Origin of the sequence: Pantoea sp. CFSAN033090 (assembly GCF_001264395.1) — a bacterium.
Taxonomy (GTDB): Bacteria; Pseudomonadota; Gammaproteobacteria; order Enterobacterales; family Enterobacteriaceae; genus Pantoea; species Pantoea agglomerans.
Map to the genome: position 1 here is coordinate 1 of NZ_LGYX01000011.1, position 115343 is coordinate 115343.

The 115343-nt window shown below is 56.0% G+C and carries 98 protein-coding genes, 5 tRNA genes and 1 other annotated feature (1 of these 104 running past the window's edge); of the genes, 22 read left to right on the top strand and 81 right to left on the bottom strand.

All coding sequences use genetic code 11. The features are described 5' to 3' along the window. Positions 1-214 precede the first annotated feature (214 nt). The 3 genes from clpB to rluD form a co-directional block, all read right to left on the bottom strand. A complete protein-coding gene (clpB, locus tag AFL22_RS11680) occupies positions 215-2800 on the bottom strand; it encodes an ATP-dependent chaperone ClpB (RefSeq protein ID WP_029519628.1) in 2586 nt (861 codons plus the stop codon). 113 nt (positions 2801-2913) lie between these two features. Continuing rightward, positions 2914-3642 (bottom strand): purine nucleoside phosphorylase YfiH, encoded by a 729-nt coding sequence (gene yfiH, locus AFL22_RS11685; RefSeq protein ID WP_052271488.1) that lies wholly within the window; start codon positions 3640-3642, stop codon positions 2914-2916. Continuing rightward, positions 3642-4619, bottom strand: a complete 978-nt coding sequence (gene rluD / locus AFL22_RS11690; RefSeq protein WP_010248442.1) for a 23S rRNA pseudouridine(1911/1915/1917) synthase RluD — start codon at positions 4617-4619, stop codon at positions 3642-3644. Before rluD ends, yfiH begins: the two co-directional genes overlap by 1 nt. A 129-nt stretch (positions 4620-4748) precedes the next feature. On the opposite strand from rluD, the gene bamD reads away from it, so the two are divergent. The 4 genes from bamD (at position 4749) to pheA (ending at position 7509) form a co-directional block, all read left to right on the top strand. Further along, positions 4749-5480, top strand: a complete 732-nt coding sequence (gene bamD / locus AFL22_RS11695; protein WP_010248444.1) for an outer membrane protein assembly factor BamD — start codon at positions 4749-4751, stop codon at positions 5478-5480. A gap of 281 nt (positions 5481-5761) precedes the next feature. Then, on the top strand, positions 5762-6097 hold the full coding sequence (gene raiA, locus AFL22_RS11700) for a ribosome-associated translation inhibitor RaiA (protein ID WP_003849030.1): 336 nt from the start codon (positions 5762-5764) through the stop codon (positions 6095-6097). Between the two features lie 101 nt (positions 6098-6198). Next, positions 6199-6323 (top strand) — a sequence feature (Phe leader region). Next, a complete protein-coding gene (gene pheL / locus AFL22_RS24260; protein WP_193555295.1) occupies positions 6200-6247 on the top strand; it encodes a pheA operon leader peptide PheL in 48 nt (15 codons plus the stop codon). It overlaps the preceding feature by 48 nt. Positions 6324-6345: 22 nt before the next feature. After that, positions 6346-7509 carry a bifunctional chorismate mutase/prephenate dehydratase gene (gene pheA / locus AFL22_RS11705; RefSeq protein WP_010248448.1) on the top strand — a complete coding sequence of 388 codons (1164 nt, stop codon included), beginning with the start codon at positions 6346-6348 and terminating at the stop codon, positions 7507-7509. Between the two features lie 56 nt (positions 7510-7565). On the opposite strand, the gene tyrA is transcribed toward pheA, so the two are convergent. Next, positions 7566-8687 (bottom strand): bifunctional chorismate mutase/prephenate dehydrogenase, encoded by a 1122-nt coding sequence (gene tyrA, locus AFL22_RS11710; RefSeq protein WP_010248465.1) that lies wholly within the window; start codon positions 8685-8687, stop codon positions 7566-7568. Positions 8688-8692: 5 nt separating this feature from the next. Further along, complete coding sequence (locus AFL22_RS11715; protein ID WP_010672116.1) at positions 8693-9772, bottom strand: 3-deoxy-7-phosphoheptulonate synthase; 1080 nt, start codon at positions 9770-9772, stop codon at positions 8693-8695. 287 nt (positions 9773-10059) lie between these two features. On the opposite strand from AFL22_RS11715, the gene AFL22_RS11720 reads away from it, so the two are divergent. Further along, a complete protein-coding gene (locus AFL22_RS11720) occupies positions 10060-10596 on the top strand; it encodes a GNAT family N-acetyltransferase (RefSeq protein ID WP_010248470.1) in 537 nt (178 codons plus the stop codon). Between the two features lie 96 nt (positions 10597-10692). Here the strand turns inward: AFL22_RS11720 and rplS are convergent, their stop codons facing one another. From rplS to ffh, 5 genes are all read right to left on the bottom strand, one after another. Continuing rightward, positions 10693-11040 (bottom strand): 50S ribosomal protein L19, encoded by a 348-nt coding sequence (gene rplS, locus AFL22_RS11725; protein ID WP_003849035.1) that lies wholly within the window; start codon positions 11038-11040, stop codon positions 10693-10695. A gap of 44 nt (positions 11041-11084) precedes the next feature. Next, positions 11085-11849, bottom strand: coding sequence for a tRNA (guanosine(37)-N1)-methyltransferase TrmD (gene trmD, locus AFL22_RS11730; protein WP_010248477.1), 765 nt, complete (start codon positions 11847-11849; stop codon positions 11085-11087). Positions 11850-11884: 35 nt separating this feature from the next. After that, the gene (gene rimM / locus AFL22_RS11735) at positions 11885-12433 is read right to left on the bottom strand and encodes a ribosome maturation factor RimM (RefSeq protein WP_010248480.1); all 549 of its coding nucleotides are present in this window, start codon (positions 12431-12433) and stop codon (positions 11885-11887) included. 18 nt (positions 12434-12451) lie between these two features. Continuing rightward, positions 12452-12700: a 30S ribosomal protein S16 gene (rpsP, locus tag AFL22_RS11740; RefSeq protein ID WP_003849041.1), complete on the bottom strand. Its 249-nt coding sequence runs from the start codon at positions 12698-12700 to the stop codon at positions 12452-12454. Positions 12701-12842: 142 nt separating this feature from the next. After that, on the bottom strand, positions 12843-14204 hold the full coding sequence (gene ffh, locus AFL22_RS11745; protein ID WP_010248486.1) for a signal recognition particle protein: 1362 nt from the start codon (positions 14202-14204) through the stop codon (positions 12843-12845). A 166-nt stretch (positions 14205-14370) separates the two neighbouring features. On the opposite strand from ffh, the gene AFL22_RS11750 reads away from it, so the two are divergent. Together AFL22_RS11750 and AFL22_RS11755 are read left to right on the top strand one after the other, a co-directional pair. Beyond that, complete coding sequence (locus AFL22_RS11750) at positions 14371-15171, top strand: inner membrane protein YpjD (protein WP_010248489.1); 801 nt, start codon at positions 14371-14373, stop codon at positions 15169-15171. A gap of 15 nt (positions 15172-15186) precedes the next feature. Further along, entirely contained in the window at positions 15187-16473 is a 1287-nt protein-coding gene (locus AFL22_RS11755) for an HlyC/CorC family transporter (protein ID WP_022623780.1), read from the top strand. A gap of 61 nt (positions 16474-16534) precedes the next feature. On the opposite strand, the gene luxS is transcribed toward AFL22_RS11755, so the two are convergent. The 14 genes from luxS to tam form a co-directional block, all read right to left on the bottom strand. Continuing rightward, the gene (gene luxS, locus AFL22_RS11760; RefSeq protein WP_009086888.1) at positions 16535-17050 is read right to left on the bottom strand and encodes an S-ribosylhomocysteine lyase; all 516 of its coding nucleotides are present in this window, start codon (positions 17048-17050) and stop codon (positions 16535-16537) included. Positions 17051-17200: 150 nt separating this feature from the next. After that, positions 17201-18808, bottom strand: coding sequence for a glutamate--cysteine ligase (gshA, locus tag AFL22_RS11765; RefSeq protein ID WP_050680043.1), 1608 nt, complete (start codon positions 18806-18808; stop codon positions 17201-17203). Between the two features lie 31 nt (positions 18809-18839). Then, complete coding sequence (locus AFL22_RS11770; RefSeq protein WP_010248498.1) at positions 18840-19268, bottom strand: YqaA family protein; 429 nt, start codon at positions 19266-19268, stop codon at positions 18840-18842. Next, the gene (gene yqaB, locus AFL22_RS11775; RefSeq protein ID WP_031594176.1) at positions 19265-19831 is read right to left on the bottom strand and encodes a fructose-1-phosphate/6-phosphogluconate phosphatase; all 567 of its coding nucleotides are present in this window, start codon (positions 19829-19831) and stop codon (positions 19265-19267) included. Before yqaB ends, AFL22_RS11770 begins: the two co-directional genes overlap by 4 nt. A gap of 596 nt (positions 19832-20427) precedes the next feature. Beyond that, positions 20428-20504, bottom strand: a tRNA-Arg gene (locus AFL22_RS11780). Between the two features lie 222 nt (positions 20505-20726). Further along, positions 20727-20803 (bottom strand) — tRNA-Arg (locus AFL22_RS11785). 83 nt (positions 20804-20886) lie between these two features. After that, positions 20887-20963, bottom strand: a tRNA-Arg gene (locus AFL22_RS11790). 8 nt (positions 20964-20971) lie between these two features. Continuing rightward, a tRNA-Ser gene (locus AFL22_RS11795) sits at positions 20972-21064 on the bottom strand. Positions 21065-21347: 283 nt separating this feature from the next. Next, a complete protein-coding gene (csrA, locus tag AFL22_RS11800; protein ID WP_008927091.1) occupies positions 21348-21533 on the bottom strand; it encodes a carbon storage regulator CsrA in 186 nt (61 codons plus the stop codon). Positions 21534-21783: 250 nt separating this feature from the next. Beyond that, positions 21784-24411 (bottom strand): alanine--tRNA ligase, encoded by a 2628-nt coding sequence (gene alaS, locus AFL22_RS11805; protein WP_052271489.1) that lies wholly within the window; start codon positions 24409-24411, stop codon positions 21784-21786. A gap of 133 nt (positions 24412-24544) precedes the next feature. Then, positions 24545-25063: a regulatory protein RecX gene (locus AFL22_RS11810; RefSeq protein WP_010248508.1), complete on the bottom strand. Its 519-nt coding sequence runs from the start codon at positions 25061-25063 to the stop codon at positions 24545-24547. Positions 25064-25185: 122 nt separating this feature from the next. Further along, positions 25186-26253 carry a recombinase RecA gene (gene recA, locus AFL22_RS11815; protein ID WP_010248510.1) on the bottom strand — a complete coding sequence of 356 codons (1068 nt, stop codon included), beginning with the start codon at positions 26251-26253 and terminating at the stop codon, positions 25186-25188. Positions 26254-26348: 95 nt separating this feature from the next. Then, complete coding sequence (gene pncC, locus AFL22_RS11820; protein ID WP_010672121.1) at positions 26349-26843, bottom strand: nicotinamide-nucleotide amidase; 495 nt, start codon at positions 26841-26843, stop codon at positions 26349-26351. Positions 26844-26948: 105 nt separating this feature from the next. Beyond that, the gene (gene tam / locus AFL22_RS11825) at positions 26949-27725 is read right to left on the bottom strand and encodes a trans-aconitate 2-methyltransferase (RefSeq protein ID WP_052271530.1); all 777 of its coding nucleotides are present in this window, start codon (positions 27723-27725) and stop codon (positions 26949-26951) included. A gap of 167 nt (positions 27726-27892) precedes the next feature. On the opposite strand from tam, the gene AFL22_RS11830 reads away from it, so the two are divergent. Then, on the top strand, positions 27893-28780 hold the full coding sequence (locus tag AFL22_RS11830; protein ID WP_033758690.1) for a dihydrodipicolinate synthase family protein: 888 nt from the start codon (positions 27893-27895) through the stop codon (positions 28778-28780). Between the two features lie 34 nt (positions 28781-28814). Here AFL22_RS11830 and AFL22_RS11835 read toward each other — a convergent pair whose 3' ends face one another. The 7 genes from AFL22_RS11835 to AFL22_RS11865 all read right to left on the bottom strand — a co-directional run bounded on the left by AFL22_RS11835 (position 28815) and on the right by AFL22_RS11865 (position 38657). Beyond that, the gene (locus AFL22_RS11835) at positions 28815-29150 is read right to left on the bottom strand and encodes a zinc ribbon domain-containing protein YjdM (RefSeq protein WP_010248517.1); all 336 of its coding nucleotides are present in this window, start codon (positions 29148-29150) and stop codon (positions 28815-28817) included. Between the two features lie 80 nt (positions 29151-29230). Then, positions 29231-30313: a lytic murein transglycosylase B gene (gene mltB, locus AFL22_RS11840; protein WP_010248519.1), complete on the bottom strand. Its 1083-nt coding sequence runs from the start codon at positions 30311-30313 to the stop codon at positions 29231-29233. Positions 30314-30462: 149 nt separating this feature from the next. After that, complete coding sequence (gene narI / locus AFL22_RS11845; RefSeq protein WP_022623789.1) at positions 30463-31140, bottom strand: respiratory nitrate reductase subunit gamma; 678 nt, start codon at positions 31138-31140, stop codon at positions 30463-30465. Continuing rightward, positions 31137-31865, bottom strand: a complete 729-nt coding sequence (gene narJ, locus AFL22_RS11850; protein ID WP_033772484.1) for a nitrate reductase molybdenum cofactor assembly chaperone — start codon at positions 31863-31865, stop codon at positions 31137-31139. The genes narI and narJ overlap by 4 nt, the downstream gene beginning before the upstream one ends. Then, the gene (gene narH, locus AFL22_RS11855; protein WP_010248525.1) at positions 31862-33406 is read right to left on the bottom strand and encodes a nitrate reductase subunit beta; all 1545 of its coding nucleotides are present in this window, start codon (positions 33404-33406) and stop codon (positions 31862-31864) included. The genes narJ and narH overlap by 4 nt, the downstream gene beginning before the upstream one ends. After that, entirely contained in the window at positions 33403-37164 is a 3762-nt protein-coding gene (locus AFL22_RS11860; RefSeq protein WP_010248527.1) for a nitrate reductase subunit alpha, read from the bottom strand. Before AFL22_RS11860 ends, narH begins: the two co-directional genes overlap by 4 nt. 101 nt (positions 37165-37265) lie before the next feature. Further along, a complete protein-coding gene (locus tag AFL22_RS11865) occupies positions 37266-38657 on the bottom strand; it encodes a NarK family nitrate/nitrite MFS transporter (RefSeq protein ID WP_010248529.1) in 1392 nt (463 codons plus the stop codon). Positions 38658-38973: 316 nt separating this feature from the next. Here AFL22_RS11865 and narL point away from each other — a divergent pair, with 316 nt between their 5' ends. Beyond that, the gene (gene narL / locus AFL22_RS11870; protein ID WP_010248531.1) at positions 38974-39621 is read left to right on the top strand and encodes a two-component system response regulator NarL; all 648 of its coding nucleotides are present in this window, start codon (positions 38974-38976) and stop codon (positions 39619-39621) included. 306 nt (positions 39622-39927) lie between these two features. Further along, positions 39928-42489 (top strand): DNA mismatch repair protein MutS, encoded by a 2562-nt coding sequence (mutS, locus tag AFL22_RS11875; RefSeq protein ID WP_052271490.1) that lies wholly within the window; start codon positions 39928-39930, stop codon positions 42487-42489. 139 nt (positions 42490-42628) lie between these two features. On the opposite strand, the gene rpoS is transcribed toward mutS, so the two are convergent. The 13 genes from rpoS to cysG all read right to left on the bottom strand — a co-directional run bounded on the left by rpoS (position 42629) and on the right by cysG (position 54001). Further along, positions 42629-43621 carry an RNA polymerase sigma factor RpoS gene (gene rpoS / locus AFL22_RS24265; RefSeq protein ID WP_003849090.1) on the bottom strand — a complete coding sequence of 331 codons (993 nt, stop codon included), beginning with the start codon at positions 43619-43621 and terminating at the stop codon, positions 42629-42631. Between the two features lie 57 nt (positions 43622-43678). Beyond that, positions 43679-44779 carry a murein hydrolase activator NlpD gene (nlpD, locus tag AFL22_RS24270; protein WP_033772486.1) on the bottom strand — a complete coding sequence of 367 codons (1101 nt, stop codon included), beginning with the start codon at positions 44777-44779 and terminating at the stop codon, positions 43679-43681. Between the two features lie 162 nt (positions 44780-44941). Beyond that, positions 44942-45568, bottom strand: coding sequence for a protein-L-isoaspartate(D-aspartate) O-methyltransferase (locus tag AFL22_RS11890; RefSeq protein WP_010248537.1), 627 nt, complete (start codon positions 45566-45568; stop codon positions 44942-44944). Then, complete coding sequence (gene surE / locus AFL22_RS11895; RefSeq protein ID WP_003849099.1) at positions 45562-46323, bottom strand: 5'/3'-nucleotidase SurE; 762 nt, start codon at positions 46321-46323, stop codon at positions 45562-45564. The genes AFL22_RS11890 and surE overlap by 7 nt, the downstream gene beginning before the upstream one ends. Positions 46324-46514: 191 nt before the next feature. Further along, on the bottom strand, positions 46515-47555 hold the full coding sequence (gene truD, locus AFL22_RS11900) for a tRNA pseudouridine(13) synthase TruD (RefSeq protein WP_052271491.1): 1041 nt from the start codon (positions 47553-47555) through the stop codon (positions 46515-46517). Beyond that, positions 47552-48034, bottom strand: a complete 483-nt coding sequence (gene ispF / locus AFL22_RS11905; protein ID WP_010248541.1) for a 2-C-methyl-D-erythritol 2,4-cyclodiphosphate synthase — start codon at positions 48032-48034, stop codon at positions 47552-47554. Before ispF ends, truD begins: the two co-directional genes overlap by 4 nt. Next, complete coding sequence (ispD, locus tag AFL22_RS11910; RefSeq protein WP_052271492.1) at positions 48034-48750, bottom strand: 2-C-methyl-D-erythritol 4-phosphate cytidylyltransferase; 717 nt, start codon at positions 48748-48750, stop codon at positions 48034-48036. Before ispD ends, ispF begins: the two co-directional genes overlap by 1 nt. Before the next feature lie 3 nt (positions 48751-48753). Continuing rightward, a complete protein-coding gene (ftsB, locus tag AFL22_RS11915; RefSeq protein ID WP_052271531.1) occupies positions 48754-49071 on the bottom strand; it encodes a cell division protein FtsB in 318 nt (105 codons plus the stop codon). A gap of 177 nt (positions 49072-49248) precedes the next feature. Then, positions 49249-49569, bottom strand: coding sequence for a DUF3561 family protein (locus AFL22_RS11920; RefSeq protein ID WP_010248547.1), 321 nt, complete (start codon positions 49567-49569; stop codon positions 49249-49251). Positions 49570-49623: 54 nt separating this feature from the next. Continuing rightward, the gene (gene cysC / locus AFL22_RS11925; RefSeq protein WP_010672130.1) at positions 49624-50229 is read right to left on the bottom strand and encodes an adenylyl-sulfate kinase; all 606 of its coding nucleotides are present in this window, start codon (positions 50227-50229) and stop codon (positions 49624-49626) included. After that, positions 50229-51656 (bottom strand): sulfate adenylyltransferase subunit CysN, encoded by a 1428-nt coding sequence (cysN, locus tag AFL22_RS11930; protein WP_010248552.1) that lies wholly within the window; start codon positions 51654-51656, stop codon positions 50229-50231. Before cysN ends, cysC begins: the two co-directional genes overlap by 1 nt. 11 nt (positions 51657-51667) lie before the next feature. Further along, positions 51668-52576, bottom strand: coding sequence for a sulfate adenylyltransferase subunit CysD (gene cysD, locus AFL22_RS11935; protein ID WP_010248554.1), 909 nt, complete (start codon positions 52574-52576; stop codon positions 51668-51670). 9 nt (positions 52577-52585) lie between these two features. Continuing rightward, entirely contained in the window at positions 52586-54001 is a 1416-nt protein-coding gene (cysG, locus tag AFL22_RS11940) for a siroheme synthase CysG (RefSeq protein ID WP_052271493.1), read from the bottom strand. A 363-nt stretch (positions 54002-54364) separates the two neighbouring features. On the opposite strand from cysG, the gene AFL22_RS11945 reads away from it, so the two are divergent. Together AFL22_RS11945 and AFL22_RS11950 are read left to right on the top strand one after the other, a co-directional pair. Next, positions 54365-55378, top strand: a complete 1014-nt coding sequence (locus AFL22_RS11945; protein ID WP_052271494.1) for an aminopeptidase — start codon at positions 54365-54367, stop codon at positions 55376-55378. Positions 55379-55387: 9 nt separating this feature from the next. Next, on the top strand, positions 55388-55672 hold the full coding sequence (locus AFL22_RS11950; protein WP_052271495.1) for a YciI family protein: 285 nt from the start codon (positions 55388-55390) through the stop codon (positions 55670-55672). A gap of 60 nt (positions 55673-55732) precedes the next feature. Here the strand turns inward: AFL22_RS11950 and AFL22_RS11955 are convergent, their stop codons facing one another. From AFL22_RS11955 to cysJ, 3 genes are read right to left on the bottom strand one after another with little or no spacing between them, the layout of a single operon-like run. Beyond that, on the bottom strand, positions 55733-56467 hold the full coding sequence (locus AFL22_RS11955; RefSeq protein WP_010248562.1) for a phosphoadenylyl-sulfate reductase: 735 nt from the start codon (positions 56465-56467) through the stop codon (positions 55733-55735). Further along, entirely contained in the window at positions 56464-58185 is a 1722-nt protein-coding gene (gene cysI, locus AFL22_RS11960; protein ID WP_022623798.1) for an assimilatory sulfite reductase (NADPH) hemoprotein subunit, read from the bottom strand. Before cysI ends, AFL22_RS11955 begins: the two co-directional genes overlap by 4 nt. Continuing rightward, complete coding sequence (gene cysJ / locus AFL22_RS11965; RefSeq protein ID WP_052271496.1) at positions 58185-59996, bottom strand: NADPH-dependent assimilatory sulfite reductase flavoprotein subunit; 1812 nt, start codon at positions 59994-59996, stop codon at positions 58185-58187. The genes cysI and cysJ overlap by 1 nt, the downstream gene beginning before the upstream one ends. Positions 59997-60295: 299 nt before the next feature. On the opposite strand from cysJ, the gene queD reads away from it, so the two are divergent. After that, on the top strand, positions 60296-60655 hold the full coding sequence (queD, locus tag AFL22_RS11970; RefSeq protein WP_010248568.1) for a 6-carboxytetrahydropterin synthase QueD: 360 nt from the start codon (positions 60296-60298) through the stop codon (positions 60653-60655). Between the two features lie 109 nt (positions 60656-60764). Here the strand turns inward: queD and queE are convergent, their stop codons facing one another. The 6 genes from queE to rlmD all read right to left on the bottom strand — a co-directional run bounded on the left by queE (position 60765) and on the right by rlmD (position 69600). Beyond that, complete coding sequence (gene queE, locus AFL22_RS11975) at positions 60765-61436, bottom strand: 7-carboxy-7-deazaguanine synthase QueE (RefSeq protein ID WP_010248569.1); 672 nt, start codon at positions 61434-61436, stop codon at positions 60765-60767. Between the two features lie 400 nt (positions 61437-61836). Beyond that, positions 61837-63132: a phosphopyruvate hydratase gene (gene eno, locus AFL22_RS11980; RefSeq protein ID WP_010248571.1), complete on the bottom strand. Its 1296-nt coding sequence runs from the start codon at positions 63130-63132 to the stop codon at positions 61837-61839. A gap of 76 nt (positions 63133-63208) precedes the next feature. After that, on the bottom strand, positions 63209-64846 hold the full coding sequence (gene pyrG / locus AFL22_RS11985; RefSeq protein ID WP_010248572.1) for a CTP synthase (glutamine hydrolyzing): 1638 nt from the start codon (positions 64844-64846) through the stop codon (positions 63209-63211). 229 nt (positions 64847-65075) lie between these two features. Further along, complete coding sequence (gene mazG / locus AFL22_RS11990; protein WP_050680051.1) at positions 65076-65864, bottom strand: nucleoside triphosphate pyrophosphohydrolase; 789 nt, start codon at positions 65862-65864, stop codon at positions 65076-65078. 158 nt (positions 65865-66022) lie between these two features. Then, on the bottom strand, positions 66023-68254 hold the full coding sequence (gene relA, locus AFL22_RS11995) for a GTP diphosphokinase (protein ID WP_010248576.1): 2232 nt from the start codon (positions 68252-68254) through the stop codon (positions 66023-66025). A 29-nt stretch (positions 68255-68283) separates the two neighbouring features. Continuing rightward, entirely contained in the window at positions 68284-69600 is a 1317-nt protein-coding gene (gene rlmD, locus AFL22_RS12000; protein ID WP_052271497.1) for a 23S rRNA (uracil(1939)-C(5))-methyltransferase RlmD, read from the bottom strand. Between the two features lie 94 nt (positions 69601-69694). On the opposite strand from rlmD, the gene barA reads away from it, so the two are divergent. Continuing rightward, positions 69695-72424 (top strand): two-component sensor histidine kinase BarA, encoded by a 2730-nt coding sequence (gene barA / locus AFL22_RS12005; RefSeq protein WP_010248580.1) that lies wholly within the window; start codon positions 69695-69697, stop codon positions 72422-72424. Positions 72425-72478: 54 nt separating this feature from the next. On the opposite strand, the gene AFL22_RS12010 is transcribed toward barA, so the two are convergent. The 6 genes from AFL22_RS12010 to AFL22_RS12035 form a co-directional block, all read right to left on the bottom strand. Continuing rightward, positions 72479-73618, bottom strand: coding sequence for a glycerate kinase (locus AFL22_RS12010; RefSeq protein ID WP_033758769.1), 1140 nt, complete (start codon positions 73616-73618; stop codon positions 72479-72481). Positions 73619-73693: 75 nt separating this feature from the next. Beyond that, on the bottom strand, positions 73694-74578 hold the full coding sequence (garR, locus tag AFL22_RS12015; RefSeq protein WP_010248583.1) for a 2-hydroxy-3-oxopropionate reductase: 885 nt from the start codon (positions 74576-74578) through the stop codon (positions 73694-73696). A 19-nt stretch (positions 74579-74597) separates the two neighbouring features. Beyond that, positions 74598-75368, bottom strand: a complete 771-nt coding sequence (gene garL / locus AFL22_RS12020; RefSeq protein ID WP_052271498.1) for a 2-dehydro-3-deoxyglucarate aldolase — start codon at positions 75366-75368, stop codon at positions 74598-74600. 45 nt (positions 75369-75413) lie between these two features. Continuing rightward, positions 75414-76745, bottom strand: coding sequence for a glucarate dehydratase (gene gudD, locus AFL22_RS12025; protein ID WP_010248587.1), 1332 nt, complete (start codon positions 76743-76745; stop codon positions 75414-75416). A 10-nt stretch (positions 76746-76755) separates the two neighbouring features. After that, entirely contained in the window at positions 76756-78102 is a 1347-nt protein-coding gene (locus AFL22_RS12030; protein WP_010248589.1) for an enolase C-terminal domain-like protein, read from the bottom strand. Continuing rightward, a complete protein-coding gene (locus tag AFL22_RS12035) occupies positions 78099-79460 on the bottom strand; it encodes an MFS transporter (protein ID WP_010248591.1) in 1362 nt (453 codons plus the stop codon). Before AFL22_RS12035 ends, AFL22_RS12030 begins: the two co-directional genes overlap by 4 nt. 574 nt (positions 79461-80034) lie before the next feature. Here AFL22_RS12035 and garD point away from each other — a divergent pair. After that, the gene (garD, locus tag AFL22_RS12040) at positions 80035-81594 is read left to right on the top strand and encodes a galactarate dehydratase (protein WP_033769943.1); all 1560 of its coding nucleotides are present in this window, start codon (positions 80035-80037) and stop codon (positions 81592-81594) included. 78 nt (positions 81595-81672) lie between these two features. Here the strand turns inward: garD and AFL22_RS12045 are convergent, their stop codons facing one another. The 4 genes from AFL22_RS12045 to syd all read right to left on the bottom strand — a co-directional run bounded on the left by AFL22_RS12045 (position 81673) and on the right by syd (position 84376). Next, positions 81673-82119 carry a flavodoxin gene (locus AFL22_RS12045; protein WP_010248594.1) on the bottom strand — a complete coding sequence of 149 codons (447 nt, stop codon included), beginning with the start codon at positions 82117-82119 and terminating at the stop codon, positions 81673-81675. 12 nt (positions 82120-82131) lie between these two features. Continuing rightward, positions 82132-82911: a tRNA pseudouridine(65) synthase TruC gene (truC, locus tag AFL22_RS12050; protein WP_033772508.1), complete on the bottom strand. Its 780-nt coding sequence runs from the start codon at positions 82909-82911 to the stop codon at positions 82132-82134. After that, positions 82911-83240: a YqcC family protein gene (locus AFL22_RS12055; RefSeq protein ID WP_022623807.1), complete on the bottom strand. Its 330-nt coding sequence runs from the start codon at positions 83238-83240 to the stop codon at positions 82911-82913. Before AFL22_RS12055 ends, truC begins: the two co-directional genes overlap by 1 nt. A gap of 587 nt (positions 83241-83827) precedes the next feature. Next, entirely contained in the window at positions 83828-84376 is a 549-nt protein-coding gene (gene syd, locus AFL22_RS12060; protein ID WP_010672142.1) for a SecY-interacting protein, read from the bottom strand. Positions 84377-84438: 62 nt separating this feature from the next. Here syd and queF point away from each other — a divergent pair, with 62 nt between their 5' ends. The 3 genes from queF (at position 84439) to xni (ending at position 87608) form a co-directional block, all read left to right on the top strand. Continuing rightward, on the top strand, positions 84439-85284 hold the full coding sequence (gene queF, locus AFL22_RS12065) for an NADPH-dependent 7-cyano-7-deazaguanine reductase QueF (protein ID WP_052271499.1): 846 nt from the start codon (positions 84439-84441) through the stop codon (positions 85282-85284). A gap of 169 nt (positions 85285-85453) precedes the next feature. Next, positions 85454-86818, top strand: coding sequence for a nucleotide 5'-monophosphate nucleosidase PpnN (gene ppnN / locus AFL22_RS12070; RefSeq protein WP_010672144.1), 1365 nt, complete (start codon positions 85454-85456; stop codon positions 86816-86818). Positions 86819-86852: 34 nt separating this feature from the next. Further along, on the top strand, positions 86853-87608 hold the full coding sequence (gene xni / locus AFL22_RS12075) for a flap endonuclease Xni (RefSeq protein WP_052271500.1): 756 nt from the start codon (positions 86853-86855) through the stop codon (positions 87606-87608). A 24-nt stretch (positions 87609-87632) separates the two neighbouring features. On the opposite strand, the gene rlmM is transcribed toward xni, so the two are convergent. From rlmM to AFL22_RS12095, 4 genes are all read right to left on the bottom strand, one after another. Further along, positions 87633-88733 carry a 23S rRNA (cytidine(2498)-2'-O)-methyltransferase RlmM gene (gene rlmM, locus AFL22_RS12080; protein ID WP_010248609.1) on the bottom strand — a complete coding sequence of 367 codons (1101 nt, stop codon included), beginning with the start codon at positions 88731-88733 and terminating at the stop codon, positions 87633-87635. Beyond that, positions 88726-89121, bottom strand: coding sequence for a DUF423 domain-containing protein (locus AFL22_RS12085; protein ID WP_010248611.1), 396 nt, complete (start codon positions 89119-89121; stop codon positions 88726-88728). Before AFL22_RS12085 ends, rlmM begins: the two co-directional genes overlap by 8 nt. 50 nt (positions 89122-89171) lie before the next feature. Next, the gene (locus tag AFL22_RS12090) at positions 89172-90089 is read right to left on the bottom strand and encodes a transcriptional regulator GcvA (protein ID WP_003854641.1); all 918 of its coding nucleotides are present in this window, start codon (positions 90087-90089) and stop codon (positions 89172-89174) included. A gap of 334 nt (positions 90090-90423) precedes the next feature. Beyond that, positions 90424-90648 (bottom strand): YgdI/YgdR family lipoprotein, encoded by a 225-nt coding sequence (locus tag AFL22_RS12095; protein ID WP_010248613.1) that lies wholly within the window; start codon positions 90646-90648, stop codon positions 90424-90426. Between the two features lie 209 nt (positions 90649-90857). Here AFL22_RS12095 and csdA point away from each other — a divergent pair, with 209 nt between their 5' ends. Both csdA and csdE read left to right on the top strand, forming a co-directional pair. Continuing rightward, complete coding sequence (csdA, locus tag AFL22_RS12100) at positions 90858-92066, top strand: cysteine desulfurase CsdA (RefSeq protein ID WP_052271501.1); 1209 nt, start codon at positions 90858-90860, stop codon at positions 92064-92066. A gap of 2 nt (positions 92067-92068) precedes the next feature. Further along, a complete protein-coding gene (csdE, locus tag AFL22_RS12105; RefSeq protein ID WP_033769939.1) occupies positions 92069-92524 on the top strand; it encodes a cysteine desulfurase sulfur acceptor subunit CsdE in 456 nt (151 codons plus the stop codon). Here csdE and tcdA read toward each other — a convergent pair. Further along, positions 92503-93315, bottom strand: a complete 813-nt coding sequence (gene tcdA, locus AFL22_RS12110; RefSeq protein ID WP_033786744.1) for a tRNA cyclic N6-threonylcarbamoyladenosine(37) synthase TcdA — start codon at positions 93313-93315, stop codon at positions 92503-92505. The genes csdE and tcdA overlap by 22 nt on opposite strands. 48 nt (positions 93316-93363) lie before the next feature. Then, on the bottom strand, positions 93364-94512 hold the full coding sequence (gene mltA / locus AFL22_RS12115) for a murein transglycosylase A (RefSeq protein ID WP_010248620.1): 1149 nt from the start codon (positions 94510-94512) through the stop codon (positions 93364-93366). Between the two features lie 203 nt (positions 94513-94715). Here mltA and AFL22_RS12120 point away from each other — a divergent pair. Next, a tRNA-Met gene (locus AFL22_RS12120) sits at positions 94716-94792 on the top strand. Between the two features lie 110 nt (positions 94793-94902). On the opposite strand, the gene amiC is transcribed toward AFL22_RS12120, so the two are convergent. Beyond that, positions 94903-96147, bottom strand: a complete 1245-nt coding sequence (amiC, locus tag AFL22_RS12125) for an N-acetylmuramoyl-L-alanine amidase AmiC (protein WP_033772514.1) — start codon at positions 96145-96147, stop codon at positions 94903-94905. 232 nt (positions 96148-96379) lie between these two features. Here amiC and argA point away from each other — a divergent pair, with 232 nt between their 5' ends. Continuing rightward, entirely contained in the window at positions 96380-97708 is a 1329-nt protein-coding gene (gene argA, locus AFL22_RS12130; RefSeq protein ID WP_010248624.1) for an amino-acid N-acetyltransferase, read from the top strand. 50 nt (positions 97709-97758) lie between these two features. Here argA and recD read toward each other — a convergent pair whose 3' ends face one another. The 11 genes from recD to ptsP all read right to left on the bottom strand — a co-directional run. Continuing rightward, positions 97759-99600: an exodeoxyribonuclease V subunit alpha gene (gene recD, locus AFL22_RS12135; RefSeq protein WP_052271502.1), complete on the bottom strand. Its 1842-nt coding sequence runs from the start codon at positions 99598-99600 to the stop codon at positions 97759-97761. Next, positions 99597-103136: an exodeoxyribonuclease V subunit beta gene (recB, locus tag AFL22_RS12140; RefSeq protein ID WP_052271503.1), complete on the bottom strand. Its 3540-nt coding sequence runs from the start codon at positions 103134-103136 to the stop codon at positions 99597-99599. The genes recD and recB overlap by 4 nt, the downstream gene beginning before the upstream one ends. Then, positions 103133-106030 (bottom strand): pitrilysin, encoded by a 2898-nt coding sequence (ptrA, locus tag AFL22_RS12145; RefSeq protein ID WP_029519405.1) that lies wholly within the window; start codon positions 106028-106030, stop codon positions 103133-103135. The genes recB and ptrA overlap by 4 nt, the downstream gene beginning before the upstream one ends. A gap of 108 nt (positions 106031-106138) precedes the next feature. Further along, positions 106139-109516 (bottom strand): exodeoxyribonuclease V subunit gamma, encoded by a 3378-nt coding sequence (recC, locus tag AFL22_RS12150; RefSeq protein ID WP_052271504.1) that lies wholly within the window; start codon positions 109514-109516, stop codon positions 106139-106141. Between the two features lie 101 nt (positions 109517-109617). Then, complete coding sequence (locus AFL22_RS12155) at positions 109618-109875, bottom strand: prepilin-type N-terminal cleavage/methylation domain-containing protein (RefSeq protein ID WP_082239206.1); 258 nt, start codon at positions 109873-109875, stop codon at positions 109618-109620. Positions 109876-109903: 28 nt separating this feature from the next. Then, positions 109904-110308: a DUF2509 family protein gene (locus AFL22_RS12160; RefSeq protein WP_033769930.1), complete on the bottom strand. Its 405-nt coding sequence runs from the start codon at positions 110306-110308 to the stop codon at positions 109904-109906. Then, complete coding sequence (locus tag AFL22_RS12165; RefSeq protein ID WP_081000460.1) at positions 110305-110832, bottom strand: prepilin peptidase-dependent protein; 528 nt, start codon at positions 110830-110832, stop codon at positions 110305-110307. Before AFL22_RS12165 ends, AFL22_RS12160 begins: the two co-directional genes overlap by 4 nt. After that, positions 110829-111299: a prepilin-type N-terminal cleavage/methylation domain-containing protein gene (locus AFL22_RS12170; protein ID WP_010248641.1), complete on the bottom strand. Its 471-nt coding sequence runs from the start codon at positions 111297-111299 to the stop codon at positions 110829-110831. The genes AFL22_RS12165 and AFL22_RS12170 overlap by 4 nt, the downstream gene beginning before the upstream one ends. A gap of 187 nt (positions 111300-111486) precedes the next feature. Next, on the bottom strand, positions 111487-112281 hold the full coding sequence (gene thyA / locus AFL22_RS12175; protein ID WP_033772525.1) for a thymidylate synthase: 795 nt from the start codon (positions 112279-112281) through the stop codon (positions 111487-111489). Further along, complete coding sequence (gene lgt, locus AFL22_RS12180; protein ID WP_010248645.1) at positions 112278-113159, bottom strand: prolipoprotein diacylglyceryl transferase; 882 nt, start codon at positions 113157-113159, stop codon at positions 112278-112280. Before lgt ends, thyA begins: the two co-directional genes overlap by 4 nt. 514 nt (positions 113160-113673) lie before the next feature. After that, a protein-coding gene (ptsP, locus tag AFL22_RS12185) for a phosphoenolpyruvate--protein phosphotransferase (RefSeq protein ID WP_010248647.1) crosses the window boundary here: on the bottom strand, positions 113674-115343 show its 3' portion. Its footprint extends 577 nt past the window's final position; the window shows 1670 of its 2247 coding nt (coding positions 578-2247); its start codon lies off the right edge, out of view; its stop codon occupies positions 113674-113676.

A 115343-nucleotide genomic window follows, 5' to 3' on the forward strand; every position in this document is an offset into this window, starting at 1 on the left:
CGGCGCAGTCTCCTGTGCCTCCTGACCCGTTTTCCGTTGCCGGTTTGCCGTGTCAGTGGAGGCGCATTATAGGGAACGGCTCAGATAGCGCAAGTGCAAATTGAGACTTTTTTACTGACCGTTCATTTTGCACTCAAAAGGAGTATTAAATAAGCAAAAACCCCTCAAAAAGGCAAAAAAAACGGGCCAGAGGCCCGTTTTTCATTCCACAGCCTTACTGATGTGCAGTAATGATGTTGTTCTCCACATCCATTTCGATGGTTTTGCCTGGCACCAGCGAACCGGCAAGGATCTGCTGAGCCAGCGGGTTCTCGATCTGCTGCTGTATCGCACGTTTCAGCGGACGTGCACCGTAGACCGGATCATACCCGTTCTCCGCCAGCAGTTTGATCGCATCATCAGAGATGTGCAGCTGATAACCCCGTTCATCCAGACGTTTGTACAGCCGCTGCAGCTGAATCTGCGCAATAGACGCAATATGTTTCTCAGCCAGCGGATGGAACACCACCACCTCATCAATACGGTTGACGAACTCAGGACGGAAATGCTGTCCGACCACACCCATCACGATATCTTTCATTTCCGGGTAACTGAGATTGCCGAACCGCTCCTGGATTAAATCTGATCCCAGGTTAGAGGTCATAATCACCACGCTGTTACGGAAATCGACCGTCCGGCCCTGCCCATCCGTCAGACGCCCATCATCCAGCACCTGCAGCAGAATGTTAAAGACATCAGGATGCGCTTTCTCTACTTCATCCAGCAGGATGACCGAATAAGGCCGACGGCGCACAGCTTCGGTCAGATAACCGCCCTCTTCATAGCCGACATAACCCGGAGGTGCACCCACCAGCCGTGATACTGAGTGTTTTTCCATAAATTCAGACATGTCGATACGAACCATCGCATCGTCACTGTCGAACAGGAAGTTAGCCAGCGCTTTACACAACTCCGTCTTACCGACCCCGGTTGGCCCCAGGAACAGGAAGGAACCGATAGGCCGGTTTGGATCAGAAAGGCCTGCGCGACTACGGCGAATAGCATTCGATACCGCCTCAACCGCTTCATCCTGTCCAATGACCCGGCCATGTAAGTCCTGCTCCATGCGCAGTAACTTATCGCGCTCACCTTCCATCATTCGTGCGACCGGAATACCGGTCCAGCGTGCCAGCACATCGGCAATCTCCACATCGGTTACCCGGTTACGCAGTAACTTCATGGTCTTGCCTTCGGCCTGAGTCGCTGCGGCTAACTGTTTTTCCAGTGCCGGAATTTTACCGTACTGCAGCTCTGACATCTGAGCGAGGTCACCCTGGCGACGTGCCTGCTCTAAATTCAGACGCGCCTGCTCAAGTTCCGCTTTAATGTTCTGCGTGCCGGACAGCGAGGCTTTCTCTGTCTTCCACTCATCTTCCAGCTCGGCGTATTCGCGCTCTTTCTGGTTGAGTTCGGTTTCCAGCATCTCAAGACGCTTGATGCTGGCATCGTCCGCCTCTTTCTTCAGCGCCTGCTGCTCCAGCTTCAGCTGAATGATACGGCGCTCAAGGCGATCCAGTGACTCCGGCTTCGAGTCCATCTGCATACGAATGCTGGAAGCCGCCTCATCGATCAGGTCAATCGCTTTATCCGGCAGCTGCCGGTCAGCAATATAACGATGAGACAGGGTCGCCGCCGCGACAATCGCCGGGTCAGTGATCTGCACATGGTGATGCAGTTCATAACGCTCTTTCAGACCACGCAGAATGGCGATGGTATCTTCCACACTCGGCTCAGCCACAAAGACTTTCTGGAAACGACGCTCCAGCGCGGCATCTTTTTCAATGTACTGGCGATACTCATCAAGCGTAGTGGCACCCACACAGTGCAGTTCACCACGCGCCAGCGCAGGTTTAAGCATATTGCCGGCGTCCATCGCACCGTCCGCTTTACCGGCTCCCACCATGGTGTGCAGCTCGTCGATAAACAGAATGACGTTGCCTTCCTGTTTCGACAGGTCACTCAGTACGCCTTTCAGACGCTCTTCGAATTCACCGCGATATTTCGCCCCGGCCACCAGCGCCCCCATATCCAGTGCCAGTACCCGACGTCCTTTCAGACCCTCAGGCACTTCACCATTGATGATGCGCTGCGCCAGCCCTTCGACAATCGCGGTTTTACCCACGCCAGGTTCACCAATCAGTACCGGGTTGTTTTTGGTACGGCGCTGCAGAACCTGGATGGTGCGGCGAATCTCTTCGTCACGACCAATGACCGGGTCGAGTTTGCCCTTCTCTGCTCGCTCGGTCAGATCGATAGTGTATTTTTTTAAAGCCTGGCGCTGATCTTCAGCCCCCTGATCGTTCACGTTGTCTCCTCCCCGCATCTGTTCAATCGCACTGGTGATTTTTTCGCGCGTTGCGCCCGCTGCTTTGAGCAGATCGGCCAGTGAGCCCCGCGATTCCAGCGCGGCCAGAACAAATAATTCGGATGAAATAAAGTTATCGTTGCGCTTCTGCGCCAGCTTGTCGCACAGGTTTAATACCCGGACGAGGTCAGATGAGGGTTGTACATCGCCTTCGCTGCCTTCAACTTGTGGCAGGCGATCAATAGCCTGCTCAACCTGAGCGCGAAATGGCGTAACGTCGACACCGGCCGAAGTCAGTAAAGGTGAAACCGATCCGCCTTCCTGTTTGAGCAATGCGCTCATCAGATGCAGAGGTTCGATGAATTGATTGTCGTGTCCCAGAGCGAGGGACTGCGCGTCGGCGAGAGCCAGCTGAAATTTATTAGTAAGACGATCCAGACGCATAATTCCTCCCATTACAGGTCAAAATGCTACTGGAGATTAAATGAGGTCATCCCTCAAAATTTCAAGGTTAATGACCTGAGATTTGAGTAAAAAATACGCTAACTGGACCGTCTTATGGCGTAAGGTTATAACAGCCAGATCAAAGTTGCCATACGCCCGGTGATCCCATCGCGGCGGAAAGAGAAGAAATCGTCGCGCTGCGTAAAGGTACAAAGGCTGCTGGCGCTGACTGAATTCACGCCCGCTGCCTGTAGTCGCATCTGCGCCAGCAGGCCGATGTCGGCGTAAAAGCGGTCACCTGATGGACGGAAAGCCTGCACAGCCCGGGGTTCCTGAGCCATAAAGGCCTGACGTACTTCTGCGCCGACCTCAAACGCATCGGGTCCGATTGCCGGTCCAAGCCAGGCATGAATCTGATCAGGCGGCGAACGAAACTGCGCCAGCGTATTTTCCAGTACACCCGCACAAAGTCCGCGCCAGCCTGCATGTGCCGCCGCCACTTCCGTGCCATCCTGCGAACAGAACAGGACCGGAAGACAGTCAGCGGTCATGATGGCGCAGACGACACCGGGCTGATCGGTAATACAGGCATCAGCACGTAATGGCGTACTTTCCCCTGCAGTCAGACGCACAACCTCAGTGCCATGAACCTGATCCAGCCACTGCGGCATGGCAGGTAAACCTGCCTCTTCCATCAGCAACTGCCGGTTACGCGCCACCGCATCCGGATTATCTCCCACATGCCCGCCGAGATTCAGTGCATCCCAGGGCGATGTGCTGATGCCGCCCTGTCGCTGCGTCGAGCAGGCCCGAACGCGTGACGGAGCGGGCCATTGAGGAGTAATCAGATTCATCACCAATTCAACTGGTCTTTAAATTCTTCAGTGTCTGCTTTTAACGCCGCGATGAGATCAACCATGTCCTGCGGAAGCGCAGCATGGAATTCCATTTCAATACCGCTAATGGGGTGATAGAGGCGCAACATCGTGGCGTGCAGTGCCTGACGATCGAAACCGCGCAGCGTAGTAATAAATGCTTCAGACGCGCCTTTTGGCGGACGCGGACGGCCACCGTAAAGCGGATCGCCCACCAGCGGATGGCTGATGTGAGACATATGCACACGGATCTGGTGAGTACGACCGGTTTCCAGACGCAGGCGCAGACGGGTATGGGCCCGGAAGTGCTCCATGATGCGGTAATGCGTGACCGCCGGTTTACCCATTGGGTGTACCGCCATGTGGGTGCGTTTAGTTGAGTGACGGCTGATAGGCTGCTCAACGGTGCCGCCCGCAGTCATATTGCCAATCGCAACCGCTTCATATTCACGGGTGATTTCGCGACGCTGCAGCGAGTCCACCAGATGCGTCTGAGCCGGAACAGTTTTCGCGACCACCATTAAACCGGTGGTGTCTTTATCCAGGCGGTGTACGATGCCCGCGCGCGGCACATCCATAATCGCCGGATAGTGATGAAGTAAGGCGTTTAACACCGTGCCATCCGGATTACCGGCGCCAGGGTGAACCACGAAGTCGCGTGGTTTGTTGATGACAATAATGTCTTCATCTTCATAAACGATGTCGAGTGGCAGATTCTGCGGTTCCCAGCGCTGCGCCTCCTCGATCTCAGCGTCAATCGCGACCAGCTCGCCGCCCAGCACTTTTTCTTTGGGTGTATCGACCATGACGCCGTTTACAGTAACGCGACGATCGAGGATCCACTCTTTTATGCGAGAACGTGAATAATCAGGGAACAATTCCGCCAAAGTCTGATCTAAGCGTTGTCCGAGTTGTGATTCGGATACCGTTGCGGTGAGTTGAACTTGTTGTGCCATATACAGCTTCTTCGTTAACGTTGGGTTTTCACGGCGATGCCGTTTAATATAATGTGCTATCGTACCTGGTCATTACCGGGAGCTATACGGACAGCTTCCGCCATAACATTTGAGGATAATCACTTCGTCATGACGCGTATGAAACATCTGGTGGCTGCTGCCACACTGAGCCTGGCACTTGTTGGTTGTTCCGGCTCAAATGACGCGGTACCGGACAGCCCGCCTTCTGAAATCTATGCTACAGCGCAGCAAAAGCTGCAGGACGGTAACTTTAAAGCTGCGATTAAGCAACTGGAAGCGCTGGATAATCGTTATCCGTTCGGTCCTTATTCGCAGCAGGTGCAGCTGGATTTAATCTACGCGTACTATAAAAATGCCGATCTGCCCCTGGCGCAGGCTGCCATTGCTCGCTTTATGCGTCTGAACCCCACGCATCCGAACATTGACTATGTCATCTATATGAAAGGTCTGACGGACATGGCGCTGGATGACTCCGCGCTGCAGGGCTTCTTTGGTATTGATCGTTCTGACCGCGATCCGACGCACGCTCGTGATGCTTTCCGCGACTTCTCTCAGCTGCTGCGGAGTTACCCGAACAGCCAGTATGCGGCTGATGCTCAGAAACGCCTGGTCTATCTGAAAGACCGTCTGGCTAAATATGAGCTGTCAGTGGCGCAATTCTATACTAAGCGTGAGGCTTATGTCGCGGTTGTTAACCGTGTCGAAGGTATGATGCGCGATTATCCGGATACGCAGGCAACACACGATGCCCTGCCGCTGATGGAGAATGCTTACCGCAATCTGCAGCTGAACGCTGAAGCCGATAAAGTGGCGAAAATCATTGCAGCTAACAAAAGCTGATAGTCAGACAGATTCTCAGCCATAAAAAAAGCAGCCTCTCAGGGCTGCTTTTTTTTGCTTACAGAACAGTCAGATTTGGATCTGTTCTCAGCGAGCTAACTCATCAAGCATGCCGTGTTAATCGTTTCGCTTCAAGCCATTTCGGCCAGTTTCTCTGCCTTTCTCACAGAATGTTGTGACTGACAAAAAGTGACATTTTTTCGTGATCGAAATCCCACATTGAACGCTTTTTCGCGCTATGCTGAGAAGACCAAGACGGAAATGACAGAGAGGTAAGAACGATGATTCTGAACATTACCAGTAAACAAATGGACATCACTCCGGCAATCCGAAGCCATGTTGAAGACCGTCTCGCCAAGCTCGAAAAATGGCAAACCGACCTGATTAATCCACATATTGTCCTTTCCAAAGAGCCCAAAGAATTCGTGGCTGACGCCACTATTAACACACCTAACGGGACTCTGGTGGCCAGCGCCAAGCACGATGATATGTATACCGCTATCAACGATTTGATTGCCAAGCTCGAGCGTCAGCTGAATAAAGTTCAGCACAAGTCTGAAGCACGCCGCGCCAGTGCCAGCGTGAAAGACATCATTCCCGCCGACGAAGAGTCCTGATTTTCTTAACGCTGTTTCTTAACGCGCCTCCGGGCGCGTTTTTTATTGACAGCTTTTAAGCAGTACGGTTACTCTCAGGTCACTCTCTTTTCGGACATTACCATGAAACCTGATCTGTTTTTCTTCGCTTTCTTTTTTACCTTCCCCTGAACGGGAGGCCATTCGTCGTATGAAAATGAAAGCGAAGACGAACACCGAAGCCTCCCAACCGGGAGGCTTTTTTTTTGGATAGCATACAGGTGAGCCCTATGAATCCCGATAATCCATTGCTGGCGCTACGCGACAAAATCAGCGCCGTGGATAAAAAACTTCTGACGCTGCTGGCCGAGCGTCGTTTGCTGGCAGTGGAAGTTGCACAAGCGAAACTGGCGACGCATCGCCCGATTCGGGATGTGGAGCGCGAACGCGCGCTACTGGAGAATCTCATCGTACTGGGTAAGGCACACAACCTGGATGCGCACTACATCACCCGTCTGTTCCAGCTGGTAATTGAAGATTCCGTGCTGACTCAGCAAGCGCTGCTGCAAAAAAACCTCAACCATCCCCATGCGCATGCCGCCCGTATCGCCTTTCTGGGCCCGAAAGGCTCTTATTCGCATCTTGCAGCACGCAACTACGCGTCGCGCCATTTCGATAGCATGGTGGAGTGTGGCTGCCTGAAGTTTCACGACATCATCAAACAGGTCGAAAATGGCGTAGCTGATTACGCCGTGATGCCGATTGAGAATACCAGTTCAGGCTCGATCAACGATGTCTACGATCTGCTGCAACAGACCAGCCTCTCAATCGTGGGCGAGCTGACATTGCCTATCGACCACTGCGTGCTGGTGAATGGCCCCACCGATCTTCAGCAGATTGAGACGGTTTACAGCCATCCTCAACCGTTCCAGCAGTGCAGCCAGTTTATTAATCGTTTCCCGCACTGGAAAATCGAATACACCGAGAGTACCGCGGCAGCGATGGAGAAAGTGGCTGCGCTCAACTCACCTAAGGTGGCGGCGCTGGGCAGTGAGGCCGGCGGCGAACTCTATCAGCTGCAGGTGCTGGAACGTAATCTGGCGAATCAGCAGCAGAACCACACCCGCTTTATCGTGCTGGCCCGCAAAGCAATCGAGGTTTCTGACCAGGTGCCAGCGAAAACCACGCTGATTATGGCAACCGGACAGCAGGCGGGTGCGCTGGTCGACGCGCTGCTGGTGCTGCGTCAGCACAACCTGATTATGAGCAAGCTGGAGTCCCGCCCGATTAATGGTAATCCGTGGGAAGAGATGTTTTACATTGATGTGCAGGGCAACCTGCAATCAGAGCGGATGCAGCAGGCGCTGCAGGAATTACAGACCATGACCCGCTCTCTGAAGGTACTGGGCTGTTACCCCAGCGAAAATGTGGTGCCCGCTGAACCTGGCGAATAAAAAGAAGAAAAAAGGCATCCAACTGGATGCCTTTTTCATTGATGGATGGCTGTCATTTATGGGCGGCTGTCATTGGCCGATCGCAACAGGCTTCGGCTTTCGACCAGGAAGCGTTTTGCGTGATCGCCAAACCACTGTTCAACCCGGTTAAAGCTGGCGATAAACGCCTGCTTGTCGCCCTGCTCCAGCAGCGCAATGGCTTCACCAAACCGCTGGTAATAGCGTTTTATCAGCGCCAGATTACTCTCTGAAGACATGATGATATCCGCATAGAGTTGCGGATCCTGAGCGAACAACCGCCCCACCATCGCCAGTTCCAGCCGGTAAATGGGCGACGAGAGCGCCAGCAGCTGATCCAGATTGACGTTCTCTTCGGCTAAATGCAGACCATAAGCGAAGGTAGCAAAGTGACGCAGCGCCTGAATGAATGCCATGTTCTGGTCATGCTCAACAGCGCTGATACGATGCAGACGCGCACCCCAGACCTGAATCTGCTCCAGGAACCACTGATACGCTTCCGGTTGTCTTCCATCACACCAGACCACCACCTGTTTTGCCAGGCTGCCGCTGTCCGGGCCAAACATCGGATGCAGACCCAGCACAGGCCCGTTATGGGCAGCCAGCATTGCCTGCAGAGGCCGGTTTTTGACCGACGCCAGATCGACCAGAATACAATCTTCCGGCAGTGGTGGCAGTTGGGCAATCACCTGCTCGGTCAGGTGAATCGGCACGCTAATGATCACCATTCCGGCATCACTGAGCAGAGTCTCAGCCTGAGGCCAGTCCTCTTTATCCAGCGTTTTAACCGTATAGCCTGATAGCCCGAGCATTTTTTCAAACAGCCGGCCCATCTGGCCCTTACCACCGACAATCACCACCGGGCGCAGTTCAGGACAGAGGGTTTTAAAGCCTTTGTCATTCTCGCTGGTATAGGATTCCCGCATCACGCGACGCAGCACATCCTCAATCAGATCCGGTGGTACACCGAGCGCTTCGGCCTCTTTGCGACGCGAAGCCAGCATCGACGCTTCACGCTCAGGCACATAGATAGGCAGGCCGTAACGGCTCTTCACTTCACCTACTTCGGCCACCAGTTCCAGTCGCTTAGCCAGCAGATCCAGCAGCGCTTTATCAACACTGTCAATTTGATCGCGTAACGCGGTCAGTTCAGCCACCATTGCTCTTACACCTCTTGTGACAGACGCGCCGACAGCACTCCCTGCAGATCCTGATGCATTTCACGCAGCAACGTTTCGGTCACTTCCCAGTTGATGCATGCATCGGTTACGGAAACGCCATACTTCATTTCGCTGCGTGGCTGCTCAGAAGACTGGTTACCTTCATTGATATGGCTTTCCAGCATCAAGCCAATGATTGAACGGTTCCCGTCTTTGATCTGCGCAATAGCGGATTCCGCTACGCCAGGCTGACGGCTGTAGTCTTTGTTCGAATTACCATGGCTGCAATCTATCATTAAGGCTGGACGCAGTCCCGCCTTGAGCATCTCTTTTTCACACTGCGCGACATCTTCAGGACCGTAGTTCGGCGCTTTGCCGCCACGCAGGATCACGTGACCATCCGGATTGCCCTGAGTCTGCAGCAGGCAGACCTGACCGGCCTGATTAATCCCGACAAAACGGTGTGGCATTGCGGCAGCACGCATGGCGTTGATTGCCGTTCCCAGACTGCCATCGGTGCCATTTTTAAAGCCTACCGGCATCGACAGGCCCGAGGCCATTTCACGGTGCGTCTGCGATTCAGTGGTACGGGCGCCAATGGCAGACCAGCTGAACAGGTCGCCCAGATATTGCGGACTATTGGGATCCAGCGCTTCAGTGGCCAGAGGCAAACCCATTTCAACCAGGTTCACCAGCAGCTGGCGCGCAATGTGCAGACCCGCTTCCATATCAAACGAGTTATCCATGAAAGGATCGTTGATCAGCCCTTTCCAGCCGACGGTGGTACGAGGTTTTTCAAAATAGACGCGCATCACGATAAAGAGCTGATCTTTCAGCTGTTCAGAAAGGGTTTGCAGACGACGAGCATAGTCCAGTGCCACTTCGGTATCGTGAATTGAGCAGGGTCCGCACACTACCAGCAGACGCGGATCGCGGCCGGCAATAATGTCAGAGATAGTCTGGCGCGACGCCGCGACCTGATCCTGCTGTTCAGTGGTCAGTGGAAACTTCGCTTTCAGCTCTTCAGGCGTGATTAATACCTGTTCACCGGCGATATGCACATTGTTCAGCGCGTCTTTTTGCATGATGGCGATCCTTTGGCTCGTATTGGCAGTCATGGACTCCTCACTGAGGAATGCAAATACTGTATCACAGGCAATACATAGCGCAATATTATATGTACACTTTTATTACCACGGATGATGAAGGGTGCGAAATATACTTAAAATAAACAATAAAATCATTCATATAATAAAAACCTCAATCACAAAAACCAAAGACAATTGTACAAATAAGTTTACAGTTAAGGTTATTGCCTTTCTTCTACCCACAGGCAGAATAAAAGAATCATTCTGTTCGCGCTGAGAGAGTTATGTACCCATCACCACAAAATATTTATCTGCGACCTTTTGAGCTCAGCGACGTATCTGCGTTTACCACTGCGGTTAATGCCTCGCTGGATAGCCTTATCCCATGGATGGTCTGGGCGCATCACGATTATCAGCCTCATGAAGCAGAAAGCTGGATCCGCTTTACCCACTGGCAACGGATGAAAGAGGAAGCGGAAGAGTTTGCCATCGTTGATCAGCATGACCAGCTGCTGGGGGGCGCAGGAATACGCTTTGCCCGTCATCCGGGTGACACCAGCGCAATTGGCTACTGGGTTCGCAGTGATGCACAGCGTCAGGGAATCGCCAGCCGCGCGGTGGCCGCGTTGCTGCCGCTGGGGTTTTCACGCCCAGAGACCCGGGTGATTGAGATTCTGGCAGCAGAGGATAACCTGGCCAGTCGGGGCGTGGCTGAGAAGTGCGGTGGTCAGTTCATTGGCTGTCGCTATGGCCTGATCGTCTTAGAGGAAGGGCCGGTTAATACCGCGATTTATCATTTTCAGCGGCCGGACGACGGTTAACTGCAGGCAGTAAGGTTGACTGTGACATAAAAAAGGGGCTGGCAGATGCCAACCCCTTGTTTGCTATTAACTTTTAGATGTCGCGTTAGCGATACCTTAGTTAAGACGCTCTTTAATACGAGCAGACTTACCAGTACGCTCACGCAGGTAGTACAGTTTGGCTTTACGCACAGCGCCACGACGTTTAACAGCGATGCTGTCAATTACAGGTGAATGAGTCTGGAATACACGCTCAACGCCTTCGCCGTTAGAAATTTTGCGAACAGTGAATGCAGAGTGCAGACCGCGGTTACGGATAGCGATAACCACGCCCTCGAATGCCTGCAGACGTTTTTTAGAACCTTCAACGACCCATACTTTCACTTCCACGGAATCACCCGGGCGGAAGGAAGGTACGTCCTGTTTCATCTGCTCTTGTTCAATTTGCTTGATAATGTTGCTCATAATTAAATCTCATATCCTGGGTAAACTGATAGTCGGGGAAGAGCTTACTCTTCCACATCATCGTTTTGTTGCTGCTGAGATTCCCGCTGGAACTCATTCAGCAACCTTGCTTGCTCTTCAGTCAGAGCCAGGTTTTCCAGAAGTTCAGGTCTTCTCAGCCAGGTACGGCCTAGCGACTGCTTCAGACGCCAGCGGCGGATATCAGCATGGTTGCCTGACAGTAATACTGCCGGGACCTCCACGCCGTCTAACACTTCAGGTCGGGTATAGTGCGGACAATCCAGCAAACCTTCCGAGAACGAATCCTCATCGGCTGACGCCTGCTTGCCGAGCACGCCAGGAATAAACCGGGCGACTGCGTCAATCATCGTCATCGCTGGCAGTTCCCCGCCGCTGAGAACGTAATCACCGATTGACCATTCTTCATCAATTTCGGTCTGGATTACGCGCTCATCAATCCCTTCATAGCGGCCACAGACCAGAATTAACTTGTCCCGTGCCGCCAGTTCGCAAACGCCCTGTTGGTCCAGTTTGCGACCCTGAGGTGAAAGATATATCACCCTGGCCCCATCACCTGCCGCTGCTTTCGCTGCGGAGATGGCATCCCGTAAGGGTTGTACCATCATCAGCATTCCCGGTCCGCCGCCGTAAGGACGATCATCCACGGTACGGTGCCGGTCGTGCGTGAAGTCACGAGGACTCCAGCTCTGAATGCTGAGCAGACCGTTTTTTACAGCCCGGCCAGTTACCCCGTAATCGGTAATAGCGCGAAACATTTCTGGAAACAGGCTAATAACACCAATCCACATTGTATTCGCCGTTACGTTACCGTTCGATTCGGAGATCAAAAACCAGGATCCCAATCTACCTCAATGATGCCAGTAGAGAGATCGACTTTCCTGATAACCTGTTCATCAAGAAACGGAATTAACCGCTCCTGAGCACCGAATGCATCCTTCAGGTTTGCCTTAACGACGAGAACGTCGTTCGAGCCGGTTTCCATCATATCGATGACTTTACCCATCTCGTAGCCTTCAAGGTTAACTACCTGGCAGCCCATAAGGTCTTTCCAGTAGTAGTCGCCCTCTTCCAGCGATGGCAACTGCGTCGAGTCAACCTGAATTTCGCAATTGGTTAACTGAGCCGCCGCATCCCGATCTTCAATGCCTTTGACTTTGATGATCAGGTCCTGATTGTGGTGCTTCCAACCGTCCAGTTCGACCTGCTGCCATTTACCGGCGCGCTGGATGAACCAGGGTTGGTAGTTGAAGATGCTTTCAGCGTCTTCAGTGGAGGAAAACACTTTGAGCCAGCCGCGAATACCGTAGGCGGCTCCCATCTTACCCAATACAATCGGGTTAACAGGAGGCTGTGCGGCAATTTGTCTGCTCATGCTCACCACCGTGACAGATTAAGCTGCTTTCTTAGCTTCTTTGACCAGCGCGTTAACGCGATCAGAAAGCGTTGCGCCCTGGCCAACCCAGTGCTCGATACGATCCAGATCAAGACGCAGACCTTCAGCCTGACCAGATGCGATCGGGTTGAAGAAACCAACGCGCTCGATAAAACGACCGTTGCGTGCATTGCGGCTGTCAGTGACGACGACCTGATAGAACGGACGCTTTTTAGCGCCGTGACGTGCCAAACGAATTGTTACCATAACATCCTCTTCAGTTAATAAAACACCCGGCCCCCATCGAGGAACGGGGTCCGGGTGCTGTATAAAAAGCCCGAAAATTTTACTCATTTTGGCGAAAAAAGCAACCTAAACCGTGCCATTTCGGGCTTTTTTGTGGAACGCTTTAGCGGCCAGGAAAACCTGGCGGCATCATACCCTTCATGCCGCGCATCATTTTCGCCATACCGCCCTTCTTCATTTTCTTCATCATACGCTGCATATCGTCAAACTGCTTCAATAAGCGGTTAACGTCCTGCACCTGCATACCGGAGCCGGTCGCAATGCGGCGCTTGCGTGAGCCTTTGATGATCTCTGGTTTTTCACGCTCTTTGCGTGTCATCGAGTTGATGATCGCTTCCATGCGCACCAGCACTTTGTCATCCATCTGTGACTTCACATTGTCAGGCAACTGTCCCATACCGGGCAGTTTGCCCATCAGGCTGGCCATGCCGCCCATGTTGCGCATCTGCTTCAGCTGCTCAAGGAAGTCGTTGAGATCAAAACCGTCGCCGGTTTTCAGCTTCTTAGCCAGTTTCTCAGCCTGATCGCGGTCAACCTTGCTTTCGATATCTTCGATCAGTGACAGCACGTCACCCATGCCGAGGATACGCGAAGCAATACGCTCCGGATAGAACGGCTCAAGTGCATCGGTTTTTTCACCGACACCCATAAATTTAATCGGCTTACCGGTGATATGACGAATCGACAGCGCCGCACCGCCTCGTGCATCACCATCGACTTTGGTCAGGATAACACCGGTCAGCGGTAGCGCTTCATTAAAAGCTTTAGCCGTGTTTGCCGCATCCTGACCGGTCATGGCATCGACCACAAACAGCGTTTCTACCGGATTGATCGCGGCATGAACCTGTTTGATTTCGTCCATCATCGCTTCGTCAACGTGCAGACGACCGGCGGTATCCACCAGCAGTACATCGTAGAACTTCAGGCGAGCTTCACGCAGCGCATTGTTAACGATATCGACCGGCTTCTGGCTGAGATCGGATGGGCAGAAATCCACGCCCACCTGCTGTGCCAGCGTTTCCAGCTGTTTGATTGCCGCCGGACGATAGACGTCGGCAGAAACCACTAAGACTTTCTTTTTGTGCTTCTCACGCAGGAACTTACCCAGCTTAGCGACGCTGGTCGTTTTACCGGCACCCTGCAGACCCGCCATCAGCACCACGGCTGGCGGCTGAGCAGCCAGGTCGAGTGCATTGTTCTCTGCACCCATCGCCGTAACCAGCTCGTTACGAACGATTTTGATAAACTCCTGACCTGGAGTCAGACTTTTATTCACATCATGGCCGACCGCGCTCTCTTTCACACGGTTGATGAAGTCACGCACCACCGGCAGCGCAACGTCAGCCTCAAGCAGCGCCATGCGCACTTCACGCAGGGTCTCTTTGATGTTCTCTTCAGTCAGCCTTCCGCGGCCGCTGATGTTTCGCAGGGTTTGCGACAAACGATCGGTTAAATTATCAAACATGGTCTCTCACTAAAAAAAAGATCGCGAGGCGCCTGATCGGCAGAATGCGGCAGATTATAACACGAAGCCTCAGCGATCTCTGCAATTGCCCCTCAGATCGTTTGGAGCCTGCTTCGGCTGGCGCTATACTGCCTTTTTCCTTATCTGACTGAACCTGAAAGGATCTATGTTCGTTTTCGCGATAGTGGCGCTATTCGCCTACTCCTTAAGTCTTGCCCTGATCATTCCCAGCCTGTTGAAACGTAACGGCGGCTGGCGGCGAATGGCGATGCTCTCTGCCTGTGTGGCGCTGGTGACACACGCGGTGGCCTTGCAGCAACGCATATTTGCTGTTGATAGCGGACAGAATTTAAGCCTGCTCAACATAGGCTCGCTGGTCAGCCTGTTGATTTGCGCCATCATGACCATTGTGGCGTCACGCAACCGTGGCTGGCTGCTGCTGCCGATTGTTTACAGCTTCGCGCTGATCAATCTGGCCTTCGCCACTTTTGTGCCCAATGCGTTTATCACCCATCTGGAAACCACGCCAGGCATGATGATCCATATCGGCCTGTCGCTGTTCGCCTACGCGACGCTGATTATTGCCGCGCTCTATGCACTGCAGCTGGCGTGGATCGATTACCAGTTAAAAAACAAGCGCCTGGCGTTCACACAGGATATGCCGCCGCTGCTGACCATTGAACGTAAGATGTTTCACATCACCCAGGTGGGCGTCGTGCTGTTGACGCTGGTGCTCTGCACCGGTCTGTTTTATATGCAGGATCTCTTCAGCGCAGAAAACGTCGATAAAGCCGTGCTCTCCATCATCGCGTGGTTTGTTTATATCGTTTTGCTCTGGGGGCACTATCATGAAGGCTGGCGTGGTCGCCGCGTCGTCTGGTTTAACTGCAGCGGTGCGGTGCTGTTAACCATGGCTTACTTCGGCAGTCGCATCCTGCAGCATCTGCTTGTCCCCACCTCTCGTTAAAAAGGAAGTTCTGCGTTGGAGAATGTTTCAACCACCACGCTGATTATTATTCTCTGCGTCATGGTACTGGTTTCCGCCTGGTTTGCCGGGTCGGAAACCGGAATGATGACGCTTAACCGCTATAAGCTGCGCCATCAGGCTAAAAACGGCAGTCGCCCCGCACGCCGGGTGGAGAAGTTACTGCGTCGCCCCGACCGGTTGCTCAGCCTGGTATTAATCGGCAATAACCTGGTGAATATTCTGGCTTCCGCACTTGCCACCATTGTTGGCATGCGTATTCACGGTGACGAAGGGGTCGCGATCGCAACCGGTATCCTGACCTTTGTGGTGCTGGTATTTGCTGAAGTGCTGCCAAAAACAGTGGCGGCCCTCTATCCCGAACGCGTCGCCTTTCCCAGCAGCCTGCTGCTGGTCCCGCTGCAATACATCATGCTGCCGCTGGTCTGGCTACTGAACACCATTACGCGTCTGCTGATGAGGATGGCGGGTATCCGCGCTGACGGTGCCATTAACTCCGCGCTGAGCAAAGAGGAGTTGCGTACCATCGTCTATGAGTCACGTAGCCTGATGTCACGCCGTAATCAGGACATGCTGCTCTCCGTGCTCGACCTGGAGAAAGTCAGCGTTGATGACATCATGGTTCCGCGTAATGAGATCGTCGGTATTAACATCAACGATGACTGGAAGTCAGTCGTTCGCCAGTTAAGCCACTCGCCACACGGCCGCATTGTGCTATTCCGGGACTCACTGGATGACTGCGTCGGCATGCTGCGGGTGCGCGAAGCCTGGCGCATGATGACGGAGAAAAAAGAGTTCACCAAAGAGACGCTGCTGCGCGCCGCCGATGAGATCTACTACATCCCGGAAGGGACACCGCTGAACACCCAACTGGTGAAGTTCCAGCGCAACAAAGAGAAAGCGGGTGTGGTGGTGGATGAGTATGGCGACATCAAAGGGCTGGTGACGATAGAGGACATTCTGGAGGAGATCGTGGGTGACTTCACCACCTCCATGTCACCGTCACTGGCAGAAGAAGTGATGCCGCAGAATGATGGGTCCGTGCTGATTGAAGGCAGCGCCAGTGTGCGTGAAATTAACAAGGCGTTTAACTGGCAACTGCCAGAGCAGGAAGCGCGCACCATCAACGGCATGCTGCTGGAAGCGCTGGAAGAGATCCCTGCCATCGCCACCCGTGTTCAGATCGGCCACTACAACGTCGATATTCTGGACGTGCAGGACAACATGATTAAACAGGTGCGCATCACGCCGAAGACGCCACTGAAAAAATCGGTAGGGTCCTGAAGCGATAAAAAAACGCCGCAATCGACATGATGCGGCGTTTTTTTTAGCAGCAAAGCCCTGACTAGATGTGCAGTTCTTTCAGCTTTTCAGCAGGCAGTTTCAGATCTTCGTTGCGGTTAACGCCGATCTCATGCGCCAGCACATTGCGGGCGATCTGCTGCGCTTCATCCAGTGAGTGCAGCTTGTAGCTGCCGCACTGGTATTCATTCAGCTCAGGGATCTGGTTCTGATCTTTCACTTTCAGAACATCTTCCATCGCCCCTTTCCACGCTTTGGCAACGCGCTGCTCGTCTGGTGTACCAATCAGGCTCATGTAGAAGCCGGTGCGGCAACCCATTGGCGAGATATCGACGATTTCCACACCATCACCATTCAGGTGATCACGCATGAAGCCGGCAAAGAGATGCTCCAGCGTATGAATGCCACGCTCAGTGAGAATATCAATGTTCGGGCGGCAAAAACGCAGGTCAAAAACGGTAATCGTATCGCCATGCGGAGTCTTCATGGTTTTCGCAACGCGAACTGCCGGTGCGCCCATGATGGTGTGATCAACGGTAAAACTGTCCAGTAGTGGCATACGTCACCTCCTGTTCTGAGAATTTTTTTTAAAACGATGAAACTTTTCTGTTCGCCCAACGTCTGAATATATGAAAGACGCGCATTTGTTATCATCATCCCTGACAACAGAGATGTTAATTTGGCCACATTGATGTGGCCTTTTTCTTTTCTACCCTTCCCGGCTCGCCAGATACGCTTCAAAATCCAGCTTATCATTCGCTTCCAGCTGCTGCTGTGCAGCAACAGACGCCTGCGCCTGACGCGTGAAATCTTCTTCTGTCAGCACTTCCAGCGGCTCTTCGCAGAGCAGATGGCGATACTGTTCAGCCAGCGCCACGCCGGTTCCGGTTACACCGTTGTCCTTCATTGCCTGAAGGATGCGCGCCGAGTAGGTTAGCTCAGGATCGTCGAACGATGCTACCAGTTGATCGCAAACCTGCTGATATTCCGTGCTGTCCTGATTATGACTGTCTAACACTTCAGCAACCCGACGCAGATCGGCAAACAGGGTTTTGCCCACTTCAACCAGCGAATGTTCCTCTTCTCCGCAGCCTACGGCAATTTTCTGGTCCGGTTTACGCCCTTCCAGCACAACCCGGTTCCAGTTTATACGGGTGCATTGCAACTCATCTGCACTCATTTCCGGCGCATCGGCCAGGGTACACCAGATCAGGAACAGGTCGAGGAAGCGAACCTGATTCTCATCTACGCCGATCGCAGAGAACGGGTTGATATCCAGCGAACGCACTTCAATGTACTCAATACCACCACGCAGCAGCGCATCAGAGGGCGCTTCACCCGAGCGTGTCACACGCTTAGGCCGGATTGGCGCATAGAGCTCGTTTTCAATCTGCAGCACGTTGGTGTTGAGCTGCAGCCAGTTACCGTCGGCATCTTTAGTGCCCATCGCTGCATACTCTTCTGACGGCGTCTTGATCGCTTTCTTCAGCGCAGTGACATAGCCTTCCAGCGAGTTAAACGTGATGCCCAGAGAGCTCTGTGATTTATTGGTGTAGCCTAAATCGCTCAGACGCAGCGAGGTGGCATACGGCAGCCACATCGTGTCTTTGTCGTTGGTTTCAAACGGCAGCGCGCTCTCACGGCCCTGCAGGAAGCTGGAGCTGATAGCAGGCGATGCGCCAAACAGATAGGGGATCACCCAGCCGAAGCGATAATAGTTGCGGATCAGCCGCAGATAGCCCGCCGAGATCGTCTCTTTTCCGCTTTCCTTATCTTTCACGTCAGCCCACTCCTGCCAGAATGAGAGTGGCAGTGAGAAATTATAGTGAATGCCGGAGATGGTCTGCATCAACGCGCCGTAGCGGTTTTTCAGCCCTTCGCGGTAAAGCGTCTTCATCTGACCAATATTGGACGTGCCATATTGCGCCAGTTCAATATTGTCCGCATCGTCAATCACGCACGGCATACTAAATGGCCACATGCGTTCATCACCCAGTTCACGGGCAACGTGACGATGGATATCGCGCAGGAATGCCAGCATATGATCAATGCTGTGATCCACTGGCGTAATAAATTCCAGCAACGTTTCGGCAAAGTCAGTGGTGATCCAGTCATGTTTCAGCGCCGACCCCAGAGATTCCGGGTGACCGCTTTTTGCCAGCTCGCCATTTGCCTCTACACGCAGCGTTTCACGCTCGATGCCACGGCCAATACCTTTAAGGGCATTGGGATGCGCTTCCAGCCAGGAGAGCGCTTTAGATACGTCCGGGATCACATTACCCCCCCGCTGTGATAATAATTTATTTTTGTTCAGCATAATGTTAACCGTAGCCTCGAATCTGTGCGAATCAATGCCACCATTGCATACCCTGTAATGTGGCAGTCGCGATAACGATATAACGCAGTGTTTTGCCGACAGCGAGAAACAGCATCGCGGGTAGCCAGGCGAAACGTAACCAGCCTGCCAGAACGCAGAGCAGATCACCTATCACTGGCAGCCAGCTGAATAACAGTGCTGCAGGTCCCAGTCGGTGCAACCACGTCATTGCTGTGTCATGCCATCGCCCCTGACGTTTTAACGGCAGCAAGCGACCAATAAGAATGTTGGTTAAGCCGCCCAAGGTGTTTCCCAGTGATGCGGCCAAAAGCAACCCGTAAACTGATGTCTTTTTTGCTATCAATAGTGCTATCAGCAGTGCTTCAGAACTTCCCGGCAGGAGCGTTGCACTTAAAAAGCTGCTGCCGAACATCGAGGCATAGGTAAGAACGTCACTCACAGTAAGCGGACATCCACCACAGCCATACCTGCCGCCTTCGCTGCCTGAATACCAAAGTCCGCATCCTCAAACACCACACAACGTGCCGGCGTCACACCCATCAGCTCAGCGCAGCGTAAGAAGGTTTCAGGCTCAGGTTTATGACGCTGTACGTCGTCAGCACCGACGACGGCCGAAAAGAGCTCACGTACGCCCAGCTGCGTCAGTAACGCCTCTGCCATGCTGTGTTCGCTTCCGGTACCGACCGCCATCGGACGCCGCCCGTGATACGCTTTCACCACCTCCATTAAAGGCAGTGGCTTAACGTTTTCCAGCAGCATCGCTTTCACGGCAGCGGTTTTTTCTGCGGCAAGAAGATGAGGGTCGAGTGACGACTGATTGGATTCAATGATGAACTGCGACAGCCGCCAGGTTGGTGCGCCATTGAAGTCGATAATACGTGCTTCATCCAGCGTTAATCCATAACGCGTCAGTACCTGACGCCACGCTTTTCGATGTGTCGGCTCAGTATCAAGAATCGTGCCGTCCATATCGAAAATCAGGGCGTCATATTGATCGTACATTGTCACTCCGGACATTCATCAAATGAGACATTACTTTAGCCTAATGTGGACAGGTTGTCGCCAGGGGGGATGAACAGCAAATGCTTTGAAAGCATTAACAATTTTTGTTTTCAGATAAAGGTGATCGTGCACGACCAGCGATAAACGTACGAAATTCCAGCGTTTTTTTAACATTCTTCTGGCAGACAAGCGGCGGCGGACGGGCATGGGCAGCAAAACAGAAGGCGTTGATGCGGGAAACAGGCGTTTCGGATCGCTTAAGTCAGGATGATGAATCAATGGGGCAGATTAAACAGGAAAAGAGTGCGTGTGAAGCCAGAGGGAAACTGCAGAGGTTTTTCAGGATACTCACTCAGCGTTTGCTGTACGGGCGGTTACGGAAGTAACGCTATCGTGTTTAGTGAGGTCTTAGCGATCATCGCGCCATGATACTTTGAGGGATTTTGAGGCTAAAGAAGAAGATGGTGCATCCAGGAGGATGACTCAGCTTGCGCTTCGCCCTGCGGGCCGTTGCTGATGCAACGTTATCCCCCTTCGTGCGGCCGGAACGCTTATTGCGTCATGTCACACTGAGGAACTGCCAACATTCGAGAAGATGGTGCATCCAGGAGGATTCGAACCTCCGACCGCTCGGTTCGTAGCCGAGTACTCTATCCAGCTGAGCTATGGATGCATTGGGGTCTATCTTTTGGGGTCTATCTTTTGAGGTACAACTTTTTATGGACTTACAGAAACCAACCTGAGGATGTTACAAAGAATGGTGCATCCAGGAGGATTACTCAGCTTGCGCTTCGCCCTATGGGCCGTTGCTGATGCAACGTTATCCTCCTTAGTGCGGCCTGAACGATAATCACGTCATGACACACTTAGGCACTGTCCATATTCGGGAAGAATATGGTGCATCCAGGAGGATTCGAACCTCCGACCGCTCGGTTCGTAGCCGAGTACTCTATCCAGCTGAGCTATGGATGCATAAAACAAATTCTTGTACAACGCAGGGTGCTAACTACTCACCATGAAAGGAATTGCTAATTCGCTTTGTTTCTTTTTTTCGATGGTGCATCCAGGAGGATTCGAACCTCCGACCGCTCGGTTCGTAGCCGAGTACTCTATCCAGCTGAGCTATGGATGCATCGAAAATGGCGGTGAGGGAGGGATTCGAACCCTCGATACAGCTTTTGACCGTATACTCCCTTAGCAGGGGAGCGCCTTCAGCCTCTCGGCCACCTCACCTTACGCTTTCTTTCGAACTGTGCGTCTGAACGTTGTTTCTGCTCATCGGCACTGCGTGGCGCACATATTACTTTCCCGGACTTTTAAGTCAAACAATTTTTCCGAAACTTTGTTTGATTGAGCAAATCACACACAATTGGGACAAAATGGCGACAAAAAGAGTGAATTATCAACAATGAAAGATGATGGCGTTAACAAAACAGAGGAGGAACAGGTAGAAAGAAAAGGCAGGATTTTTACAGAAAGCGGTAGCGCCTCGCACAGGTGCGAGACGCTGAATCCGTTAAACGCTGGTTTGTTGCGTTTTTTCAGCCTGGATGCGTTGATAGATCTCTTCGCGATGCACAGACACTTCTTTCGGCGCGTTAACACCGATACGAACCTGGTTACCCTTAACACCCAGCACCGTTACAGTTACCTCATCACCGATCATGAGGGTTTCACCAACTCGACGAGTTAGAATAAGCATTCTTTGCTCCTTGAAAGATTAAAAGAGTCGGGCTTGTACAGGCTCCCGGCATTATCCATCATTTAACGCTGCACAATGTGTATGAGAAATACACCAATGCACATCGATGCGCCAATACATTCTGCTGATAGTTAGTTTAGCCGAAATACACTACATCAACCTGACTTTGTCATTTGCTGCTTTAGCATCGTATTAAAAAGCGCCGGAACAACCGTTCTGACGCTTTTTACGATGCCTTGTTTTAATTCACTTACAGACGGCTGCTGACCCAGTCCTCAACCCCTGCTAATGCGCCTTTCAGAGCACCCGCATCGTTACCACCAGCTTGTGCCATATCAGGACGGCCACCGCCCTTCCCGCCAACCTGCTGAGCCAGACCGGCAATCAACTCACCCGCTTTAACACGGTCAGTCAGATCTTTGGTCACACCCGCAATCAGCGACACCTTACCTTCAGTAACCGTTGCCAGCACAATAATCGCCGAACCCAGCTGATTCTTAAGATCATCAACCATGGTACGCAACATTTTAGGTTCAACATTGTTGAGCTCACTGACCAGCAGTTTCACTCCCTTAATGTCGATAGCATTGCTGCTCAGTGAAGCGCTCTCCTGCGCGGCTTGCTGATCGCGCAGTTGCTGCAACTCTTTCTCCAGAGCCCGTACATGATCGACCAGACCACGCACTTTCTCATTCAGGTTGCTGCTGTTCGCTTTTACCAGCTGCGCAAGATCCTGCAGCTGGCTGCTCTGCGCATTGACCTGCGCCAGCGCGCCTTCACCCGTAATCGCTTCGATACGACGAATACCGGCTGCGGTACCTGACTCCGCCTGAATACGGAACAGCCCGATGTCACCCGTGCGCGCAGCATGGGTACCACCACACAGCTCAACAGAGAAATCACCCATGGTCAGAACGCGCACGCGCTGATCATATTTCTCGCCAAACAGTGCCATTGCCCCTTTAGACTTCGCCGCATCCAGATCCATCACTTCGGTTTCAACCGGCAGGTTGCGACGAATTTGCGCATTGACGATATCTTCGACCTGACGAATCTCCTGAGGTTTCATCGCTTCGAAATGCGAGAAATCGAAACGCAGGTACTTATCGTTAACCAGCGAGCCTTTCTGCGCCACATGCTCACCTAAAACCTGACGCAAGGCGGCATGCAGTAAGTGAGTAGCAGAGTGGTTAAGACGGATGCGCGCACGGCGTGCCGCATCAACCTCTGCCTCAAGGCGATCACCGATACGCAACTGCCCTGCGGTCAGCTTACCGACATGACCGATTGCCTGACCATATTTTTGTGTATCCTGGACGCTAAATTCAGCATTCTTCCCTTTCAGCAGACCGGTATCGCCTACCTGGCCACCCGATTCGCCATAGAATGGCGTTTCATCCAGCACGACCACAGCATCCTGACCCGCGGTCACTTCATCAACCGCCTCGCCTGCAACATAGAGCGCTTTCACCGTGGCAGCTAAATCGAGCTGGTCGTAGCCTTTGAAGGATGAGGCGGCATCAATACGAATAACGTTGCTGTAGTCAGCGCCGAAGCCACTCGCTTCACGTGCGCGCTGACGCTGCTGCTCCATCGCCCGCTCAAAGCCGGCTTCATCGATTTTCAGATTGCGTTCGCGACAGACGTCAGCCGTTAAATCAGCCGGGAAACCAAAGGTATCGTAGAGACGAAAGACGATTTCGCCATCCAGCGTGTCGCCCTGCAGTTTTTCCAGCTCTTCGTCCAGCAGCGCCAGTCCGCGCTCCAGGGTTCTGGCAAACTGATCTTCTTCGCTTTTCAGCACCTGCTCAACCTGAGCCTGCTGGCGCTGTAACTCTTCGCCTGCGGCACCCATGACCTCAACCAGTGGCGCAACCAGCTTATAGAAGAAGGCCTCTTTAGCGCCCAGCATGTTGCCATGACGCACGGCACGACGAATGATACGACGCAGCACGTAGCCACGGTTCTCATTAGACGGGATGACGCCATCGGCAATCAGGAATGCACAGGAGCGAATGTGGTCGGCAATGACACGCAGCGATTTGTTACTGAGGTCAGTGGCACCGGTAACCTGTGCCACGGCCTGAATCAGTTTCTGGAACAGGTCGATTTCATAGTTGGAGTTGACGTGTTGCAGAACGGCAGAAATACGCTCAAGGCCCATTCCGGTATCAACCGACGGTTTTGGCAGCGGCAGCATGGTGCCATCAGCCTGACGGTTGAACTGCATAAAGACGATGTTCCAGATCTCAATGTAACGGTCACCATCTTCTTCCGGGCTGCCCGGCGGGCCACCCCAGATGTGATCGCCATGATCGTAGAAAATCTCGCTGCACGGACCACAAGGACCGGTATCGCCCATCTGCCAGAAGTTATCTGACGCATACGCGCTGCCCTTGTTGTCGCCGATGCGAATAATGCGTTCACGTGGCACACCGATTTCGTTCGCCCAGATATCAAAGGCTTCATCGTCGGTTTCATAGATCGTCACCCACAGACGCTCTTTTGGCAGGCTGAACCACTGCTCGCTCGTCAGCAGTTCCCAGGCAAAACCAATCGCCTCTCTCTTGAAGTAGTCACCAAAGCTGAAGTTACCCAGCATTTCAAAGAAGGTGTGGTGACGTGCGGTGTAACCGACGTTTTCAAGATCGTTGTGTTTGCCGCCTGCGCGTACACAGCGCTGTGACGTGGTCGCACGTGTATAGTCACGTTTGTCCTGACCGAGGAACACATCTTTAAACTGGTTCATCCCGGCGTTAGTAAACAACAACGTTGGATCGTTATTCGGTACGAGGGAGCTGCTGGTTACAACCTCATGTCCCTTGCTATGAAAAAAGTCGAGAAACGCTTGACGGATCTCAGCAGTGCTCTTGCTCATATATATCCTGGAATCACGCTAACGAACGTTCCCTCTGATCGGCGCGACCACATTCTGGTGGTGCCTGATTAGCGGAACAAAAAGTGGGAATAAGATAAATTTTCTTCAGTGGGAAGTAAAATTACATCGGCTTTTAGTCATCAAAATTTCTGAAAATGGACTGGATATCTTCGCTCATAAAACCCTTTGACTGCAGATAGCGTAGTACTTTCGCTTTCTCTTTCCACTCTGTGGGCAGCGGGTGTCCGAATTTTCGTTCAGCCAGCTGAGCCGCGCACGCCGCCCAGTCTACCTCTGTCTCTTCCATTGCAAGATCAATGGCTTCACGGTCGATGCCTTTCTGGCCCAGTTCAAGGCGCACGCGCTGCGATCCAAAGCCCTTACGGCTCCGGCTCTGAATAAATCGTTCGGTGAAACGCTCGTCGTTTAACCAGCCGCTTTCCTGACACCAGTTAAGAACCTGTTCCAGCAACGCTTCGGTAACAATTTCGGGCTCTTTTTTCTGCGCCCACGCAGCACGCTGCGCTGATTGTTGCAGTTTACGCGCTAACTCTGCACGGCTGTGGTCGCGCTGACCCAGAATACGCATCGCACGGTCAAGCAGACGAGAGTAAGAGACGACATTAGGTTGGGGTTGAGAGGGTTCAGTCATACTGCGCACCTTGTACAAACAGAGGGAGATTATGGCGACAGAACAGGACAGAGGGAAGGCAAGAAAGATAATAGAGGGGGATAAAACTACGGGAGAGGATTTCGCCCCTCCCGCATCAGAGATTAGAAGTCTTCGTTCGCTTCAGCCGCGTCTTCTTTCTCAGCAGCCTTGTCGGCTGCTGCGAGTTTTTCATCCGCGCCGTTGAGCAACATCTCACGTAACTTCAGATCAATCTCGTTTGCCACAGCAGCATTCTCTTTCAGGAAGTTGCCGGCATTCGATTTACCCTGACCAATCTTGTCGCCATTGTAGCTGTACCATGCACCCGCTTTTTCAATCAGCTTGTGCTTCACGCCCAGGTCGACCAGCTCACCAAAGGTATTGATACCTTCGCCGTACATGATCTGGAACTCAGCCTGTTTGAATGGCGCGGCGATTTTGTTTTTCACCACTTTAACGCGGGTCTCACTGCCGACCACGTTATCGCCCTCTTTGATTGCACCGATACGGCGGATATCAAGACGGACAGAGGCGTAGAACTTCAGCGCGTTACCACCAGTGGTGGTTTCCGGGTTACCAAACATCACACCAATTTTCATACGGATCTGGTTGATGAAAATCAGCAGGGTATTGGACTGCTTCAGGTTACCGGCCAGTTTACGCATCGCCTGGCTCATCATACGTGCCGCGAGGCCCATGTGTGAGTCACCGATTTCACCTTCGATTTCCGCTTTAGGCGTCAGCGCCGCGACGGAGTCGACGATGATCACGTCAACGGCACCAGAGCGCGCCAGCGCATCACAAATTTCCAGAGCCTGCTCACCAGTGTCTGGCTGAGAGCAGAGCAGGTTATCAATGTCTACGCCGAGTTTCTTGGCGTAAACCGGATCAAGCGCATGCTCGGCATCGATAAAGGCACAGGTTTTACCTTTACGCTGTGCAGATGCGATAACCTGCAGAGTCAGCGTGGTTTTACCTGAAGACTCAGGTCCGTAGATCTCAACGATACGGCCCATTGGCAGACCGCCTGCGCCTAATGCGATATCCAGCGACAGCGAGCCGGTAGAGATAGTTTCCACATCCATTGAGCGGTCTTCACCCAAGCGCATGATGGAGCCTTTACCAAATTGCTTCTCAATCTGGCCAAGCGCGGCAGCTAAAGCCTTCTGTTTGTTTTCATCAATCGCCATTTCAACTCCTAATCAAGCCGGGTAAACACGCACTCAGGGTGCCTGTACTCTTTCTGTTGCCGACAATTATACTGTATAGTCATACAGTATCAAGTTTAATTTGTCAGAAATTCGCCATACAGTTTCTGCAGGGCCCATGCCACCGACTGGCGGCGTACGGCATCACGATCGCCGCTAAAATGCTGCTGAAAAGTCAATACGTTATCCTGCGGCCCGGCAAAGCCAAACCATACCGTACCCACCGGTTTTTCTTCACTGCCGCCATCCGGACCGGCAATACCGCTGACGGAGATCGCGTAGTCAGCATGGGCCGCCCTGCGGGCACCCAGCGCCATCTCCCGCACCACCACATCACTTACCGCACCATACTGCAACAGGGAAGCAGCCTGAACACTGACCATCTGCTGTTTGGCCTGGTTACTGTAGGTCACAAAACCCCGCTCGAACCAGGCGGAGCTGCCGCTGATATCGGTAAAGACTTTGGCAATCCATCCCCCCGTGCAGGATTCCGCACAGGTTACGGTGGCATTGCGCTGCTTCAGCTTCTCACCTATCTGCGCACTAAGCGCCTGCAATTGCTGATCATCCATTGCGACTCTCCCTTTGGCTATGGGTTGAAGGTGGTGCAGAAAAACTGCTTTTTCAAGGTCACTCACCATTATTACGCTGTTTTTGCGGCCAGCTTTCCACTGCGCTTACCGGTTTTTCACCGCAACCATAAAAAGACGCGGGAAGGCGAGCAACACCTGACCATCGGCCTGAGCCGGATAAGCCGCGAGCAGACGCTGATGATAATCGGTCAGAAACGCCGACTGTTCGGTCTCATCCAGCGTTGCCAGGAAAGGCCGTAAACCGGTCGCCTGCAGCCAGCTGATAATTGCTTGCGCATCGGCCATCACGTGATAATAGGTGGTACGCCAGATATCCACCTCACAGCCGGCCTGCGTCAGCAGATCGTAATACTCGCCCGTGGAAAGCAGCTGTGTACGTTCAGCGGCATCGGCATTGATGCGTGAACGCCAGCGATCTGTTGCCGCCACCTCGCGCATCAGCCGGTGCGACGGCTCATTGAGGTTATCAGGCATCTGGATCGCTAACACGCCACCGGGCGCCAGCTGGCTGACCAGATGGGGAAACAGCGTTGCGTGATTATCCAGCCATTGCAGAGACGCATTGGCGTAGACCACCTGCTGCGGCACATCGGCCTGCCAGTTGCGGATGTCCGCCTGGATAAAACGACAGTGCGGCAGGCGTTCAGCGGCCTGAGTTAACATCGTGGCGGAACTGTCCAGCCCGGTAATCTGCGCCAGTGGCCAGGCATCGGCGAGCAGCTCGGTGCTGTTACCGGGCCCGCATCCCAGATCGGTCACCTGCTCAACCTGTTCCAGGCTGAGGCGCGCCAGAAGTTCGCGGGCTGGACGGGTTCGTTCCGCTTCAAACTTACGGTACAGCACAGGATCCCACTCTTTCATCATGACCTCTCGCTCAGTTATCAGATGCATCCGCTTACTGAGACGGATGAAAGAGGAAAAAGTGCGACCCGTTGCTCATTTTTGAATCATGCGCTGGCAGAGAACGGCCGGAGTTATTAAGTTAAAACACTGTTTCATTTTTTTTACATCCGATTCAGGAGTCATTTATGAGTGAAAAATCGCCCTTTGCCGGTGTCTGGTGCCCTTCAGTCACCCCGTTTAATGCGCAGGGTGCGGTCGATATTGATGCGCTAGGGCGACATTTCTCCCGCCTCAATGACTCCGGTATCGATACCTTACTGGTGATGGGCAGCATTGGCGAGTTCGCCTCACTGACGCAGCAGGAACGCTTACAACTGATTCAGGAAGCCAGACCCTTGTCATCGCTGAAGATGGTCGCGAACGTCTCGGCAACCTGCATTCCTGACATGCTGGAGCTGGCTGAAGCCGCCTGGAAAAATGACTTTGACGCGGTGATGGTGCTGCCGCCCTACTATTATGGCCAGACGCAAAACCAGCTGATGCACTACTTCGAAGCACTGGACGCCCAACTGGGTGGTAAATGGTTTGCCTACAATTTTCCGGCCCGCACCGGCTGCGATCTGACGCCCGCGCTGATTGCCGCCCTGGCGGCAAAGCTGCCCAACTTCGCCGGCATTAAAGATACGGTGGATTGCCTGTCGCATAACCGGATGATGATTGAAGAGACCCGCAAGGTGCGTAGCGATTTCGCCGTACTGTCGGGGTATGACGAGTACCTGCTCCCGAACCTGCTGGCGGGCGGTGCCGGTGTAATTTCAGGACTGAATAATATTGTACCGGAGTACTTTGCGCAGATGATGACGGCATGGCGAAGTGGCAATCTGCCGGAGCTGACGCGCCTGCAGCAGCAGATCGGCCGTCTGATGGCGATTTACAGTATCGGAGATGATTTCGTGACGACGATTAAAACGGCCGTGGCACGGCGCTATGACTCGATGAGCAGCGGCTCACGAAACTACGGTGGCACGCTGAATGCGGAACAGTGTGCCGCAATTGATAAGCTGTTCAGCTAAGCAGGAAAGCGGGCGCATCCCTGCGCCCCCGATCTCAGTTCTTTTTCACAAACTCAGATTTTAATTTCATCGGGCCAAAACCGTCGATTTTACAATCGATGTTGTGGTCCCCTTCAACCAGACGAATGCTTTTCACTTTAGTGCCGATCTTCAGCGATGAAGAACTGCCCTTCACCTTGAGATCTTTGATCACCGTGACGCTGTCGCCATCTGCCAGCAGATTGCCGTTGGCATCACGCACTTCCAGTGTTGCGTTGCTGCTGTCACCTTCTCCCTCGGTCCAGATGTGACCGCAGGAGGGGCAGTTAAGGTTATCGCCATCTTGCCAGGTGTAATCGGCGTGACAAGCCGGGCAGGCAGGTAAAGACATAGTGACTCCAGAAATATCAGTGGCTGTGTGGCCTGAAAAAGGGCGTCATCATATAACCTTACAGTTAACAAGGACAGCCTTTATAACAGGCCGCCCTGGCGTGCCTTGCTCACCGCCTCACCCAGCTGCCACACCGCCATCGCATAATGGGTACTGTGGTTGTAGCGGGTAATGACATAGAAATTGGGTAAGCCGTACCAGTACTGGTAGCTGGTGCCCAAATCCAGGCGTAGCAGACTGACCTGATCGTTACCGTTCAGCGAGCCCTGTGGTGACAATCCTGACGCCGCCAGCATGCTCACGCTGTAACGGGTTTTGAAGCCATCTTCCAGCATCGGTGCCTGACCGCTGGCCGGTACCGCCACATTTTCGCCGCTGCGCCAGCCATGCTTCTGGAAATAGTGCGCCACGCTGCCGATAGCATCCACCGGATCCCACAGGTTTGCATGACCGTCGCCGTTGAAATCAACCGCATAATCATTGTAAGAGGAGGGCATAAACTGACCATAGCCCATCGCCCCGGCAAAGGAGCCTTTCAGCGCCAGCGGGTCATCCTGCTCTTTGCGCGACATCAACAGAAAGGTTTCCAGCTCGCTGCTGAAGTACTCTGCGCGGCGCGGATAGTTAAAGGATAAGGTCGCAAGCGCATCCAGAATCCGCGTTTTCCCCATCACACGACCCCAGCGGGTTTCCACGCCAATGATGCCCACAATAATTTCTGGCGGCACGCCATAAACCTGCTGTGCGCGTTGCAGGGCATCCTGATACTGATTCCAGAACGCCACCCCATTTTGCACGTTATCGGGCGTAATGAACTTGTTGCGATAGCGGATCCAGGCGCCATTAGGTCCTGGCGCTGGCGTATAGCTTGGTGCCTGACGGTCCATTAGTCGCAGCACATAATCCAGTCGTTTGGCCTGACCGATGATGTTGTGCAGTTGCTGACGGTCAAAGTCATGCTTCTCCACCATCTTATCGATAAATTGCTCTGCTGCCGGGTTACCGGCAAAGTCGCCAAACATCGCCTGTCCGCTGTGCGACGGCTGCAGTAAAAAACCGCCCTGTGGCGCAGCCAGCATCTTCTGCTGAGACGGGACTTCAGGTTTGCTGCTGCAGGAGGCCAGAAGCGGGATGAACGCAAGGAAGGCTAACTTGAGGCGCATCGGTTATCCATAAACGAGGGGTAATTTCAGATGCGGTAATAGTAGACGTTCAGCGCAATGACATACAGGGCAAAATCTTAAAAAAACGTCAAGGCAGCCGTGGGCTAAAATGGCTGCGGGGCTCTCTCTGCCCCGCAACCATCATGCGCTTAGCGGCGGTTTCTCACCAGCTGATAACGACGGGTCAGATACTCAACCGGCGCGCTCCAGATATGCACCAGCCGGCAGAACGGGAACAGCAGGAACAGCGTCATTCCCAGCACCATGTGCACGCGGTAGATAAACGCCACGCCGTCGAGATGCTGCGAAGCGCCACCGTGGAAGGTCACCACCGCCTGCGCCCAGCCCACCAGCTTCATCATTTCACTGCCGTCCATATGCTGGGCGGAGAAGGGAATGGTCAGCAGGCCCAGCGTCGCCTGAGCCACCAGCAGGGTCATGATCAGAATATCACCGACGCTACTGGTCGCCCGCACCCGTGGATTGGTCAGACGGCGCTTCAGCAGCAGTCCACCACCCACCAGTGTCATCGCCCCGAACAGGCCACCGGCAATCATCGCCAGTTTCTGCTTCACGTCGATCGGCAGGAAGGATTCATACATCCAGTGCGGCGTCAGCATCCCGACGATATGACCGAAGAAAATACCGATGATGCCGATGTGGAACAGGTTGGAGGCGAGACGCATCCCTTTTTTGTCCAGCATCTGACTGGAACCGGCACGCCAGCTGTACTGCCCGTAGTCATAGCGCAGCCAGCTTCCCACCAGGAAGACCGTTCCGGCGAGATAGGGGTAAATATCGAAGAAGAAAGTGTTAATAAAATTCATGCTGATTCTCCTGTGGTACGCGCCGTCGCCGCGGCGATGTCCAGATACTGCGGCGCGACCGCATCGGCGAAGCGACGCTGATGCATCGCCTGCTGCGCCGAGGCGCAGCCCTGTTCGCCGAGAAATTTAATCTGCTCCTCTTCCCAGACAGCATCCAGTGCTGCCGGCGTATCGTCGCGCGCTTCCTGCGCCACCTGTGGCTTGAGGGCCGCAGGATCAACCGCGCTACCGGACAGCGTCAGTAACACTGTGAAGAGATCGGCGTAGGGGCTCTGACGCTCTTCAAGTCGCGCCGCCAGCAAGGCCAGGATAGGCACGATGTCGTCCAGTCCCTGACGCGCGGCCTCATCGCTTTTACAGGCGAGATACTCCAGGTAGAGCGGCAGGAAATCGGGCAGCTCTTTGCTGTCCAGCTCCAGACCATCGGCACGATACTGTTCCAGCAGATCAACCATCGCCTGACCGCGATCGCGTGACTCACCGTGCACGTGTTCAAACAGCAGCAGCGAGGTGGCGCGGCCACGATCAAACAGTTCGCAGTAGTCAGCCTGCACGTCGAGCAGTGGCCGGGCACAGAGCTGATTGATAAACCGCACCAGCCGTGCGCTCTGCTGCAGGTTGAGTTCAGTGGCGTCATCCAGCGCCGCGATCAGGTCGGAAGAGTGGGTAAACAGCGCCTCGTCCGGGTAGTCCAGCAGCCGCGAAAGAATCCGTAACGTCATCATGAGGCATCCTCCGGACGAATGGTTTTCTTACTGACGTCGATGGCATCAATACGGCGGCTGTTGAACAGGTTGAATTTGCTGTCGCTGCCGTGACAGCCATCGCCAAAGCTAAAGCCGCAGCCTTTGCTTTCCGGGAAGGCTTCACGCGCCAGTTCGCGATGGCTGGAGGGCACCACAAAGCGATCTTCATAGTTCGCGATCGCCAGATAGCGGTACATCTCCTGCGCCTGCGCTTCGGTCAGGCCGACCTGCTCCAGCGCCCGGATATCATGCTCACCGTCCACGCTTTCTGCGCGTTTGTAATGACGCATTGCCAGCATCCGCTTCAGTGCCAGCAGCACCGGTGCGGTGTCGCCTGCGGTCAGCAGGTTCGCCAGATACTCAACCGGAATGCGCAGGCTTTCCACATCCGGCAGCACGCCGGTGTGCGCCAGCGCTCCGCCATCCACCGCCGACTGAATCGGTGACAGTGGTGGCACATACCAGACCATCGGCAGCGTGCGGTATTCAGGGTGAAGTGGCAGCGCCAGCTTCCACTCCATCGCCATTTTATAGACCGGTGAACGCTGTGCTGCGTCGATCACGCTCTGCGCAACGCCATCTTTCAGCGCCTGCGCAATCACCGCCGGATCGTTGGGATCAAGGAAGATATCCAGCTGGCTCTGATAGAGATCTTTCTCGTTTTCCGCTGCGGCCGCCTGTTCAATGCGGTCAGCGTCATAGAGCAACACGCCGAGATAGCGGATACGGCCGACACAGGTTTCTGAACAGACGGTGGGCTGGCCCGCTTCAATGCGCGGATAACAGAAAATGCATTTTTCTGATTTGCCGCTTTTCCAGTTGAAGTAGATCTTCTTGTACGGACAGCCGGTGAGGCACATCCGCCAGCCGCGACATTTATCCTGGTCGATCAGTACGATGCCATCTTCGCCGCGTTTGTAGATCGCGCCGCTTGGGCATGTCGCCACACACGCCGGGTTGAGGCAGTGCTCACACAGGCGCGGCAGGTACATCATGAAGGTGTGCTCAAACTGACCGTAAATCTCCTTCTGGATGTTATCGAAGTTCTTATCCTGCGAACGTTTGGCAAACTCGCCGCCGAGGATCTCTTCCCAGTTCGGGCCGTTTTCGATCTTTTTCATCCGCTGACCGGTGATCAGCGAGCGCGGACGCGCAATCGGCTGATGCTTACCGGCGGGCGCATTGTGCAGATGCTGATAATCAAAATCGAACGGTTCGTAGTAATCATCCAGCGCGGGCACATCCGGGTTGGCGAAGATCTTCGACAGCAGGCCGATGCGACTGCCCATGCGCGGCTCCAGCTTACCGTTGATCTTACGGATCCAGCCGCCCTTCCACTTCTGCTGATCTTCCCAGGCGTGCGGATAGCCGACACCAGGTTTGCTTTCAACGTTGTTAAACCAGGCGTACTCCATGCCCTCGCGGCTGGTCCAGACATTTTTACAGGTTACCGAGCAGGTGTGGCAGCCGATACATTTGTCGAGGTTCAGCACCATGCCGACCTGTGAACGAATTTTCATGGTTTTACCTCCTGCTGGCTGCCCTGGCAGGCATCGTTGCCTTCCCCATCTAACCAGTTAACGTTGTTCATTTTTCTCACTACCACGAACTCATCGCGGTTCGAGCCGACGGTGCCGTAGTAGTTAAAGCCCCAGGAGAGCTGCGCATAACCGCCGATCATATGGGTCGGTTTCGGGCAGGTCCGCGTCACCGAGTTATGGATCCCGCCGCGCTGGCTGGTGATCTCCGAGCCAGGGATATTCACGATACGTTCCTGCGCGTGGTACATCATGGTCATACCCGCCGGGATACGCTGGCTCACTACTGCACGTGCGGTCAGCGCACCGTTGGCGTTGAACGCCTCGATCCAGTCGTTATCCACAATACCCAGCTCACGGGCGTCATCTTCACTCATCCAGACAATCGGTCCGCCGCGTGACAGTGTCAGCATCAGCAGGTTGTCGCTGTAGGTGGAGTGAATGCCCCACTTCTGGTGTGGCGTCAGGAAGTTCAGCGCCTTCTCCGGGTTACCGTTGGGTTTGCTGTTCAGCAACGGCTTCGCCGCACGGGTATCGATTGGCGGACGATAGACCATCAGGCTCTCGCCAAAGGCGCGCATCCACTCATGATCCTGATAGAGCTGCTGACGGCCGCTCAGGGTTCGCCACGGGATCAGCTCATGAACGTTGGTGTAGCAGGCGTTGTAAGAGACATGTTCATCTTCCAGCCCTGACCAGGTCGGACTGGAGATAATTTTGCGCGGCTGCGCCTGGATATCGCGGAAGCGAATCTTCTCATCTTCTTTATTGAGCGCCAGGTGGGTGTGGTCACGACCGGTAATTACGCCCAGCGCCTGCCAGGCTTTCACCGCCACCTGACCATTGGTTTCCGGTGCCAGCGCCAGGATCACTTCTGCCGCATCGATCGCCGTGTCGATATTTGGCCGCCCCGCTGCCGGGCCATCCGCTTTGACGTAGTTCAGTTGCTTGAGGAAATCGACCTCTTTGCTGGTGTTCCAGCTGATACCTTTGCCGCCGTTACCCAGGGTCTCCAGCAACGGTCCCAGCGAGGTAAAGCGCTCCCAGGTCGCCGGATAGTCGCGCTCCACCACCATAATGTGTGGCGCGGTTTTACCCGGAATCAGATCGCATTCGCCTTTTTTCCAGTCTTTCGCCTCAAAAGGCTGCGCCAGTTCCGCGGGTGAGTCATGCAACACCGGCAGAGTAACGACGTCCGTTTCAACGCCTAAATGACCCGGGCAGAGATCGGAGAAGGCTTTGGCGATGCCTTTGTAGATCTCCCAGTCACTTTTTGAGTCCCAGGCAGGATCGACGGCCGCCGAAAGCGGATGAATAAACGGATGCATATCCGAGGTATTCATATCGTCTTTTTCATACCAGGTCGCCGTTGGCAGCACGACATCGGAGTAGAGACAGGTGCTCGACATGCGGAAGTCGAGTGTGACCACCAGATCCAGTTTGCCTTCGGCACCCTGATCCAGCCACTCCACCTCTTCCGGCTTCACGCGGCCCTGCTGGCCTAAATCTTTGCCCTGAATGCCGTTTTCCGTGCCCAGCAGATACTTCAGCATGTACTCATGCCCTTTACCGGATGAGCCGAGCAGATTGGAGCGCCAGACAAACAGGTTACGCGGGAAGTTCTGCGGATCGTCCGGCTGTTCAGCGGCAAACCGCATGGTGCCCTGCTTCAGGCTTTCCACGGTGTAATCCAGCGGCGACTGACCGGCGGCTTTCGCCTGCGCCGCGATGTGCAGCGGGTTGACGTTAAGCTGCGGCGCTGAAGGCAGCCAGCCCATACGTTCGGAACGGACGTTAAGGTCGATCAGGCTGCCGCTGTAGCGACTTTTATCCGCCAGCGGGGAGAGCAATTCGCTGGTGGCCAGGGTTTCATAGCGCCACTGACTGGAGTGGTTGTAGAAGAAGGAGGTGCTGTTCATCTGGCGTGGCGGACGCTGCCAGTCCAGGCCAAAGGCCAGCGGGGTCCAGCCGGTCTGCGGACGGAGTTTCTCCTGGCCGACATAGTGCGCCCAGCCACCGCCGCTCTGACCGACGCAGCCGCAGAAAATCAGCATGTTCATCAGGCCACGATAGTTCATGTCCATGTGATACCAGTGGTTCATACCGGCACCGACGATGATCATCGAACGACCGCGGGTTTTCTCGGCGTTTTCGGCAAATTCACGGGCAATGCGAATGATGTTCTGACGGGAGACACCCGTAATCTGCTCCGCCCAGGCCGGGCTGTACGCTTTGATGTCGTCGTAGGTTTGCGCGCAGTTGGCATCATCCAGACCGCGATCCAGACCATAATTCGCCAGCGTCAGATCGTAGACGCTGGTAACCAGCGCTTCACTGCCATCCGCCAGTTGCAGGCGTTTCACCGGCAGCTTGTGCAGCAGGATTTCGTCCAGCGCAACGCTGTTGAAATGCTCGCTGGTAATACCACCGAAGTAAGGGAAACCGACCTCGACCACCTCATCGTGGCTCCCGAGCAGGCTGAGCTGCAGTTCAACTTCCTGATGTGATGCCCCATCACGCTGCTCAAGGTTCCATTTGCCTTTTTCGCCCCAGCGGAAGCCGATAGATCCCTGCGGCGCGGTCAGCTCCCCGGTCGCCTCGTTGATCGCGACGGTTTTCCACTCCGGGTTATTCTCCTGACCGAGCCCATCCACCAGATCGCTGGCGCGCAGCTGACGGCCGGCGGCGTAAAAACCGCCCTCACGGGGTTCCAGCAGCACCAGCATCGGCATATCAGTGTAACGGCGCACGTAGTCGCGGAAATAGCCAACTTCGCGATCAAGATGAAACTCTTTCAGCATCACGTGGCCCATCGCCAGCGCCATCGCGCTGTCGGTGCCCTGCTTCGGACTCAGCCACTGGTCACACAGCTTCGCGACCTCAGCATAGTCCGGCGTGATCGCCACGGTTTTCGTCCCTTTATAGCGGACTTCCGTAAAGAAGTGCGCATCCGGGGTACGGGTCTGCGGCACGTTAGAGCCCCAGGCAATAATGTAGGAGGAGTTGTACCAGTCAGCCGATTCCGGCACGTCGGTCTGCTCGCCCCAGGTCATCGGTGAGGCCGGCGGCAGATCGCAGTACCAGTCGTAGAAGCTCAGACAGGTTCCGCCAATCAGTGACAGGTAACGTGCGCCCGCAGCGTAAGAGACCATCGACATCGCCGGAATCGGTGAGAATCCCATAATGCGGTCAGGGCCGTAGGTCTTCGCGGTGCAGATGTTCGCGGCGGCGATCATCTCGTTGACTTCCTGCCAGCTGGAGCGGACAAAGCCGCCGCGTCCACGCGCCTGTTTGTAGCTTCTGGCCTTTTCAGGATTACTGATGATTGATGCCCAGGCGTCCACCGGATCGCTGTGCTGCGCTTTCGCGTCGCGCCAGAGCTGAATCAGCTTCTTGCGCATTAACGGATATTTCAGGCGGTTAGCGCTGTAGAGATACCACGAGTAGCTGGCACCGCGTGGGCAGCCACGCGGCTCATGGTTTGGCAGATCGGGACGGGTACGCGGATAGTCGGTCTGCTGGGTCTCCCAGGTGACCAGTCCATTTTTGACGTAGATTTTCCAGCTGCATGAGCCGGTACAGTTAACGCCGTGCGTGGAGCGCACGATTTTATCGTGCTGCCAGCGACTGCGATAGCCATCTTCCCAGTCGCGGTTGCTGTTTAACGTCTGGCCATGCTGGCCGGAAAAGGGTTCGGCCAGCTGTTTGAAATAGCGAAACCGATCAAGAAACTTGCTCATCCGGAATACTCCTGAAGGCTTAATGTGACATTGCTGACTCTGCATCTGTCCCGACACAGAAAGTGAAATTGTGCCGGTGCGCCACACCGGCTTTGTCGTTATCAGGCGCGTGCTTTTCGGCCGTAAACCAGCCAGGTCACCGCGATGCAGCAGAGATAAAAGACCAGGAAGATTTTCATCGCGCCGGCGGGTGAACCGGTCATCGCGAGCGACAGGCCAAAAGTCTGCGGAATAAAGAAACCGCCCAGCGCGCCAATCGCGGAGATAAAGCCGAGCGCAGCAGAGGTTTCTGTTGCCGCTTCACGCTGTGCCAGCGCATCGTCGCCGCCCTCAGCTTTGATACGTTCCAGCGTCAGCTTACGGAAGATCACCGCAATCATCTGGTAGGTGGAGCCGCTGCCCAGCCCGGACGTCAGGAACAGGCCCATAAACACGGCGAAGAAGGCAACGAACGAGCCATCATGTCCGGCACCCGGCAGGGTGAGGAACAGCAGCGCAGCAAACAGCGCCATCAGCACGTAGTTGACAAGCGTGACGCGGGTACCGCCGAAGCGGTCAGAAATGATGCCGCCTGCTGAACGGGCCAGCGCGCCAATAAAGGGGCCGAAAAAGGCGTAATGCATGATCACGACATCAGGAAATTGCGTCTTCGTCAGCATGGCAAAACCGGCAGAGAAACCGATAAATGAGCCAAAGGTGGCCAGATAGAGCAGCGCCATAACCCACAGGTGTGGACGTTTCAGCACCGGCAACTGCTCACGCAGCGAGGATTTCGCCGCCGCCAGGTCGTTCATGCCGAACCAGGCCGCCAGCGTGCCGATCGCCAGGAACGGCACCCAGATCCAGGCGGCATTTTCCAGCCAGATGCTGTCGCCGGTGACGGTGGTCTGACCCACATCGGCAAAACCAAAAATGGCACAGGAGATCGCCAGCGGGGCGACAAACTGCATTACGCTGACGCCAAGATTACCGAGGCCGCCGTTGATACCCAGCGCGCCGCCCTGACGGGCTTTGGGAAAGAAGAAGCTGATATTGCCCATGCTCGACGCGAAGTTAGCGCCACCAAAACCGCACAGCAGGGAAATCACCATAAAAGTGGTGAATGAGGTCTGGCTGTCCTGTACGGCAAAGCCGAGCCACAGGCAGGGAATGATCAGGATGCCGGTGCTGAAGGCGGTCCAGCGACGTCCCCCAAAGATGGGAATAACAAAAGAGTAAGGCACACGCAGCAACGCGCCAGAAACCGACGGCAGTGCGGTCAGTAAAAAGAGCTGCTCAGTGCTGAAGGTAAAGCCAACTTTATTCAGGTTAACCGCAACGGTGCTGAACAGCATCCAGACGCAGAAGCCCAGCAGCAGACAGAAGACAGAAATCCACAGGTTACGGCTGGCGATACGTTTACCACGCGCCTGCCAGAACGCATCGTTTTCCGGTTGCCAGTCCTGAATTAACGCGCCGCGCGTCGGGGTTTGCAAAGAGGTGGATTGGGTCATAAATCTCTCATCAGCAGAATAATAATTGTGCGTATCCTGCGCATCCGCCGTGGTGTCGGGCTTGATACAAATCAACGGCAATGCAGGTTACAGAGGTGCAGCGCCCTCTCTTCACCCCGGTTAAGTAGTTGACTGAATTCAGATAACCCTTATAAATCATAGGGTTTAAACACAGCCGCCAATGCCTTCTGTAAAAGGGTGCCCGACTGGAAATAAAGGAGTAGTCCATTGGGGGTATATAGCGACCCCGCTTCACCGGTAAGATAGGCTCTCCGCCCGCTCAGGGCTGGCGTATGTGACAGGAACAGGAGCCATTGTGACGGCAGAGAAATTTACGCTTTTATTGATCGACGACCATCCCATGCTGCGCAATGGCCTGAAGCAGCTGATTGCGCTGGATGAAAGGCTGCAGGTGGTTGCCGAAGCGGGTAATGGCATTGATGGCCTGGCGCTGGCACAGCAGCATGATCCCGACCTGATCCTGCTTGATCTTAATATGCCAGGTCTGAACGGACTGGATACCCTGACCCAGCTGCGTGAGATAGCCCTTTCTGGCCGGGTAGTGGTGTTCAGCGTTTCAGATAATGAAGAGGATGTGGTCAGCGCGTTGAAGCGCGGCGCTGATGGTTATCTGCTGAAAGATATGGAACCGGAAGCCTTACTGAAAGCGCTGCATCAGGCTGCTGCCGGTCAGATCGTGCTGAGCGAGGCGTTAACCCCGATTCTGGTCGCCCGGTTGCGTGAAGCGCAGCCTGCTCAGACGCGCGACATCAATCAGCTGACCCGGCGCGAACGCGATATTCTGCAACTGATCAGCGACGGGATGACCAATAAAGCGATTGCCCGCAAGCTGGCCATCAGTGAAAGCACGGTTAAGGTTCACGTTAAATATCTGCTGAAGAAGATGAACCTTAAATCCCGACTTGAAGCCGCCGTCTGGGCGCTGCAGAACGGGCTGCACTGACTTTTCCCCCTTCCCGATGCGGCGCAGTGCCGTCCTGCCGGCCATAAACTGCCGCAGAAATCGCGAGCCGCCTCGCAGCCCCGCATCAGCGTCATGAGAACAGGCACTTTTTTGTCGCCAGCCGCCGCCACATTTGCCAGGATGCCTGTCAGGTTACACCCGGTCAGGATCGCGGCTGTGCATCACGCTGGCATATGCCCTGCCCTATTCGTTATCATCTGATTATCCTGCGCGCCTGGAATCCCTTTCGGTTTCATGGGCGTTGACCGCCAGAAATTTACCGCATTAAAAATGAGCTAAAACCTTATGCAAGAGCCAACCGAAAAGGACTTTCCTTCCCACACGCCGATGATGCAGCAGTACCTACGTCTCAAGGCGGAGCATCCTGACATTCTGCTGTTTTACCGTATGGGTGACTTCTACGAGCTGTTTTATGACGACGCAAAACGTGCCTCGCAGCTGCTGGAGATTTCACTCACCAAGCGCGGTGCGTCAGCGGGCGAACCGATTCCGATGGCGGGTGTGCCCTATCATGCGGTTGAAGGTTACCTGGCTAAACTGGTGCAGCTGGGCGAATCCGTTGCCATCTGCGAGCAGATAGGCGATCCGGCGCTGAGCAAAGGCCCGGTCGAACGCAAAGTGGTGCGCATCGTTACCCCGGGTACCATCAGTGATGAGGCGCTGTTGCAGGAGCGACACGACAATCTGCTGGCGGCGATCGTGCAAAGCCCGCGCGGTTTTGGCTACGCCACGCTGGATATCAGCTCAGGCCGTTTTCGCCTCAGCGAACCTGCCGATGCTGAAACCATGGCGGCAGAACTGCAGCGCACCAATCCGGCGGAGCTGCTCTACCCCGAAGATTTCCAGGCGATGTCGCTGATCGATCAGCGACGCGGCCTGCGACGCCGTCCGCTGTGGGAGTTTGAGATCGACACCGCGCGCCAGCAGCTGAACCTGCAGTTCGGCACCCGCGATCTCAATGGCTTCGGCGTGGAGATTGCGCACCTCGGACTGAGCGCGGCGGGCTGCCTGCTGCAGTATGTTAAAGATACCCAGCGTACGACGCTGCCCCACATCCGCTCGCTGAGCATGGAGCGGCAGCAGGACAGCATCATCATGGATGCGGCCACCCGCCGTAATCTGGAGATCACCCAGAACCTGGCAGGCGGCACCGACAACACCTTAGCGGCGGTGCTGGATAAAACAGTCACCCCGATGGGTAGTCGGATGCTGAAACGCTGGCTGCATATGCCGCTGCGCGATGCGCGCATCATTAACCAGCGTCAGGAGTCGATTGCTGAGCTGCAAAATCTCAGCGACGTGCTGCAACCGGTGCTGCGTCAGGTCGGCGATCTGGAGCGAATCCTGGCTCGCCTGGCCCTGCGCACCGCACGTCCGCGCGATCTGGCTCGCATGCGTCATGCGTTTCAGCAACTGCCGGAACTTAACCAGTTGCTGGCCGACGTTGAGGCGCCCCAGTTGCAGAAGCTGCGCACGCAGATGGGCGAGTTCACTGCGTTACGTGAGCTGCTGGAACAGGCGGTGATTGAGTCACCGCCGGTGCTGATCCGTGACGGCGGAGTGATTGCGCCCGGCTACAACGCGGAGCTGGATGAGTGGCGCGCACTGGCAGATGGCGCAACCGACTATCTTGACCGGCTGGAGATCCGCGAACGCGAGAAGCTGGGACTGGATACCCTGAAGGTCGGCTTTAACGGCGTGCATGGTTATTACATTCAGGTGAGCCGCGGACAGAGCCATCAGGTACCGATGCACTATGTCCGTCGTCAGACCCTGAAAAATGCTGAACGCTATATCATTCCGGAGCTGAAAGAGTACGAAGACAAAGTACTCACCTCCAAGGGTAAAGCGCTGTCGCTGGAAAAAAGCCTGTATGAGGCGCTGTTCGATCAGTTGCTGCCGCATCTTGAAGCGCTGCAGCTGAGTGCCGCCGCGCTGGCAGAGCTGGATGTGTTAAGCAACCTGGCAGAACGCGCCTGGTCCCTGAACTATTGCCGCCCGGTATTGCAGGATAAAGCCGGGATTAAAATCAGCGGCGGACGCCATCCGGTGGTGGAACAGGTTCTGAAAGAGCCGTTTATTGCCAACCCACTGTCACTGGCACCCCAGCGCAGAATGCTGATTATTACCGGCCCCAACATGGGCGGTAAAAGTACCTATATGCGCCAGGCGGCACTGATTGCGCTGATGGCATGGATTGGCAGTTTTGTTCCTGCCGATGAGACGCTGATTGGCCCGCTGGATCGCATCTTTACCCGTGTCGGTGCCGCTGACGATCTCGCCTCCGGGCGCTCGACCTTTATGGTTGAGATGACCGAAACTGCTAACATCCTGCACAACGCCACCGAAAACAGCCTGGTGCTGATGGATGAGATTGGACGCGGAACATCCACCTACGACGGTTTATCGCTGGCCTGGGCCTGCGCCGAAAACCTGGCGAACCGTATCAAGGCGATGACGCTGTTTGCCACCCATTACTTCGAGCTGACAACCCTGCCGGAAAAAATGGAAGGCGTGGTTAATGTCCATCTGGATGCCGTTGAGCATGGCGACACGATCGCCTTTATGCACAGCGTCCAGGAGGGTGCGGCAAGTAAGAGCTATGGTCTGGCGGTGGCGGCGCTGGCCGGCGTACCCAAAGAGGTGATTAAGCGGGCACGCAATAAGCTGAAGGAACTTGAGACCGTTTCAAACCACTCCGCGTCATCGACGGTCGATGGCTCTCAGCTGCCGCTGCTGGTTGAAGAGACCTCGCCTGCCATGGAGGCGCTTGAGGCGCTGGATCCGGATACGCTGACACCGCGTCAGGCACTCGACTGGATTTATCGTCTTAAATCGCTGGTCTGATATTACATCCAGTACATCGCACCGCGTTAATGCGCGGTGCGATGCTCGCTCGCCCGCAAATCACTTTTCTGCAGACATAAAAAAAGCGATGGTTTTCACCATCGCTTTTCGCATTCAAACTCAGATTTACTGTTAACGATTATTCACGAAACAGTGCTTCAATGCTGAGGCCCTGCGCCTGCAGGATTTCACGCAGACGGCGTAAACCTTCAACCTGAATCTGGCGTACACGCTCGCGGGTTAAGCCGATTTCACGACCCACATCCTCAAGTGTTGCCGCTTCATAGCCTAACAGGCCGAAACGACGTGCCAGCACTTCACGCTGCTTGGCGTTCAGTTCGAACAGCCATTTAACGATGCTTTGTTTCATATCATCGTCCTGCGTGGTGTCTTCCGGTCCGTTGTCTTTCTCATCGGCCAGAATATCCAGCAGCGCTTTTTCAGAATCACCGCCTAATGGCGTATCAACCGAAGTAATGCGTTCGTTGAGACGTAACATGCGGCTTACGTCATCAACTGGTTTATCAAGCTGCTCTGCGATCTCTTCCGCACTCGGCTCATGGTCGAGCTTGTGGGAAAGTTCACGCGCAGTACGCAGATAAACATTCAGTTCTTTCACAATGTGAATCGGCAGACGGATGGTACGGGTTTGGTTCATGATCGCCCGTTCAATAGTCTGACGAATCCACCAGGTGGCGTACGTTGAGAAACGGAACCCGCGCTCCGGGTCAAATTTCTCTACGGCGCGAATCAGGCCGAGGTTACCTTCTTCAATCAGGTCCAGCAGAGCTAAACCACGATTGCTGTAACGACGAGCGATTTTCACCACCAGGCGTAAGTTACTTTCGATCATACGGCGACGGGAAGGGATATCACCCCGCAATGCACGGCGAGCGAAGAAGACTTCTTCCTCTGCCGTTAACAACGGAGAATAGCCAATCTCCCCGAGATAGAGCTGCGTCGCATCTAACACACGTTGCGTCGCACCCTGTGATAGCAACTCTTCTTCCGCTACGTCGCTATCACTGGCTTCATTTTCAACGAGTGCCTTCTCGTCAAAAATTTCAGCTCCGTTCTCATCGAATTCCGCGTTCTCATGTAACTCGTTTACTTTCAGCGTATTCTGGCTCATAAGCGGCTCCTACCCGTGATTCCAGGGCAGAACATAAACCTGTTTTGTTCTGCCGGATTATCGCTGCGGTAAATAACGCAACGGGTTTACGGATTTCCCCTTGTAACGAATTTCAAAGTGTAATCTGACTGAACTGGTTCCGGTGCTACCCATGGTAGCGATCTTTTGCCCCGCCTTAACTTCCTGTTGTTCCCGGACCAGCATTGTATCGTTGTGGGCGTAGGCGCTCAGGTAATCATCGTTGTGTTTAATGATGATTAAATTACCGTAACCCCGGAGTGCGTTACCTGCGTAAACCACTCGTCCTGAAGCAGTGGCGACCACAGATTGTCCGCGCGTCCCGGCGATATCGATACCTTTATTGCCACCTTCGGCGGCAGAGAAGTTATCGATGATCTTCCCGTCAGTCGGCCAGCGCCAGCTTCCGACCGGCGTTGAACTGTTGGTTGTACTGCTAACCGTTGGGGGTGCGGTAACGACTGGAGCTGTTGTCGTTGCAACATTTGCTCCATTCGAAGGCAACATTTTGCTGCCACCCGAATTACCTGAATCATCAGAATACGTAATAACAGGTTGCTGTGCAACAGCAGGCGATTTAATTTGTGGCGCCGCCGGAACGCCGCCCTGCGTTGCATCAGCAACGGTAATGGGATTGCCGCCGGTAATCGGCTGACCCGACCCATTGCCAATCTGCAAAGTTTGTCCGACATTCAGGCCATATGGCGCAGGAACATTGTTGCGCTGGGCTAAATCACGGAAATCGTTGCCGGTAATCCAGGCGATGTAAAACAATGTGTCGCCACGCTTAACGGTATAAGTTTCACCGGAGTAGCTACCTTTAGGAATGTTCTGATAACTGCGATTGTAAACAATCCGGCCATTCTGCGTCTCAACATTACTGTTGGTACTAATCATTCCACCACTAGCGGGGGCGGATGCTGAATTTTTGCTTAACATTTGTCCCTGGGCTGGCGTGGCAGGAACGCCGCCTGAACTCGTGTCTGCTCCAGACTGGTTAGTGTTCATGCCACCATTATCGCCAACGCGACTGATGGGTGCCTGTGAGTTGTCGCTGGAGCTGCAGCCTGCCAGCCAAAAACCTACCAGTGAAAGCGCCGCCAGACGGCGTAACTGAAAAAGTGTGCTTCCCGTGCTCATTAATCCCCCGTGATGGCAACTCTGATCTATCTGTTTCACTGTATCTGCCAGCAGGATACTCTGCGCGGCGCGATAAAATCTGCGTTTTCGATGAATAAACTGGATAGTAACAACATCAGGTACGTGGTGCTATGAAACAGTTGTGAAGAAATACGAAGAGGGTCAGGCCAGATCGCCCTGCACCAGCGGGACAAAACGCACTGGTTCGATGGTCTCTTCCATCACCTCTTCGCCCTGACGACGCAGGCGCTTCAGTACCTGCTGATCTTCGCCAACCGGCAGCACCATGATGCCGCCTTCTGCCAGTTGTGCTATCAGCGCAATCGGAATTTCAGGCGGTGCAGCCGTGACGATGATGGCATCGAAGGGGCCACGTGAAGGCCAGCCCTGCCAGCCATCACCATGACGGGTTGAGACATTATGCAGATCCAGCTGTTTCAGACGGCGCTTGGCCTGCCACTGCAGCCCTTTGATGCGTTCCACTGAATAAACATGGTCCACCAGATGGGCAAGAATCGCCGTCTGATAACCTGAACCCGTACCAATCTCCAGCACACGCGAATGCGGATTAAGTCCGAGCAGCGCGGTCATCCGCGCGACCATGTAGGGCTGTGATATCGTCTGACCGGAGCCGATGGGCAAGGCAACATTGTCCCAGGCTTTATGCTCGAACGCTTCGTCGATAAAACGTTCGCGCGGCACCTCGCTGATGGCTTTCAGCAGGTTTTCATCATCGATGCCCTGCTGACGCAGTTGTGACAGCAACGTCTCAATACGCCGATTCACCATGCCAGGTTCACCTCAGCTTTAGCCAGCCAGTCACTGAGCACGTTCTGCGCGCTGTGCGCCGTTAAATCGACATGGAGTGCCGTGACAGAGACGTAGCCCTGATCCACGGCGGCGAAGTCCGTATCCGGGCCCGCATCCAGTTTTTCCCCTGGCGGACCAATCCAGTAGAGTGTATTGCCACGCGGATCCTGCTGCGCGATCACCTGATCCGCCGGATGGCGACTGCCACAGCGCGTCACGCGGATGCCTTTGAGTTCAGACAACGGCAGATCGGGAACGTTGATATTGAGAATGCGGCCGGTGCGCAGCGGTTCATGCGTCAGCGCCCTGAGCAGAGCGCAGGTCACGGCCGCCGCGGTGGCGTAGTGCTGATGGCCATTGAGCGAAACCGCGATAGCCGGTAAGCCAAGATGTCGCCCTTCCATCGCCGCCGCCACCGTGCCGGAGTAGATCACATCATCGCCCAGATTGGGGCCGGCATTGATGCCCGACACCACAATGTCGGGACGCGGCTGCATCAGCGCATTCACCCCCAGATAGACGCAGTCGGTCGGCGTCCCCATCTGGACGGCGATATCGCCGTTTTCATGGGTGAAGGTGCGCAGAGGCGTTTCCAGCGTTAATGAGTTCGAGGCACCGCTTCGGTTACGATCGGGGGCAACAACCTGCACGTCAGCAATCTGCCGCAGGGCTTTCGCCAGAGTCTGAATGCCTGGCGCATGAATGCCGTCATCGTTACTGAGCAATATCCGCATTTCGTTCTGACCTTTTTTTATTCGACTGGTCGCCGTGACGGAACCTGTTTTAACGGCATGGCAACAGGTGAGGAATGGACGGCGATTTTTGCATTCTAGCGAGGCGCGCAAGGAAGTGGTAGGCGTAAATCACACGACGGTGGGGGTTTGCCGCAACATTACCCACACTGCGGGTCAGGTTGCGGCGAAGATTACTCATCAATCTGATCGGGCGAGTCCGCGTGGGTCAGCAGCTCACGGACCACGCTGGTGGCAAAGCTGCCCGCTGGCAGCCAGAATGCCAGTTCCAGCGTGACATCATCCCACCAGCTCCACTGCATATCGCGCGGCACCACCAGCATGGCACGGCGTGCAGCATCGACCTTCTCACGTTCAATCAGTCCCAGCAGCAGCGTCTCATCAGCCAGCGCCTGCTGTTCAAAGGCCAGCGCGTCAGCCTGCGGGCCAGGCTCGCCCCGTCCCGGCAGCGGCGCGGTGATGCGCAGCTCATGCTGATCAACCCGGCGCTGTGACTCTGCCAGTTCATCAGGCTGGGCGACAAACCAGCTGCCTCGTCCGGTCAGCTGCAACGCATCGCCGTTGAGCACCTGAGTCAGCCCACCCTGCTGTTGCAGACGCGCACTGGTCACCTGATTAAACAGCGAACTGCGCGCGGCAGAGAGCATCAGACTGCGCTTGTTGCGGTCGCGAATAATGATCTCATTGCGCGCCCACTTTTCAGCCATCACCAGATTATTGCCGCCGCGACCAAAACGCTGTTCACCAAAATAGTTCGGCACGCCCGCATCGCGAATCTGCGCCAGACGCGTTTCAACCGCATCACGGTCACTGATCTGGCGGATGATCAGCCGGAACGCATTCCCCGCCAGAGCGCCGATGCGCAGCTTACGTTTGTGGCGCACCGCCTGCAGAATCTCGACCCCTTCCAGCTCAAAACCGCGCAGATCGGGCATCGCATTACCCGGCAGGCGAAAACAGAGGGTCTGTTCCGTCACCGCATGGCGATCTTTCATTCCGGCATAACTCATGTCGCGCTGATGAATACCGAGATACTTCGCCAGTGCCTCAGCCACAAAGCGGGTATTGGCCCCCACTTTACGGATACGCACCAGCAGGTGCTCACCTTCACCATCCGCGCCATAACCGAGATCTTCAACTACCACGAAATCTTCCGGATTGGCTTTGATCACGCCGGAGGCCACGGGTGTACCGTACAGGTAATTCAGCATCATTGGCTGTCAGCTTTCAGGACTAACGCCACCGCTTCACAGGCGATGCCTTCGCCGCGCCCGGTAAAGCCCAGCTTCTCGGTGGTGGTCGCTTTGACGTTGACCGCATCCATATGGCAGCCCAGATCTTCTGCAATATTGATCCGCATCTGTGGCACGTGCGGCAGCATTTTCGGTGCCTGAGCAATAATCGTGACGTCGACATTACCGATGCGATAGCCTTTGGCTTCGATACGACGCCAGGCCTCACGCAGCAGGCCGCGGCTGTCCGCCCCTTTAAAAGCCGGATCGGTGTCAGGAAATAGCTTGCCGATATCGCCCATCGCCACTGCGCCCAGCAGCGCGTCAGTCAGCGCGTGCAGCGCCACATCGCCATCCGAATGGGCGATAAAACCCTGCTCAAACGGGATCCGCACACCGCCAATCACTAACGGACCCTCTCCGCCAAAGGCGTGAACGTCAAAACCGTGACCGATACGCATCATGCGCTCTCCTTTAAATGAATCTGACTCAGATAAAAAGCCGCCAGCGCCAGATCTTCTGGCCGGGTGACTTTGATGTTATCACTGCGTCCGCTGACTAACAGCGGGTGGTAGCCGCAATACTCCAGCGCCGAGGCTTCATCGGTGATGGTCGCGCCTTCTGCCAGCGCCCGCGTCAGGCAGGCGGTGAGCAGCGCATGAGGGAAAAATTGCGGCGTTAAGGCGTGCCAGAGATCGTCGCGCTCTACGGTATGGGCCACCGCGGCTTTGCCCGGCTCGCCCCGTTTCATGGTGTCACGCACTGGCGCGGCCAGAATCCCGCCAACGTGGCTCTGTTCACGCACGTTGAGCAGTTGCTGGAGATCGTCGGGATGCAGACAGGGACGCGCGGCGTCATGGACCAGCACCCAGGCGGAACCCTGTGCGGCCTGCAATCCGGCCAGCACCGATTCGGCGCGGGTCTCTCCGCCTGTCACCCTGAGCACGCGCGGATCGCGTGCCAGCGGCAGTGAAGCGAAGTGCTGGTCATCAGGACTGAGGGCGACAATCACCTGTTTGATAGCGGGATGGGAAAACAGACGCGCAATGCTGTGTTCCAGAAGGGTGTGCTGACCAATCGTCAGATACTGCTTCGGACAGGTTGCCTGCATGCGGCTGCCGATCCCGGCAGCGGGCACCACGGCAATCACATCCGCAAGGGAGGCCAGAGTGTTCATGTTTTATCGTTGTTGGTTAAGCGCTGCTTGTTGCGCGTTGCGTTTGTTCTGGTCAGGCACCAGACGATAGAAAGTCTCACCGGGCTTAATCATGCCCAGTTCATTGCGTGCACGCTCCTCGATCGCTTCCGAGCCGCCATTGAGATCGTCAATTTCGGCAAACAGCTGATCGTTTCGCGATTTCAGTTTGGCATTGTTTGCCTGTTGCACCGCGACATCATCATTGACGCGCGTATAGTCATGGATGCCATTTTTCCCCAGCCACAACGAATATTGCAGCCAGCCAAGCAGCACCAATAACAGTAACGTCAGTTTTACCATCCCGCCCCCTAAAAACGGCCCAATCATCCCATAACTTTGCACAGGACTCCACACCAGCGGAGAAAATGGCGCGCTTTGCTGCGCGTCTGCGCAAAATATGAATCAGTACCGATTCAGACGGGAAAAGATTTGTAACCTGCCGATGCGTTTGCACATCAGCGCGGGCGCACTGACGGCTTACCAGCCAGAGAGAAAAGAGAACATTAACCAGAAGAGCGTGACCACCATGATCACCGTGGCGAGCGCGGCCCACAGCCACTGTCCACTCAGCAGCGTATTCAGCGCGATACCCGTGACCACCGCAACCGGCAGCAGCGCCAGAAAGAATGGCCAGGTATAAAGAAAGAAGAACAGCGTGTTAGAGCCGAACAGCAGGAAAGGAATCGCCAGCGCGCACCAGTAAGCGAGAAAGCCGATAACGCCGCCCGGCAGCAATGAGCGCGGCTCATCCGGGGAGGAGTCATCTTTTCGGGCGAGCATTGGGGTAATGTTCTGCATAGGCATCCTGTTGGCGCGAGGGCGGCAAATCAGAAACGATTTGCCGCTGTCTCTTCAGGATTTGATGATATCGCGGTCACGCAGCAGGTCTAACAATTGGGCGGCCAGTTTTGTAACCAATTGTTCGCCATCCAGCTGGATTTCCGGGCTATCGGGCGCCTCATAGACGCTGTCGATGCCGGTGAAATTACGCAGTTCACCGGCGCGCGCTTTGCGATACAAGCCTTTCGGATCACGCGCTTCACACACGGCTAACGGCGTATCGACAAATACCTCGATAAACTGTCCCGGCTCCAGCAGATCGCGCACCATCTGACGCTCGGCACGATGCGGCGAAATAAAGGCAGTGAGCACCACGAGTCCGGCATCCACCATCAGTTTCGCCACCTCACCGACGCGACGGATATTCTCTTTACGATCATCATCGCTGAAACCGAGGTCACGACAGAGGCCGTGACGCACATTGTCACCATCCAGCAGATAGGTGCTGACGCCGATGCGGTGCAGCGCCTGCTCCAGCGCACCGGCAACGGTGGATTTCCCCGAGCCCGAAAGCCCGGTGAACCACAGCACCACGCCCTGATGGCCATGCTGCTGTTCGCGAGAGGCGCGTGTCACCGGATGATCATGCCACACCACGTTATCGTCGTGCTGCGCCATTACTGACCGCCCAGCAGGTCGCGCGCATTCCAGTGTGGGAAGTGGCGGCGCACCAGCGCATTCAGTTCCAGCTCAAACGCGCTGAACTCGCCGGTATTAACCGGGGCATCATGGTTTGGCTGATGGATCATACCGGCACCCACGGTGACGTTGCTCAGGCGATCGATAAAGATCATGCCGCCGGTTACCGGGTTCTGCTGATAGCTGTCGAGCACCATCGGTTCGTCAAAGGTGATCTCAATGCGACCGATACCGTTCAGCGGCAGCGTATCGACCTGACGCGTCTCCAGTGAGTTGATCTCGACCTGATGCAGCACCTTCTCTACCCGGCCACGGGTTTTCTTACCGGCGATTTTCAGGTCATAACTCTGACCGGCCTGCAGCGGCTGCTCTGCCATCCAGACCACGTCAACGCTGGCAGACTGAACCGCTGCCAGCTCTTCACTGGCATCCACCAGCAGATCGCCACGGCTGATATCAATCTCATCCTGCAGCACCAGGGTAATCGCTTCGCCTGCACCCGCTTCCTGCAGATCGCCATCGAAGGTCACAATGCGGGCAATGGTCGACTCCACGCCAGAAGGCAGCACTTTAACGCGCTGGCCTACCTGCACGCTGCCCGACGCCAGAGTGCCGGCATAGCCACGAAAATCGAGGTTCGGACGGTTGACATACTGCACCGGGAAACGCATCGGCTGATGATCGACGACGCGCTTCAGCTCCACGGTCTCCAGCACATCCAGCAGCGTCGGGCCGCTATACCACGGCATGGTCTGACTGGCAGAAGCGACGTTATCCCCTTCCAGCGCCGACATCGGCACAAAGCGGATATCGAGGTCTTCCGGCAGCTGCGCAGCAAAGTCGAGGTAATCCTGTTTGATCTGCTCGAAGCGCTCCTGGTTGTACTCCACCAGATCCATCTTATTGATCGCCACCACCAGGTGTTTGATCCCCAGCAGCGTCGAGATAAAGCTGTGGCGGCGGGTCTGATCCAGTACGCCTTTACGCGCATCGATCAGCAGGATCGCCAGATCGCAGGTTGACGCGCCGGTCGCCATGTTACGGGTGTACTGCTCATGTCCCGGCGTGTCGGCGATAATAAATTTACGCTTTTCGGTCGAGAAGTAGCGGTAGGCCACATCAATGGTAATGCCCTGCTCACGCTCAGCCTGCAGACCATCCACCAGCAGCGCCAGATCGAGCTTCTCGCCCTGGGTGCCGTGACGCTTGCTGTCGTTGTGCAGCGACGAGAGCTGATCTTCATAGATCTGACGGGTGTCGTGTAGCAGACGTCCAATCAGGGTACTTTTTCCGTCGTCAACGCTGCCGCAGGTCAGAAAACGCAGCAGGCTCTTGTGTTGTTGCGTGGTCAGCCAGGCTTCAACGCCGCCCTGGTCGGCAATCTGTTGTGCAATTACGGTATTCATCTGGCGTCTCCTTAGAAATAACCCTGACGTTTTTTCAGTTCCATCGAACCGGACTGATCGCGATCGATCATGCGGCCCTGACGCTCGCTGGTGGTGGAAACCAGCATCTCTTCGATGATCTCCGGCAGCGTCTGCGCCTCAGACTCTACCGCGCCGGTCAGCGGCCAGCAGCCGAGCGTACGGAAACGGACCATCCGTTCGGTGATCTCTTCACCCGGCTGCAGGTTGATGCGATCGTCATCGATCATCATCAGCATGCCATCACGCTCCAGCACCGGACGCGGTGCGGCGAGATAGAGCGGCACGATCTCGATGTTTTCCAGGAAGATGTACTGCCAGATATCCAGTTCGGTCCAGTTCGACAGCGGGAAGACGCGGATGCTTTCGCCTTTGTTGATCTGACCGTTGTAGTTGTGCCACAGCTCAGGGCGCTGGTTTTTCGGATCCCAGCGATGGAAGCGGTCACGGAATGAGTAGATACGCTCTTTGGCGCGTGACTTCTCTTCATCACGACGTGCGCCGCCAAAGGCTGCATCAAAACCATATTTGTTCAGCGCCTGCTTTAGCCCTTCGGTTTTCATGATGTCAGTGTGTTTGGCACTGCCGTGAACAAAGGGGTTGATGCCCATCGCCACGCCTTCCGGGTTGCGGTGAACCAGCAACTCTGCGCCCATCGCTTTCACGGTGCGGTCGCGAAATTCGTACATTTCACGGAATTTCCAGCCGGTATCCACATGCAGCAACGGGAAGGGCAGCGTGCCTGGGTAGAAGGCTTTACGCGCCAGATGTAGCATGACCGAGGAGTCTTTGCCGATGGAGTACATCATCACCGGATTGCTGAACTCCGCCGCCACTTCGCGAATGATGTGGATACTCTCCGCCTCCAGCTGACGCAGATGAGTGAGTCGTTTTTGGTCCATGATTTTCCCTCAAGCCAGATTGACAACGGCGGACTCGCGAGCCCCCTGCTGTGCTGAATGTTTAAACCAGGCGAGTTGCCCGTGCAGATTAACCACCTCTCCGATCACCAGCAGCGCCGGAGTGGGTGCCGAGGCGGCCAGCGCCTCAAGTTGTTCTAAGGTACCGGTCAGCACCTGTTGATCCGGACGGGTGCCGCGACTGATCACCGCCACCGGCGTTGATGCCGCGCGACCGTGCTGAATCAGCGCCTCGCTGATGGCAGCGGCTTTAACGGTTCCCATGTAGATTGCCAGCGTCTGACGCGCACGCGCCAGCGATGGCCAGTCAATGTCATCCCCATCGGGACGGCAGTGACCGGTAATAAACATCACGCTCTGCGCGTAGTCGCGGTGGGTCAGCGGAATACCGGCATAGGCCGTCGCACCGGCAGCCGCGGTGACGCCCGGCACCACCTGGAACGGCACACCCGCCTGCTGAGCCGCCTGCAGCTCTTCGCCGCCGCGGCCAAAGATAAAGGGATCGCCGCCCTTGAGGCGCACGACGCGCTTGCCTTTCAGCGCCAGTGAAACCAGCATCTGATTGATCTCTTCCTGCGGCAACGTGTGGGCGCTGGCCCGTTTGCCGACGCAGATGCGATCGGCATCGCGGCGCACCAGATCCAGCACCTCTTCGCTGACCAGATGGTCGTAGAGCACCACATCGGCTAACTGCATCACCTGCAGGCCACGCAGCGTCAGCAGACCGCTGTCGCCCGGCCCGGCGCCCACCAGAAAGATCTCACCCTGACGGGTCGGCTCTTCCTGCAGCTCACGGTCCAGCGTGCGTTTCGCCTCTTCGACGTTACCGGCAGACATCTCACTGGCGAACCGGCCGTCGAAAGCGCGTTCCCAGAAGCGCCGACGGTCAGACATGCGGCTGAAGCGCTGTTTGACTTTATCGCGCCAGAGTCCGGCCACTTCAGCCATCTGACCCAGACTGGCAGGCAGCAGCGTTTCGATTTTTTCGCGCAGCATGCGTGCCAGCACCGGTGCGGTGCCGCTGGAGGAGATCGCCACCACCAGCGGTGAGCGGTCAACAATCGAGGGGAAGATAAAGGTGCATTTTGGCTGGTCATCCACCACGTTAACCAGCTTATGCCGCGCATTGGCGGCTTCAAACACCTGGGTGTTGAGATGGTTGTCGTCGGTGGCGGCAATCACCAGGAAAACGCCATCCAGCTGGGCCGGGTCAAATTCGGTCGCCAGCCACTCCAGCTCCTGCTTATCCAGCAGTGCCTGCAGTTCAGGGCAGAGTTCACGAGATGCGATCAGAACGCGCGCGCGTGCACGGCGCAGCAGTTCAATTTTTCGCGCCGCAATATCTCCCCCGCCGACAACCAGAACCGGGCGGCCAGAAAGATCGGCAAAAAGAGGCAAATAGTCCACGTTAACCCTGATGTTTTAACTTTGTATTAACGCGACTATACGTCGCTGAGTTTATCCAGATGAAATTACGAATTGGAATGAGTAGTTACCGAATGGAATAACGACGCCGCAAAGCACAGAACAATTTGGTCTTAACAGATGAAATTTAATGGCTTTTTCGTGAACAGGCTCACATATTGAAAGCCACACCTGCGGCAGCAAAAGCAGATAAGTGCCAGCGATAATGGTCCGTTACGCCTTTCGGTAGTGACAGCGCCCGATTCCACTAACAAAGTCACGGGACAAAAAGGATATAATGCGCGCGGCATGGCTGGCCCTGGCCCCCATGCGGAACGGCTCCCGAATAATGAAAAAGGATGCACTATGTTTTATTCCCTCCGCTTGAGGGTAGCGACAATTTTATTTGGCGCACTCATTTCCCCGCTGGCTCTGGCCACTCCGCCTGGTCAGTTTGCCGAACAGCAGGCCCGGCACATCGCCACCTTGTTTCCTGGCCGGATGAGCGGCAGCCCGGCTGAGCTGATGGCAGCCGACTACCTGCAACAGCAATTTACCGCGCTGGGTTATAAGACCAATACCCGCCAGTTCAGGACCGGCTATAAGTGGCAGGAAGAGGACGGCACGCAGCGCTGGCATAAGCTCACGGCAACCTCGGTGATTGCCGCGCGTGCAGGCAGCGTGCCGCAGGAGATTCTGATCGTGGCACATCTGGATACCTGGACGCCGCAAAATAGCAGCCAGGCCCAGCACAACCTGGGCGGCTTACGCCTGCAGGGCGTCGATGATAATGCATCGGGTCTTGGCGTGATGCTGGAGCTGGCGCAGCAGCTGAGCCGCAAACCGCTGCACTACGGCATACGCTTTGTGGCGCTGAGCGCCGGAGAGGCAGATCTGCACGGCATGGATGATTATGTTGAGCGGATGAGCACGCGTGAGAAGAAGAATACCCTGCTGGTCATCGATCTGAATAGCCTGATCACCGGCGATCATCTCTATTTTAACAGCGGCATGAATACGCCCCGGGCGGTGCGCAAGCAGACCAGCGAACGAGCCCTGTTACTGGCACGCCAGCAGGGCATTCCCGCCGCCAGTCATCAGCTGAATCGTAAAGACTTTGACGCTCTTAATGCCTTCGACAAGGCGGGCTTTCCGCTGCTGGATGTGACCGCCAGCAACTGGACGCTGGGTAATAAAGATGGTGCGCTGCAGCGTCATCGTAGTCCCCACTTTCCTGATGGCGTTACCCGCCATCAGACTGACCTGGATAATCTGAGCTATCTCGACCGCTGGCTGCCGGGGCAGATAACCTTGCGAACCCGCGACAGCGTTCGCGTGCTGCTGCCGCTGCTCAGTGAACTGACCAATCCCAAAGTGTAAGGATCTGACATGTACGTGGTCTTTCTGAATTACGTTCGTCCGGTAGAAGAAGTTGAAGCGCCGCTGGCAGCCCATATCGAATGGCTGGATCGCTATTTTGACGCGGGCTTTTTTATTGCAGCGGGACGTAAAGATCCGCGCACGGGCGGCATGTTACTGGTCAGGGAGATGGAACGAGAAGAGCTGGATGCAATTTTAGCGGAAGATCCGTTTGTCACGGTGGCAGAGTATGAGGTGACGAAAGTGAATGTGACCCGTGCAGCAGAGGCGTTTGCCGGATTAAAAGGCGCTTAGCTTTCCGCCTGACTGCAGCCAAAAACTTCTCTCCCTGTGTGCGGGGAGAGAAGTCCTGCGTCAGCCTTCGTGCAGACCACACTCGCGCTTGAGGCCGAAGAAGCGCGTCTCTTCTTCTGCCATACCCGGCTCCCACTTGCGGGTGGTATGGGTATCGCCCACCGAGAGATAGCCTTCATCCCACAGCGGATGGTACTTCAGCTTATGCTGCTCCAGATACTGATGAATCTGGCGGTTATCCCAGTCGATAATCGGCAGCAGCTTAAAGACGCCACGCTGGACGCCCAGCACCGGCAGATTCGCCCGACTGCCCGACTGGTCGCGCCGCAATCCGGCAAACCAGGTCTGCGCGCCCAGGGTTTCAATGGCGCGATTCATCGGCTCAACTTTGTTGATCTCGTTATATTTCTCAATCCCCTCGACGCCCTGCTCCCACAGTTTGCCGTAGCGCGCTTCCTGCCAGGCCGGTGAGGTTTCGGCGCGGAACACTTTAAGGTTGAGATTGAGCTGGTCCGCCAGCTCATCAATAAAACGATAGGTCTCCGGGAACAGATAGCCGGTGTCGGTCAGGATCACCGGAATATCGGGCTGCTGACGCGTCACCAGATGCAGCGACACCGCGGCCTGAATACCGAAACTGGAGGAGAGCACGTAGGCACCCGGCAGATTCTCCAGTGCCCAGCTGACCCGCTCTTCCGCAGATGACTTCTCCAGCTGCGCATTGGTCGCGGCCAGCGCCATAGCACGCTGGACTTTGGACATCTCATTCAGTGCTGCGAGGTCGGGGTGACTCATTTTGCTTCCTCCCAAAAGTCGCGTGCCGGGTCCAGCACCGGCGCAACAATGCCCGCGCGGATGGTGAAGTCACCAAAGCCTTCCGCGGCCTGGCGCTCAGTGGCCCAGCGTCCCACCAGCTCATCAATGGTGGCGAGAATTTCGCTTTCGTTAATGTTTTCACGGTACATGCGGGGAATACGCGTTCCGCTGCGGTTTCCACCCAGATGCAGGTTGTAGCGACCTGGCGCTTTACCCACCAGACCCAGCTCAGCCAGCATGGCACGGCCACAGCCGTTGGGACAACCGGTAACGCGTAACACTATGTGCTCATCGCCAACGCCATGCGCATGCATGATCCCTTCTACTTTAGTCACGAAGGCAGGCAGGAAGCGCTCAGCTTCTGCCATCGCCAGCGGACAGGTCGGGAACGCCACGCAGGCCATCGAGTTTTCGCGCTGTGCCGTAACGTGATCCATCAGACCATGTTCGCGCGCGATTGCTTCGATCTGCGCTTTTTCGCTTTCCGGCACGCCTGCCACAATCAGGTTCTGGTTAGCGGTCAGACGGAAATCGCCCTGATGGATTTTCGCAATTTCAGCGATGCCGCTTTTCAGCGGTCGGCCCGGATAGTCAAGCAGACGACCATTTTCGATAAACAGCGTCAGGTGCCATTTGTTGTCGATGCCTTTGATCCAGCCAATGCGATCGCCACGGGTGGTGAACTCATAGGGGCGGATCGGCTCAAACGTCACACCGGCACGTTTTTCAACTTCGGCTTTAAAGGTCTCGACGCCAACGCGTTCCAGGGTGTACTTGGTTTTGGCGTTTTTACGGTCGGTACGGTTGCCCCAGTCGCGCTGAGTCGTGACCACCGCCTCGGCAACGTCGAGGATCTTCTCCACCGGGAAGTAACCAAACTCGCTGGCGGTGCGCGCATAGGTCGCTTTGTTACCGTGCTCAATCGACAGCCCGCCACCCACCAGCAGGTTAAAGCCCACCAGCTTGCCGTGCTCGGCGACAGCGACAAAGTTCAGATCGTTGGCGTGCAGATCCACGTCGTTATGCGGCGGGATCACCACGGTGGTTTTAAATTTACGCGGCAGATACGTTTCACCGAGGATCGGCTCTTCGTCGGTGGTGGCGACTTTTTCTTTATCCCACCAGATCTCCGCATAGGCACGGGTGCGTGGCAGCAGATGCTCAGAGAGTTTCTTCGCCCACTCATACGCTTCCTGATGCAGCTCCGACTCAACCGGGTTCGACGTACAGAGCACGTTACGGTTAACGTCGTTGGCGGTCGCCAGCGCATCCAGCCCCACCTCATGCAGCATCTGATGCGTCGGCTTAACGTTCTTCTTCAGAATGCCGTGAAACTGGAAGGTCTGACGGTTAGTCAGACGGATGCTGCCATAGATAGTTTTATCGGTGGCAAATTTGTCGATGGCCAGCCACTGAGTCGGCGTAATGATGCCGCCCGGCAACCGGCAACGCAGCATCATGGCGTGGCGCGGCTCCAGCTTCTGCTCCGCACGTTCGGCACGAATATCGCGATCGTCCTGCTGGTACATGCCGTGAAAACGGATCAGCAGGAAGTTGTCGCCGGTAAAACCGCCGGTCAGACCCTCTTCCAGATCTTCTTTAATGGTGCCGCGCAGATAGTTGCTCTGCTTCTTCAGACGCTCAGCGTCTGCTAATTTGCCTTCTACAACCAGCGGTCCAGGGTGTTTATCGCTCATTAGTAAACGTCTCGCTGATAACGGCGCTCAATGCGCAGCTCACTTAAAAATTCGTCGGCCGTTTCACGATCCATTCCGCCGTGTTCGACCACCACATCCAGCAATGCCTGCTCGACGTCTTTTGCCATACGATTCGCGTCGCCACAGACATAAAGATGCGCGCCCTCTTCAATCCAGCGCCACACTTCGGCCCCTTTCGCGCGGATCTTATCCTGTACGTAAATCTTCTCTGCCTGATCGCGTGACCAGGCGAGGTCGATATGAGTCAGCAGACCATCTTTCACATATTTCTGCCACTCCACCTGATAGAGGAAATCGTCGGTGAAGTGCGGATTACCAAAGAATAGCCAGTTTTTGCCGCTGGCACCGTCGTTGTCGCGCTGCTGCATAAAGGCGCGGAACGGCGCGATGCCGGTGCCCGGACCAATCATGATCACTGGCGCATCCGGATTAGCCGGCAGGCGGAAGTTGTCGTTGTGTTCGATGAAGACCCGGACTTCGCCCTCTTCTTCGATGCGATCGGCCAGCCAGGTCGATGCACCGCCGCCACGCTGGCGACCTTCAATATCAAAGCGAACGGCACCGACGGTGATATGCACTTCGGTATCGGTTTCAGCCTGCGAAGAGGCGATAGAGTAGAGTCGCGGCGTCAGCGGTCGCAGCAGGCCGGTCAGCTGTTCAGCGCTGAGTTCAGACGGTGCCAGGCGCACCATATCCACAATCGGATAGTGCTGCGCATAGTGCTGCAGCCTGGCTTTATCATCCACCAGTGAGAGCAACTCCGCGTTGCGTGACAGCTGGGCATACTGCGCCACGATCTGCGCGGTGTTAACCGTCAGCTCGAAATGCTTCTGCAGCGCCTCCGCCAGCGGCAGGGTTTTCCCCTGAACCTCTACCGGCTCATCGCCTTTCAGCCAGACCAGCTCCAGCAGTTCGCTGACCAGCGCCGCGTCATTCTCATACCAGACGCCCAGCGCATCGCCAGGCTGGTAGGGCAGACCGGAATCGCCCAGATCGATTTCGATATGGCGCACATCTTTGTCTGAGTCACGTCCGGTAATTTTCTGATTCACCGCCAGACTCGCGCTGAGCGGCGACTCTTTAGTATAGGGGCTGGTGGTGACTTCGTTGACGCTGCCGGCTGCTGTCGCCGCAGCCTGCGCCGGGGATTCGGTCGGCACGCGTTTCTTGAGAATTTCCGTCAGTGCATTGCGCCAGGCGGCGGCCTGCTCTGCATACTCAACATCCGCATCGACGCGATCCAGCAGACGCTCGCCGCCCAGCTCCGCCAGTCGGCTGTCAAAATCTTTACCCGCCTGGCTGAAGAATTCATAAGAGGTGTCGCCCAGGCCAAACACTGCGAAGGCGGCACCCTCCATTTTCGGTGCCTTTTTCGACATCAGGAATTTATGCAGCGCCACCGCCTCTTCCGGCGGTTCGCCTTCGCCCTGGGTGGAGGTTACAACCACCAGCATTTTTTCCTGGCCAATCTGTTTGAACTTGTAATCACCGGCATTCACCAGGTTTACGTTCAGCTTTGCGGCCAGCAGGTCATCACGCAACTGCTCAGCCAGACGACGTGCGTTGCCGGTCTGGGAGGCAGAAAGCAGCGTAATGGCGGGCGCTTCGGCCGGAGCCGGAGCAGATGCAGTGCTGGCGACGGCGCTACCCGGGGTCTGTTCCACCCTGCCCCAGAAATAGCCTGACAGCCACGCCAGTTGAGTCGGGGAATAATCTGTCGTCGCCGCCTGTAAGCGAGCGAGTTGTTCCGGGGAGAGCGGAAGCATTGAACCAGGTGCCTGAGTCGTCATCGCGTTAAAAATTCCAGTATCAGAAGTCCGGACCGTAAAATGGCGGAAGAGTGCGTAGGTTACCGGTCCGTATATTAACGATTAAATACACCTTCGACATATCAAATAACCAAAATGACTAAATGGTTTTCCAGGTAGGAATAATCGTTAAAAGTGGTAAGCAAAGCGGTGATATATCAGTTAATTAGCTGGACGCCACTGTATAAACGCGCAGGAAAAGTATCGGTTTGTGCGGTTCGGGTGCGAAAAAAGCGGTAATCAGGTAGAATCCAGCGGTTTTTTAATGTCTGAGAACCATTATGTCTACCACCTTGTTTAAAGAGTTCCAGTTCGAAGCCGCGCATCATCTACCGAATGTGCCGGCCGGACACAAATGTGGCCGTCTGCACGGTCATTCGTTCCTGGTTCGTCTGGAGATTACCGGCGAAGTGGATGCGCATACCGGCTGGGTTATGGATTTTGCTGAGCTGAAGGCGGCGTTTAAGCCGGTCTACAATCGGCTGGACCACTACTATCTGAATGATATTCCCGGCCTGGAAAATCCCACCAGCGAAGTGCTGGCGAAATGGATCTGGGATCAGATGAAGCCGCAACTGCCGCTGCTAAGTGCGGTGATGATCAAAGAAACCTGCACCGCAGGCTGCGTTTACCGCGGCTAACCCTGTCGGATCGAACCCTTCGATCCGACGCGGCTTTTCTCTCCGTCCTGCCTCTGACGCTCAACGCTTCCCTGTGGTTAACGGCTCATTGCGTGCCGCTTTATCAGGATCAGGCGATATTGAGATATTTATGGGTCTGCATCGACAGACGCCAGTTACGAGCAATGCAGGTCTCAATACAGAGCCGGGTTGCATCATCTTTGCGGCTGATTGGCTGCAGGGCGATGATACGCGCTTTGGTGTCATCAATGCCTGCCAGCAGCCGATCCAACGCTTCCACATCACGCTCGCGCGCCACCGGATGCTTGATTTCATCGGCCCGGCTCAGCGCCTGGGGCAGAACATCGTAGCCGCCGCGCATGTTGACCTTCGGCGAGACGGTCACCCAGGTCCGTTCAGAACAGTGAATCTCGTGGGTTCCGCTGGTCTCAATCTGGCACTGGAAACCGTGCTGCTCCAGCGCAGTGGTTAACGGACGCAGATCGTAAATCGCCGGTTCACCGCCGGTGATCACCACATGACGCGCCGTCCAGCCCTGCTGCGCAATGGCACTCACCAGGGTCGCCGCGTCGGCATCACCCCAGGCGTCGCTTTCCACCGTCTTGATCAAAATATCGCCCAGCGACGTTTCCCGATCTGTCCGCTTTTCCCAGGTGTGTTTGGTATCGCACCAGCTACAGCCCACCGGGCATCCCTGCAAACGAATGAAAATGGCAGGCACGCCGGTGTAATAACCTTCGCCCTGCAGTGTCTGGAACATTTCGTTAATCGGGTATTGCATTACGGACTCGCTTGAAAAAAACAGGGCGCTGATTATGGCAGATTTGCCGCGCAGCTCAACCACGCGTTGTGCCTTTTCTCCGCGCCGGACAAAACACAAAAGAGGGGCTTCAGACGGCTGACAGGCGCAAAACGTGGATGGCCAGGACCGAAGAGCAAAGCGTCCCGCGCTCAGGACAAAAACGCCGGAAGCGTTTTTGAACAACGCAAAACGTTGTCCCGGTAACGGGCGCACCTCAGGGATGAGGTGCGTAATCGCGCGGACCGGGCCGGCAGAGATGCCGCTTTGGCGATCGGGCCTTGCCATTCGCGTCTGAACACCGCCACCAACAAAAAGCCCCGCACAAGGCGGGGCTTCAGAGGCCGATGATGTCACTTAGCGCGACATCAACGCACAGTCATTACTGACCTTTAACTTCTTTCAGACCGTTGAATGGCGCTTTAGAACCGAGCGCTTCTTCAATACGGATCAGCTGGTTGTACTTAGCAACACGGTCAGAACGGCTCATTGAACCGGTTTTGATCTGGCCCGCTGCAGTACCTACCGCCAGGTCAGCGATGGTCGCATCTTCGGTTTCGCCTGAACGGTGAGAGATCACGGCAGTGTAGCCCGCGTCTTTCGCCATTTTGATCGCAGCCAGAGTTTCGGTCAGAGAACCGATCTGGTTGAATTTGATCAGAATGGAGTTAGCGATACCTTTATCGATACCTTCTTTCAGGATCTTGGTGTTGGTAACGAACAGGTCATCACCCACCAGCTGGATTTTGTCGCCCAGTACTTTGGTCTGGTAAGCGAAGCCGTCCCAGTCAGATTCGTCCAGGCCATCTTCGATAGAAACGATCGGATACTGTTTAGTCAGATCTTCCAGGAAGTGGGTGAACTCTTCAGAGGTAAACGATTTACCGCCTTCACCGGCCAGAACGTATTTGCCATCTTTGTAGAACTCAGATGCCGCACAGTCCATCGCCAGGGTGATGTCTTTGCCCAGCTCGTAGCCTGCTGCTTTTACCGCTTCAGCGATAACAGCCAGCGCTTCGGCGTTGGAACCCAGGTTAGGCGCGTAGCCGCCTTCGTCACCCACTGCAGTGCTCATGCCTTTGCTTTTCAGCACTTTTGCCAGGCTGTGGAACACTTCAGAACCCATACGGATGGCTTCTTTCAGGTTCGGAGCGCCAACCGGCTGGATCATGAATTCCTGGATGTCGACGTTGTTGTCGGCATGTTCGCCGCCGTTGATGATGTTCATCATTGGCAGTGGCATAGAGTATTTGCCTGGGGTGCCGTTCAGTTCAGCGATGTGCTCATACAGCGGCTGACCTTTAGAGGCTGCAGCGGCTTTAGCAGCTGCCAGTGAAACAGCCAGAATGGCGTTAGCACCGAAGTTAGATTTGTTCTCAGTACCGTCCAGGTCGATCATGATCTTATCGATGTTCGCCTGATCTTTCGCGTCTTTGCCTTTTACCGCTTCAGCAATCGGACCGTTTACTGCAGCAACGGCTTTGGTTACGCCTTTGCCCAGATAACGTGATTTGTCACCGTCACGCAGTTCCAGCGCTTCGCGTGAACCGGTAGAGGCACCTGATGGTGCAGCTGCCAGGCCTACGAAACCGCCTTCCAGATGCACTTCAGCTTCAACAGTCGGGTTACCACGTGAGTCGATAATTTCGCGACCGATGACTTTTACGATTTTGGACATTACGATTTTCCTCAGTACAAGTTAGTCAATCCTAAGACAAGCAACGCGCGAAAAGTTCGCGCGCTGCCTGTGAAACTTACTTCGCTAAACGCTTCTGATGCTCATGTGCGGCTTTAACAAAGCCGGCAAACAGCGGATGGCCGTCGCGTGGGGTCGAGGTAAACTCAGGATGGAACTGGCAGGCCACAAACCACGGATGGTTCGGGATCTCGATAATCTCAACCAGTTGATCATCACCAGAGCGACCTGCTACGCGCAGACCGGCTGCTTCAATCTGCTTTAACAGCATATTGTTCACTTCATAGCGGTGGCGATGGCGCTCAACGATAGTGTCAGAGCCGTAGAGCTGGCGAACCTGGCTGCCCGGCGTTAACTGACACTGCTGGCTGCCCAGACGCATGGTGCCGCCCAGATCGCTCTGCTCGCTGCGGACTTCGACGTTGCCATCTTCGTCACGCCATTCGGTGATTAATGCCACCACCGGATATTTACAGTCTGGCACAAATTCCGTGGAGTTGGCGCCCGGCATCCCGGCGACATTGCGGGCGAACTCCATCAGCGCAACCTGCATGCCCAGGCAGATGCCCAGGTACGGCACGTTGTTTTCACGTGCATACTGCGCGGTCATCAGCTTGCCTTCCACGCCACGGTAACCGAAGCCACCCGGGATCAGAATCGCATCCAGATCTTTCAGTAATTCGACACCGCGTGATTCAACATCCTGCGAATCGATCAGTTTGATGTTCACGGTGACGCGATTTTTCAGGCCGCCATGTTTCAGCGCTTCGATGACCGACTTGTAGGCATCCGGCAATTCAACATACTTGCCCACCATACCGATGGTGACTTCACCACCCGGATTGGCTTCTTCGTAGATCACCTGCTCCCATTCGGCCAGGTTGGCTTCCGGTGCATTCAGGTTGAAGCGCTTGCAGATATAGTCATCCAGGCCCTGCGATTTCAGCATGCCAGGAATCTTGTAGATGGAATCAACGTCTTTCAGCGAGATAACCGCTTTTTCAGGGACGTTACAGAACAGGGCGATTTTAGCGCGTTCGTTGGCCGGTACGGCACGGTCAGAACGGCAAATCAGCACGTCTGGCTGAATACCAATCGACAGCAGCTCTTTCACCGAGTGCTGGGTCGGTTTGGTTTTAACTTCACCGGCAGCCGCCATATACGGCACCAGCGTCAGGTGCATATACATGGTGTGTTCGCGGCCCACATCAACGGCCATCTGGCGAATCGCTTCCAGGAACGGCAGTGATTCGATATCCCCGACCGTGCCGCCGATTTCGACCAGTACCACATCATGACCTTCACCGCCTTCAATAATGCGTTCTTTGATGGCGTTGGTGATGTGCGGAATAACCTGAATGGTTGCACCCAGATAGTCGCCACGGCGCTCTTTGCGCAGGACTTCTGAGTAGATACGGCCAGTGGTGAAGTTGTTACGACGCGACATTTTGGTACGGATGAAGCGCTCGTAGTGACCCAAATCCAGATCGGTTTCAGCGCCGTCATCAGTGACGAAAACTTCACCGTGCTGCGTCGGGCTCATGGTGCCTGGATCCACGTTGATATACGGGTCCAGCTTCATGATGGTCACGTTCAGACCACGGGCTTCGAGAATGGCTGCGAGGGAGGCTGCGGCAATGCCTTTACCCAGAGAGGAAACGACCCCGCCGGTCACAAAAATATAATTCGTTGTCATGCTGAACCTGAGAGTTTAGGTTTAAAGACGGTGGAATAACCAGGACGGGAAAACAGTATACTGGAAACCGCTATCAGCCACAATTGATGAATCACCGCCATCCTCCAACGCATTGCTGCGGCTAACATAGCCGATAGCCGCCAATGAAATGTTGACGTGCGTCACAAAGTTGCCGTCAGGCTGAATCGAGTAAGCGAAAGCGGTGACTTTATGCACAGCGCTGGAATAATCAGCGCTTCTCGCCCCGTTTCACCTGCTGCCAGGCGGCTTCCATCTGCTCCAGCGTGGCACCCGGCATACTTAACCCCTGTGCAGCGATGATCGCTTCGACTTCGCGGAAGCGGCGCTCAAACTTGTCGTTGGCCTTTTGCAGCGCGGTCTCTGCTTTGCTGCCCAGATGACGCGACAGGTTAACCGTGGCGAACAGCAGGTCGCCAATCTCCTCTTCCAGCTTCTCACCATCCACCACGCTCTGCTGCGCCTCGTGCATCACTTCATCAATCTCTTCATGCACCTTAGCCACCACCGGCCCCAGCGTGGTCCAGTCGAATCCGACATTGTGACAACGCTTCTGAATCTTGTGGGCGCGCATCAGTGCGGGCAGTGCCTTAGGGATATCATCCAGCGCCGAATGCTGGGCTTTGTCAGCCCGCTCAGCGGTTTTTATCGCTTCCCAGTTTTTCAGCACTTCGCTGCTGGTTTCTGCTGTGGCATCGCCAAAAATGTGTGGATGACGGCGCTCCAGCTTGTCGCTGATTGCGTGGCAGATATCCTCAAAATTAAAGCGATCCTGTTCGCTGGCCATCTGCGCATAGAACACCACCTGAAACAGCAGATCGCCCAGCTCACCGCGCAGATCGTCAAAATCTTCGCGCTGGATAGCGTCCAGCACTTCGTAGGTCTCTTCCAGCGTATAGGGCGCGATGGTGGCGAAGGTCTGTTCACGATCCCACGGACAGCCATGTTGTGGATCGCGCAGGGTTTTCATTATGCCAAGCAGGCGCTCAATAGCGTTCATTCAGGAGGATCCTTGATTAGTGAGATGACAGGCAACAGGCGAAGAGGCAAAGCGTACAACACGGCCGGACGCCGTGAATAGCGCCCGGCCGTGTCTGGTGGTGCAGAAAACGCCTGCGCAACCTCCAGCTGCCGGTTGCCTCAGTGCCAGCCTGAATATCAGTGCAGGCGACGGGCGTCAATGATATCAGAGACCTGGTTCAGACGCGCCAGGACACGTCCCAGTACCTGATGGTTGTAGATCTCGATATCCATGTCGATGGTCGCCAGCTGTTTTTTGGTGTCGCTGCGGCTTGAGACGCCCAGGACATTCACTTTCTCGTTGGCGAGAATGGTAGTGATGTCGCGCAGTAAGCCGCTGCGATCGTTGGCGGTCACGCGCACCACCAGTGAGTAGCCGCTGGAGTAGCTTTCGCCCCACACCGCATCGACGATACGTTCCGGCGCATGCGAAATGAGTTCAGCCAGCTGGTCGCAGTCGGCGCGGTGAATAGAGATGCCGCGCCCCTGGGTGATGAAGCCGACAATATCATCCCCCGGAATCGGCTGGCAGCAGCGGGCAATGTGGTGCATCAGGTTGCCCACGCCTTCCACGACGACGCGTCCGCTCTCTTTGCGTGAAGAGGGAGTGTACGATTTCTGGGTCAGCTGACGCAGCGCTTCGCGATCTTCCTCTTCGGCGCTCGGCTTGTTCAGCTTCGCCTGCAGGAAGTTAACCATCTGGTTAAGACGGATATCGCCGCCGCCAATCGCCGCCAGCAGCTCTTCAAGCGAGGTGACGTTATAGCGCGGCAGCAGCAGTTTTTCGGCTTCGCGCAGGCTGATATCCAGCTGATTCAGTTCGTTATCCAGAATCTGCCGTCCGGCGATAATATTCTTGTCGCGATCCTGCTTGCGGAACCAGTTGTGGATCTTCGAGCGTCCACGGTTGGTGGTGATGTAGCCCAGATTCGGATTGAGCCAGTCGCGGCTCGGGTTCGGCTGCTTCTGGGTGATCACCTCAACCTGATCGCCCATCTGCAGCTGGTAGGTGAACGGCACGATGCGGCCACCGATTTTCGCGCCGATGCAGCGGTGACCGATGTCGCTGTGAATATGATAGGCAAAGTCGAGCGGCGTCGATCCAGCCGGCAGATCCACCACGTCGCCTTTCGGGGTAAAGACGTAGACCCGGTCATCGAACACCTGGCTGCGGACCTCTTCCAGCAGTTCGCCGGAGTCCGCCATCTCTTCCTGCCAGCTGATGAGCTTACGCAGCCAGGCGATCCGCTCTTCATGACCGGCCGCGCCACGCGCGCTGCTGGAAGTTGGCCCCTCTTTATATTTCCAGTGCGCCGCCACGCCCAGCTCGGCATCTTCATGCATCTGGCGGGTACGGATCTGGATCTCCACCGTTTTGCCCTGCGGCCCTAACACCACCGTATGAATCGACTGGTAGCCGTTGGGTTTGGGGTTAGCGACATAGTCATCAAACTCGCTGGGCAGATGGCGATAGAGCGTATGCACCGTACCCAGCGCACCGTAGCAATCCTGCAGGCGATCGGCGACGATGCGCACCGCCCGCACGTCAAACAGCTCATCAAAGGCCAGCGATTTTTTCTGCATCTTGCGCCAGATGCTGTAGATATGTTTGGGACGGCCATAGACTTCAGCGCGCACGCCCTCTTTGACCATCTCTTTGCGCAGATTGCTGACGAAGTTCTCGATGTACTGCTCACGGTCAATACGCCGCTCATGCAGTAATTTGGCGATGCGCTTATATTCGTCAGGATGCAGATAGCGGAAGCAGTAATCTTCCAGCTCCCATTTGAGCTGACCAATACCGAGACGGTTGGCCAGTGGCGCATAGATATTGGTGCTCTCTTTGGCGGCCAGTACCCGCTCATCTTCCGGCGCATCTTTCATTTCGCGCAGGTTCATGATGCGTTCAGCCAGCTTCAGCACTACGCAGCGGAAATCCTCCACCATCGCCAGCAGCATGCGGCGGACGTTATCCACCTGTTCAGAGGCCATGGAGTCGTTGTGGATCGCTTTCAGCTGGCGGATGGCGTCCATATCGCGCACGCCGTGTACCAGCGAGACAATGCCTTTGCCGACGGCGGTTTCCAGCTCCTCTTCACTCACCACTTCATCGTTAGCCAGCGGGAAAATCAGCGCCGCACACAGGCTTTCGATATCCATGCTGAGCATTGAGAGGATTTCAACCATCTCAATACCGCGCCACAGCAGCAGCGACTGATCAGGATGGCCCTGCGTCTGCGCTTCACAGTAGCGCCAGGTCTCGGCCACACGTTGACATGATTGCGGGTTGGCAATACCGAGACTGGCGATCCACTGGTCGAGGGCGAAATCCCCCTCAGTATTTAAATGCGCACTTCTGACCGCAACCATAACCTCTCCTGCACAACGACATACATCGCTTATGTTTTTCTGAACAGCACCATGGATTCGAGATGACGGGTATGTGGGAACATATCCAGCATCGCGACCCTTTCCAATTGGTAGCCTGCCGACAGCAATGTCTGGCTGTCGCGGGCGAGTGTGGTGGGATTACACGAAACATAGACCACGCGATCTGGTGCAAGTTTAACCACATGCGCCATTACGCCCGCAGCCCCGGCGCGTGCCGGATCGAGTAATACCTTGTTAAATCCCTGTGCCGCCCACGGCTGGCGCGACACTTCTTCTTCCAGATTATGCTGAAAGAAACTGACATTTTTAAGATTATTCAAATCAGCATTATACGCTGCCTGCCGCACTAATGCTGCAATCCCCTCCACACCAACCACATTATGTACGAAGATTCCTATAGGAAGTGTGAAGTTTCCCATGCCGCAAAACAGATCCAGCACCCGGTCTTCCGGCTGCAGATCGAGCCAGGCAATTGCCTTCGCAACCATCTGCTGATTAACACTGTCGTTAACCTGAATAAAATCCTGTGGGCTGAAGGTTAGCTTAAGCTGGTGAGATTGATAAAACGGCGTCGACTCACTTAACGCACTCAAATCTTCCTCGCCCGCATCCAGGAACAGCATCAGCTGATGCTTATGCGAAAACTGTTCCAGTTTTTCACGGTCATCCGCATGCAGCGCATCAAGATGGCGCAGAATCATCAGAGGCCCGTTGTCTGCCAGCACCAGCTCCACATGCCCGAGACGCCTGACGGCGCGTAACTCACTGAGACACTGGTGCAGTGGAACCAGTAAAGCCTCAAGTTCGGGCACTAAAATGGGGCATTGCTGAATATCGACCAGATCGTTGCTGGCTTCCTGACGGAAGCCCATCTGCAAACGCTGCGCCTTATTTTGCCATTGCAGCCCCAGACGGGCGCGACGACGATAGCCCCAGGGCTGACCGGCGATCACCTCATCCACCGCCACATCTTGTGCGGCGGCCTGGCGCAGCATCCGGCTCAGCGCCTGGGCTTTGCTCTGCTGTTGCAGCACCACATCGGCATGCTGCTGCTGGCAGCCGCCGCAGCGTTCATAATGTGGGCAGCGCGGCGTGACGCGCGCCGGACTGCGGCTAATCAGTCGTGTCACTTTCGCCCGGGCAAATTGACGTTTATCCTCTGTCAGCATGACCTCCGCCTGTTCCCCAGGCAGGGCACCGGCAACAAAAAGGGTTTTGCCCTTGTGACGCGCCACCCCTTGTCCGAACGGATCAAGCGCCTCAATGGTGACGGTAATCCGTTGTTGCGTCGTCACGCGCTGTTTTGCAACGTAAAATTGCGCCATAGTGTTATTAATTCTCTTTATCGAAAACGACCTGCATTGTTTTTGTCGACAGCATGCACAGGGACGTTAATGCCGGAGTAGCTAGGCGACTATTATGACCAAATACAGCCTGCGGGCGCGAATGATGATTTTAATTCTGGCACCCACGCTGATGGTTGGCCTGCTGCTCAGCTCATTTTTTGTGGTGCACCGCTACAATGAACTGCAGCGCCAGGTTATCGATGCCGGAGCCAATATCATTGAACCGCTGGCGATCTCCAGCGAATACAGCATGACCTGGCACAACCGTGACGCCATGCGTGAACTGGTCAGCCTGCTGCACCGCCGCCATTCCGGCATCGTCCGGGCGATCTCGGTGTTTGATAATCACAACCAGCTCTACGTCACCTCCAATCACAAGCAGAACCTCAGCCTGCTGCAACAGGATGATATCCGCGCCCTGCCCGACGATGTCTCCATGGAGCGTCACGGCAACGTATTGATTCTGCGCACACCGATCACCACCGAGCGTTACGATGTGGATGAATTGCCGGACGAAGATGCCAAGCCGTCGGGCAATCCGCTGGGCTACGTGGCGATAGAACTGGATCTGCAGTCGGTGCGCCTGCAGCAGTACAAAGAGGTGTTTGTCGCCACGCTGATGCTGCTCTTCTGCCTCTGCCTGGCCATGCTGTTTGCCTATCGTCTGATGCGTGATGTCACCGGCCCGATCCGCAATATGGTCACCACCGTTGACCGCATCCGTCGCGGCCAGCTCGACAGCCGCGTTGAGGGATACATGCTGGGTGAACTCAGCATTCTGAAAAACGGGATTAATGCGATGGCGATGTCGCTGACCGCCTATCACGAAGAGATGCAGCACAATATCGATCAGGCGACCTACGATCTGCGAGAGACGCTGGAACAGCTGGAGATTCAGAACGTTGAGCTGGATCTGGCGAAGAAACGCGCCCAGGAAGCGGCGCGCATCAAATCTGAGTTTCTGGCCAATATGTCGCATGAGCTGCGGACGCCGCTTAACGGCGTGCTGGGCTTTACCCGGCAGATGCTGAAAACCCAGCTGCGCACCACCCAGCGCGACTATATGCAGACCATTGAACGTTCAGCCAATAACCTGCTCAGTATTATCAATGACGTGCTCGATTTCTCGAAGCTGGAAGCGGGCAAACTGATGCTGGAGGCGATCCCCTTCCCGCTGCGTGCCACACTGGATGAAACGCTGGTGCTGCTGGCCCCGTCGGCGCATGACAAAGGGCTGGAGCTGACGGTGGTGTGTGACAGCAGCGTGCCGGACAATGTGATTGGCGATGCGCTGCGCCTGCAACAGATTCTGATTAACCTGATCGGTAACGCCATCAAGTTTACCGAGAAAGGATATATCGGCCTGCGTGTCGGACAGCGGGTGATTACGCAGTCGCGCGTCGAGCTGGAGATTCAGGTTGAAGATAGCGGCATCGGCATCTCTGAGCAGCAACAGACACAGCTGTTCCAGGCGTTCCGTCAGGCTGACGCCAGCATTTCGCGCCGTCATGGCGGCACCGGGCTGGGGCTGGTGATCACCCAGAAACTGGTGCGGGAGATGGGCGGCGAAATCACCTTCAGCAGTCAGCCGGACAAGGGCTCCACCTTTGTGATTCGCGTGCAGCTGGATCTCAATCCCAATGCGCCCGGCATGCCACGCGTGCTGGATGCGCTGTCACATGCGCGCATTGCCTATGTTGAAGCGGATGCTAACGTTGCCAGCGCAGCACTGGAGATGTTAAGCGCCACACCATTGCAGATCGATTACAGCGAAACGCTGGAGGGTTTAAAAGCGTCTCACTATCCGCTGCTGCTGATGGCGATGCCGGTCGACATCAGTCAGCCCGAGCTGCTCAATGAACGCATGATTAATGCGCTGCTGGATCGGGCCGACAACGTGCTGATGGCGCTCCCCAGCCCGATGATGTTGCTGGCGGATGAACTGAAGGTACGCGGCATTGACGGTTGCATCGCTAAACCGATCTCCCTGACGCGACTCCTGCCGATGTTACTGGATCTGCATACCCGTCAGATCAGTGAACTGCCGCTTTCACCCCGGCTGCCGCTGACGGTGATGGCGGTGGATGATAACCCCGCCAACCTCAAGCTGATTGGCGCGCTGCTGGAGGAGCAGGTGCAGAACATCCTGCTGTGCAGCAGCGCCGAACACGCCATCCGTGAGGCACGTCAGCAGTCGCTGGATGTGATTCTGATGGATATTCAGATGCCGGACATCGATGGCATTCGCGCCAGCGAAATTATACGCAGCATGCCGCATCATGCCAGTACACCGATTGTGGCGGTCACCGCCCATGCGATTGATGGCGAGCGTGAGCAATTGATCAAGGCGGGCATGAATGACTATCTTGCCAAACCGATTGATGAGAGCAAGTTAAGACAGTTGCTGGCGCGCTATACGCCACCACCAGTGGTCACCGTGCCGGAACTGCTGCCAATATTACCCACGCTGGACTGGCAACTGGCGCTGCGACAGGCGGCGAACAAAGCCGATCTGGCGCGCGATCTGCTGCGGATGCTGCTGGAATTTTTACCGGAAGTGCATGCGAAGATGGCGCAGTTTATGTCGACCAATGAGGTCAACGCCCTGCGTGAGATTATTCACAAGCTGCACGGCAGTGCCAGCTACAGCGGCGTGCCGCGCATGAAGCAACTCTGCCATCAGCTGGAAAGAGAGCTGCTGGAGGCCAGCGATATCGCTGCGCTGGAGCCGGAGCTGCTGGAGCTGCAGGATGAGATGGAGAACGTCGCCCGAGAAGCCCGCCAGCTGTTAGGGATTGGATAAGGCTGGCGGTGAGTTAAACCCGGCCGATGTGGAGTGGCCGGGTAATGCTGGTGGTTAGTTAAACCCGGCCAGCTTTAACGTGGCTGCCACATTACGTGCCGTCATCTCAACATTCTTTCCGGCGCTGGCGAGTGCCTCATCCAGGGTACAGATGCTGTAGAGCACGCTGAATACCGCATCGATCCCGTGCTGATGCACCACGCCGACATCGGCCGTCAGGCTTCCGGCGATGCCAATCACCGGCTTATTAAAGCGCTTTGCCACGCTGGCGACCCCGATCGGCACCTTGCCATTAATACTCTGGCTGTCGATACGCCCTTCACCGGTAATCACCAGATCAGCATCTTTTACCTCTTCCGCCAGCCCCAGCGCTTCAGTAACAATCTCAATGCCGCGCCGCAGCTCTGCCTGACAGAAGGCGTGCAGCGCCGCCCCCATACCGCCCGCTGCGCCGCCGCCCGGAATATGCAGCACATCAATATCGAGATCGCGGTGAATAATCGCGGCGTAATGGGCCAGCGCCTGATCGAGCTGCTGCACCAGCGCCGGTGTCGCCCCTTTCTGCGGGCCGAAAATGGCCGATGCACCCTCTTTGCCCGTCAGCGGATTCGTGACGTCACAGGCCACTTCAATGCGGCACTGATGAATGCGGGTGTCCAGCGCGTCAATATCGATGCTGGCAAGATCGGCGAGTGCACCGCCACCGTGACCGATCTCGCAGCCCTGGTCGTCCAGCAGCCGGGCGCCCAGCGCCTGCATCATGCCGGCTCCGCCATCATTGGTGGCGCTGCCGCCGATACCAATGATGATGTGGCCGACCCCCTTATCCAGCGCATGTCTGATCAACTCGCCGGTGCCAAATGAGGTCGTTATCAGCGGGTCACGCTGCGATGCAGGCACCCGCTCCAGTCCACTGGCCGCTGCCATTTCGATATAGGCGGTGGACTCATCGCCGGACAGGCCATAGAAGGCGTCGACCTCTGTACCCAGCGGCCCCGTCACCTTCAGCCTGACGATTTTTCCCTTCGTCGCCGCCACCATCGCTTCTACCGTTCCTTCACCGCCGTCGGCGACCGGTATTTTCACGTAATGCGCATCGGGAAAGATGTCACGGAAACCCGCTTCAATCGCCGATGCCACATCCAGGGCGGATAAACTCTCTTTATATGAATCCGGTGCGATTACGATTTTCATAGGCAATCCGAGCGCAGTTGAGTAATTGAAACGGCTCTGAACCAGTCCGGTTTCCGCAGAGACCGACACCGGGTTTTAGCGGGCGATTTCAACCTTCGCTAACTTCTCATAATAGCAGGCCAGCGCGCTGTGGTCGGCGCTACCCTGCCCGTCGTTACGCAGCGCCTGCATCATCTCCATCACCGCCGCCGTCAGCGGCAGATGCGCGCCGATGCTGTGCGAGGTATCCAGCGCGTTCGCCAGATCTTTGATATGCAGGTCAATGCGGAAGCCGGGTTTGAAGTTGCGATCCATTACCATGGGCGCTTTGGCATCCAGTACCGTGCTGCCGGCCAGGCCGCCACGAATCGCCTGATAGACCAGATCCGGATTTACACCCGCTTTGGTCGCCAGTGATAACGCCTCGGACATCGCCGCAATATTCAGTGCCACAATCACCTGGTTGGCCAGCTTAGTCACGTTACCCGCACCGATGTCGCCGGTATGCACCACCGATCCCGCCATCGATTTCATGATGTCGTAGCAGGTATCGAACACCGCTTTATCACCGCCGACCATCACAGAGAGCGTGCCTTCAATCGCTTTGGGTTCACCGCCACTGACCGGCGCATCCAGCATTTTGATCCCTTTTTCTGCCAGCGCATCGTGGACTTCACGGCTCGCCAGCGGCGCAATTGAGCTCATGTCGATGACCACCAGGCCTGGCTTCGCCCCTTCGATAATGCCATTTTTACCCAGGCAGACTTCGATGACCTGCGGCGAGTTGGGCACCATGGTAATCACCACATCGCACTGCTCAGCCACCTCTTTTGGCGATTTCGCCACGGTCGCGCCCAGTTCAGTCAGTTCCGCTTCGTTGTCAGCGTTATGATCGCGCACCACCAGCGAATAACCGGCTTTCACCAGATTTTTACTCATTGGTTTGCCCATAATACCCAGGCCGATAAATCCAATTTTCATTGCGTTTCCCCTTGATTGATTAGCGCTTAAATTTGTCGCATAACGCCTGAGAGGCGTTGCGGAACATACCGACATCGCTGCCGACGGCGACAAAAGTGGCACCCCACTCCAGATAACGACGCGCGTCCGCTTCCACCGGTGCCAGAATGCCGCTCGGCTTACCGGCGGCTTTGGCGCGTTCAAAAATGTGTTTAATCACTTTCAGCACTTCAGGATGTGCAGGCTGACCGAGATAGCCCAGCGCAGCAGAGAGATCGCCCGGCCCGACAAAAATACCGTCAACACCGTCCACCGCCGCGATTGCGTCAATGTTATCGACCGCCTGCTGGGTTTCGATCTGCACCAGCACTGTGATGTTGTCATTGATGGTGCTGTTGTAATCCGGCAGGGTGCCGTACATGTTGCTGCGATGCGAAACCGAGACACCGCGAATGCCGGCTGGCGGATAGCGCGTTGAGGCGACGGCTCGCAGTGCTTCCTCTTCGGTCTCGACAAATGGCACCAGGAAGTTGTTAAACCCGATATCCAGCAGACGCTTAATGATCACCGGCTCGTTGCAGGGCGGACGCACCACGGGCGCACTGTGGCTGCCTTTAAGCGCCATCAGCTGCGGCACAAACGTGGTGATATCGTTGGGCGCGTGTTCGCCATCCAGGACCAGCCAGTCAAAACCGGCCAGCCCTAAAATCTCGGTTGAGATCGGGCTGGCAAGCGCACACCAGCTGCCGATCAGGGTTTCACCCGCTAACAAACGACGACGAAATCCATTTGGCCAGGCTGCATTACTCATGGTTAAACTCCTGTGACGATGGCTCCCCGTGGGGAGCCGAAAAGGTTAACGTACCAGGCAGGGACGTTTGTTGTCGTAGGTCCATCCCGGCACTAAAAATTGCATCGCTTCGGCATCGTCACGCGCGCCCAGCCCCTGCTTCTGATAGAGCGCGTTGGCCTGCATCACCTGATCCATATCCAGCTCGACGCCGAGACCGGGCTTCTGCGGTACCTGCACCATGCCGCCTTTGATCTGGAATGGCTCTTTGGTCAGGCGCTGATTGCCCTCCTGCCAGATCCAGTGGGTATCAATGGCGGTGATCGCGCCCGGCGCGGCAGCGGCGACGTGGGTGAACATCGCCAGCGAAATGTCGAAGTGGTTATTGGAGTGCGAGCCCCATGTCAGGCCGAAGTCGTGACACATCTGTGCTACCCGCACCGAACCCTGCATGGTCCAGAAGTGCGGATCCGCCAGCGGAATGTCCACCGACTGCAGCGACAGGGTATGGCCCATCTGACGCCAGTCGGTGGCGATCATATTGGTGGCGGTTGGCATGCCGGTGGCGCGGCGGAACTCCGCCATCACTTCACGGCCGGAGTAACCCTGCTCCGCGCCACAGGGATCTTCTGCGTAGGCGAGCACATCTTTGAGCTGTTTGCCGAGCATGATCGCCTCGTTGAGCGACCAGGCCCCGTTGGGATCGAGGGTGATACGGGCTTCAGGAAAACGCTTAGCCAGCGCAGTAACCGCTTCGGCCTCTTCGCCGCCGCGCAGTACGCCGCCTTTGAGTTTGAAATCGTTGAAACCATATTTCTCATACGCCGCTTCCGCCAGCCGCACCACCGTCTCCGGGGTTAGCGCTTCTTCGTGGCGCAGGCGATACCAGTCGCAGGGATCGCTCTCCTGGCTCTGGTAAGAGAGGGACGTTTTGCGGCGGTCGCCGATGTAGAAGAGATAGCCGAGCATCTCAACGCGGTCGCGCTGCTGTCCGTCGCCCAGCAGCGAGGCCACATTAACCTCCAGATGCTGACCCAGCAGGTCGAGCAGCGCCGCTTCAATGCCCGTCACCACATGAATAGTGGTGCGCAGATCGAAGGTCTGGGTGCCGCGCCCGCTGGCATCGCGGTCGGCGAAGGTGCTGCGCACCAGGCTGAGAATGTTTTTGTATTCGCCCACGGTTTTGCCAATCACCAGCGACGCCGCATCTTCCAGCGTCTGGCGGATTTTTTCGCCGCCCGGGATTTCGCCGACGCCGGTGTGTCCGGCGTTATCTTTGATAATCACAATGTTGCGGGTAAAGAATGGCGAGTGAGCGCCGCTGAGGTTCAGCAGCATGCTGTCGTAGCCTGCGACCGGAATAACCTGCATGGCGGTGACTTTCGGTGTTGAACTCATCTCCTGCTCCTTATGCTGTTGCTCGGCCAAATGCCGGGCGTTTGCGATCAAATGTCCAGCCGGGGACCAGATATTGCATCGCCGTGGCGTCGTTACGTGCACCGGCGGGCAGTGACTGATAAAGCTGATTGGCTTTGTTTACCTGCTCCCAGTCGAGCTCAATGCCCAGACCCGGCGCATCCGGTACGGCAATTTTCCCGTTGCGGATTTGCAGCGGATTTTTCGTCAGGCGCTGATCGCCCTCCTGCCAGATCCAGTGGGTATCAATCGCGGTAGGATTGCCTGGCGCCGCTGCACCCACATGGGTGAACATCGCCAGCGAAATATCGAAGTGGTTATTGGAGTGGCAGCCCCAGGTGAGGCCCCACTCATCGCAGAGCTGCGCGACCCGCACGGCACCGCTCAGCGTCCAGAAGTGAGGATCCGCCAGCGGAATATCGACCGCATTGAGCATCACCGCGTGATTCATCTCGCGCCAGTTGGTGGCGATCATATTGGTGGCCACCGGTAAGCCGGTTGCGCGCCGGAACTCGGCCATCACTTCACGTCCCGAATAGCCCTGCTCCGCGCCGCACGGATCTTCAGCGTAGCTCAGCACATCCTGCATCCCTTTACACAGCGCTATCGCCTCGTCCAGCAGCCAGGCGCCGTTCGGGTCGACCGTAATGCGGGCGTCGGGAAAGCGCTGCTTCAGCGCCGCCGCGGTGGCAATCTCCTGCTCGCCAGGCAACACGCCGCCTTTGAGCTTAAAATCTTTGAAGCCATATTTATCCGCAGCCGCCTCAGCCAGCCGCACCACGGCATCGCTGGTCAGCGCTTCCTGATGACGCAGGTGATACCAGTCGTGGCTGGCCTGCTCACCACTCAGATAGGGCAGATCGGTCTTGCGGCGGTCACCGAGATAGAACAGATAGCCCAGCACCGTCACTTCATCACGCTGTTTACCTGGCCCCAGCAGTTCAGCCACCGGTACGCCCAGACACTGTCCCAGCAGATCAAGCAGCGCCGCTTCCAGCGCAGCTACCGCGTTGACCCGCAACTCAAAAGTCCAGGCACCGTTGCCGAAGGTGGTGAAGTCAGCCGACTGATTGCCTTTGTGCACCTGTTGTACCAGACGGTTCATTCGCGCAATCTGCTGGCCTTTCACCTGCGGAATCGCCTCTACCAGCGTCTGATAGATGGTGTCGCCGCCGGGGGCTTCACCGACGCCGGTGTGACCGGCGCTGTCAGTGAGAACCACAATATTGCGGGTAAAACAGGCGTTGTGCGCACCGCCAATATTGAGCAGCATGCTGTCATAACCGGCGACCGGGATAACCTGCATCTCAGTAATCACCGGCGAACTTTGCGTATTCATAATGCATCCTTACCGGGCCAGGTTTTCAGTTCGACACGTTTGATATCGCCCGCGATCACCAGGAAGCTGAATGCGGCGACAAAGGCGTGAATACCGACATAGATCAGCGCGCCTTCAAAGGAGCCGCTGGTGGCGATGATGTAACCGATGGCGATAGGCGTCACGATGCCAGAGAAGTTACCGAACATGTTGAACAGACCGCCGCTCAGGCCACTGATCTCTTTCGGCGCAGTATCTGCCATCACCGCCCAGCCCAGCGCACCGATGCCTTTACCAAAGAACGCCAGTGCCATGAAGAACACCACCACCCATTCGGTATCGGTGTAGTTACACATCACCATCGAAATAGAGAGCAGCATGCCGAGCACGATCGGTGTTTTACGCGCGATATTCAGCGAGCCGGTTTTACGCATCAGCCAGTCGGAGATCACCCCGCCCAGTACGCCGCCGAGGAAGCCGCACACCGCCGGAATCGAGGCAATAAAGCCCGCTTTGAGAATCGACATGCCGCGCGCCTGTACCAGATAGACCGGGAACCAGGTGATAAAAAAGTAGGTTAAGGCGTTAACGCAGTACTGACCGAGGTAGATACCCAGCATCATGCGTGACGTCAGCAGCTGTTTGATCTGGAACCACTTCTCGCTCCAGCTCACTTTGCGGCTATCCTTTTTGACATCCATGTTGATCAGCGCACCGCCCTGCTCCATGTACTCCAGTTCGGCTTTATTCACGCCAGGGTGATCGGTGGGATCGTGGATCACTTTCAGCCAGATGAAGCTGAGGATGATGCCCAGGCCGCCCATGAACCAGAACACGTGCGCCCAGCCCACGGAAGAGACCAGCCAGCCCATGATGGGCGCGAAGATAACGGTGGCGAAGTATTGGGCCGAGTTGAAGATCGCCACGGCCGTGCCGCGCTCCTGCGCCGGAAACCAGGCCGCGACGATGCGGCTGTTGCCAGGGAAAGAGGGCGCTTCGGCCAGTCCCACCAGGAAGCGCAGAATAAACAGCGACATGATGATGCCGAAGCCGCTGAACAGATCGACGAACCCTTGCAAAAAGGTAAAGAGCGACCAGGTAAAGATGCTCCAGAAATAGACGCGTTTTGAGCCGAAGCGGTCAAGCAGCCAGCCGCCCGGAATCTGACCAATAACATACGCCCATGAGAAGGCTGAGAAGATATAGCCGAGTCCGACCGAATCGAGGCCAATATCTTTTGACATCGCCGAACCGGCAATCGAAATCGTTGCGCGGTCACCGTAGTTGAATGAGGTGACGATAAATAACATCACCACAATCCAGTAACGGGCATTGGTGCGTTTCTGCACCGTTTCCGCGGTCTGGCTGAAACTATTCATGATGCACTCCTGAAATATAGCGTGAGCTACATTCGCTCTGACTGCATACACATCGCGTTGGGTATCAGAGAGAAGTTGGGTTAAACACGGCGATCTTTTTGTTTTGGCAAACTTTATTTATCCATCCGGTGTCTGGCAGCCGCGGCGGTTAATAATCCCAGGCAACCTCTTTCGGATGAATAATACGTCGTGACAGATAACCTGACTTTGGCTAACGGAACTCAGTATAAGAACAGCCTGTGGCGATCACATTGGCGCATCGCCCTGGAATAATCGCCTTATTGAAGTGATTGTCTTGCGGATGCACAAAAGCCTGCGGTATAGCTCACGAAAGTGGCAAATACCCGTGCAAAATCCGCCCCGGATAACGCTTTCCCCCGCTGTTTGTGAGGGTCTTCACTTGCTTTTGGATAATCGACCCAAAACAGCGAGACGAATTGCCTTAATGGTGGTCATTTGCACAATGCGCGACCCGCCCCGCCTCCCTATACTGAAGCTGGCAAACAAGGGCGTGATAGGTCAGATCATTACAGCGTGCCGCACAAGTACGGTACGACAGACAGGAAGGTGAGCGATGAACCCAAAAACAGATGAACAACCGCTCTATATCAAAGTCCATGAGCACGACAATGTGGCGATTGTGGTTAACAGTCTGGGTCTGCCAGCCGGTACGCAGTTTGCGGATGGCCTGACCCTCACAGAGCATGTGCCGCAGGGCCACAAAGTGGCGCTGAGCGCGATTAATCAGGGTGCAGAGATCGTGCGTTATGGCGAAGTCATTGGCTATGCATTGCGGGATATTGCCCAGGGCAGCTGGATTGATGAGTCACTGGTCGCGCTGCCGGAAGCCCCTCCGCTGGAGAGTCTGCCGTTAGCTACTCAGGTTCCACCTGATTTGCCGCCGCTGGAGGGCTATACCTTTGAAGGTTACCGCAATGCGGATGGCAGCGTAGGCACGCGTAACCTGCTCGGCATCACCACCAGCGTCCACTGCGTGGCCGGTGTGGTGGATCATGTCGTACAGATCATTGAACGGGAGTTACTGCCGCGCTATCCGAACGTGGATGGTGTGGTTGCCCTGAACCACCTTTATGGCTGTGGTGTGGCGATCAACGCTCCCGCGGCGGTCGTGCCGATTCGCACCATTCATAACCTGGCGCTGAATGCGAATTTCGGCGGCGAAGTGATGATCGTCAGCCTCGGCTGTGAAAAGTTACAGCCAGAGCGTCTGCTGACTGGCACCCCCGACGTGCAGGCGATTTCGCTGGACGACCATGACATCGTGCGTCTGCAGGATGAAAAGCTGGTGGGCTTTGGCGCGATGGTCAATGAGATTCTGCAGGTGGCGGAGCGTCATCTCCAGCGGCTGAATCAGCGCCAGCGCGAAACCTGCTCCGCAGCAGAACTGATTGTCGGCATGCAGTGTGGTGGCAGCGATGCATTTTCGGGCGTGACGGCAAATCCGGCAGTGGGCTTCGCCTCTGATCTGCTGGTGCGTTGCGGTGCCACCGTGATGTTCTCGGAAGTCACTGAAGTACGTGATGCGATTCACCTGCTGACGCCGCGGGTGATTAATCAGGAAGTCGGTAAGCGCTTACTGGAGGAGATGGCCTGGTATGATAATTACCTCGACCAGGGCCAGACCGATCGCAGCGCTAACCCGTCGCCGGGCAATAAAAAAGGCGGGCTGGCGAACGTAGTGGAAAAAGCGCTTGGCTCGATCGCAAAATCGGGACGCAGCGCCATTGTTGAAGTGCTCTCGCCCGGCCAGCGGCCCACGCGACGCGGATTGATCTACGCAGCGACGCCCGCCAGCGATTTTGTCTGCGGTACACAGCAGCTGGCATCCGGTATCACCCTGCAGGTGTTTACTACTGGTCGCGGTACGCCTTACGGTCTGGCCGCGATTCCGGTGATCAAGATGGCGACGCGTAATGCGCTGGCAGAGCGCTGGCACGATCTGATGGACATCAATGCCGGGACGATTGCTACCGGTGAAGAGAGTATTGAGCAGGTGGGCTGGCGACTGTTTGAGTTGATTCTGGATATCGCCAGTGGCAGAAAGCAGACCTGGTCCGATCGCTGGGGCATTCGTAATCAGCTGGCGGTGTTTAACCCGGCGCCTGTCACCTGACAGTGCACTCAACGGATATCGCCGTATGCGCAACACAGGCTTATCTCAGCTAAGGCAGAGATAAGCCTGGCGTGGCAATCAGAGCTGCGCGCCCCAGGCTTCAACCCACGGCGAGGTAACCGCCTCCGGTTCCGGATTTTCAGTGGCATCAACCAGTAACACCTCGCCGACCCGCTGAGCGCCCTGCTCCTGCAGCAGCGCGTCAAAGGTTTTACCCGCGCCACAGAAATGGTCATAGCTGCTGTCACCCAGCGCAATCACGCCATAGCGCAGCGCGGGCTGATGACCGAGCTGATCTTTAATCGCATGGAACAGACCTGAAATGGTGTCGGGAAAATCGCCATGCCCGGTAGTAGAAGTGACGATTAACGCCACGTCGCTGGCATAGTTTTGCCAGTCAGCCAGCGTAGGATCGTCAAACACCGTTACGCTGTGCCCCTGCTGCTGCAGAATGGGCTCTGCTTCTTCCGCGACCAGTAGCGCATTGCCATATACCGTACCTACAAAAATGCCAATCTTTGCCATCTGCTTTCTCCCTTATTCTGAAACGTTATCCTGTCCTGGCGCTGCGTCAAACTCAACCCGCGGCACCTCAGGAATGCGATCCTGCCAGCCAAACTGGTTCATCAGGTTCTGCCAGACGCCATCCAGTCCGGCGCGAAGCAGCAACGGTTCACCGGTTACCGGATGAGTTAATGCCAGGCTGCTGGCGTGCAGCATCAGGCGGTTAGCGCCAAAATGTTCGGCAGCCCCCCGGTTCTGACGCAGATCGCCGTGCGCCGAATCGCCAATAATCGGATGACGCAGGTGTGACATATGACGACGCAGCTGATGCTTGCGACCGGTTTTAGGAGCCAGTTCAACCAGGCTATAACGCGAAGTGGGATAACGGCCAATGCCGACCGGCATCTCGACCGTTGCCAGTGACTGATAATCGGTGACCGCGGGCTGTGCGGTGCGCGCTTCCGTGGCGTGTTTATCGGCAATTTTATCCAGCTCTTCCACCAGCGGATAATCGAGCGTCCCGCTGCTCTCCAGCCAGCCGCGAACCACAGCATGGTAGGTTTTCTGCATCTGGTGCTGTTCAAACTGCAGCGAAAGCAGACGTCCGACTTCACTGGAGAGCCCCATCAGCAGTACCCCTGACGTGGGCTTGTCGAGACGATGCGCCGTAAACACATGCTGCCCAATCTGATCACGAACGGTCTGCATCACAAACACCGTTTCATGGCGATCCAGCCAGCTGCGATGAACCAGCCAGCCGCTGGGCTTGTTGACGGCAACCAGCCACTCATCCTGATAGAGTATCTCCAGCATCAGTGGGCAGCATCCGTGATTAACGCATCAAGTTGACGCAGGGTCAGCAACAGCGGTGCAATACCCGGCTGGTCAGGCACCAGAGCCACCTCATAATAGGGGGCCACGGCAAAATTTTGTGGTAACGGATGTCGGGCCGCAATCAGGGCATGCATCCGCGGGACTAACACCCACTGGAGCCACTGCAGCGGCTCCAGCGTATCCAGGCAAAAGGGTTCGCGGCTCTCGAGCGCCCCCTCGGCCGGCGGGGTACTCTGCCAGAGATGATGCTCACGCATCACCGCTTCCAGTTGTTCCAGCCGTTGCGTAATCAATTGTTCAGGCGTCATGCGCCACCTCCGCGAGCAGTCAAAAATGGGCGGCAAGCATATCACTTGTTGGCACAGGCACAAAAAAAGGGAGCACTGTATAAACAGTGCTCCCGGTTCGTTTGCAGCCATCCCGCCACGTTAATGCTCCCTGCTCTTCCATGACAACTTGTCCAGTGCGAACTCCTGTCGCGCATCGTCCTGATGTATCCTTAGCATCCTGGCCCACCACCTCTTCCGAGGGGGTTCTCATTCTCCATCCTGGAGGTGTCCCTTGCTCAATCCTGAGCGATCCTGTTTCATCCTGAAACCTTCCGTGTGCCGTAAGCTCCGTTACGTTCCTGCCTCATGGCTTATCATCATCCTGACGATATCTTTTTCCTGAGCTTCCTGCAGTGCGAAACATTTTGACAGAACTCGTTACGCGCACAAGGTACTCACAGCAGAACTTTACGAAATGTGCGGCGTAAATTCAGATAAACGCCATTAAGTTGATGATTCACAATATTTTTACATCTCAGCCTTCCGGAAGTCTCACCTGTTATATAGCGATCTCTCACAGCACATGTAAGAGATGTCTCACAAGGTCAGAGGCAAATCACTGCAACTCAGATGATAACCGGTTGTAATGACTTAAGAAATATCTCAAGCGTTTCCGCTAATTTCACACGCTGTTTACCGCCGGGCTGCTCCAGAATCACTTCGCCGCTGAGATTAGAAAGCGAGATGATCTCCTGTTCTGACTCGGTGGTGGCGATAAACAGCGTAGGCGACTGTTTAAGGCGGCGCTGCATCACCAGATGCCCGATCAGATTCTCCTGTAACCGCAGGAAATCATCCTCACTCCAGACCTGTAAGAGTGTCAGCTGATTCTCACCAAAACTGGCCTGCATATCGCCGGCAAACTGCGTGGTATAGAAAGCCGTGATCTGCGGCTGGAGCTGGATGTCGATCGCCCGCTCAACCGCATCCAGCGTCTGTGGCAGAGTAAAAGGCTGCGGCTGCCAGACGACCCGCTGATCGCGATCCTCCAGGGCACAGGGCGAAGGTACACCAAAGAGATCGCTGCTGGCCGGCGCATGCCCGGCCTGCTGAAGCCAGTGCTGGCAGTATCGGGTGGTAAAGTCGCGCAACGCGGCGGCAGTTTGCTGCATCATTCATATTCTCACTTCTGATGGGTTACACTTAGCCACTTTGATTAATTTTGGTGGTAACCGCAATGACTACTCACGAACAGGATCAGGCACTCAGCAACCTGACGCTGGGCAAACCCACAGCCTATCACGATCATTATGACAACAGCTTACTGCAGGCGGTGCCGCGCAGCCTGAATCGTGAACCCCTTGGCCTGTTTCCCGACAGTCTGCCCTTTACCGGCAGTGATATCTGGACCCTGTATGAACTCTCATGGCTCAACAGCAAAGGTCTGCCACAGGTCGCCGTTGGCGAAGTGGTGCTCGATGCGCAGAGCCGCAACCTTATCGAGTCAAAAAGCTTCAAGCTCTACCTTAACAGTTTCAACCAGACCCGCTTTGCCGACTGGGGCGAGGTTCGTCAGACGCTGGAGCGTGACCTGAGTGCCTGTGCTGAAGGTGAAGCGCGGGTCGCGCTGTTCCGTCTCAATGAAGTGGAAGGTCAGCCCATCGGCCATTTTGAGGGGCTTTGTATTGATGAGCAGGATATCGCCATAGAGGATTATCGCTTCAATGCTGACTATCTGGCCGATGCGGCGGGCAGCGAAATCGTTGAAGAGACGCTGGTCAGCCACCTGCTCAAGTCAAACTGTCTGATTACCAATCAGCCCGACTGGGGCTCCGTGATGATTCGTTATAAAGGCCCGCGTATCGACCGTGAAGCACTGCTGCGCTATCTGGTCTCATTCCGCCAGCACAACGAATTTCACGAGCAGTGTGTCGAACGCATTTTTAATGATGTGATGCGTTTCTGCCATCCGGAAGCGCTGACGGTGTATGCACGCTACACCCGTCGTGGCGGACTGGATATCAATCCATGGCGCACTAATGTGCCCTTCTCGCCCGGTTTTTCGCGGCTGGTCCGTCAGTAGTTTGCGAGACTTCTCGCAGGCTGCATGCACTAAGCGCAGTTCCGCTTGAGCTGTGCGGGCCGACAAGGCTACTCTGGTGATGGCGGCTACCTGCGGGTGGCCGACCAGGGATTTTCGTCACTGCCGTTGCAGTGCCAACACGCACCCAGGCGGGTGTAAAGGAGTTCATTTGATTACCCATATCAGCCCTCTTGGCTCGATGGATCTGCTTTCACAGCTGGAAGTCGATATGCTCAAGCGCACAGCCAGCAGCGACCTCTACCAGCTGTTTCGCAACTGCTCTCTTGCCGTGCTTAACTCCGGCAGCCAGACTGACAGCAGCCAGGAGCTGCTCTCCCGCTTTGAAAATTTCGACATCAATGTGTTGCGCCGTGAGCGCGGCGTCAAACTGGAGCTGATCAATCCACCGGAGGAGGCGTTTGTGGATGGCCGCATCATCCGTTCACTGCAGGCTAACCTGTTTGCGGTGCTGCGTGACATCCTGTTTGTCAGCGGTCAGCTCAACATGCCGGGTCGGTTCACTGCGGCTGAAGAAAATGACTCCGCCACTATCACCAACACCGTGTTTTCCATTCTGCGTAACGCGCGGGCGCTGCATATCGGCGAGTATCCCAACACCGTGGTCTGCTGGGGCGGTCACTCGATCAACGCCGTTGAGTACCAGTATTGCCGCAATGTCGGAACTCAGCTTGGACTGCGTGAACTGAACATCTGTACCGGCTGCGGGCCGGGCGTGATGGAAGCGCCAATGAAAGGGGCCGCCGTAGGCCATGCTCAGCAGCGCTATCGTGACAGCCGCTTTATCGGCCTGACCGAACCCTCCATCATTGCGGCAGAACCGCCGAATCCGCTGGTGAATGAGTTGATCATCATGCCGGACATCGAAAAACGTCTGGAAGCTTTTGTGCGCATTGCCCATGGCATCATCATTTTCCCGGGCGGCGTAGGGACCGCAGAAGAGTTGCTCTATCTGCTGGGCATCCTGATGAATCCGCAGAACAGCGATCAGGTATTACCGCTGATCCTGACCGGGCCGGAAGAGAGCGCCGACTACTTCCGCGTACTGGATGATTTCATCGTTAACACGCTGGGCGAACAGGCGCGTAAGCATTATCAGATCATCATCAACGATGCAGCCGAAGTGGCGCGTCTGATGAAGAAAGCGATGCCACAGGTAAAAGAGAATCGTCGCGAAACCGGCGATGCTTACAGCTTTAACTGGTCGATTCGCATTGAACCCGATCTGCAGGTGCCGTTCCTGCCAACCCATGAAAATATGGCGAATCTCAATCTCTACACCAATCAGCCACCCGAAAAGCTGGCTGCTGACCTGCGCCGCGCCTTCTCAGGTATCGTAGCCGGTAACGTTAAAGAGATGGGCATCCGCGAAATCCGTGAGAAGGGACGCTACAAACTCCATGGCGACCCCGACATCATGCACCGCATGGATGAGCTGCTACAGGGATTCGTTGCACAGCAACGCATGAAACTGCCAGGCACCGCCTACATTCCCTGCTACGAAATTATCAAATAAACCAGGAGGCAGCCCCCGGGCTGCCCATACTCTCATGGCTCTTCATCTTGTTATTGTTGACGCATTGAATCTGATTCGCCGTCTGCATGCGGTACAGGGCTCACCCTGTGTCGAAGGCTGCGTGGCCGCGCTGCGCCAGATACTGGGTCACGCCCATCCGACTCATGCGGTGGCGGTGTTTGATGGCGAAGCACGTCATCAGGGCTGGCGTCATCAGCTGCTACCCGATTACAAAAGCGGTCGCCCGCAGATGCCAGACGATTTACAGGCAGAGATGCCAGCGTTACAGGAGGCCTTTCGCGCCGCAGGCGTAAGCTGCTGGATAGCGGGCGAGGATGAGGCGGACGATTTAGCGGCGACGCTGGCGGTGAAAATGGCTCAGGCCGGACATCAGGCCACCATTGTTTCAACCGACAAAGGCTACTGTCAGCTGCTGGCACCCGAGATCCGCATCCGCGACTACTTCCAGAAACGCTGGCTTGATCTGCCTTTTATCGAGGCTGAATTTGGTGTGGCGCCCCAGCGGTTACCCGACTACTGGGGATTGTGCGGCATCAGCAGCAGTAAAATTCCGGGCATCACCGGCATCGGTCCGAAAAGCGCGAAACAGCTGCTGACAGAGTTTCACACGCTTGAAGGGATCTATCAGCAACTGGATCAGGTGCCAGCCAGATGGCGGGAGAAGCTCGCTGAGGGTCAGCAGATGGCAGAGATCAGCCGTCAGGTCGCAACCCTGAAGCGGGATCTGGTGCTGCAGGGCAATCTGAATACGCTGCGTTATACCGGCTGAGTGCCCTTGCACTCAGCCCTGCGATTAACGTTCGTCGCGACGACCACCGGCAGCCGCCCAGATTCGGCGCACATGTACGGTCACCTCTTCGCGGTCATGGTAAAGCTGACGAGCGCGAATCTGCACGTTAATACCATTATCATCGAATCGTTCCTGCATCATGGCCAGATTCTGCGTCACCTCTTCATAGCGCTTTTTCATGGGCAACTTAAGGTTGAAGATCGCTTCACGGCACCAGCCGTTGACCAGCCAGTCGGTCATCAGGTTAGCCACACGCACCGGCTTCTCCACCATGTCACACACCAGCCAGCTGATGTTGGTGCGTGGCGGACGGAATTTAAAGCCATCCGCTTTCTCGTGCATCACCTGGCCCGTATCCATCAGGCTCGGTGCCATCGGTCCGTTGTCCACCGCATACACCATCATGCTGCGCTGAACCAGCTGATAGGTCCAGCCGCCCGGACAGGCACCGAGATCCACGGCGTACATGCCGCTGGCTAAACGCTCATCCCACTCATCCGCAGGGATAAAGACGTGAAACGCCTCCTCCAGCTTAAGGGTGGAACGGCTTGGCGCATCGGAGGGGAACTTAAGGCGTGGAATACCCATGTAAAACGGCGAGCTGTTTTCCCGGATGGAGTAGCCGACGTAACAGGTGCCCGGTGCGATGAAAAACACATGCACGACCGGGCGCTTCGGGCTCTCATAATTCAACAGGATCTTGCTTTCACGCAGTGCCGAGCGCAGCGGCACGGTGAACTTGCGGCAGAACTTAGTCAGCTCTTTGGCTTCGTTGGTGTCTGGCACTTCAACACGCAGTTCGCCGCCCTTTTCCACTACGCCGGTCAGCATGCCGACAATCGGGGTAATGCGATCTTCCTGCGGCAGGTCACGCAGCATTTCGCCGACGACCAGCATCTGACGGGCAAAAATCAGCTCGTCAAATGGCAACTCACGTGCCAGCCGCTCGGCATCTTCAAACTGATAGCACTCAAACAGCACGTAGCCAGAGTCATCTTTAACCCGCGGAAAGCCGTAGATTTCACGTTCAGCCGCTTTGGCGCTGATTTCCGCCGCACACTCTTTTTCAAAACCGGGACGACAATAGAGTAAAACTTTATTCATGGCGTTCTGCCTTTCGTTTAAGACGCAGCGCGCCAATCAACATCAATACCCAACCGGCGAGGAAACAGACCCCGCCCACGGGTGTGATAAAAACCCAAAACTTCAGATGTGACAGCGCCAGACAATAGAGGCTGCCACTAAACAGCACGGTGCCGAGCGCCATCAGCGCACTGCTCCAGTAAAACCAGATATTGGCGCGGCGTAACATCGCAGCACCCAGCCCCATCACCGCTAAGGTGTGATAAGCCTGATATTCCAGCCCGGTATGAATCCAGGCCATTTCAGCCGCACCAAGCGACTGACTCAAAACGTGGGCACCAAATGCGCCAAAAGCCACCAGCAGAAATCCGCTGATAGCCGAAAAAACAAACATGGCACGACTGGACATTAACCGATCCTCAGAGTCCTTTTGCATCTGAATGCAAATAAATCAATATGTTATTGTTGATAGCGAAAGCGGAATTTTTCTTGTTCGGTTGCAGCTTTTTCCAGGATCCACTGTCGGAAGGCGGCTATTTTACCCAGTTCTGCCTGACTGTCATGACAAACCAGATAAAAAGCGTTTTTACTGACTAATACATCATTAAACGGGCAGATTAATCGCCCGGCTTCTATTTCGCTCTGCGCCATGACGTTATTCGCCAGCGCCACGCCCTGACCATGAATCGCCGCCTGCAATACCATGGCGCTGTGGCTGAAGATTGGCCCCTGCTGCACATTGATATGCTGCAGGCCCAGTTGCCGGATATAAGATTGCCAGTCCCGGCGGGAGGCATCATGCAGCAGAGTAAAACGCGACAGATCCATCGGCGTTTTCAGCGGATTATCCCCGGTCATCAGCGACGGTGAACAGACCGGCAGCAGATATTCGGCATAAAGTTTTTCAACCCGCAGGCCGGGCCAGTTACCCCGGCCGTAAAAAATCGCCACGTCGACATCGTCGGCCAGTTTCTCTTCGTCGCGGTCAACCGCCTGGATACGCACGTCGATTCCCGGATAAGCCATATTAAAGCTGGAGAGGCGGGGAACCAGCCACTGAATGGCAAAGCTCGGCAGTAAACTAACGGTCAGCGCACCCTTGGCACTGCGTGCCTGCAGTTTGCGGGTCGCTTCGTTGATTGCCGAGAAAATCTCTTTGATATCGAGATAGTAGCTTTGTCCTTCTTCGGTCAGTAATAGCGAACGATTCCTCCGGCGAAATAGCTTTAACCCCAGAAAATCTTCCAGAGATTTAATCTGATGGCTTACAGCAGCCTGGGTGACAAACAGCTCTTCTGCGGCTTTGGTAAAGCTTAAATGGCGTGCAGCTGCATCAAAAACACGCAGTGCGTTGAGAGGAGGAAGGCGTTTCGACATGGTTTTCCGTATCCGGATCGGCAAAAAATACGCTGGCTTATACAAAGCGTTTACGTATTAGAATTTTTAATCCGAGGCATTATAATTTGTCCGTTGAGGAACCTCCAGCAAATACCTATAGTTGCCGCACTTCCTGAGCCGGAACGAAAAGTTTTTAGATTTGTGAGTGAGTTCGCAGATTTTCTGAAAGCTTTTGGCTTGTGGTCGTGATGTTGTGTTTGCAATTTTTGATCCGACGATTGCGGATCGAACTCTTAATTCCTGTAGATTTACCCTGTCTGTCCATAGTGATTTTTAAATAGCACCGCAAATTGCGGTGCTTTTTTTTTGCTGCTTAGTTGCCAGACTCTACCATCTCTTTGACATCAGAGCGGTTGATTTGCTGCTCGTTGCCATTCGCATCTTTATAGCTGATCATGCCGGTATCGTTATCGACTTTAGGCTTGCCGGCAGCCACAATGGTGCGACCATCATTGGTATGCATCACGTAATTGCTTGAACAGGCACTCAGGGTAAAAGCCAGGGTACACACGGCCAGTACTGCGGTTAATTTTTTCATCTGCTATCTCCTTGTAGATTGATTGCATCAAACCACCCGCGTTACGCTAACCAGAGGCAGCCGATAAGTGAGATCGACTAGTAAACGTCCGATCGTTATGCGGGTTTGGTTCAAACCTTGCAATATTCAGCATAACGCGCTTTTCCAGCTTTGCCAGACGCAGACCATTCTTTCAGTGTGGTCCTAATTTTTCTTATCATGGACCAGGCATGACCGCATTTAATCCCACCGCATTTCGCCAGCAGTTTCCCGCACTCGCCGACGCAGGCGTTTATCTCGACAGCGCAGCGACCACGCTGAAGCCGCAGGCCGTCATTGACAGCACGCAGCAGTTTTACAGCCTCAGCGCGGGTACAGTCCATCGCAGCCAGTTTGCCGCCGCCCAGGCCTTAACCCATCGCTATGAGCAGGCGCGCAACCAGGTTGCCCGCTGGCTTAATGCCGCTGACGATCGTGAGATTGTCTGGACGCGCGGCACCACCGAAGCGATAAACCTGGTGGCGAACAGCTGGCTGCGCCCGCGCTTACAGCCTGGTGATGAGATTGTGGTCAGCGAGGCAGAACACCACGCCAACCTGGTGCCCTGGCTGATGGCTGCGCAGGCATGCGGTGCCCGCGTCGTAAAATGGCCGTTAGGCGCGGATCGCCTGCCGGATATCAGCCAGTTGCCCACCCTGCTCAACAGCCGTACCCGCCTGCTGGCGGTCGGACAGATGTCGAACGTCACCGGCGGGTGTCCCGCACTCGCTCAGGCGATACCGCTGGCTCACGCCGTGGGCGCGAAAGTGATGGTCGATGGCGCACAGGGCGTGGTGCATTGTCCGCCTGACGTACAGGCGCTGGATATCGACTTTTACGCCTTTTCCGGACATAAGATTTACGGCCCGATGGGCATTGGCGCGTTATATGGCAAAGCGGAATTGCTGGAGGCGATGGAGCCCTGGCAGGGCGGCGGTAAAATGATAACGGATGTCGATTTCAACGGATTTACGCCGCAGCCGGTGCCGTGGCGTTTTGAGGCTGGCACCCCGAATGTGGCGGGCGTGGTGGGCCTGAGTGCAGCACTGAGCTGGCTGGGGCAGTACGATCTGCCCGAAGCGGAGCGCTGGAGTCAGCAACTTGCGACGCTGGCGGAAGAGCAGCTGGCGGAATTACCCGGTTTCCGCAGCTTCCGCTGTTCAAATGCCAGCCTGCTGGCATTTGAATTCGCTGGCCTGCATCACAGCGATCTGGTGACGCTGCTGGCTGAGCAGGGAATAGCCCTGCGCGCTGGCCAGCACTGCGCGCAGCCGTTGCTGGCGGCGCTGGGCGTCAGCGGCACGCTGCGGGCCTCTTTTGCACCCTATAATAATCTGCAGGATGTTGATGCGCTGGTGCGCGCTATGAAGAGCGCCATCTCGCTGTTATCGGAGTTTTGATTATGCATTCATCGCCGTTAGCGCCACACCCGTTTGGCGAAGAGATTACCGTTGCCAGCCTGAAAGAGAGCTTTGGCCGCTTTCATCAGTGGGAAGATCGTTATCGTCAGCTGATCCAGCTGAGCCGCCAGTTGCCTGACTTACCCGGGGAACTGAAAACAGCGGAAATTGAACTGAGCGGTTGTGAAAATCGGGTCTGGCTGGGCAGCCAGTTATGCGAGGATGGCACGCTGCATTTCTATGGTGACAGTGAAGGACGTATTGTGCGCGGCCTGCTGGCCGTGCTGCTGACCGCCGCTGAGGGCCAGACGCCGCAACAGCTGCTGGCGATGGATCCCTTAAAACTGTTTGATGAACTGGGCCTGCGCGCCCAGCTCAGTGCCTCCCGCAGCAGCGGCCTGCAGGCGCTGGCCGCCGCAGTGGAGCACGCCGCGCGTCAGGCGCTGACGGCGTCCTGACGGGCAGCACGCGCCAGAAACTTCTTCAGCGCATGCGAGACGGCAACAAAGCCGAAGGTGGCGGTTACCATGGTGGCCGCGCCAAAGCCGGAGGTGCAATCCATTCTCTTCGGCCCCTCCGCTGTGCTGCGTGAAGCACAGACGCTGCCATCAGCCTGCGGATAGACCAGCGCTTCGGTAGAAAAGACGCAGTCGATGCCAAGTTTGCCCTTGCTGTTTTTCACCACGCCCAGGCTTTTCAGTCGTTCGCGCAGCTTTGCCGCCAGCGGATCCTGGATGGTTTTCGCCAGATCGGCGACCTGGATCTGAGTGGGATCGATCTGCCCACCCGCGCCACCGGTGGTGATCAGCGGGATCTTATTCCGGCGGCACCAAGCGATCAGCGCCGCTTTCGGTCGCACGCTGTCGATAGCGTCGATCACATAGTCGAAACCGGCTGCCATCAGTTCGGCGGTGTTCTCTGGCGTAATAAAGTCATCAATACAAATCACTTCGCAGTCAGGATTAATCGCACGCAGCCGTTCTGCCATCACGTCCGTTTTAGCTTTGCCGACGTTGCCCTGCAGCGCATGAAGCTGCCGGTTGGTGTTGGTAATACAGACATCATCCATATCAATCAGGGTGATTTTACCAATCCCGGTGCGCACCAGCGCTTCCGCCGCCCAGGATCCAACACCGCCAATACCGATGACGCAGAAGTGTGCGTCAGCAAAACGTTGCAGCGCATCCTGGCCATAGAGACGCGCCGTGCCGCCAAAGCGCTGATGCCAGGCGTCATTTAACACTTTCATAGTTGAACCTGTTACGTCGTGCGGGCCCGAAGGCCCGCAGAGAAGAAGTTAGTTAGCGCCGAGAAGCAGTGAACCATTATTACCGTTTTGCGGGCTGGAGAACAGCGGTTGTCCGGCACCCGGTGCGGCTTTAATTACCCAGACGCGTCCGTAGTGATTATAGAAGCCCGCCAGATGCGCAGCGTCGGGGCCGATACCCTGATAGATATCAAAGTGCTGGCCTTTAATCGCGCCACCCACGTCGAGTGCCACCATCAGGCGCATCTCATATTTGCCGTTGAATTTGCCCTTCTCATTTAACTGCGGCACTTCAGCCAGCAGTACGGTGCCCGCCGGAATAATTGAGCGGTCAGACGCAACGGAGGCTTTCGCCACCAGCGGAACTGCGCTGGCACCGCGCACCGGCGTAAATGGCTCAGCCTTAAAGAAGACGAATGATGGGTTGGTTTCCAGCAGCGCACGGACCTCCTGCGGTGAGTGCTCCTGCGCCCACTGACGAATCGCCTGCATCGACATATCTTCGCGCTTCACTTCACCGCGATCGATCAGCTCTTTGCCAATGCTGTGATAACCCCAGCCATTTTTACCGGCGTAACCAAAGAAGGTCATCGGGCGGCCATCGCCAAAGTCGACATAACCACTGCCCTGCACATCCATCATGAAGTTATCAATCAGGGAATTGCTGTAGGCGATGATGTAGCGGTCATCGAGTCCGCCACTATAGATAGAGGCGCGGCTCGGTAATTTTTCTCCGCGTTTGCGCGGTGGCATGCGGTAGATGGGATACTGGAATTCACCCTGACGGGTGTAACGCGCTTCTACTACTGGCGTGTAGTAACCGGTGAACTGCACGTTACCGTAGTTATCCGTACCCTCCATCTGCCAGGCGTTAAGCCCATACTGACGAAGCTGTCGGGTATCGGCACCCGCCATCAGCCAGCTCTCAATTGCACTATAAGTGCCGTTCTGACGGCTATACAGGGCGGATGAGGCGGACTGAATCTGACGGACCTGCTCGCCAAAGTCTCTGCCATTAACCGGTGCGCCTTTGGCATTGGGCTGATTCACCAGCGCCAGCGGTTGTTCCAGTTTGCCATCTTTATATTGCTGACCGCGATCGGTCGGTTTGGAGCTACAGGCCGCCAGCAGCGTAATTAACGCGCCAGTGAGTGCATACTTCACCCAATGTGATTTCATTATCTTCTCTTTTTATAACTGTTCGCCCCGCGACGATAGCAAAGCCCCCGACAGAATGAAATGCATCCGCTCAGACGTCACGCATATCAGTTTAATAATTAACCAGATGGTTGAATCCTTCAGCAACTGGCTGTTAATTTGGCTTTTATCTGCAAAAAGGGGTTGCATGAATTAGCGCGGAGAGTATAGTGCGCTTCCACGGACGCGGGGTGGAGCAGCCTGGTAGCTCGTCGGGCTCATAACCCGAAGGTCGTCGGTTCAAATCCGGCCCCCGCAACCAATCATTTAAACACCTGAAAGGGTGTTTTTTTGTTTCTGACGTTCCCAAAAGCCGCTTCAGCCTCTCTCTGCCCTGAAAAGCGCGCGGATAGCCCGGCTACCCGCACTCCCTTACCGATGGGCCAGTGCAGCCCCACTCTCCACATACGCTTTGATGCCGTTCAGAATCGCCTCTGCCACCTGATGCTGGTAACGGGTGGTTCGCAACTTGCGCTCCTCCTCCACATTACTGATAAACGCTGTCTCTACCAGAATTGACGGGATATCAGGGGCTTTCAGCACCGCAAATCCGGCCTGATCCACGGTGCGTTTGTGCAGATGGTTGATGCGCCCCATGCGATGCAGCACCTCTTTGCCGAATTTAAGGCTGTCATGAATCGTCTGACGCTGCACCATATCGAACATGGTGTGATCGAGATAGCGGTCACCGCTTTTGCTGACGCCGCCAATCAGGTCTGATTCATTCTGAGTCTGAGCCAGGAAACGAGCCGCCGCCGAAGTGGCACCGCTGGTTGATAAGGCAAACACTGAAGAGCCGCGTGCCGCGCGGCTGGTAAAGGCATCCGCATGGATCGACACAAAGAGGTCGGCACGCTGTTTACGGGCTTTGGCAACCCTGACGCGCAGCGGAATAAAGACATCTTCATTGCGCGTCATATAGGCTTTCATATTGGACTCTTTATCGATCAGCGCTTTGAGTCGCCGTCCAATCTTCAGCACAATATCTTTCTCGCGAGTCTTATATTTGCCGTGCGCGCCCGGATCTTCCCCGCCGTGACCGGGATCGATCATGATAATGATTGGACGATCGCGCCCCGCTTTGCCGGGTAAGGGCGCCTGCACCCCTTCATCTTTCTCCAGATCGCCCTGGTTATAATCTTTCAGCAGAGCCAGCAGTGGATCATCCTCAACCTGGTTCTGGCTCGGATAGAGATCGACCACCAGCCGGTGATTGATCCCGGCGACCGGCGAGAGATTAAAGATCTTCGGCGCGACGTTGCGCTTTAATTCCAGTACCACGCGCACTGTGTTGCTGTCGAACTGGCCGACACGGGCATTTTTAATAAAGGGATCGTCGACCCGAACCTGCTTATCTACCCCTTTCAGAACCGGATTGAGATGTAGGCCCTGAATATCAATCACCAGGCGTTCGGGATTGCTCAGCGCAAACTGCTTGTACTTCAGCGCGACATTGGACTCCAGCGTCATCCGCGAGTAGGTCGATGAGGGCCAGATACGCACCGCCACAATGTGGTTCTTCGCCGCCAACCCTATCCGGCTGACGCTTAACAGCAGTAAGGCGCCCGTCCCCTGTAAAAATCGTCTGCGTGAAAAATGGGAATTAACGTCTGACATGCCGCTCCAGCTGCTGTGTAATGTCTAAAAAAGCGCCAGTTACTAAAATGGCGGCGAAAACTTTATCCAATCCGCAGCATGATGTCACCCCGGAAACCCTAAATAATGCAGGCTGTTAGCGGCTTTGACACCCAGAAAAACGTAAATTTTCGTCAGGATTAAGACTTGCAAAACCGGGCGTAAAAGCATAAAAATACAAAAAATACGAATAAACATTCACTGAGGGTTGGCCGTGAAGGAACGTAGTACCGAACTGGTTCAGGGTTTTCGCCATACCGTTCCCTATATCAATGCCCACCGGGGTAAAACCTTTGTCATCATGCTGGGTGGCGAAGCGATTGAGCATGAGAACTTCTCTGGCATCGTTAATGATATCGGCCTGCTGCACAGCCTGGGCATTCGCCTCGTCGTGGTGTATGGCGCACGACCGCAGATTGATGCCAGCCTGGCTCAGCAGCAGCTGGAGCCGGTTTACCATAAGTTTACCCGGGTCACCGACGCGCAATCGCTGGAGTTAGTGAAGCAGGCCGCCGGCCGACTGCAGTTAGATATCACGGCCCGCCTCTCAATGAGTCTCAACAACACGCCGCTGCAGGGCGCGCATATCAACGTGGTCAGCGGCAACTTCATTATTTCACAGCCGCTGGGCGTGGATGATGGCGTGGATTACTGTCACAGCGGCCGTATCCGTCGTATTGATGAAGAGGCCATTCATCGTCAGCTGGATAACGATGCGATTGTGCTGATGGGCCCGGTTGCAGTTTCTGTTACCGGCGAAAGCTTTAACCTGACTTCGGAAGAAGTGGCTACCCAGCTGGCGATTAAACTCAAAGCGGAGAAAATGATCGGCTTCTGCTCTGAGCAGGGCGTGCTGAACAGCGAGGGTGAAATCATCTCCGAGCTCTTCCCGAATGATGCGCAGGCCCGTATCGATGAGATTGAAAAGGAAGGCGATTATCTTTCCGGGACCGTTCGCTTCCTGCGTGGGGCGGTGAAAGCCTGCCGCAGTGGTGTTCGCCGCAGCCATTTAATCAGTTATCAGGAAGATGGCGCGCTGTTGCAGGAGCTCTTCTCACGCGACGGTATCGGTACCCAGATCGTTATGGAGTCGGCAGAGCAGATCCGTCGCGCCAATATCAATGATATCGGCGGCATCCTCGAACTGATCCGTCCGCTGGAGCAGCAGGGTATTCTGGTGCGTCGCTCGCGCGAGCAGCTGGAAATGGAAATTGATAAGTTCACCATCATTCAGCGCGATAATCTGACCATCGCCTGTGCAGCACTCTATCCGTTTATGGATGAAAAGATTGGCGAAATGGCCTGTGTGGCGGTTCATCCTGACTATCGCAGCTCTTCACGCGGTGAGATGTTGCTGCAGCGCGTGGCACTTCAGGCACGCCAGATGGGGCTGGAAAAACTGTTTGTGTTAACCACCCGCAGCATCCACTGGTTCCAGGAACGCGGCTTTACGCCGGTAGATATTGAGTCCCTGCCCGAGAGTAAAAAAGAGATGTATAACTATCAGCGCCGTTCAAAAGTGTTGATGGCCGATCTCACCTGATTCAATCCGTAAGGGACAGGCACCCCCCGCGTGGTCTGTCCCATCTCTTCTCAGCCAGTTTCTCCCAGTCGCTCCACCAGACCGCTGCGTCGCTGCGTTTGCAGCTGCACGGCACGCTGAAATATGCCGGGTTCGCTGTAGATGGTCAGTTGCCGCCGTGCACGTGTAATCGCGGTATAGACCAGTTCACGGGTCAGCACCGGCAGAAACTGCGTGGGCATCACCAGCGCGGTATGATCAAACTCCGAGCCCTGTGATTTGTGCACCGTCATCGCCCAGGCCGTTTCATGTGAGGGTAACCGGCTCGGCTGAATCGCCTTGATAGACCCATCCGGCAGCGGGAAAAAGACCTTCAGGTTGCCCTCTTCATCCCGCATCGTCATGCCGATATCGCCATTAAACAGGCCGAGCGCGCTGTCATTTCGGGTGATCATCACCGGACGCCCTTCATACCAGCGGCTGCCCATGCCAGGACGACGGATGCGCTGCAGCTGCATCAGTCGCTGCTCAATACGCTGGTTCAGACCCTGCACGCCAAATGGCCCGTCACGTAATGCACACAGCAGCTGATAACGGCCAAAAGCGGCAATCACTTCTGCGGGCGGCGCCTGCTGTCTGATCAACTGCAGGAAGGGCTGATAACCCTGGGCTACCTCATCCAGCATCGCCTGATAAGCGTCAGCGCTGTTCAGCGGCTGGTAACTGATATCCTCATAAGCCGCAGCAAACACCGCCCTGACCTGCTCTGCATCGCCACGATTGATCGCTTTTGCCAGCTGGCCGATGCCTGATGAGTCATCAAAACGATAACTCTTCTGCAGCAGACAGATACTGTCGCGGACTGCGGGTGCCTGCACATCGTCACTGCCCTGCAGTGTGCAGCCGGTCAGCAGCGCGAGCTGTTCAGCCCGTGCCAGGCTGTAGCCGCTTTCGGTGCAGCGGCAGATGTCGCCCAGCACCGCACCGGCTTCAACCGAGGCCAGCTGATCGCGATCGCCCAGAAACACGACGCGGGCATGGGCAGGCAGCGCGGCGATCAGTTTTGCCATCATTGAGAGATCGACCATCGACGCTTCATCAACCACCAGCACATCAAGGTGCAGTGGGTTACCGGCATGGTAGCGCAGCCGCTGAGTGTCGGGCTGTGCGCCCAGCAGGCGATGCAGCGTGGTGGCTTCGGCAGGAAAACGCCGGCGTTCTTCGTCGCTGACCGCCAGTTCCTGCAGTGCACTGCCCAGTGACTCGGTCAGTCGCGCGGCGGCTTTGCCGGTCGGTGCCGCCAGCTGAATCCGCAGTGCACCGGGATTCAGGCGAATCAGGGCAGCGAGGAGTTTCGCCACTGTGGTGGTTTTACCGGTACCCGGCCCGCCGGAAATAACCGCAGTCTTGCGGGTCAGCGCCACGGCCGCCGCAATTTTCTGCCAGTTCTCCGGCTGGTCGTCAAACAGGCTGTTCAGCACGTCGCCTGCAGCATGCATATCAAACGCAGTTTTCACTTCCTGCGCAGCGAAGAAGTCGGCGACCCGGCCTTCGCTTTGCCACAGCCGATGCAGATATAAACGCTGATTGCTCAGCACCAGCGGCGTAACCAGGCTGCCATCACTCACAGCCGACCAGTCAGCAAAGCGTGCTGTCCAGTCTTCCGGCGCACCAGCGGCGTGCCAGATCGCCTGAGCCAGCGCAGGCTGGCGACCAGCGAACAGATTCGCTTCGCAGAGGTTGCTCAGCGGTAAACAGACGTGCCCCTCACCCGCGTCAGCGCTGACGCAGGCCGCAGCGAGCAGCAGCCCAGGCTGTGATTCCGGGGCCACCAGTTGGGCAAACTGTATATCCAGCGGCCGCAGGAGACGCTTCTCTACCGCCTGCAGCAGCAGACTCAGCATGTCACTCATAACATCTCCCCGGTTTCACCAAACAGTGCATCAATTTCTTCCACAAAGGCTTCAGCAGGTCGGGTGGCGAAAATGCCGTTGTCCGGCGAGCTGCCATCCATCCCGCGCAAAAACAGATAAAACACCCCACCAAAGTGACGCTGATAGTCGTAGTCCGGCAGGCGATGCTGCAGATAGCGATGCAGCGCCAGCGTATAGAGCTGATATTGCAGATCGTAGCGGTGGCCAATCATCGCCTGCGCCATCGCCTCTGGCGTGTAAGCGGCGTGGCTATCCCCCAGCCAGTTCGATTTGTAGTCGAGCAGATAATATTTTCCCTGCCAGCGGAAGACCAGATCGATAAAGCCCTTCAGCATGCCCCGCACCTGACGAAAATCCAGGGGGGCGGCCTGCTGAGAGAGGCTGTCGTGCCGGCGCAGCAGAGCGTCAAGATCCGCCGCAGTCAGCAGATTGTTGATCGGCAGATAGAACTCCATCTCAATCAGGCGTTCGCTGCTTTTTATCGCCGACAGCGTCAGCCCCTCAGCATTGAGCGGCGTATGTAAGACCCGGTCAATCCACTGTTCCAGAACCGGCAACCAGGTCAGCGGATAGCCATTATGCTGCAGCTGATCTTCCAGCCAGACGCTGTCCGGCGGTTCGGTAAAGTCGATCGACTCAAACAGACCGTGCAAAAACGTACCGGGTGCCGCTCCGCGCGGAAAGTGGTGGGGTGTCAATGCAGCCTCTTCACCCTTCTCTTCTTCGCCCGCTGCATCAATATCAAAATTGGGCATCGCATCCAGCAGCGGCGAGCTGTGATGCTGTTGCAGGCCTGAATAACTGGTTACCCGCCAGACGTCAGCCAGCGCGCGCGTAATGTCGCGACTGCTTAAAACCTCATCGCCCTGCTGCGCATCCTGCCACATTTCTCCCGGCAGCAGAGCCTCTTCAACCAGCGCAATCCCTTCACCGGTTAACGCATTCAATCGCTGACTGAGCTGCTGCGCATCCGCCGCCTCACCCTGCTGCACCAGGTAGCCCAGCGCGCTCTTGTGCAGATCGCTTTCGCCCTCTTTTTTGCGGGTGCCTTTGATCAGTGGCGCAATGCCGACGCTGCAGTGATAGACCGAACGGGTCAGCGCCACGTAGAGCAGACGCAGATCCTCCGCCAGGCGCTCCTCTTCGGCCAGCGCCAGACTTTGTGCATCACCCTGCACATCCAGCAGTGCCGTGAACGTGTCGCGATCGTGATAAAGCGCGCTGGCCGCCTCGCGGAACCCGGCAGCAAATGGCAGCCAGACCAGCGGATATTGCAGTCCTTTCGATTTATGGATGGTGATGATCTGCACCAGATGGCGGTCGCTTTCCAGACGCAACTGCTGGCTGGAGGCCTGGCTGTTTGGCCGGGCAATCTGCTGCGCCAGGAAGCGCACCAGGGCGTGCGGACTCTCCAGCTGCACCGAAGCCTCCTGCAGCAGTTCACCCAGATGCATCAGATCGGTCAGGCGACGTTCACCGTTCTCCGAGGCCAGCATATTCTCTGCCAGCTGCCGCCTGATCATCACGTCACGCAGCATCGGTAACACGCCGCGCTGATGCCACAGCTGCTGCCAGACGGCAAACTGCTCCACCAGCGCATCCCACTCGCGTTCATTCTGTGTCAGCGCGTCGAGCGTTGCTGCATCAATAGCAAAGATTGAGGTCGCCAGCGCGCTGCGCAGCAGACGTTCCTGCTCAGGTGCCTGTATCGCCTGCAGTAACCAGAGCAGTTCGCGCGCTTCCGGCGTGGTGTAGACGCTGTCCCGGCTGGAGAGATAGACCGAAGGAATCGACAGCGCATTCAGCGCGTCGCGGATTAAACCGGCCTCATTACGACTGCGCACCAGCACGGTGATATCGGAAGCCCGCACCGGCTGCAGCGCCTCGCCTTTGCCCAGGCGGGCGCGCCCCTGCTGTCCGGCCACCAGCCAGCGGCTGATATCGGCCGCACACTGCTGTGCCATAAACTGCTGGTAATCGCTGTTACCCACGCCCTCGCCAGGCTGCAGCCAGAACCGTAACGCCGGTTGCTGCTGCTCGTCAAAAATCAGTTTCAGCGACTGATTGGGCGCAGCAGGCTTAACTGGCTGAAAGGGGATCGCCGAGAACAGAAAAGGCGAATCGAGCTGAGAAAAGAGGCGGTTGACGCTCCCGACCATCTCAGGTGATGAACGCCAGTTGGTATCGAGCGTGTAGTGAGCGCTGACTTCGTTTCTGGCCCGCAGATAGGTAAAAATATCCGCACCGCGAAACGCATAGATCGCCTGCTTGGGATCGCCGATCAGAAACAGTGCCTGTTCAGGCTGATTAATATAGAGCGTGCGGAAGATGCGGTACTGCTGCGGATCGGTATCCTGGAATTCATCAATCAGGGCCACCGGGTAACGCGCCCGGATGGTTTCTGCCAGCAAAACGCCACCTGGCTGCTGCAGCGCTTCATCCAGTTTACTGAGCAGATCGTCGAAGCCTAACAGCGCACGTAACCGTTTCTCGCGCTGCACCGTAGCGCGCACATCGGTCAGCGCCTGCGCAATGATGACATCCCGCAGCGACAGCGGTTCTGCCATAAACTGATCGATCGCCTCAAACAGCGAATGACGCGGCGCTTCACCCTTTTTAGTTTTCTCCTCCAGCACCTGCTGTCCAAAGCGCTCCAGCTCTTTGGGCAACTGATAATCCAGCGTTTCGCTGCTGGCCCACTGCGTGACGCGGGCCACCCAGTTGGGCAGATGTTTACTGCTGTAGCTGCGCTTATCAACGCCCGATGCAGTGATAATGCCCTCAACATCGGCGCTGAGCGCCTGCCACTGCTGCTTGATGGCCTCGATGCGCGCCAGATTGCGTGCGTGGCGTGATGCCAGCGTCTCATCGGCGGCAGGCGGACGTTTCAGCCCCGGCGACTCCCCCTGCAGCCAGGGGCGCAGCGTGGTCAGCAGGCTGTCCGGCCCGCTCCACTCTGCGGCGATGATCCGTGCCACATCCAGACTCAGTGGATAGCACTGACGACGCCAGAAATCGGCGGCCGACTGCTTCAGCAGCGCCTGCTCATCTTCAATCAACTCCTGCTCGAACAGCATGCCCGACTCAAAGGCATTGAGATTCAGCATCCGCTGACAGAAGCCGTGAATGGTAAAAATGGCGGCTTCATCCATCTGCCGCTCGGCAGCCAGCAGCTGCGCGGCGGCCTGACTCAGATCCGGCATCTGCTCCAGCAGTAACTGGTGCATCGGATTGCTGCTTTTGCCGCGGATACAGGCCAGACGTAGCTGATGAATATTCTCGCGGATGCGCCCGCGCAATTCGGCGGTCGCGGCCTCGGTAAAGGTCACGACTAAAATTTCTTCGACAGAGAGCGGCCGGCTGTAGGCGTTTTCACCGCCCAGCCCCAGCAGCAGGCGCAGATAGAGCAGACCAATGGTAAAGGTTTTTCCGGTGCCCGCTGACGCCTCAATCAGCCGCTCGCCTCTGAGCGGCAGCGTTAAAGGATTCAGTGATACGGGAGGTAACTGCGTCATTGGGTCTCACTCTTTACCGGCAGCGACTGCTGCAGTTGTGCCACTTCACTCCAGGTTTTCCAGCCAGGCTGACGGGCAAACTCAACTTTGCCATTGCCGGTGCCTGCAATCTGCGAGGTCATCACCATGCCTTTATGTTCGATCACGGCCTGCCGGAAAAAGTCTGCCAGGCTCGCCGGGGTTAACCGCTGAACCTGCTCTGTCATTTTTTGCCGGGTATCAAATTGATCATTCTGCCGATCAAAGTCGCGGCTAAAGCGATCCGCTTCCTCAAAGAGCGTCTGAGGACGCTGCTGCAAATCATTGATCATCGCCTGCTGATACTGGGCAAAGTCTGCCTGGCTCATACTGCGCAGACGTTTTTCCGCCTGCGGGTAGAAGGCCTGATAGCGCTGCAACAGCCAGCCCGGTTGTTTGCTGTTACTTTGCAGCAGGAAGCCGATCCCCCACTGGCGACCCACAGGCATCTGGAAGGCAAAAACCGCGTAGCCGAGCTGCTCTTTGGTCCGCAGCTGATTGTAGAACCACGGCTGCACAATCTGGCTCAGCATGGAGCTGTGCGCCATGCTCTGATATTCACTGTATCCCAGTGGAACATAGAGCGCGGCAAGGGCGGAGTCGGTGCTGCTGCCTTTTTGTTGCAGGTTGGCTTTCAGCGGTTTTTTAATCGAGACATACTGACTATGCCAGTCGCGGGTCGCATGACTCTGCATCTGCTGTTTGAGCTCATGCCCCAGCTGCGTCACGCTGTCAGCACTGAGGTTGCCCACTACCAGCATCTCCGGCGTCGCGTCGCGGAACAGCGTATCGCGATAGTCAGTAACATCCTTAAGTGAGAGTGTGCTTACCAGCTTGCGGCGAGCCTCGCGCTGGGTATATGGCAGCTGCGACAGCAGTTGCATCGGCTGAATCGCCTGTTCAAACGCTTTGCCCTTTTCCGCCGCGTCCAGCCGCTCCAGATACCAGGATTTAGCCTGCTCCAGCTGCTGTTCTGTCGGCTGGAAAGTGGCATAACCTTCCACCAGTTTCTTCAGCAGTGTCGGCAGACGCTGGGTGAAGCCGTTGGCGCTGAACACCAGCCCTTCATCTTCACCCGTTGAGAAGCTGATGCCGCCCACTGAAGCCTGTGAATTTAGCTCGTCCAGCGCCAGGCTGGAAAGGTAGTCATTCAGGCCAAACAGCACCTGCTGACGGGCATCACTGATGGTGTGCTTATTGCGTAACGCCAGGGTGATCGCCGCTTTTGGCTCGCTGGCGTAATAACGACTGGGCATCCAGTAAATACGCATATCATCCTGGTTATCCAGTCTCACCGGATGCTGATACGTTTTGCCGTCTGACGGTAACAGGGTGAAGTCGTCCGGGATATAGGGGTTCAGCACGGGCATCGCCAGCGTAATCTGGCTGGCGCGCTGCTGCCAGTCTGCAAAGGTTTGTGGGGTGATCTTCTCAACCTGATAAGGCGCATCCACAAAATAGGCTTTTTTGTTGTGCGGCTCCTGCGGGCTGATGTACCAGATACGCGCATGCTGCGGGGTCATCTCTTCCAGCCGGGCATTAATCGCGGCGGCATCGTATTGATCCGCCAGATAGGGGGCATCCAGCGTATGTTCAACCGGTACGCGCAGCATGGTGTCGGCCAGCCATTCAATGTAATCCATATCGCGGGTAATTGAGGGATAGCGGAAGTCGAGCGCCAGCACATGCGAAACTTCATCGAAATAGCGCTTATCATCCCCCTGCTGACGCAGAAGATTGATGTAGCTGAATATCGCCGCCACGACCTGGTCGCGCTGCGCCAGCCCTTTATCAGTCAGTGACGCGGTAATCGCAAACACGCCGCTGTTACGCTCGGTCATTGGGTCAGCACCCGCATTCACCCCGTCGGCCAGCCCCTGTTTTTGCAACCAGTCAGTCAGCGTGTTTTTGCTGCGGTTACTGATTAAATAGCTGATCAGCGTGTCGGTTTTACTGCGGAACCGATCGCTGTTGTTGGCAATGCGGAATTCAATTTTGAGCTGCTTGCGCGGCTGAGCCGGAACGTAATGGATGATGATGCCCTGCTGCGCATCGGTCACCACCGGCACCGTAATCTCCGGCACGCTGGCGTCATGATTTTGTACCCGGCCAAAGGTTTTAGCCGCAATCGACGCCATCTCCGGCAGCGGTTTGTTGCTGTAGATCACCGCTTTCATCAGATTGGCGGAGTAATGCGTATGATAAAAGTCCTGCAGCGCCTGGTGCAGTTTGCTGCCTGGCTTATCTTTCAGGGTCTCAAGATTGCCGCCCGAAAAACGTGACGCCGGATGCGCCGGGTTCAGGGTTTCTGCGCCGACCTGGGCCATACGCAGGCCATCGCGCGAGCGCGCCATGGTCAGCTCGGCATTCACGGCGTGGCGCTCGCGGTCAGCGTTAACCGGATCCAGCAGCGGCTCAGCCACCGCATCCGCCAGGCGATCAACCGCCGGTTCCAGCGCGTCATTTTCCACTTCCAGATAAAAGGCGGTGCGGTAGGAGGCTGTGCTGGCGTTGTGGCTGCCGCCATGTTTTTTCAGGAATTCAGCCAGGTTGTCGGGCTGCGGGTAGTGCTTTGAACCCATCAGCACCATATGCTCAAGGTAGTGCGCCAGTCCCGCCTGCTGATCGGGATCGTCCAGCGATCCTATCGGCAGCGTCAGCGCCGCCAGCGATTTCGGTGCCACAGGATCGGAAACCAGTAACACCGTCATCCCATTATCAAGCCGGATAGCCTGATAGTGGCGGGGATCCTGTTCACTTTTGCGAATAGTGTCGTTAACCGGCTGCCAGCCTGATGATGCCTGCTCCTGCGCCTGCGCTGTGCAAGCCATCAGGCTTAACATTAGCGCCGCTATCCAGCGTGCGTGTACCCGCATGTAAACCCCTCTCGTTTCCCGATAAACCGCCAATGTCGGACGCGGCGGCTCAAAGCAGAGCAAAATTTCTGTGTAATGAGTCAGTCAGCAAAAACGCCTTCTGATCGGCTATTCATCATCCTGATGTGCAGCCAGTACCGGTAAATACCAGCGCTGTGCCGCCTCAGTTATCTGCTGTAGTTGTGGCTCATCCAGCACCCGGCAAAGACGTTGCAGATAGGGATCGCTGCCTTCACCCTCAAGCTGATAGTTGCCTGACCAGGCCGTCAGCAGGCGATTACGCGCCTTAAGCTGGGTTGCCTCATCAGTCAGTAACTGCTGACTTTTTTTGTCGTAGCTGGCGGTCAGCCATGCGCCGCCACTTTTGTTAAGCAGCATCAGCGGCTGACGCATACCCGCGAGATACCCCGTGACATACTCATTCAGCGCAGCAATCGCCTCTGCCTGCGGCACAGCAAGGAAGCACCAGCGGCTCTGCTGCCGGCCAAACATCCGGCTGCTGCCGGTGCCGCCCAGCGCGCAGTAGACCAGATGTTCCAGCCAGAGTAGCAGTCCGTCGTTCATGTTGAGTACGCCAGGCCGCCAGCGCAGCAATCCATCACTCTGAACCTGCGTCAGCCACCCGGTTAAGCTGACCTGCTCCAGTTGCAGATTCACTTCCCAGCTCTCGCCGTCGCTGCGCTGGGTGACCACTTCTGCCGCTACTTCCTGCATCTCATCGCGCTGCGCCTGCCAGAACAGCTCACCGAACGCGCCATAAGGCAGATTACCGGCCGCACGATGGTGCGCATAAAGCCGCTGAGTATCCTCGCCTTCGACCAGGGCATTCAGCAACTGCGCGTTAATCTGATAACGCTCAAGATTGTCGAGCGCAAACGGCTCGCTGTCGGGCAGTTCGTTCTCCTCCAGCCAGAAACTCACGCCAAGCCGCTGGTGGAACCAGGCCCGGACCGGATGTCGCCAGAAGCGCAGGAACGCCTCCAGCGTCAGCGCGTCAATTAACGGCGCCTCCAGCGGCTGCACAAAATCGGGCTGCGGCTGCCCCGCGCCTCGCGCAGCAGGCAGCCACTCACGGGCGAAACTTTGCAGTCTGGCAGCAGGCTGGAAATTCTCGGCGGCAAACGGCATCCGGCTGTGCAGGTGCTGCAGGTGCATCCGCACCCGTTCGGCACTCTCATCCAGCTCAAGATGGCCATCACCGTCCAGATAAAAACTCTGTCCAATGTAATCCAGCAGTTCTGTGACCAGCACCGAGGGGTAGCGTTCCGTATTATCCTGAATCGCCCGGCCGATATAACTGATATAGAGCTGCTGCTGCGCCGAAATCATCGCCTCCAGGAAGAGATAGCGGTCATCATCGCGGCGACTGCGGTCGCCTTTGCGGGACTGCTGCTGCATCAGATCAAAACCTAACGGTGCTAAAGTACGGGGATAGACGCCGTCGTTCATGCCCAGCAAACAGACCAGCTGAAAAGGAATGGAGCGCATTGGCATCAGGGTACAGAAGTTAATCTGCCCCGCCAGGAAACGCTGACTGATGCGCTGTTGATCAAGCCGGCTACGCAGATCATCGCGCAACAGCGCCACCGGAATCGCCTCTTCAAACCGCGCATCCATGCCATATTCAATCAATTGCTGCCACTGCTCTTCCACCAGCAGCAAGGCGGCCTCGGTTTCTGCATCGGGGCTGAAAAAGGCATTGAGCAGTTCCCGGCACATGGGCAGCCAGGCCGCCAGTGGCCGGGGTTCGGCAAGCAGCTGCCGCCAGTGATTAAGCCGGGAGAGCAGCTCGGCCAGATGTCCCGCCAGCTCCCCCACCAGACCACCCGACTCGTCATAAGGCAGAATTCCTTCCCAGTCACCGTTGTGGCTCTCCATCGCATAACCCAACAGCATACGCTGCAGGCCAAAGCGCCAGGTGTGCTGGCCGGTAACCGGAAGTGACAGGGCTTCTACGCTGGCATCATCCAGCCCCCAGCGTACCCCCGATTCGCTGACCCAGCGCCGCAGTAAACGTAGGCCGCTTTCATCAATGGCGAAGTGGGAAGCGAGCGCCGGGACATCGAGCAGCGCCAGCACATCCTCCGAGACAAAACGGCTGTCCGGCAGTGCCAGCAGATGCAAAAACGCCACAATGGCCGGATGAGCCTGACTGGCACGGCGATCTGAAATCGCAAACGGCAGATAGCGATCGGCAGGTGCATTGGCGAACACCGCCTGAATAAAAGGGGCGTAGGCGTCGATATCCGCCACCATGACGATGATGTCACGTGCTTTCAGCGTCGGATCGGCCTCCATCATTGCCAGCAGATGATCCTGCAACACTTCAACTTCGCGCTGGGCACTGTGGCAGACCTGCACCGCAATTGACCGATCCTCCGGATCCAGGCAGCGCTTCTGATCGCTGTGTGCCAGTTCCGCCGCATTCAGTCCGATGATGGCGTTATCCTGCAGATTGAGAAGATCGTGCTGCATACAGTGCAGCAGGTTGTCCGGCTCCACATCGACAAAAGCATCAATGTCATCGTTTGACTCCATCTGGCTCAGCAGAAACAGGTTGTCACGCCCCAGCTTGCCCCAGGAGGCGAGCAAAGGGTTGGTCAGTTGCTGTTCACCAGCGTCGTTAAACAGCGCCGGTGCCTGCTCTGCATCCCGGAAGAGTCCGCGTGATTCATCAGCACCATGACGTCGGCGCTGACGACTTTGCAGTTTCGCCAGAAACGCATAATCCTGAATATCGCCCCAGTAATCGCGGCAGGGATTGGTGAACAGCAGATGGATATCGATGTGACGTCCCAGCGCCTGCAACGCCTGCAGATAGACCGGCGGCAGCGCAGAGATGCCACAGATAAAGACCCGTTTGGGCAGATTTTCCGGCGTGCTTTTCGCCTGATCCAGCGTCTGGATAAATCGCGCATAGAGGTTGGCGCGGTGCCATTCAGGCTGGCGCAGGGCCTGGGTATAACTCACCAGATCACGCCACAGGGCAGCCTGCCAGCGCTGCGCCTCGCCCAGCCCCTCAATGGTTTCGCCACGCTCCCAGCTGTTGAGCCAGTCGGCACGATAGACCAGATACTGGTCGAACAGATCGGCCACACGTGAGCTGAGCTGAAACAGTTTACGCTTGTCGCCGTCGTCATGGAGATAGTGGCGTAAAGAGGTAAACTCTTCATGCTTCAGCATCTCCGGCAGCCGGTGCATCAGCTTCCAGCCCATGCTGGCCTTACTGAAAGCACTTTCTACCGGGATATCGGGCAGTACGCGGACGAACATCTCCCAGATAAAACTGGCAGGCAGCGGGAATTCGATATTGGCAGCAATACCAAAGGTTTGCGCCAGCTCCATCTGCAGCCACTGCGCCATACCCGGACTCTGCACCAGCACCATTTCTGAGGCGAAAGGATCATCAAGAGGGTCATGTTTAATCACCGCAGCAGCCAGAATCTTCAGCACATCAAGCTGATTTGAGTGATAAACGTGAAACATGAAAACTCCTGTGATAACTCAGAACGTGACTGCGGTATTGCGGCTCTGTCACTTTACCGCGTATCGCGGTTGAAACCCATCAAAAGGGCGACCGGGAAGAGTTAACATCGCAGCCGCGTCAGGGTGGCACGGCGCTGATAAGGTCCCGTCACGTCAGCCCGATCCAGGGTGCAGCCTGAAGGACTGCTCTGCTGTTGCAGTATTGAAGTCCAGCCGGGACTCTCATGTCCCATCAGTTGCTGCTCAGCCACCCGCCATGCTTCACGCTGATACCACTGCTGGCTGAATCCCAGTGCCAGTGCGCGATGATAGTGCAACAGCGTGCTGCTGCTTAATGCCATTAACAGCAGAGCAAACAACACTTCCGGCAGGCTGAATCCACCGCGCTTACTGGCAGGTGGCCGGGGGCGTGAGCGGGCAGTAATCGATCCAGCCGTGCGGCAACGCGGTAATCTGATTGCCCCGTAACCGTACCCACTGCCAGACCGCCATACCACTGCCGCTGGCCTCCCCTTTAAGCAGACCTTCATCCTTTTCACCTCGTTGTAAACAGCTGCGCCAGCCCTGGCGATCATCCTGCTGACAGCTGGCCGCCTCACTGGCTGACCAGCTCAGGGAGAAGCCCCATTGCAGCGCAGACTGCGCCCGCCAGAAACCCTGAATAAACTGCTGCTCATCCGCCAGCAGTCGCATTCCCTGCTCAGACATCTTACGGCTGGCATGCAGCGTAAAGCTGCCAATGACCATAATCATCAACACCATGCCCAGAGCGCTGCTGCCTCGCTGCTTCACAGGTTATCTGCCTCAACCCAGCTCTCCACCGTTTCAAGCCAGCGTCCGGCCCGTGCCTGCAGCACTATCCTGACCTGCGTACCCTGCTGGCTGACGCTGAACTGCTCCAGCGTCATAAACGCGGGATCGGAGAGCCGCTCCCAGCCCGCTGACTGACACTGGTCAACACCTCGCTGCATCTCAAGCTGCTGTTGTCGCAGGCGATAACCGTAATAGTCACTCTCTGCATAGCTCACCCCTTCCCATTTACCGTTGCTGTTCTCATCCCAGCGCAGAAGCAGGCAGTTCTCTCTGATTTGCAGCGCCTCACTGCCACACTCACCGTGACAATAACCGGCACGCCGCACCGCTTTTTCCAGTGTCGCCATCATCTGCTGTAACTCCTGACGCAGCTGCGCCCGTTGCATCACGCCGGCGTTCTCTGCCAGCAGCAGCGGCAGAAAACGGCCAGCACTTAACATCACGACGGCGCTGATTGCTAAGGCGATCAGCATCTCCAGCAGGCTGAATCCGGCGACTTTCAACGGCACGTCTCCTCATCCGTCATGCAGAGGCGAATACGGGCTCTGGCCGAGATAATCAGCCGCATTCGTCCGGCGCTGTTACCCAGCTCAATGCTACCCGCCCGGGCCACATTACGTCGGCCATAGAAGCCCGGTTCACCCCGGATGCCATAGAGCGAAACGCCAGCGTGCGGCGCCACGAATTGCAGCCGTTTTCGGCTATCACATCCTGCAACGGGGAGGCTTCCGGCACCGATGCACCAGGGATCGCCAGGCCGTGACCATAAAACCAGATCGCTATTTTGCCGGTTGGCCTGGGCACGCAGCCGAAGCAGGAATCCCTGCAGTTGCTGGGCGCTGTCGCGCAGTTGCTGCCGCTGTTGCCAGCGCTGCCAGCCATGCAGCGCGGCAAGACTCAGCATGCCGGCAATCACCATCACCAGCAGCAGTTCCGGCAGGGTAAAACCGCGTAAGTGTGCTGTTTTCATAGCGTCAGAATGCGGGTGATGAACAGATGAAACAAGGCGCGATTTGGCAGGCTGGCAAGCACGTCGCAGAGAATCTTCCCCAACAGCATGAATTGGCAGAAGCGTGCGAGCGTTGCCGCAGATTTACCGGTTTGCGGGCAAAAAAAAGCCCCGGCGATGAAGCCAGGGCGTTATCTTTTATCGCGAATCAGATGGCGACAGGGGCTTTGATCGCGGGATGCGGATCGTAGCCTTCAATCTCAAAATCTTCGAACTGATAGTCAAACAGCGACGCCGGTTTGCGTTTGATAACAAGTGATGGCAGCGGACGCGGTTCGCGGGTCAGCTGCAGGCGCGCCTGCTCCAGATGGTTACTGTAGAGGTGGGTATCACCGCCGGTCCAGACAAAGTCGCCCACCTGCAGATCGCACTGCTGCGCCACCATATGTACCAGCAACGCATAGCTGGCGATGTTAAACGGCAGGCCCAGGAAGATGTCGCACGAGCGCTGATAGAGCTGGCAGGAGAGTTTGCCGTCCGCCACGTAGAACTGGAAGAACGCGTGGCAAGGAGCCAGCGCCATCTCGCTCAGCTCGCCGACGTTCCAGGCAGAAACGATAATCCGGCGTGAGTCGGGATCGCGCTTCAGCTGCTCCATCACCTGGCTTAGCTGGTCAATCTCCTGGCCGCTGGCCGTTCCCCAGCTGCGCCACTGTTTGCCATACACCGGGCCGAGATCGCCATTCTCATCCGCCCACTCATCCCAGATGGAGACGTTGTTATCTTTGAGATAACCGATGTTGGTATCACCTTTCAGAAACCACAGCAGCTCATGAATAATCGAGCGGATATGACATTTCTTGGTGGTGACCAGCGGAAAACCATCCTGCAGATTGAAACGCATCTGGTGACCAAAAATTGAAAGCGTACCGGTGCCGGTACGGTCAGCTTTTGGCGTGCCTTCGTGCAGCACATGTTGCATTAAATCCAGATACTGTTTCATTTTTCCTCGCGAAATTGTGGCTGCGGGCGACGACGATACGCCCAGATCATCATAATAATACCGGCAATAATCATCGGCACAGAGAGGATCTGTCCCATACTGATTCCGCCTTCAAACAGGCCAAGCTGGGCATCCGGCTGGCGGAAGAACTCAACGATAATACGGAAGGCGCCATAGCCAATCAGGAACAGGCCAGAGACGCTGCCCATCGGGCGTGGCTTACGAATAAACAGATTCAGGATGATGAACAGCACTATCCCTTCCAGCACCAGTTCGTAGAGCTGCGAAGCATGACGCGGCAGCACGCCGTAGGTGTTGAGCAGCGCCTGGTATTGCGGATTGGTGGCGGCCAGCGCGACATCTTCGCTGCGGGAGCCAGGGAACAGCATGGCATAGCGGAAGCCCGGATCGACACGGCCCCAGAGCTCACCGTTAATGAAGTTGCCGAGACGACCGGCACCCAGACCGAACGGGATCAGCGGCGCGATGAAATCAGCCACCTGGAAGAAATTACGTCGGGTGCGGCGGGCAAAGACCAGCATGACGACAATCACCCCGATGAGGCCACCGTGGAACGACATGCCGCCATCCCAGACTTTAAACAGATAGAGTGGATTTTCCAGGAACAGCGGTAAGTTGTAGAACAGCACATAGCCGATGCGTCCACCCAGGAAGACCCCCAGGAAACCGGCATAAAGCAGGTTCTCCACTTCCTCTTTTTTCCAGCCGCTGCCCGGCTGATTGGCGCGGCGGACAGCCAGCCACATGGCGAAAACAAAGCCCACCAGATACATCAGACCGTACCAGTGAAGCGAAACCGGTCCAATCGAGAAGATCACCGGATCGAACTGCGGAAATGCAATATAGCCGTTATTCATCATTCACCGTCTATTTTTCAACCCTGAAAAGGGGTGTTGTCAGGCACATAAATTAAGGCTGCGCATCATAGCACAGCCGGTTTTGTGAATTGTCCCGCAAATGTAAACGCGGATAACGCCCAGAGTCTGACCCGTCAGGCGTACATTGTTGCAGCCAGACTGGTCACGGACAGCGCGCAACAACCGGAGCGTACACGTAGTACGTGAGGATTACTCGCTGTGCTCGCCCCTTCAGGGCCGCCCTGACGGGCGTTCAGGTTGCTAAAGCAGCCTGTGTGAGCACTGCCCGGGGCCAGAATGGCAAATAAAATAGCCTGACCCGTCAGGCGTACATTGTTGCAGTCAGTCTGGTCATTTACAGCGCGCAACAACCGGAGCGTACACATAGTACGTGAGGATTACTCGCTGTGCTCGCCCCTTCAGGGCCGCCCTGACGGGCGTTCAGGTTGCTAAAGCAGCCTGTGTGAGCACTGCCCGGGGCCAGAATGGCAAATAAAATAGCCTGAAGTGGCGCTTAGCGACCGCCGCGGATCAATCCACCCAGCCCGCGACGCTCCATAAAGGTCGAGACCAGATGACGAACCTCGGTGGCGGTATGAGCATTCATACCCTGCTCGCTGAGTTGCTGCGCTTCTTCGTGATCCAGATGGCGCAGCAGGTATTTCACCCGTGGTACGTTTTTGCCGTTCATGCTGAGATGGTGATACCCCAGCCCGACCAGCAGCGCCACGCACATTGGATCGCCAGCCATTTCACCACACAGGCACAATTCCAGATTGGCCAGACGGGCTTCCTGCGCAATCGTATTCAGTGCACGCAGCATCGCCGGATGCAGCGAGTCGTAGAGATTGGCCACGCGGGTGTTGTTGCGATCCACCGCCAGCAGATACTGGGTCAGATCGTTGGTGCCAACCGAGACAAAATCGACCCGCGACGCCAGATGCGGGATCATAAACAGCATCGACGGCACTTCAATCATGATGCCGATGCGCGGCGCGGGGATCGTATAGCCCAGCATCTCTTCGACTTCGCGTCCTGCGCGATCGATCAGCTTTTTCGCTTCGTCGATCTCATCGATATGGCTGATCATCGGCAGCAGAATACTGAGGTTGCCGGATGCGGCGTTAGCACGCAGCATCGCGCGCACCTGCACCAGGAAAATTTCCGGCTGGTCAAGCGTCAGGCGGATGCCGCGCCAGCCCAGACAGGGATTCTCTTCACTGATAGGCATGTAGGGTAGCTGTTTATCTGCCCCCACATCCAGGGTACGCAGCGTCACAGGCTTGTTGTGAAACAGCTGTAACATGCCCTGATACTGTGCCACCTGCTCCTCTTCCGACGGGAAGCCGTTCTGCAGCATAAACGGGATTTCGGTGCGGTAGAGACCGATGCCATCCACCCAGTTGCCCAGCGTCTGCTCATGCTCCGGGCTTAAGCCGGCATTCAGCATCACCTGCACGCGCTCGCCACTTTTCAGCTCACCGGGCTGATCGACCACGCCTTCCGCCATTTTGCTCAGCGCATTCTCTTCGCTGATCAAACGCTGGTACTCCTGCACCAGCACCGGCTCGGGATCGATCAACAGCTCACCGCGATACCCATCGACGATCAGCAAACGTTTGTTGAGCTGATGGGGCTGGATATCAGCGCCCATGACCGTCGGGATCCCCATCGCGCGCGTCAGAATCGCCGCATGGGAGTTGGCTGCGCCGTCACGCACCACCACGCCCGCCAGCCGCTCATGCGGCAGCTCAGCTAAGGTGGTGGCGGTCAGCTCATCGGCCACCAGCACAAAGCGTTCCGGCCAGGCATTGGTGCCGACCAGCGTATCGTCAAGGTGAAACAGCAGGCGCTGACCCAGCACCCGCAGATCGCCTGCGCGTTCACGCAGGTAGGTGTCCGTCAGGCTGGCAAACTGTTCAGCAAACTTCTCGATCACCTGTTTCACTGCCCATTCGGCGACCGATCCGCGTTCGATCTCATCGAACAGATCTTTTTTCAGTCGGGCATCGGTTAACAGGTGAGAGTAAAGGTCGAAAATGGCCGCACTCTCTTTCTGAGCGCTGGCGCTGAAGCGTTTACTGAAGCGACGAAATTCACTGGTGGCTTCACTCATGGCGAGCGACAGACGCTCACGTTCGCGATGAACATCCAGCGTTGAGGCAGCCGAAACCTGATCGAGCA

Excerpts from the sequence above, each read along its gene's own strand:
- clpB (WP_029519628.1), bottom strand. The coding sequence starts at position 2,800 with ATGGGAGGAATTATGCGTCTGGATCGTCTTACTAATAAATTTCAGCTG.
- yfiH (WP_052271488.1), bottom strand. The coding sequence starts at position 3,642 with ATGAATCTGATTACTCCTCAATGGCCCGCTCCGTCACGCGTTCGGGCC.
- rluD (WP_010248442.1), bottom strand. The coding sequence starts at position 4,619 with ATGGCACAACAAGTTCAACTCACCGCAACGGTATCCGAATCACAACTC.
- bamD (WP_010248444.1), top strand. The coding sequence starts at position 4,749 with ATGACGCGTATGAAACATCTGGTGGCTGCTGCCACACTGAGCCTGGCA.
- raiA (WP_003849030.1), top strand. The coding sequence starts at position 5,762 with ATGATTCTGAACATTACCAGTAAACAAATGGACATCACTCCGGCAATC.
- pheA (WP_010248448.1), top strand. The coding sequence starts at position 6,346 with ATGAATCCCGATAATCCATTGCTGGCGCTACGCGACAAAATCAGCGCC.
- tyrA (WP_010248465.1), bottom strand. The coding sequence starts at position 8,687 with ATGGTGGCTGAACTGACCGCGTTACGCGATCAAATTGACAGTGTTGAT.
- AFL22_RS11715 (WP_010672116.1), bottom strand. The coding sequence starts at position 9,772 with ATGCAAAAAGACGCGCTGAACAATGTGCATATCGCCGGTGAACAGGTA.
- AFL22_RS11720 (WP_010248470.1), top strand. The coding sequence starts at position 10,060 with ATGTACCCATCACCACAAAATATTTATCTGCGACCTTTTGAGCTCAGC.
- rplS (WP_003849035.1), bottom strand. The coding sequence starts at position 11,040 with ATGAGCAACATTATCAAGCAAATTGAACAAGAGCAGATGAAACAGGAC.
- trmD (WP_010248477.1), bottom strand. The coding sequence starts at position 11,849 with ATGTGGATTGGTGTTATTAGCCTGTTTCCAGAAATGTTTCGCGCTATT.
- rimM (WP_010248480.1), bottom strand. The coding sequence starts at position 12,433 with ATGAGCAGACAAATTGCCGCACAGCCTCCTGTTAACCCGATTGTATTG.
- rpsP (WP_003849041.1), bottom strand. The coding sequence starts at position 12,700 with ATGGTAACAATTCGTTTGGCACGTCACGGCGCTAAAAAGCGTCCGTTC.
- ffh (WP_010248486.1), bottom strand. The coding sequence starts at position 14,204 with ATGTTTGATAATTTAACCGATCGTTTGTCGCAAACCCTGCGAAACATC.
- AFL22_RS11750 (WP_010248489.1), top strand. The coding sequence starts at position 14,371 with ATGTTCGTTTTCGCGATAGTGGCGCTATTCGCCTACTCCTTAAGTCTT.
- luxS (WP_009086888.1), bottom strand. The coding sequence starts at position 17,050 with ATGCCACTACTGGACAGTTTTACCGTTGATCACACCATCATGGGCGCA.
- gshA (WP_050680043.1), bottom strand. The coding sequence starts at position 18,808 with ATGCTGAACAAAAATAAATTATTATCACAGCGGGGGGGTAATGTGATC.
- yqaB (WP_031594176.1), bottom strand. The coding sequence starts at position 19,831 with ATGTACGATCAATATGACGCCCTGATTTTCGATATGGACGGCACGATT.
- csrA (WP_008927091.1), bottom strand. The coding sequence starts at position 21,533 with ATGCTTATTCTAACTCGTCGAGTTGGTGAAACCCTCATGATCGGTGAT.
- alaS (WP_052271489.1), bottom strand. The coding sequence starts at position 24,411 with ATGAGCAAGAGCACTGCTGAGATCCGTCAAGCGTTTCTCGACTTTTTT.
- AFL22_RS11810 (WP_010248508.1), bottom strand. The coding sequence starts at position 25,063 with ATGACTGAACCCTCTCAACCCCAACCTAATGTCGTCTCTTACTCTCGT.
- recA (WP_010248510.1), bottom strand. The coding sequence starts at position 26,253 with ATGGCGATTGATGAAAACAAACAGAAGGCTTTAGCTGCCGCGCTTGGC.
- pncC (WP_010672121.1), bottom strand. The coding sequence starts at position 26,843 with ATGGATGATCAGCAATTGCAGGCGCTTAGTGCGCAGATAGGTGAGAAG.
- tam (WP_052271530.1), bottom strand. The coding sequence starts at position 27,725 with ATGAAAGAGTGGGATCCTGTGCTGTACCGTAAGTTTGAAGCGGAACGA.
- AFL22_RS11830 (WP_033758690.1), top strand. The coding sequence starts at position 27,893 with ATGAGTGAAAAATCGCCCTTTGCCGGTGTCTGGTGCCCTTCAGTCACC.
- AFL22_RS11835 (WP_010248517.1), bottom strand. The coding sequence starts at position 29,150 with ATGTCTTTACCTGCCTGCCCGGCTTGTCACGCCGATTACACCTGGCAA.
- mltB (WP_010248519.1), bottom strand. The coding sequence starts at position 30,313 with ATGCGCCTCAAGTTAGCCTTCCTTGCGTTCATCCCGCTTCTGGCCTCC.
- narI (WP_022623789.1), bottom strand. The coding sequence starts at position 31,140 with ATGAATTTTATTAACACTTTCTTCTTCGATATTTACCCCTATCTCGCC.
- narJ (WP_033772484.1), bottom strand. The coding sequence starts at position 31,865 with ATGATGACGTTACGGATTCTTTCGCGGCTGCTGGACTACCCGGACGAG.
- narH (WP_010248525.1), bottom strand. The coding sequence starts at position 33,406 with ATGAAAATTCGTTCACAGGTCGGCATGGTGCTGAACCTCGACAAATGT.
- AFL22_RS11860 (WP_010248527.1), bottom strand. The coding sequence starts at position 37,164 with ATGAGCAAGTTTCTTGATCGGTTTCGCTATTTCAAACAGCTGGCCGAA.
- AFL22_RS11865 (WP_010248529.1), bottom strand. The coding sequence starts at position 38,657 with ATGACCCAATCCACCTCTTTGCAAACCCCGACGCGCGGCGCGTTAATT.
- mutS (WP_052271490.1), top strand. The coding sequence starts at position 39,928 with ATGCAAGAGCCAACCGAAAAGGACTTTCCTTCCCACACGCCGATGATG.
- rpoS (WP_003849090.1), bottom strand. The coding sequence starts at position 43,621 with ATGAGCCAGAATACGCTGAAAGTAAACGAGTTACATGAGAACGCGGAA.
- nlpD (WP_033772486.1), bottom strand. The coding sequence starts at position 44,779 with ATGAGCACGGGAAGCACACTTTTTCAGTTACGCCGTCTGGCGGCGCTT.
- AFL22_RS11890 (WP_010248537.1), bottom strand. The coding sequence starts at position 45,568 with ATGGTGAATCGGCGTATTGAGACGTTGCTGTCACAACTGCGTCAGCAG.
- surE (WP_003849099.1), bottom strand. The coding sequence starts at position 46,323 with ATGCGGATATTGCTCAGTAACGATGACGGCATTCATGCGCCAGGCATT.
- truD (WP_052271491.1), bottom strand. The coding sequence starts at position 47,555 with ATGATGCTGAATTACCTGTACGGTACACCCGTGGCCTCCGGCGTGATC.
- ispF (WP_010248541.1), bottom strand. The coding sequence starts at position 48,034 with ATGCGTATCGGTCACGGTTTTGACGTTCACGCCTTTGGCGGAGAGGGT.
- ispD (WP_052271492.1), bottom strand. The coding sequence starts at position 48,750 with ATGAACACTCTGGCCTCCCTTGCGGATGTGATTGCCGTGGTGCCCGCT.
- ftsB (WP_052271531.1), bottom strand. The coding sequence starts at position 49,071 with ATGGTAAAACTGACGTTACTGTTATTGGTGCTGCTTGGCTGGCTGCAA.
- AFL22_RS11920 (WP_010248547.1), bottom strand. The coding sequence starts at position 49,569 with ATGCAGAACATTACCCCAATGCTCGCCCGAAAAGATGACTCCTCCCCG.
- cysC (WP_010672130.1), bottom strand. The coding sequence starts at position 50,229 with ATGGCGCAGCACGACGATAACGTGGTGTGGCATGATCATCCGGTGACA.
- cysN (WP_010248552.1), bottom strand. The coding sequence starts at position 51,656 with ATGAATACCGTAATTGCACAACAGATTGCCGACCAGGGCGGCGTTGAA.
- cysD (WP_010248554.1), bottom strand. The coding sequence starts at position 52,576 with ATGGACCAAAAACGACTCACTCATCTGCGTCAGCTGGAGGCGGAGAGT.
- AFL22_RS11945 (WP_052271494.1), top strand. The coding sequence starts at position 54,365 with ATGTTTTATTCCCTCCGCTTGAGGGTAGCGACAATTTTATTTGGCGCA.
- AFL22_RS11950 (WP_052271495.1), top strand. The coding sequence starts at position 55,388 with ATGTACGTGGTCTTTCTGAATTACGTTCGTCCGGTAGAAGAAGTTGAA.
- AFL22_RS11955 (WP_010248562.1), bottom strand. The coding sequence starts at position 56,467 with ATGAGTCACCCCGACCTCGCAGCACTGAATGAGATGTCCAAAGTCCAG.
- cysI (WP_022623798.1), bottom strand. The coding sequence starts at position 58,185 with ATGAGCGATAAACACCCTGGACCGCTGGTTGTAGAAGGCAAATTAGCA.
- cysJ (WP_052271496.1), bottom strand. The coding sequence starts at position 59,996 with ATGACGACTCAGGCACCTGGTTCAATGCTTCCGCTCTCCCCGGAACAA.
- queD (WP_010248568.1), top strand. The coding sequence starts at position 60,296 with ATGTCTACCACCTTGTTTAAAGAGTTCCAGTTCGAAGCCGCGCATCAT.
- queE (WP_010248569.1), bottom strand. The coding sequence starts at position 61,436 with ATGCAATACCCGATTAACGAAATGTTCCAGACACTGCAGGGCGAAGGT.
- eno (WP_010248571.1), bottom strand. The coding sequence starts at position 63,132 with ATGTCCAAAATCGTAAAAGTCATCGGTCGCGAAATTATCGACTCACGT.
- pyrG (WP_010248572.1), bottom strand. The coding sequence starts at position 64,846 with ATGACAACGAATTATATTTTTGTGACCGGCGGGGTCGTTTCCTCTCTG.
- mazG (WP_050680051.1), bottom strand. The coding sequence starts at position 65,864 with ATGAACGCTATTGAGCGCCTGCTTGGCATAATGAAAACCCTGCGCGAT.
- relA (WP_010248576.1), bottom strand. The coding sequence starts at position 68,254 with ATGGTTGCGGTCAGAAGTGCGCATTTAAATACTGAGGGGGATTTCGCC.
- rlmD (WP_052271497.1), bottom strand. The coding sequence starts at position 69,600 with ATGGCGCAATTTTACGTTGCAAAACAGCGCGTGACGACGCAACAACGG.
- barA (WP_010248580.1), top strand. The coding sequence starts at position 69,695 with ATGACCAAATACAGCCTGCGGGCGCGAATGATGATTTTAATTCTGGCA.
- AFL22_RS12010 (WP_033758769.1), bottom strand. The coding sequence starts at position 73,618 with ATGAAAATCGTAATCGCACCGGATTCATATAAAGAGAGTTTATCCGCC.
- garR (WP_010248583.1), bottom strand. The coding sequence starts at position 74,578 with ATGAAAATTGGATTTATCGGCCTGGGTATTATGGGCAAACCAATGAGT.
- garL (WP_052271498.1), bottom strand. The coding sequence starts at position 75,368 with ATGAGTAATGCAGCCTGGCCAAATGGATTTCGTCGTCGTTTGTTAGCG.
- gudD (WP_010248587.1), bottom strand. The coding sequence starts at position 76,745 with ATGAGTTCAACACCGAAAGTCACCGCCATGCAGGTTATTCCGGTCGCA.
- AFL22_RS12030 (WP_010248589.1), bottom strand. The coding sequence starts at position 78,102 with ATGAATACGCAAAGTTCGCCGGTGATTACTGAGATGCAGGTTATCCCG.
- AFL22_RS12035 (WP_010248591.1), bottom strand. The coding sequence starts at position 79,460 with ATGAATAGTTTCAGCCAGACCGCGGAAACGGTGCAGAAACGCACCAAT.
- garD (WP_033769943.1), top strand. The coding sequence starts at position 80,035 with ATGAACCCAAAAACAGATGAACAACCGCTCTATATCAAAGTCCATGAG.
- AFL22_RS12045 (WP_010248594.1), bottom strand. The coding sequence starts at position 82,119 with ATGGCAAAGATTGGCATTTTTGTAGGTACGGTATATGGCAATGCGCTA.
- truC (WP_033772508.1), bottom strand. The coding sequence starts at position 82,911 with ATGCTGGAGATACTCTATCAGGATGAGTGGCTGGTTGCCGTCAACAAG.
- AFL22_RS12055 (WP_022623807.1), bottom strand. The coding sequence starts at position 83,240 with ATGACGCCTGAACAATTGATTACGCAACGGCTGGAACAACTGGAAGCG.
- syd (WP_010672142.1), bottom strand. The coding sequence starts at position 84,376 with ATGATGCAGCAAACTGCCGCCGCGTTGCGCGACTTTACCACCCGATAC.
- queF (WP_052271499.1), top strand. The coding sequence starts at position 84,439 with ATGACTACTCACGAACAGGATCAGGCACTCAGCAACCTGACGCTGGGC.
- xni (WP_052271500.1), top strand. The coding sequence starts at position 86,853 with ATGGCTCTTCATCTTGTTATTGTTGACGCATTGAATCTGATTCGCCGT.
- rlmM (WP_010248609.1), bottom strand. The coding sequence starts at position 88,733 with ATGAATAAAGTTTTACTCTATTGTCGTCCCGGTTTTGAAAAAGAGTGT.
- AFL22_RS12085 (WP_010248611.1), bottom strand. The coding sequence starts at position 89,121 with ATGTCCAGTCGTGCCATGTTTGTTTTTTCGGCTATCAGCGGATTTCTG.
- AFL22_RS12090 (WP_003854641.1), bottom strand. The coding sequence starts at position 90,089 with ATGTCGAAACGCCTTCCTCCTCTCAACGCACTGCGTGTTTTTGATGCA.
- AFL22_RS12095 (WP_010248613.1), bottom strand. The coding sequence starts at position 90,648 with ATGAAAAAATTAACCGCAGTACTGGCCGTGTGTACCCTGGCTTTTACC.
- csdA (WP_052271501.1), top strand. The coding sequence starts at position 90,858 with ATGACCGCATTTAATCCCACCGCATTTCGCCAGCAGTTTCCCGCACTC.
- csdE (WP_033769939.1), top strand. The coding sequence starts at position 92,069 with ATGCATTCATCGCCGTTAGCGCCACACCCGTTTGGCGAAGAGATTACC.
- tcdA (WP_033786744.1), bottom strand. The coding sequence starts at position 93,315 with ATGAAAGTGTTAAATGACGCCTGGCATCAGCGCTTTGGCGGCACGGCG.
- mltA (WP_010248620.1), bottom strand. The coding sequence starts at position 94,512 with ATGAAATCACATTGGGTGAAGTATGCACTCACTGGCGCGTTAATTACG.
- amiC (WP_033772514.1), bottom strand. The coding sequence starts at position 96,147 with ATGTCAGACGTTAATTCCCATTTTTCACGCAGACGATTTTTACAGGGG.
- recD (WP_052271502.1), bottom strand. The coding sequence starts at position 99,600 with ATGAGTGACATGCTGAGTCTGCTGCTGCAGGCGGTAGAGAAGCGTCTC.
- recB (WP_052271503.1), bottom strand. The coding sequence starts at position 103,136 with ATGACGCAGTTACCTCCCGTATCACTGAATCCTTTAACGCTGCCGCTC.
- ptrA (WP_029519405.1), bottom strand. The coding sequence starts at position 106,030 with ATGCGGGTACACGCACGCTGGATAGCGGCGCTAATGTTAAGCCTGATG.
- recC (WP_052271504.1), bottom strand. The coding sequence starts at position 109,516 with ATGTTTCACGTTTATCACTCAAATCAGCTTGATGTGCTGAAGATTCTG.
- AFL22_RS12170 (WP_010248641.1), bottom strand. The coding sequence starts at position 111,299 with ATGAAAACAGCACACTTACGCGGTTTTACCCTGCCGGAACTGCTGCTG.
- thyA (WP_033772525.1), bottom strand. The coding sequence starts at position 112,281 with ATGAAACAGTATCTGGATTTAATGCAACATGTGCTGCACGAAGGCACG.
- lgt (WP_010248645.1), bottom strand. The coding sequence starts at position 113,159 with ATGAATAACGGCTATATTGCATTTCCGCAGTTCGATCCGGTGATCTTC.